This is a genomic window from Parafrigoribacterium humi, from assembly GCF_040227205.1.
Taxonomy (GTDB): Bacteria; Actinomycetota; Actinomycetes; order Actinomycetales; family Microbacteriaceae; genus Parafrigoribacterium_A; species Parafrigoribacterium_A humi.
Genome location: NZ_JBELOA010000004.1, coordinates 113,189 through 226,357, shown reverse-complemented (window position 1 = coordinate 226,357; position 113,169 = coordinate 113,189). Strand labels below are relative to the sequence as shown.

The following is a 113,169-nucleotide window of genomic DNA, read 5'->3' as shown; positions in this document are numbered from 1 at the left end:
TGGACTATTCTTCCACAGCATCCGGGGCAATTCTGGATCCTGCTGGATACCTGCTGTGTGCTGGCTGACAATGAGTTGGTCGACCCGGTCCCCCATGGGAGGATTGAGGCCCATGTTCGATCGCTCAGGGAGGTCTCTGTGGGACTGTCACGAAAGCGCCAGAAGCAGCTCAAGCGGCTGCGCGGCTCTGCCGGTGAGGTGTGGGACGACCAGAAGGAAGTCCTGGATCGCGCATCGCAGGTCGTGCGAGAGGCGAGTCGGCAGCTGGCCGGTCTCGGACGTGAGGAGGTGGCGCCCCGGGTTCGGGATGCCGTTGACAACCACATTCGTCCGGGTGTCGCCTCCGGAATCGCAGCCACCCGCAGTGCCGCAGGCACGACGCGCGAAAAGTTTGTCGACGAGGTTCTCCCCACCGTCACCTCTGCGCTGAGCTCTGCCCTCGCCGTCATCGAGGCGACGAAGAACCCGCAGGTGCGCGCCGCTCTCGCTCGCGCGGGCAGGGCGGGAGCCAAGGTCGGTTCCAAAGTCGTGCCCGCTGCGGCGGCCAAGTCCTGGGGTCCCGGTCGCTACATCCTGATCGGCGTCGGCGTGGTCGCCGCAGCCGGGCTCGCCTACGCGGCCTGGCAGACGCTCCGCGCGGATGACGAGCTCTGGGTGAGCGACGAGGCAGACGACGCGGACGCCGTTACCGACTGATCGGGTTCTTTTACGCGCGTTGCAGCCGGATGACGTTGTCCACGTGAGTGCTGGGAGTTCCGTCGTGCGTCGCTCGCGTCACGGTCACGTTGCCGATGTGAACGATCTGCCAGCCGTCGAGGTCGAGTTTTGCGAGCACCTCGTCGATCGTGGGCAGAACGTGGATCGAGTGCGCCTGCTCCGCGTGATGCTGCTGACCATGAGTGTGCCCGGTGTCTGACGAGGGCCACTCGCGCGTGCCCTGGTGCCCGATGATGATGAGCGTTCCGTCGGGGGCGACTGCGCCGGCCGCGCTCTGCAGGATCCGTTCGCGATTCAGCGCGATCGGAGAGTGCAGGTAGGCGACGTTCACGAGGTCCCAACTCCCCTCGGGAAAGTCGGTCTCGAGGTCATGCTGCTGCCACCGGATATCGGCCCCGGCTCCTGCCGCCTCGGCCGCGGTTGCCGCGGTCTTCAGTGCCGCGGACGAGATGTCGACACCGGTGACCCGCCATCCCGCGTTCGCGAGCCAGATTGCGTCGCCGCCGGTGCCGCAGGCGAGGTCGAGTGCTGTGCCCGGGACAAGCGGGCGCTCGCGAAGCTCGGTCACGAGCGCTGCATTGGGATTGCCGGTCCACGGCCCGCTTTCGCCGTAGAACTCTTCCCAGAACTCGGCCGAGCCGAACGCACCAACGTTGCCTCCTGTCACGGTGACCACCTCCGTCTACAGTGTGCAACCTCCGCAGCTTCACAGCAAGTAACTTTGCCGATGTGGCAAACTGGATGCCATGGATGAGATCGAGCAGTCCCTCCAGAAGATCGGGCCGCACCTTCGCGCACTGCGCCTCGAACGCGAGACGACCCTTTCTGCGCTGTCCGCGCAGACCGGCATCTCTTTGAGCACTCTCTCGCGGCTCGAGTCCGGCGAGCGCCGGGCCACCCTCGAGCTCCTGCTTCCGCTCGCGCGAGCGTACGGCGTCACGCTCGACGAGCTCGTGGATGCCCCCGCGACGGGCGATCCGCGCATCCACCTTCGTCCGGTGAAGGAGCATGGGATGACGCTGCTGCCGCTCACCAAACGCGCCGGCGGCATCCAGGCCTTCAAGATCGTGCTGGATGGCGAGCGCAGAAATCCCGAGCCGAAGGTGCACGAGGGCTACGAGTGGATCTACATCCTGAGCGGCCGACTTCGTGTCGTGCTCGGCGAGCGCGATCTCGTGCTGGTGCCCGGGGAGGCGGCCGAGTTCGACACCCGCGTGCCGCACTGGTTCGGATCAGCCGGCCCGGAGCCGGTCGAGTTCCTCAGCCTGTTCGGCAAACAGGGCGAACGCGCCCACCTGCGCGCCCGTCCCAAGGATAAGCGCGGCGACTAGCCGAGCTGGTTGATGCGGATCAGGTTACCCGCAGGGTCGCGGACGGCGCAGTCTCGCACCCCGTAGTCCTGGTCGGTCGGCTCCTGTACGATATCTGCCCCGGCCGCTTCGAGTCGTTCGAACAGCGCGTCGAGGTCGTCGGAGGCGAGGGTGAGTGTTCCGTACACACCCTTGGCGATCAGGTCGAGGATGGTCTCCTTCTCCTCGGCCGTGATGCCCGGGTCGACGGCCGGGGGGTGCAACACGATGGAGGTGCCTGGCTGGCCGACCGGTCCTACCGTCAGCCAGCGCAGGTTCTTGTAGCCGACATCCTGTCTGAGCTCGAAACCGAGCATGTCGCGGTAGAAACCGAGCGCAGCGTCGGCGTCGGTGTGCGGAAGAAACGCGTTGCGGATGGTGATGTTCATGCAGAACAGGCTAGGCGGGTGTCCGCGGTCGCGCTTCTTGATTCCTGACCGGTCTCGTCACCTGTTTCGCCAGGCACGCCGGGATGCCGGCCGTCGAGCGGGACGGGTCGGCCCGATAGGAGCGCGGTGAGACCCCGACGAGCTCGGAGAAGCGAGTGCTGAACGTTCCGAGCGAGGAGAACCCCACGGCGAAGCAGATCTCGGTGACCGAGAGATCGCCACGACGCAGCAGTGTCATCGCTCGCTCGATGCGCCGAGTCATCAGGTAGGAGTACGGCGATTCTCCATAGATTCGACGGAACTCACGGCTCAGATGCCCGGCGGACATGTGGGCATCCCTGGCCAATTCCTCCACGTTCAGCGGCAGCGCGTGCTCCCGATCGATCCGGTCGCGCACGCGACGGATCGCCGTGATGGCGTCCCGAACGTGCTCCCGTGCCTCTTCCGCGCCCATGACTCCATTTTCACAGGAACGCCATAACACAGAGGTCAGGATTCGAGAAGTACCGGATCACAACGAAACGTAGTGTGGGCAGTGCACTGCCGATTAGCTGACCAGGAGGAAGATCAATGACCGCGACAGCCAAGAGGGATAGTTTCTCCGCCGAAGAACGCGCCGCGATGAAGGAGCGCTCCGCTGAGCTGAAGTCTGAGGCGAAGCGCGCGGGAGACGCGCAGAGGGCCGCCGCCGATGAGGCGGACGTGCTGGCCAAGATCGCACAGATGCCGGATGCCGACCAGAAGATGGCCGAGCGCGTACACGCGATCGTCGCGGACGTCGCCCCGGAACTCGCCCCCAAGCTGTACTACGGGCAGCCGGGCTACGCCAGGGGAGGCAAGGTCGTGTGCTTCTTTCGAAGCGGGCAAATGGATAAGACGCGCTATTCGACCTTCGGGTTCAGCGTCCAAGCCGAACTCGACTCCCCTGACGGCTTCTGGCCGACATCGTACGCGCTGCAGGATCCGTCGGAGCAGGCCTGGGAGAACCTCGGCGAACTCATCAAGCGCGCTGCGCGCATCTCGAGCAGCGACTGAAACGAAGAAACCCTGCCCATCGATCATGGCGAGTTGCAACTTTGACACGGAATGTGGAGCCTAGGGGAATCGAACCCCTGACCTCCTGCTTGCAAAGCAGGCGCTCTACCAATTGAGCTAAGGCCCCTCGGAACTGCTCTTCTGTGTCGACGCCTGTGGCGCAGGTTCGCCGGGTGGGGACCGGCGGACAAAAAACACAGTGGGGATACCAGGACTTGAACCTGGGACCTCTTCGTTATCAGCGAAGCGCTCTAACCGCCTGAGCTATATCCCCGTGGGCAGATACGAGAGTATCGCACCCGCCGATTTTCACCCAATCGAATCAGTTGTTCGTGAATCCGACCAGAAGTCCGCCGGTGATGCGCACGCTGAAGTTGTACAACAGCGCGGTGATCGCGCCAAGCGCGGTGCCGATCACGAGGTTCAGGAGCGCGGCGATGATCGAGAAGAGCAGCACGGTTCCGAGCGAGACCGTGGCCGTCACGCTGAAGCTGTTGTCGTTGAGGATCTCCCGCAGCAGTCCGTCGATGCTTCCGAAGATTCCGGTGGTGTCGAGCACGATCCAGATGAGCACGGTTGCGACGACGAGAACGACACCGAGGGCGAGGGCGATCAGGAACGACAGCTTCACCGCCGACCAGAAGTCGACATATACGAGCTTGAGACGAACCTGCTTGGTCGCCGCAGCCTTCTGCGACTTCCTCTGAAGTTTCTCCGCGACACTACTCATCTATTGCCTCGTCCTTCCCGGCTTCGTGCTCCACGACCGGTGTCTCGTCGTCCTGGGCTTCTTGGTCCTGGTCATCCAGGTTGCGCTCGCTGTTCTTCGCGACCGCGATGATCCGGTCGTCGTCCGCGAACCTGGCGAACACGACACCCATGGTGTCGCGGCCCTTCGCCGGAACTTCGGCCACGCTGGAGCGTACCACCTTGCCGCTGGCAAGAACCACAAGAACCTCGTCGTCTTCCTCGACTATCAGCGCACCCGCGAGATCGCCCCGCGCCTCAGCCAACTTCGCCACCTTGATGCCGAGTCCGCCGCGATTCTGCGTGCGGTACTGGTCAACAGAGGTGCGCTTGGCATAACCGCCCTCGGTGACCACGAAGACGAAGCCCTCGTCGCTCACGACGGTTGCCGCGAGCAGGGTGTCATCCTCCCTGAAGTGCATGCCGATGACACCGGACGTCGCACGGCCCATCGGCCTCAGCGCCTCGTCGGATGCTGTGAAGCGAATCGACATACCCTTGCGCGAGACCAGCAGCATGTCCGAGTCGCTCTCGACCAGCTTCGCCGACACGAGCTCGTCATCCTCGCGCAGGTTGATCGCGATGATGCCACCGGAGCGGTTGGTGTCGTACTCGGACAGCAGGGTCTTCTTGATCAGACCGCCGCGGGTAGCGAGAACGAGGTAATTTGCTGCCTCGTAGTCGCGGATCGCGAGAATCTGCGCGATCTCTTCATCGGGCTGCAGCGCGAGCAGGTTGGCCACGTGCTGGCCCTTCGCATCGCGGCCCGCTTCCTGCAACTCGTAGGTCTTCGCGCGGTAGACGCGACCCTTGTTGGTGAAGAAGAGCAACCAGTGGTGGGTCGTGGTGACGAAGAAGTGCTCGACCACGTCATCCGCTCGCAACTGCGCGCCCTTGACTCCCTTGCCACCGCGGTGCTGGCTGCGGTAATTGTCGCTGCGGGTGCGCTTGACGTATCCGTCGCGCGTGACGGTGACCACCATCTCCTCTTCGGGGATGAGGTCTTCCATGTTCATGTCGCCGTCGAAACCGAACATGATCTCGGTGCGGCGATCGTCCCCGTAGCGCTCGATGAGTTCGGTGAGCTCCTCGCTCACGATGTCGCGCTGGCGCTGCGGATCGGCGAGGACCGCGTTGTACTCCGCGATCTGCGCCTCGATCTTCTCGTTCTCCTCGATGATCTTCTGGCGCTCGAGGGCGGCGAGCCGGCGCAGCTGCATGTCGAGAATCGCGCTGGCCTGCAGCTCGTCGATGGTGAGCAACTCCACGAGGCCTGCGCGGGCATCCTCCACTGTCGGCGAGCGACGGATGAGCGCGATCACCTCGTCGAGAGCATCGAGAGCCTTGAGGTAGCCGCGCAGGATGTGCGCGCGCTCCTCCGCCTTGCGCAATCTGAACTGGGTGCGCCGCACGATGACGTCGATCTGGTGTGCGGCCCAGGCGGTGATGAAGCCGTCGATCGACAGGGTGCGCGGCACGCCGTCGACGATGGCGAGCATGTTCGCACCGAAGTTCTCCTGCAGCTGGGTGTGCTTGTAGAGGTTGTTGAGCACGACCTTCGCGACGGCGTCGCGCTTGAGCACGATGACGAGGCGCTGGCCGGTGCGACCGGAGGTCTCGTCGCGGATGTCCGCGATGCCCGCGAGCCGGCCCTCCTTCACGAGTTCCGCGATCTTCAGTGCCAGGTTGTCTGGGTTCACCTGGTACGGAAGCTCGGTGACGACGAGACAGGTGCGACCCTGGATCTCCTCGACGTTGACCACCGCGCGCATCGTGATCGATCCGCGCCCGGTGCGGTACGCATCCTGGATTCCCTTGATTCCGAGAATCTGCGCACCGGTCGGGAAGTCCGGTCCCTTGATCCGCTGGATCAGGGCCTCGAGAAGTTCCTCCTGCGAGGCGTCAGGGTGGGCGAGGTGCCACAGCGCGGCATCGCCGACCTCACGCAGGTTGTGCGGTGGGATGTTCGTGGCCATGCCGACCGCGATACCGACAGACCCATTGACGAGCAGGTTGGGGAACCGGCTCGGCAGGACTCGGGGTTCCTGGGTACGACCGTCGTAGTTGGGAACGAAGTCGACGGTCTCTTCCTCGATGTCCCGCACCATCTCCATGGCAAGCGGAGCCATCTTGGTCTCGGTGTATCGGTGGGCGGCGGCGCCGTCATTGCCGGGGGAGCCGAAGTTTCCCTGGCCGAGGGCCAGCGGATACCGGAGGCTCCACGGCTGCACGAGCCTGACGAGTGCGTCGTAGACCGAGGAGTCACCGTGCGGGTGGAACTGCCCCATGACGTCGCCGATGACGCGGGTGCACTTGGAGAATCCCTTGTCCGGGCGGTAGCCACCGTCGTACATCGCGTAGATCACGCGGCGGTGCACGGGCTTCAGGCCGTCTTCCACGAGAGGAAGCGCGCGCCCGACGATGACACTCATCGCGTAGTCGAGGTACGAGCGCTGCATCTCGAGCTGCAGGTCGACCTGGTTCACCTTGTCGTGCGCCGTGTCCACCTCTTTGCCCGCGATCTGCTCGAGCGCGTCATCGTTCTCGCTGGTGTCTGTTTCGTCAGCCATTGATGTCCAGTCTTCGTATTTCAGTAATTCTTGGGTTGGATCTCGATACGGCCGTGGACGGCCTACTCGATCTTGATCGGCTTCGCGCGATCAGATATCGAGGAAGCGAACATCCTTGGCGTTGCGCTGGATGAAGCTTCGACGCGCATCGACGTCTTCGCCCATGAGGGTGGAGAAGATCTCATCGGCAGCGAGTGCGTCATCCAGGGTCACCTGGAGCAACGTCCTGGTGGCCGGATCCATGGTGGTCTCCCACAGTTCCTTGTAGTCCATCTCGCCCAGGCCCTTGTAGCGCTGGATCCCGTTGTCTTTCGGGATGCGCTTGCCCGCCGCAAGCCCGCTTTCGACCAGAGCGTCACGCTCCTCGTCCGAGTACACGTATTCGTGGGGTGAGTTGCTCCACTTGAGCCGGTACAGCGGAGGCTGCGCGAGGTAGACATACCCGAGGTCGATGAGTGGGCGCATGTAGCGGAACAGCAGGGTGAGCAGCAGGGTCGTGATGTGCTGGCCGTCGACATCCGCATCGGCCATCAGCACGATCTTGTGGTACCTGGCCTTCTCGGGGTCGAAGTCCTCGCCGACCCCCGCGCCGAACGCGGTGATCATCGACTGCACCTCGTTGTTGGCGAGCGCGCGGTCGAGCCGGGCCTTCTCCACATTGAGGATCTTGCCTCGCAGCGGCAGGATCGCCTGGAACTCCGGGTTTCTCCCCTGCACGGCAGAGCCACCGGCCGAGTCACCCTCGACCATGAAGATCTCGGACAGGCTCGGATCTTTACTTGAGCAGTCGCGCAGCTTGCCCGGCATCCCGCTCGACTCGAGCAGCCCCTTGCGCCTCGTCTGCTCGCGCGCCTTGCGGGCGGCGAGGCGGGCAGCGGATGCCTGGATCGCCTTGCGGATGACGTCGCGAGCCTGCGTCGGGTTGCGATCGAACCAGTCGCCGAGCTGATCGCCCGCCACCTTCTGCACGAAGGATTTCGCGATCGTGTTGCCGAGCTTGGTCTTGGTCTGGCCTTCGAACTGCGGTTCGGCGAGCTTGACCGAGATGACCGCGGTCAGACCCTCACGCACGTCGTCGCCGGTGAGGTTGTCATCCTTTTCCTTGATGATTCCCTTTTCCCTGGCGTATTTGTTGACCAGCGTGGTCAGCGCGGCACGGAAGCCCTCTTCGTGCGTTCCACCCTCGTGCGTGTTGATGGTGTTCGCGTAGGTGTGCACGCTCTCCTGGTAGGAGGTGGTCCACTGCATGGCGACCTCGAGAGAGATCTTGAGTTCCTTGTCTTCGAGCTCGAACGAGATGATCTCCGGGTGCACCACCTCGACCTTCTTCGCCGAGTTGAGGTACTGCACGTAGTCGACGAGGCCCTGCTCGTAGAGGTAGCTGACGACGACCGGCTCCATCTCGTCGCCGTGCTCGTCGAGGTGGATGCGCTCGTCGGTGAGCGTGATCCGCAGGCCCTTGTTCAGGAATGCCATCTGCTGGAATCTGGCGCGGAGCGTCTCGAAATCGAACTCGATGCTCTCGAAGGTCTCGGGGCTCGGCCAGAAGGTGATGATCGTTCCGGTGCCCTCGACCTCCTCCCCCTTCTCCAGTGGCGCGACCGGAACACCGCGCTTGAAGCTCATGCGCCAGGCGTGGTTCTGCCGATGGACCTCGACATCCAGTTCCGTGGACAGCGCGTTGACGACAGAGACACCGACGCCGTGCAGACCGCCAGAGACCGCATATCCGCCGCCGCCGAACTTTCCGCCGGCGTGCAGGATGGTCATGACGACCTCGACGGACGACTTGTTCTCGGCCTTGTTGAGGCCGACCGGGATTCCGCGACCGTTGTCGACGACACGAATGCCGCCGTCACGGGTCATGGTGACCTGGATGTCGTCCGCGTAGCCGGCGAGTGCCTCGTCGACCGAGTTGTCGACGACCTCGTACACGAGGTGATGCAATCCGCGAGGACCGGTCGAGCCGATGTACATGCCCGGGCGCTTGCGAACCGCTTCGAGTCCCTCGAGAACCTGGATGTCGTCTGCACCGTAGCTGTGGTCAAACTCGGGAGTCGAATTAGTTGACATATGGAAGTGGGCTCCCGCCGGTAGATCGAACGTCGTTCGTGGCCCTGCTCCTGCAATCAGGAGATACCATGACGACCCAACCAGTCTACCAAATTGCGGCCCTCACGGTCCCCAAATCGCCCGTCTGGGGACTTTATTTGCGCTCGACCATGTCTTTTGCCCAATCAGCCGTAAGTATCGCGCGGGCCACGCCCTGGAATTGATCTGGGGCCTCTTTTCCACGAGGGAACACCCGGGCCCTCAAACCGCACTCGTTCGATACCGGCATCCGGATAGCGCGTCGCGATCTGCGTCACGATCTGCACGCGCATCAACCGGAGTTGCGTCGCCCAGGCCGTCGAATCACATCGAACGGTGAGCACACCTTCGTCGATGCCGACCGGAGTCGAGTGCTCTGCGGTCTCTTCGCCTGCAACCTCGGCCCAGGATGCGAGTAGTTCCGACTGCGCGAGCGGCGAGTTCCAGCCCAGACTCGCGGTGAGTGCGTCGACCACGGAGCCGAGCCCCTCGGGATCGCGTCCGCCGCCGAACGGGGTGGTCGCACCGGACTCTCTCTTCGCGCGCTTCCTGGCGTCCGAGGAGCGTGAGTGCCCGTCGCCGAACACGCGGCGAAATCGCTGGTAGACGCCGCGCGACTCCGACTCGGCTTCGCCCGAAGTCTCATCCTTCCGCTCGTCGTCGCTCATGATGGCTGCTCCGTCGGCTGTCCGCCCGGCTCCACGATGGTTCCGGCCGCGATGCGAACGGTGTGAGCGGTGAGAGTCCCGGGAACGTCTTCGTACACGGCCGCCGTGATGAGCACCTGCTCGAAGTCACCCACCGCCGCGGCAAGTCTGGCTCGCCGGGACTCATCGAGTTCGGCGAAGACGTCGTCGAGCATGAGTACCGGATCCCCGGTGGTCGACTCTCGACGCAACAGGCCCGCCGACGCCAGCTTGAGTGCGAGGGCGAACGACCACGATTCTCCGTGACTCGCGTATCCCCGCGCGGGCAGACCGTTGAGCTCGAGCACGAGATCATCGCGGTGCGGTCCCACGAGCGTCATTCCCCGGTCGAGTTCATTCCGGCGAAGCCGGTCGAGTGCTGAGTGAAAACGAGCGGAGATTTCTGGTGCGGTCAGGGGCGAGTCTCCCGGCAGTGTCTGGCCCGAGCCCTCCGGATCGTCGCGGTCGACGTTCTGTTCGAGCACGGTCAGGGAGTGCGAGAGACGAGCGTGGTGATCTTCGCCTGCCACTGTCTGGTACGCCGCGGCAACATCCGGCAACAGTCTGGCAACGAGGGCGAGGCGCGCCTCGATCACCTGCGACCCCAGGGTGACGAGCCGGTCATCCCAGATCTCGAGCGTGCTGAGCTGGGACTCTTTGATTCCGGATGCCCTGGCCGACTTGAGAAGCGAGTTGCGTTGTTTGAGCACCCGCTCGTAGTCCGTCATCACCCCCGAGTACCTGGGCGAGATCAGAACCAGCAGTTCGTCGAGAAAACGGCGCCGCCCGGACGGCTCGCCTCGCACCAGAGCCAGGTCCTCCGGCGCAAACAACACGCTCGAGAAGTACCGGGGCAGTTCTCTTGTCTTGATGACGCCGCGATTGATCTGCGCGCGATTGGGTCCGCTGCGGTTGATCTGCACTTCGGCGAGCAGCTGACGGTCGCCGTGTTCGAGTTTCGCCCGCACAATGGCAGCGTCGGCACCCTGCCGAATCATCGCGTGATCCACCGAGACCCGATGGGATCCCAGCGTGCTCAGATAGCCGAGCGATTCCACCAGGTTGGTCTTGCCCTGGCCGTTGCTCCCCACAAACAGGTTCGGTCCGGGTTTGAGCTGCACTTCCGCAGTTCGATAGTTGCGAAAGTCGCTCAGACTCAGATGGGTGACGATCACTCTGACACGTTATTCAGCCTTTTTGACCGCGTGTCCACCGAACTGGTTGCGCAGTGCGGCCACTGCCTTCATCGCGGGAGATCCCTCCGGCTGGCGCGAAACGAATCGCGCGAAGATCGATGCGCTGATCGTGGGGACCGGAACGGCGTTGATGAGTGCCTCCTCGATGGTCCAACGGCCCTCGCCGGAGTCTTCGACGTATCCCTCGATGTCTTCGAATTCCGGATCCTCCTCGAGGGCACGCACGAGCAGTTCGAGCAGCCAGGAACGCACGACGGTGCCGCGCTGCCAGGCCTTGAAGGTTCCCGTGACGTCTTTGATGATGTCGGAACGCTTGTCGAGCAGCTCATATCCCTCGGCATAGGCCTGCATAAGGGCGTATTCGATACCGTTGTGCACCATCTTCGCGTAGTGACCCGCACCGATTTCTCCGACGTGGACGAATCCCTCGTCGCGCGGTCCCTCCGGACGAAGCGCGTCGTAGATGGGCATGGCCCGCTCGACGCTCTTCTTGGTGCCGCCGACCATGAGTCCGTACCCGTTTTCAAGACCCCACACGCCACCGGAGACGCCGGCATCCATGTAGTCGATGCCCTTGACCGCGGCCTCTTCCGCGTGACGGATGTCTTCGCTGAAGCGGGAATTTCCCCCGTCGATGATGAGGTCGCCCCTGTCGAGTGCGCCCACGAGCTCCGTCACAACAGAACTCGTGATATCTCCGGCCGGCACCATCACCCAGACGATGCGCGGGGTCGGCAGTGCCGCGACCAGGGCAGGGATATCCGGAACATCCGTGACATCCGGATTCCTGTCGAAGCCGGTCACCTCGATGTTGTGCTCGCGGAGACGGGTTCGCATATTGCTTCCCATTTTTCCGAGACCGATGAGACCGATATGCATGACGTTCCTTACTTGCGAATTATTCAATTTATGGCGGTGCTCTGCTTTATCGCGCGCCTGTACTCGGCACGCGACTTCCCGTTTAGCGAAGGAGCAGGTTGGGCTGAAGCAGGTACTTGTAATTATCCGCGCCGGGATTGTCTTTCGAGGACTGGCTCGTGATGAGCACCGGGCCGGGCTTGTTGGGATTCTCTGTCTTGGTGAACGAGATCCGAACGAATTCGGAGTGCACCGCACCGAGTCCGTCGAGAAGAAACTGGGGCTTGAGAGAGACCACCGTGTCTCCGCCACTCAAATGAGCATCAATCGTCTCAGACGCCTGCGCCTGCTCAGACCCGATCGCCTCGAGCGTCACTCCGTCGAGGGTGAAGGTGAAGCGCAGCGCCGCCTCACGCTCCAGGACGAGGGAGACTCGGCGAACCGCCTCGATCAGTTCTGCCGTGTTGAGGACGGCGAAGTTGTCGACGGTTTCGGGAAAAAGCCGCTTGACCGGCGGAAAGTTTCCCTTGATAAGGAGTGAGGTTACCGTCTTCTTGTCCGCACTGAACGCGATGAGCTCACGGTCATCCGTGTTGGTGATCGCAACCGAAATGGTGCCGCTGTGTCCGAATGTCTTGCCGACCTCTTGCAGGGTCCGCGCCGGCACCAGTGCGGTGAGTCCCTCCGGAACGGTGTTGTCACCCGAATCCCACTCGACCTCACGCACGGCCACTCGATACCGATCGGTCGCAACCAGGCTCACGCTGGTGTCGGAGACCTCGAGCTGCACTCCGGTGATCACCGGAGTGACGTCATCGCGTGACGCCGCGACGGCCACCTGGGCGATCGCCGTCGAAAATGCTTCGGCCTGCAGGAGCCCGGACTGCTCAGAGACGACGGGCAGTGTCGGATACTCCTCAACGGGCATGCTCAACAGGGTGAAGTGCGCGGATCCACAGACCACGTTGATCTTGGATTCTTCCGAGTTGAAGTTCACCGGAGCGTTCGGCAGCCGGCTGGCGATGTCGGCGAGAAGTCGTCCGGAGACCAGGATGCGACCGGGTTCTTCGACCTCTGCCGTGATGGTGGTCTGGGCCGAGACCTCGTAATCGAATGACGACAGAGTGAGCCCGACATCTGTGGTCTCGATGAGTACGCCACTCAGGATGGGGAGGGTTGTGCGCTGGGGAAGAAGTTTGACAGCAAAGGAGACGGCCTCGCTGAAGACGTCACGATTGACCTGGAACTTCATTTCCACCCCTTGGCTCATGAACGTGGCTTGGAAAACCCATACTGGCACAGCCGCTGCGAGAGTGGACCCAGAGGGTTATCTTCCGCCAATTAATCTCTTTAAAGCTTTAACACTCTTAACCGCTGTGGAAACTGTGGATAACCTCGCGGAGACTCGCTGTCAACGGGAAACTACAACGGTGAAAGATGTGGAGTGGATGTGAGAATCACCACTGTGGAGCGGGAGGGCAGCGAGACGCACAACTTCCCAGTCCACAGCTCTCGCAAACTTCTCCACAGAGTTCATGGCGCCTTCACCAAGTTATCCACAGCCTGTCAACAGTGTGGACGAGTTCGATGGCTGGTTCAGTCTTTGGCGAAGCGATGATTCTGTTTGATCCGGCTGGTCAGTTCCGTGACCTGGTTGTAGATCGAGCGCCGCTCCTTCATGAGTTCGGTGATCTTCTTGTTCGCGTACATGACCGTGGTGTGGTCGCGGTTACCGAAGAGCTGGCCGATCTTGGGCAGCGACAGGTTCGTCATCTCGCGGCACAGGTACATCGCGATCTGCCTGGCGGTCGCGACAGCCTGTGACCTGGACGATCCGTAGAGATCATCGACCGAGAGCTTGAAGTACTCCGCCGTGTGATTGATGATGTCCACGGGTGCGATCACGTTGTCTTCGTCGAGCGTGATGAGATCTTTGAGCACGGTCTGCACGAGCGCGAGATCGACAGGAGTGCGGTTCAGACTCGCGAACGCCGTCACTCTGATCAGAGTTCCCTCGAGTTCGCGGATGTTGGAGGACACCTTGGTGGCCATGTACTCCAGGATCTCGGCACTCACCTGAAGTTTTTCGCTCTGTGCCTTCTTGCGGAGGATGGCGATGCGGGTTTCGAGGTCGGGCGCCTGCACATCGGTGATGAGTCCCCACTCGAATCGTGAGCGCATCCGGTCTTCGAATCCGGTGAGCAGCTTTGGTGGCAGGTCACTCGTGATGACCACCTGCTTGTTGTGGTCGTGAAGCGTGTTGAAGGTGTGGAAGAACGCTTCCTGGGTCTCGACCGCTCGCTGGAGGAACTGGATGTCGTCGATGAGAAGGATGTCGATCTCGCGATAGCGCGTCTGAAATGCAGAGGAGCGGTTGTTGGCGATCGAGTTGATGAAGTCGTTCGTGAATTCCTCGGAGCTGACGTACCGAACACGGATGCCGGGGTAGAGACTCTCGGCATAGTGGCCGATCGCGTGCAGGAGGTGGGTCTTACCGAGGCCGGAGTCGCCATAGATGAACAGGGGGTTGTATGCCTTGGCCGGTGCCTCGGCCACAGCGACTGCCGCAGCGTGGGCGAAACGGTTTGATCCGCCGATGACGAAGTTGTCGAAGTTGTATTTGGGGTTCAGTCTCGAGTCGCTTCGCCTGGTCGCAGTGCCGGCATCCAGTTGCACCGGCGCGGCGGGTTGTTCGATGTAGGGCTGTTCGGCACCTTCTGTGGCGTGGTCGAGGGAGTCGTGACTGATTTCGGGGTTGACGACGATCGCGAAGTTGCTGACCGGAACATCGTCACCGAGTGCGGTGATGGCGTTGAGAAGCGGGAGTCGGATGCGCTGCTCCAGCATGCCGCGAGTGAGGTCGTTGGGTACTTCGAGATAGAGGGTTCCCGCCATCACACCCTTGGGCTCGACGAGGCTGATGAAGCCCTGGAGCTGGGGGGTGATTCGTTCGTCCTCGCGCAGACCGACGAGCACGGCCTGCCAGATTTCCTGGGTCGGATCCTCCGGTTCAGTCATGGTCCCCTCCCGTGGAGCTCTCACTTATTCACAGGGTTATCCACCGACTGTGCAGTGTCCCCACCTTAGTTTGTATGGCCTGCGGAGTGCTAAGCAGACGTTTTGCACATGTGGATAAGATGGGGTTCATCGCCTCTGAGGTTTGACCGCAGCGGATTAAGCTCGTAGCTTTAATCAGTTGACCTCTTAGCCCTTCGGCTAACCCTTCTACTTTCCTGGGCTTCACTGCTGGCCTTGCGGAGTTCCAACACGTGGAGATTGATAATGAGCAAGAGAACCTTTCAGCCGAATAACCGTCGTCGTGCCAAGGTGCACGGCTTCCGGCTGCGCATGCGCACCCGTGCCGGTCGCGCGATCCTGAGCGCACGTCGTCGTAAGGGTCGCAGCGAGCTCTCTGCGTAGTTTTCGCAGAGACCGCACATCAGGTCATCGTGCTCGCCAGGATCAATCGGGTCGTGCGCGCAGACGACTATCGCAGGATAGTCCGGCGAGGCCGCAAGATCGGCGCGACGCACACCATCGCTTATGTGATCGACCGTGCCGATGGGATGCCGACTCGGTTTGGTTTCATCGTTGCGAAGAACGTGGGCAACGCGGTCATCCGCAATCGCGTTCGTCGTCGATTGAAGGCGGCGAGTTTTGCGCTGCTCGGTGGCGTTCGTCCGGGCGTCGACATCGTGGTGCGGGCACTTCCAGTTTCTGCCGAGGCGAGCTGGGTTACGCTACGCGGGGAAGTGTTCGGCATTGCTGCCAGAGCTGAGGTGAAGAGGTGAAGGCCACCGTGCTGTTTCTTCTTCTTGTGCCCCGCAACCTGTGCGTGGTCATCCTTCGCGCGTATCGGGCGGTGATCTCTCCCCTGTACGGTGATGTCTGTCGTTATTACCCGTCGTGTTCTGCTTATACCCTTCGCGCAATCCAGGAGTACGGCGTCGTACGGGGCTGTGCGATGGGCGCCTGGCGGATCGCACGGTGTCATCCCTGGGCGCCTGGCGGTATAGATGATGTTCCACTGCGCGGCAGGGAAAAGTACGCGTTAACGCGTTTCGGCTTTGTCACAGCGAGTAGCCACGGAAAGGGCTGACTACCACAATGAATTTTCCCGCGATCATCGACGGCATCCTGTGGCCCATCAAGTGGGTCGTGGAGTTGCTGCTCGTCGCATTCCACTCGCTCTTCACCTTCTTCGGGATGGACCCGAATGCGGGACTCACCTGGGTTCTGGCGATCGTGGGCATGGTGCTCGTCATCCGCGCAGCGCTCGTTCCGATCTTCGTCAAGCAGATCGTGAGCCAGCGCAGGATGCTCGAGGTCGCTCCGCAGCTCAAGAAGATCCAGGACAAGTACAAGGGCAAGAAGGACCAGTTCTCACGCGAAGCCATGTCGCGGGAGACCATGGCGCTGTACAAGCAGTCCGGTACCAACCCCCTGAGCTCCTGCCTTCCGCTCCTCATCCAGATGCCGATCTTCTTCGGCCTGTTCTCTGTGCTCAACAACGCACAGCGTGAGACCGCGGCCGGTGTCGGCTTACTGAACCCTGAGCTCTCGAAGTCCTTTGGCGAGGCGATCCTGTTCGGCGTTGCGCCGCTCAAGGATTCGATCAGTTCAGCCCAGGGGAACGTGGCCGTGATCGTGATCGCCGCGACAATGGTCATCCTGATGACCGGCTCGCAGTTCATCACCCAGCTGCAGATCATGTCGAAGAACCAGTCGACGGAAATGAAGAACAGCCCGATGTTCAAGCAGCAGAGGATCCTGCTCTACATCCTTCCGCTGGTGTTCGCGTTCTCCGGTTTCACCTTCCCCCTCGGTGTCATGTTCTACTGGCTGGTCTCGAACATCTGGACCATGGGACAGCAGTTCCTGGTCATCCGCAATCTTCCGACCCCGGGCAGCGAAGCCGCTTTGGCACGGGAAGCACGACTGGCCAAACGTGCGCAGCGGAAGGGCATCGTGGTGATTGACGAGGGCAAGCCCGAGGTGATCGAGGCACCGAAGAGTCCGCAGCGCCAACAGCCCGTGAACACGAAGAACCGCAACAAGAAGAAGCCCAGTGGCAAGAAGTGATGTCAGAGACAACCCCGCACGACCCCCTTTCGCAGATGGAGAGCACCGCAGTGTCAGAAGAAGTTCAGGAGTCCGTGGTCGACAGTGATGTTCAGGCTGAGCACGGTCATTCCACGGCGTGGTCGGAGCGCACGGTTGCGCAGCTCGAGGAGGAAGGCGACATCGCTGCCGACTACATCGAGGAATTGTTGGACATCACGGACCTGGATGGCGACATCGACATCGATGCCCGCGCCGGCCGCGCCTACGTGTCCGTGAACTCGAGCGAGGACAGCAACCTTCGTCTGCTCTCCAAGCCCGACACGGTGAACGCGCTGCAGGAACTTACCCGCATCGCGGTGCAGGCAAAGACCGGGTCGTTCTCGCGGCTCATCCTTGATGTGGGCGGCTCGCGCGAGGCACGCGAGGCAGAGCTTGCCGGGTTCGTCGATCATGCGATCTCCCGGATTGAGGCGGGGGCCGCTTCTGCGGCACTGCCCCCGATGTCTTCCTATGAGCGCAAGCTGGTTCACGACCTGGTGGCAAGCCGCGGATTCTCGTCCGAGTCCGAGGGCGAGGGACGCGACCGTCACACCGTCATCACCCACGCGTAGTTTCACGTGAAACATTGAGTGATCCTGTGGTGGAGGAGGAACCGGCGGCCGCGGCCGCCGTGTTCGGCGAACGACTGGATCTCGCTCGGCGATTCACCGCGGATCTGGCGGCACGGGGCGAAGAGCTCGGGCTGATCGGACCCGTGGAGCTGCCGCGTCTGTGGTCTCGGCACATCATCAACTGTGGTCTGGTCGCTCCCCTGTTGAAGCCGGGCCGCGTCGGGGACATCGGTAGTGGAGCAGGGCTGCCCGGTCTCGTGCTGGCGATCGCGCGGCCCGATGCAACGCTCGTCCTGATCGAGCCGATGGAACGCAGGGTCGACTGGCTGAAGCACGAGACGGCGGAGCTCGGTTTGGGCAACGTGGAGATCGTTCGGGCGCGCGCGGAAGACGCGCGGATAACGCCCTGGCTGGACCAGGTGACCGCTCGCGCGGTGAGCGCGCTGTCCAAGCTCATTCCGCTTGCCGCTCCCCTGGTTCGCACGGGCGGAGAACTTCTTTTTCTCAAAGGGGTAAGCGTCGACAAAGAGATCGAGTCTGCGGCCAAGGCCATTCGTAAGGCGCATCTTCGCGATCCGGAGGTGCTCACGCTCGGAGACGGCCTCGTCTCAGAGGTCACGCGAGTCTTTCGGGCTACAGTTGACTAGTCGTTTCGACGACGACATTTCGGGCACGGGACGGACGCCACGGACCGTTGTAGGCATCGGGTGGCGGGGATTCGCTCCCCTCAAAGCAAGAAGGTTTCACGTGAAACATCCGCAGGACGAGTCGGTCGAAGAGCTCTCGGCTTCCGCGAACGAGACCGTGACTGCGGTGGATGACAACGTGGAGAACAACGCCAGTGCGACCGGCGATTCGGTCACCGGTGAGCCAGGAACGGAGACGGCCCTCATGGACATCATGGATGTTCCCCTGCCCGGCCACGAGTTGGTCGAGGTTTCCGTGAACATCGACGAAGAAGCTCAGAGCGACAACGAGGACATCACTGGGAATGTGACGGTGGGGCAGGACACCGAGGAAGCGGTTCCAGCGGAGGCTGTCGTGACGGAGCCGCCCGCGGCCGTGCGACAGAAGTCCCCTGTGTCGCGCACACCGATGGGATTCGACGACACTCCCCTCGCGCGCGAGCTCTCGGAGATCACGCGCCGCCGCCAGGCGCTTGCAGCGGAAGCGCTCCCCCTCCCTGACAAGACCCGTGTGTTCACCGTGGCGAACCAGAAGGGTGGCGTGGGCAAGACCACCACGACGGTGAACCTGGCCGCCGCCCTGGCAAGAAACGGCGCCAAGGTTCTCGTGATCGACCTCGATCCGCAGGGCAACGCATCCACGGCGCTCGGCATCGAACATCGCTCTGAGACAGTGAGCGTCTACGACGTCATCATCAATGACGTCGCCGTGCGGGATGTCGTGCAGAAGAGCCCGGAATTCGAGGCGCTGTACTGCATCCCGGCCACGATTCACCTTGCCGGTGCCGAGATCGAGCTCGTCTCGCTCGTGGCCAGGGAACAGCGCCTGCGTACCGCGCTCGATCTGTTTCTTTCCGAAGAGGCCGACGAGCCATTCCACTACGTGTTCATCGACTGCCCGCCATCGCTCGGCCTGCTCACCATCAACGCCTTCGTTGCGGCGGGTGAGGTGCTGATTCCGATCCAGTGCGAGTATTACGCGCTCGAGGGGCTCAGCCAGCTGCTCAACAACATCCAGCTGATCGAGCGTCACCTGAACCCGACGCTGTCGGTCTCCACGATCCTGTTGACCATGTATGACGGGCGCACGAACCTGGCGAACCAGGTGGCGCAGGATGTTCGCGACCACTTCCCCGAGCAGGTTCTGGCGACCCTCATCCCTCGGTCAGTGCGTATCTCCGAGGCTCCGAGCTACGGTCAGAGTGTGATCAGTTACGACGCCAGCTCCCCGGGCTCGCTCTCGTACCTTGAGGCAGCAGCAGAGATCGCGCGACGTGGAGCACCAGCCTGATGGCAGCAACAAAGAGAACTGGGCTGGGGCGTGGCATCGGCGCGCTCATCCCCACTGACGACAATCCCCTCGAGCGCCCGGTCGACGTCTTCTTCCCCTCCGGGAAGGAGACGCGGGAGGAGCTCGCGGCCGTTCCAGGCGCGAGACTGGCGAACCTCTCCCCCGCGGACATCGTTCCCAACGCGGCCCAGCCGCGTAAGGAGTTCGTCAAGGAAGATCTCGACGAGCTCGTGCACTCGATCCGCGAGATCGGAGTGCTTCAGCCCATCGTCGTGCGACCCATTGCCGGGGCGGCACGCGGCGAGCCGCAGTACGAGCTCGTCATGGGCGAGCGGCGCCTGCGCGCGAGCAAGCAGCTCGGCCTGAAGACCATTCCTGCCGTGGTGAAGAACACCGCGGATGACGCGATGCTGCGCGACGCCCTGCTCGAGAACCTTCACCGAGCCAACCTGAACCCGTTGGAAGAAGCGTCGGCATACCAACAGCTTCTTGCCGACTTCGGGATCACCCAGGATGAGCTCGCCACAAGAATTGGCCGGTCACGCCCGCAGATCACCAATACCCTGAGGCTCCTGCGCCTGCCGGACTCCGTGCAGAAGCGTGTTGCATCCGGTGTATTGAGTGCAGGTCACGCTCGAGCGATCCTGGCGGCGGGCGACGCCCAGGCGATGGTGAAGCTCTCGGATAAGATCATCAATGAGGATCTCTCTGTTCGCGCCGCGGAGGCGGCCGCTGGACAGGTGAGTCCGAAGAAGCCGAAGGCCGCAAGACCCAGTGCGGGAAAGCGCCAGGGCCAGCTCGACGAGATCGCCGAACGACTCGGAGACAGGCTCAACACCAGGGTGAAGGTGAGCCTGGGATCGAACAAGGGCACGATCGTCATCGACTTCGCAACCGTCGGCGACCTGAACCGCATCCTCGCGGAACTGAACGAGCCCGGATTCGGCTGAGGCCTCGCGCGCTACTCGACGAGCGAGGAGTGGTTCAGCGGTCGCGCAGCGCAGCCTCGGCGAGAGAAAGGTACACGGAACCGAGGTCGTGGCCCGCGGCCTCGAGGGCCTGGGGCAGCAACGACGTCTCGGTGAGGCCGGGGAGCACATTGGCCTCGAGGAACCACGGGGTGCCGTCCGGATCCACGATGAGGTCCACGCGAGACAGGTGACGCAGCCCGAGGGCCTCGTGTGCCTGCAGCGCGACCTCCGCCGCACGCGCAGAGACCTCGTCGCTCAGGCGAGCGGGCGCGTAGAAGAGGGTCTCTCCCGCGTTATACCGTGCCTCGAAGCTGTAGACGCCCGACAGGGGCTCTATCTCGACCGCGGGCAGGGCGACGGGCCCATCGCCACTGTCGATCACTCCTACGGCGATTTCCGTGCCTGAAACCATCTGCTCGATGAGGGCCACATCGCAGTAGGTGTACGCCTCCACCATGGCGCGCGGAAGCTCGTCCCTGTCGTGTACGAGTGACACTCCCTGGGCCGATCCGCCGCGGGCCGGCTTGACCACGAGAGGAACGGGCAACTGGCCGGCGATGCTTTCGAGGATGCTGTGTGCGCCGAGCTCGCGGAAGGCATCCCTGGGCAGGGTGATCGATCGCGGCGTGGGGATGCCGACCCGCTCCACGAGCGACTTGGCCGTGGGCTTGTCCCAGGCCAGGCGCGAGGCGCTGGCTCTCGAGCCCACGTACGGGATGTCGAGGAAGTCGAGGATGCCGCGAAGGGCGCCGTCTTCGCCGCTCGCCCCGTGGAGCGCGGGCCAGACCACGTCCGGCGGGTTCTCGACGAGGTAGGCCAGGAGCGAGGCATCCGGATCCCGGAGGGTCACTGCGGCGCCCTGTGCCGCGAGGCCGTCCACAACGCGCCTGCCGGAGCGCAGCGAGACATCCCGCTCGTGCGAGATGCCGCCGGCGAGTACCAGTACACGTGTCGATGGGGTGCTGTTCATGCTGTCCTAGCCCAGGTTCGGTGGCGGGCTGCTGTAGCCGCGCGTCGGGGGGATGACCTTCAGCGGCGCGGTCTGCTCGAAGGTGTTGAGCAGGTCCAGTTCGCCATTGATCACGGTGGTGAGACGACGGATTCCCTCGCGGATGAACTCGGGGGTCGGGTAGCAGAACGCGAGGCGTATCTTGTTTCTGCCGCTGCCATCCGCGTAGAAGGCCGTGCCCGGGGTATACGCGACGAGCTCGGTGACGGCCCGCGGCAGCATCGCCTTCGAGTCGAGATGGTCTGGCAGGGTGAGCCATACGTAGAATCCGCCGTTCGGAACGGTCCAACTCAGCTGTGGCAGGTATTCCGCCAGGGCGCTGAGCATCGCGTCTCGCCGTTCCCGGTAGATTCCGCGGAAAGTGTTGATCTGACCCTTCCAGTCGGCACCGCTCAGGTATTCCGCGATGATGATCTGGCTGAAGGAGCTCGGCGAGAGCACCGCGGCCTCGTTCGCGAGAGTGAGTTTCTCTCGGATAGCGTGCGGAGCGAGCGCCCAGCCCGTCCTGAATCCGGGCGCGAGGGTCTTCGAGAACGTGCCGAGATAGACAACGCCGTCGTCCTCAAGGGAGCGCAGTGCGTTCGGCGGCGGACCGTCGAAGTAGAGGAGGCCGTAGGGGTTGTCCTCGAGCACCAGGATGTTGTTGGCACGCGCGATCTCGAGGATCTCGGCCCTCCGCTCCTGACTCAGCGTGACGCCGGCCGGGTTGCTGAAGGTCGGCACCGTGTAGAGGAACTTGATCTTCCGTCCCTGGGCGCGAAGGGAGGCGATGCGCTCCCGCAGTGCCTCAGGGATCAGGCCGTGCTCATCCATCGCAACGTGGCTGACCTCGGCCTGGAACGACTTGAACACCACGAGCGCGGTGACGTAGCTCGGCGCCTCGGCCAGCACGACGTCGCCCGGGTCGATGAAGAGCTTGGTCATGAGCTCGAGCGCGTGCTGGGAGCCCGTGGTGACGACGACGTCATCCACGTTGGCCCTGATGCCCTCGAGCGCCATGATCTGCAGGATGTGTTCCCGCAGCGCCGGGGAGCCCTGGCCGGAGCCGTATTGCAGGGCCTGGGCTCGCTGGTCGCGCATGACACGGTCGATCGACCCCGTGAGCAGGTCCTCCGGAATCGCGGAGACGAACGGCATCCCGCCCGCGAGAGACACCACCTCGGGGCGTGACGCCACGGCGAAGAGCGCTCGCACCTCAGAGGCGCTGAGTCCGGCGGAGCGCTCGGCGTAGTGGGTGTACCAGGGATCGAGGTTGTTGCCGTGCGCTCCCTGCGCGGTGCTATGGGGTGTCATGGGATGTCCAGAAACAGAGGGTGGTTGAAATTCAAGAATAGGGGGAATGACGAAAAAGCCCCTCCACCACTGGGGCGGAAGGGCTTTTCGTGCCGGTGAAACGAGCGGCTGTCTACGCCAGGAACTCGGCGAGGTCTGATTCGAGAGCGGGCTTCGGCTTCGCGCCGAGGATGCTCTTGGCAACCTCACCGCCCTTGAATACCTTCATCATCGGGATGGAGGTGATCTGGTACTTCGCCGCGGTCTGCGGGTTGTCGTCGACGTTGAGCTTCATGACGGTGATCTTGTCTGCGTTCTCCGCGCCGATCTGGTCGAGGATCGGTCCGACTGCGCGACACGGGCCGCACCACTCTGCCCAGAAGTCGACCAGGATCGTCTTGTCAGAGTTGAGAACCTCGGTCTCGAAGTTCGCATCGGTCACGTTGACTGCGTTTGACATGTCTTTCTCTCTTTCCGTGGATAAATCTACGCTGGATGGCCAGCGCCGGTCTGCGTGGGCTCTAGGCCGAAACGGTGGCGGGCTCGGAATCAGCGATCGCCGAGGCCACCAGGTCTTTGGGGAGCGAGTTGAGGTAGTGCTCCGCGTCTAGCGCTGCGACGGTTCCGGATGCCGCTGCCGTGACGGCCTGCCGATAGCTCGGGTCGATCACGTCGCCGGCCGCGAACACGCCGGGCAGGTTCGTGCGCGAGCTGCGGCCGTCCACGGCGATCGTGCCCTGTGTGGTGATGTCGAGCTGCCCGTGGATGAGGTGGGTGCGTGGATCCGCCCCGATCGCGATGAACAGGCCGCTCAGATCGAGCGTCGTCTCGGTGCCGTCGACCGTGTCCCGCAGGCCAACCCCCGTGACGAGTTCGTCGCCGTAGATGTGCTCGACGGTCTTGTTGAGGAGGAACTCGATCTTCGGGTTCTCCTGGGCGCGCTCGAGCATGGTTTTGGACGCGCGGAGTGAGTCGCTGCGGTGGATGATGTACACCTTGTCGGCGAACTTGGTGAGGAAGTTCGCCTCTTCCATTGCGGAGTCTCCGCCGCCGACGACAGCGATGACCTTCTCGCGGAAGAAGAATCCGTCACAGGTGGCACACCAGGACACGCCGTGGCCGCTCAGACGGTCTTCGTCTTCGAGTCCGAGCCTGCGATAGGCGGAGCCGGTGGCGAAGATCACGGAGAGGGCTTCGTGGGACTCGCCGTTGCCGAGCGTGACCTTCTTGATCTGGTCGGTGAGATCGACGGACGCGACGTCGTCGAACACGACCTCCGTGCCGAAACGCTCGGCCTGGGCCTGCAGCTTGGCCATGAGATCCGGGCCCATGACTCCCTCGGGGAACCCGGGGTAGTTCTCGACCTCTGTGGTGGTCATGAGGTCGCCACCGGCCTCGACCGAGCTCGCAATGAGCAGCGGCGAGAGCTTGGCGCGCGCCGCATAGATCGCGGCCGTGTAGCCTGCAGGACCCGAACCGATGATGATGGTCTGGCGCAACGGAGAACCTTCCCTCTGGGCGACCGGGCACTGGTTAGCACCGCTCGCTGACCGATACAACACATCCTACGGGCACCGTATTCCAGCAGTGCCGAGGTGCCAGACACTACCTTCTGCGGCCGAAACGCACCTTGAGAATGTCGGTCACGGATGTCAGCTCCGGGTTGCGGAACACAGCGAGCAGACCGAGATACACGGCGCCAATCACCCCGCCGATCACCACGATCGACAGGATCGCCGCTGCCCGGTCTGACTGGGCGAAGCCGTCTGCGGAAAGTCCGCCGAGGAGCACGAGCACGAGGAATCCGATTGCGCCGGCGGCGAGCGCGAAGACCAGGTACTGCACGTGCCTGCGCAGGACGAGGCGGCCATCCATTCCCCCGATCCGCCTGCGCACGAGGATGATCGCGACGACGGTCTGTGCGCTCCCCGCGATCGAGGTGACGGCCGCGATGCCGACCGCGATCCAGTCGGAGGGAAGGAGCGAGCACAGCAGGGCCCCGACGATGAAGATCCCCGACTGCACGCACTGCATGAAGAACGGGGTGCGGGTGTCGCCGAGGGCGAAGAACACCCGCTGCAGCACGAAGAGCATGCTGAACAGCACGAGGCCGGGCAGGAACGCCAGCAGCACGTTGCCCATTGCGGCGACGTTCGCGAACCTGACCTCGAACACGCGGGCGAAGGGATAGGCGACCACGGCCAGTGCCACGGTGGCGAAGACCATTCCGAGCCCGATGGACCGGAGCGAGGCGGAGAGGTCGCCGCGCAGGGAGGCGAGATCTCCCCTCGTGGCGTGCCCGCTCATCCGGGTGAAGTAGGCGGTGGCGATGGAGACGGCGATGACGCCGTGGGGAAGCATGAACAGAAGCCAAGTCGCGGAGAGCGCGGAGTTGGAGGCACCGACGCCGCTCGCGATGGAGGCGACATTGCTCTGGAAGACACCGGCGATCTGGGTGATCAGCACCATGGCGAACAACCAGCCGGCCGCCTTGCCCGTGGTCGACAAACCGACGCCCCGCCAGTGGAAGTCCGGTCGGAAGCGGAGCCCCGCGCGCTTCCAGAACAGGAACAGGACGAGCGCCTGGGCGGCGACGCCGAGGGTCGCGGTGCCCGCGAGGAGCAGGATCCTCCCGGCGTCCCAGTGCACGAGCGCGTGATTTGTCGAGGCGTCACCGAACAGCACCATGAAGATCACGAGGCCGGCGATTGCGACGATGTTGTTGAGAACCGGGGCCCAGGTGAACGGCCCGAAGATGTTGCGCGCGTTGAGCACCTCGCTGAGCAGGCTGTAGAGCGCGTAGAAGAAGATCTGCGGCAGGCACCAGTAGGCGAAGGTCGTGGCGAGTGCGATGGCGTCCGGGCTGAAGCCGCGACCGCCGGAGGACGGCGCGTGGGCGTACAGGGCAACGAGTGCGGGCGCGAGCAGCGTCGCCGCCAGTGCCACGACGGCAAAGATCACGATTCCGAGCGTGACGATGCGGTTGATGAAGCGTTCGCCACCGTCATCGTGCTGGTTGGCGCGCACGATCTGGGGCACGAGCACGGCACTCAGTACGCCGCCCGCGACGAGCGCGTAGATGTTGTTCGGCAGCTGGTTGGCGATTGCGAAGCTGTCAGCACTCACGCTCGCCACCTGGCCGATGGCCGCCGCGAGCACGACGACCTTCACGAATCCGAGGAGGCGCGACACCACCGTTCCCGAGGCCAGGATGGCGCTCGCCCTGCCTACTCCCGGAGCGACCGGCACGGGCTGCGGCTCAGTCACGGCCGGTTTCCCCGTCGCCCGGCACGGCGACCTGCTCATCCGCATCCGTGTCCGCGATATCCTCCGGGTTGTCGTCGGTGGCGCCCTCGGCTCGCGCCTTACGACGCTTGGCCACGTTGCGCCAGATTCCGAAACCGAACACCGCAATCAGCAGCGCTCCGATGCCCAGCGTGATCAGGGTCTCCCACTGTGCCTGCACGTCGACGTCGACAAAGGATGGTGTCGAGATCGGTGTGCCGGTGACGCTCGCAAGCGATACCCGAAGTTCGACATCGCCGTTCGCGACGGACTGCACCGCGATCCTGGCCCCGGCCTGCGAGTTCGCTTCGACGACGAGTGGCACTTGGTTGTGCACGATGTGAAGGATGCCGCTGGGAGAGTGAACGGTGACGACCACTTCAACCGGATAGGCGAGGTCGTTGCGCACGGTCACGGGCAGGCTGATCTTGTCGGAGGGCTGGATGATCGAACTGCTCTCCACGATGGTGACGGAGTTCGTGGTCTTGGTGGCGTCTGCGAGGTAGTTGTCGTAGGCACTCTTCGCCTTCGCCGGGTCGTTTGCCCACCCGCTCGAGAGTGTCGCGAGCAGATCGAGACGCTCTGGTCCGGTGAGGAGAGTCGGTTGCTGCAGCACGGACGAGAAGGTGTCGACGGCGCCCTCCGCAGCCACGAGCGTGTTCACCTGGGCGATCCGGTCGGCCGTGATGGGCTTGTCGACCAGGGTCGCGCCGATCGGGGAAGCGTTCACGGCGTCGGCCAGGCTGGCCCCACTGACCCAGGGGAGGCTCTCGAGGCTGAGCAGGGTGTCGACCAGGTGGTACGAGCCGGTGGGATAGCTACGGCCAAGGGTGGCCAGAAGGGTGCTCGCCGCATCCGACTGCTCCCACGTGATCACGGCGAGGGAGGCAGACAACTCGGTCATTGCCTGCTGCCAGGCGAGTGTGGTCGGGGCAAGCACGGCCTTGCGGAACAGCTGCGACAGCGTGGCATCCGCGACGAGCGCCCGGTGACCATCGACGGTCGCGGCCGCACTCGGCGTGAAGTCGATGTCGCCATAGCTCACGTTGGTGGAGGACAGGATGGTCGTGGTGAGCTTGTTCTGCTGGAACGTCGCCAGGTCCTTATCGACGACGGTGTTGTCGAGCGGCCAGGCAACACCGGGAGTCGTGTATTTCCAATCGAGTAAGGTCTGCGAGGTCGGAAGCGTCGGTTCGGCGGGAGTGGTGGCGAGCGAACCGGGTCCGCTGGGTGTCGTCGGGGTCGAGGAGGGCGAGGGAGTGCTCGCCGGAGGCGAGAAGAGTCTCGGGTCGATCGTGAAGTCGGTTGGCGTGAGCACTCCGGCCGTGCTGCTCTGCGTCATCGCCGTGAGATCGGCATCCGCGTAGCTCAGCGCGAAGGTGTTGTTGCCCGCGTTCTGTAACTGGGTGAGCCACGAGCGTGCGGACTCGGGTGCCGCGGTTCCGAGAATGCGAATCGACGCGATGACCATGGGGTCGATGGCGAGTGCGATGCGCCGGTCAATCGCCTGGTCGAGTTCCTTGGTGAGCAGCCCGTTCGGGGAAGTGTACGTGGCGAGATCGTCCGCGGAGATCAGTCCAGATGTGCTGGGCGGCGTTCCGATCGGAGCAACGAGCGACAACCGCGTGGGCTGGAACGTCGCACCCGGGTTCCACACGATGCTGCTGTTGGCGACGGCGACTTCACTGCTGCCGCTCGCGATCCGCACCCGGATGGCGTGAACGCCCCAGGCCGTCGGCGACGGATCGAGTCCGAGGGCTGCCGCAGGAACGGTCAGGTAGACCGACCTCGTGTCGCCGGCCGGGATGGCCGGAATGGTGGTCTGCAGAACCTCGGTTGTCGCGTGCGGGCCGTCGTCATCCGGCGCATCTGCGAGCCAGTTGTGCAGCGAGGCACGTGTGCTCACCACGCCGCGATCGAGGTACACCGAGACGGTGCCCGCGGCGATTGCCGAGGTCGTTCCATTCGAGACCGTGCCGCTGATGAGGAGATCTTCGTTCGGGTTCAGCACACCCAGGGCCGAGGGGGAGACAGTGAAGGTCACGCCGGGAGCGGGAGTGCCGGTTTTTGCCTGTGCTGCGGAGTCGCCAAGCCCGAGGGCACCAAAGCCCATGGCCAGGGCAAGGAGGAACGTCACGAGTCTCATAGGCATAGGCCGACCCGTCGATTTCGCTCGGCCAGCATGATGTGATTCTAGGCCTTGGCCGCTGGACGGATGCCCGGCGGGCCCGTCTGTAGTCTTGTCGTCATGGAAAATGTCGCTTCGGCAATCAAGCGACTCGCGGCGCTGGCGACGGCGCCGCACATCACCCGCCTGGCATCCGCCTTCGCAGACGGGGGCTTCGAGCTCGCGCTCGTCGGCGGGTCCGTGCGCGACGCCTTTCTCGACCGTCCGCTCAACGATCTCGATTTCACAACGAACGCGAAACCGGAGGAGATCCTCACCCTGGTCGCGCCGATCGCCGACGCGCACTGGGACATCGGCCGCGCTTTCGGCACCATCGGCGCGCGCATCGGCGGCAACACGGTCGAGATCACGACCTACCGTAGCGACGTCTACGACGGCGAGACCCGCAAACCCGAGGTCGAGTTCGGCGACACTCTCGAGGGCGACCTGCTTCGGCGGGACTTCACCGTCAACTCGATGGCACTTCGGCTTCCCGACCAGGTGCTCGTCGACCCGGCAGGCGGCCTGGAAGATCTCCTCGCCGGGCGCATCGACACTCCTGGGGCACCCGAGCAGTCCTTTGGGGACGACCCGTTGCGGATGCTTCGGGGTGCACGGTTCGCCTCCCAGCTCGGGTTCACCGTGGTCGAGCGGGTGGAACACGCGATGGGTGAGTTGGCCGAGCGTCTCTCGATCATCTCGGTGGAACGGATCAGCGACGAACTCGGCAAACTGCTCAAGACGGATGCGCCGCGCGCCGGCCTGCAGCTCCTGGTCGACACCGGGCTGGCCGCCCTCGTGCTGCCCGAGCTTCCCGCCCTGATGCTCGAGGTCGACGAACACCACCACCACAAGGATGTCTACGAGCACAGTCTCATCGTGCTCGACCAGGCGATCGATCTCGAGAAAGAGCGCAATCCCGGCGCCGCACCCGACCTCATCCTGCGCTGGGCTGCGCTGCTGCACGACATCGGCAAGCCCGCGACGAGGCGCCTGGAGCCCGGCGGGGTCGTCACATTCCATCACCACGACGTGGTCGGGTCGAAGCTTGCAGCGAAACGACTCAGGACGCTCAGGTACGACAACGAGACCGTGGCATCCGTCGCTCGCCTGATCGAGTTGCACCTGAGGTTCTTCGGTTACACCGAGGGTGCGTGGACCGATTCCGCGGTTCGCAGGTACGTTCGGGACGCCGGAGATCTGCTGCCGCGGCTGCACATCCTCACCAGGGCAGACGTGACCACCCGCAACCGGCGCAAGGCCGACCGGCTCGCCTTTGCATACGACGATCTCGAGGAGCGCATCGCCGAGCTCGCCGAGGCCGAAGGCATTGCGGCAGTCCGCCCAGAGCTCGACGGCGAGCAGATCATGGCAATTCTGCGGCTGAAGCCCGGTCGCGAGGTGGGTGAGGCGTACCGCTTCCTGCTCGAGCTGCGGCTTGAGGAAGGACCCATCGGCGAGGATGCCGCGACCGAGCGCCTGCGCGCCTGGTGGGGGGATCGCGCCTGATCGACGTCGCCTCCCGCGAAGGCGCATCACTCTCCAGCTCAAACATTGGGCGCTACGGCGGCCGAAAAGCGTGGCCGCCAGAGCGCCCAAAACTCGCGAGTCGATCGATGCGCCTTCGCGGGAGGCGGAGTGTCATCGAGTGCGCGGGTTGGCTAGTTAGCCGTTGTCGCGGATGTACTGCTCCAGCAGCTCACGGGCCACCGGGTCTGGCAGCTGCTTCGGCGGTGACTTCATGAAGTAGGCGGATGCCGCCTCGACCGGTCCGCCGAGCCCCGCGTCCAGCGCGATCTTCGCCGCGCGGATGGCATCGATCACCACACCCGCGGAGTTGGGCGAGTCCCACACCTCGAGCTTGTATTCGAGGCTCGTGGGCGAGTTGCCGAACCCGTGGCCCTCGAGACGCACGAAGGCGAGCTTGCGGTCGTCGAGCCACGGGATGTGGTCGCTCGGTCCGATGTGCACGTTGCGGGGGTCGAGGTGCGCGGCCACGTTGCTCGTCACCGACTGCGTCTTCGAGATCTTCTTCGACTCGAGGCGGGATCGCTCGAGCATGTTCTTGAAGTCCATGTTTCCGCCGACGTTGAGCTGGTAGGTGCGGTCGAGCACGATCCCCCGCTCCTCGAACAGCCTGGCCAGCACGCGGTGGGTGATGGTGGCGCCGAGCTGGCTCTTGATGTCGTCGCCGACGATCGGGATGCCCGCCTCGGTGAACTTCGCCGCCCAGACCGGGTCGCTCGCGATGAACACCGGCAGCGCGTTGACGAAGGCGACTCCCGCGTCCAGCGCGGCCTGCGCGTAGTGCTTGACCGCGTGCTCCGATCCGACGGGAAGGTAGACCACGAACACCTCGGCGCCGGAATCCCGCAGAACCTGGGCCACGTCCACGACCGGGGCATCCGACTCCTCGATCGTCTCGCGGTAATACTCGCCGAGCCCGTCGAGAGTCGGGCCGCGCTGCACGATCACGCCGGTGGGAGCGACCTCCGAGAACTTGAGTGTCTGGTTCTCGCTCGCCCAGATGGCGTCGGCGAGATCGACGCCGACCTTCTGCGCGTCCACGTCGAATGCCGCGACGAACTCGATGTCTCGGATGCCGTACGTGCCGAATCGGGTGTGCATCAGCCCCGGAACGGGCTGGGATTCGTCGGCGTCACGATAGAAGGTGACGCCCTGGATCAGTGCGCTGGCACAGTTTCCGACACCGGCAACGGCAACCCGAAGGCTCATGAAATGTGGCTCCTTGATAGATGAAGTGCGTACCAACTACACTAGGCAGGTTGTCTGCGCGCACTTTTCTCTTGTGTGACAAGCAGACAGCGATGCCACAACCCTCCTGTCACAGAACGTCTGTGACCGTTTTAGTCCAAAGGAGGTGGGTTAGTTATGCATCAGTACGAACTAATGGTAATTCTCGATCCAGAGATCGACGAGCGCACCGTAGCTCCCAGCCTGGACAAGTTCCTCAACGTCATTCGCAATGACGGTGGAACTGTCAACAAGGTAGACATCTGGGGCAAGCGTCGCCTTGCCTATGAGATCAACAAGAAGACCGAGGGCATCTACGCCGTCGTCTCGCTGACCTCGAACGGTGACGCCACCAAGGAGCTCGACCGCCAGCTGAAGCTCAGCGAGGCCGTCATGCGCACCAAAGTGCTTCGCGCAGAAGAGGCCATCGCCCAGGTCGCCGAGGCCGCAAAGCTCTCCGCGGAGAAGGCGGCCCGCAAGGCAGCCAGGCCCGCAGCGGCGCCGGCTGCAGCAGCTCCGGCCGCAGCCGAGACCGTCGCGAGCGCCGAGTAAGTCATGGCCGGCGAAACCGTAATCACTGTGGTGGGCAACCTCACCAGCGATCCCGAACTGCGTTACACGCAGAGCGGGCTGGCGGTTGCCAACTTCACCATCGCATCCACGCCGCGCAGTTTCGACCGCGCGAGCAACGACTGGAAAGATGGCGAGGCCCTCTTCCTCCGTGCCAGCGTGTGGCGCGAGTTTGCCGAGCACGTCGCCGGATCCCTCACCAAGGGTTCCCGGGTGATCGTGACGGGCAGGCTCAAGCAGCGCTCGTACGAGACGAAGGAAGGCGAGAAGCGCACCAGCTACGAGATCGAGGTCGATGAGATCGGTCCGAGCCTGCGGTACGCGACGGCACAGGTCACTCGCACGTCATCCTCTCGCGAGGGTGGCGCAGGGGGTGGTCGCGGCCAGGTCGCAGACGAGCCGTGGGCGACATCCGCACCCGCGGACGCGTCGTCTGGAGATGTCTGGAACAACCCGGGCAGCAACTTCAACGACGAGACCCCCTTCTAAGTCTCACGACCCGGTCGCCCTGCGGCCCACTCGACAAACAATTTTCAGAAAGTAGGAAACCATGGCTGGAAAGAGCAGCGGCGATCGCCGTAAGCCTCTTCGCAATGCCAAGGGCGGCAAGAATGCCGCTCCGGCAAAGGCGATCCGCGTCGGCGTCATCGACTACAAGGATGTCGCGACGCTTCGCAAGTTCATCTCCGAGCGTGGAAAGATCCGCGCTCGCCGTATCACCGGTGTCTCCGTGCAGGAGCAGCGTCTCATCGCCCGCGCAGTCAAGAACGCGCGCGAGATGGCGCTGCTTCCCTACGCCGGCTCAGGCCGTTAAGGAGCCATCGCATGTCTAAATTGATCCTCACGCACGAGGTCACCGGCCTCGGTGCCCCCGGCGACGTCATCGACGTCAAGAACGGGTTTGCTCGCAACTACCTCATCCCGCAGGGCTTCGCCGTGGCGTGGACGCGGGGTGGCGAGAAGCAGATCGACTCGATCAAGGCCGCTCGTGCCGCGCGCGAGCACGCGACGATCGAAGAGGCGCAGGACCTCAAGGCCAAGCTCGAGGCCAACACCGTCAAGCTGACGGTCAAGGCCGGCCAGGGCGGACGCCTCTTCGGTTCTGTCAAGACCTCGGATGTCGCCGACGCGGTTGCCGCCGCGGGCCTCGGCTCCGTCGACAAGCGCAAGATCGAGATCACCTCGCCGATCAAGGCGACGGGCCAGCACGAGGCGACTGTTCGTCTCCGTGACGACATCGTCGCGACGATCACCCTGGTGGTCAGCGCGGCAAAATAGCACCAACAGTACTCTGCGGTGGCGGCGAGCGAAAGCTCGCCGCCACTCTTTTTCTGTACCCACATTGGGGGGTTGCTTGTGCACAGGTAGACCCTGCTGTGTACAACCCTCAACCCACACTCTAAACATGTTTTTACACACAGCCACTTTTTTACAAAAATGCAGGTCAGAGCGGTAATACTCAAATAAATTGGCGAGTTGTTCACAGATCTCTCCACAGTTTGCTCACACGGTTTCCGGCGTTTCGCGCATTTAGTCCACAGCGTTATCCACAGGCACGGTTGTCTCTGTCGCGCGGGCTTCCTAGGGTGATACGGCACGGGTAGCGAGGCGCTCCCCGAACCAGCGCGAATCACCCGAAACGGCCCGAGATCGCGAAACAGCACCGGACTGGCATCCGGTGTCGTCGGCTGCGCCTATAAAGAAACCGTGCCCACAAAACGGGCAGTGTCCACACAGCGGAAGTACCCATAGGGCGGCGGTGCCCGCAAATCGAAAGGGGGAGCGCGATGTCGATTGCTCATCTGGGGCTGGCCGGTGACCAGCGACAGTCTGGTGAGCAGCGCGGCTCAGAGCGCACTCCCCCGCACGACCTCCTCGCGGAACAGAGTGCCATCGGCGGCATGCTGCTCAGCAAGGACGCGGTGGCCGACGTCATCGAAACCGTCCGCGCGATCGATTTCTACATCCCCAAGCACGAGATCATCTTCGACGCGATCCTCTCGCTCTACTCGCACGGCGAGCCCACCGACGTCATCACGGTCACGGATGAGCTGGTCAAGACCGGCGAGATCGCGAGGGCCGGCGGCGCGGAATATCTGCACACCCTCACCGGACTCGTGCCGACCGCGGCCAACGCCGGGTACTACTCCGCGATCGTCGCCGAGAAGGCCGTGCTGCGTCGCCTGGTCGAAGCCGGCACCCGCATCGTGCAGATGGGCTACGCAAGCGAGGGCGAGGTCGTCGACCTCGTCAACAACGCGCAGGCGGAGATCTACAACGTCACCGGTGGCGTCGAGGCAGAGGACTTCATCCCGCTGACCGTTGCGGTGACCACGGCCATAGACGAGATCGAGGCGGCCAAGGGTCGCGACGGCTCGATGACCGGTGTCCCCACCGGGTTCGCCGAACTCGATGAACTCACCAACGGGCTGCACCCGGGCCAGCTGATCATCGTGGCTGCGCGCCCTGCCCTGGGTAAGTCGACGCTGGCCCTCGACTTCGCGCGGGCGGCATCCATCAAGCATGACATGCCAGCGATCTTCTTCTCGCTCGAAATGGGCCGCAGCGAGATCGCGATGCGGCTGCTCTCGGCCGAGGCCGCCGTTCCACTGCAGAACATGCGTAAGGGCACGGTCGACACCCGCGACTGGACCACGATCGCCTCCACTCGCGGCCGCATCAATGACGCACCGCTCTACATCGACGACAGCCCGAACATGACCCTGGTCGAGATCCGTGCAAAGTGCCGCAGGCTCAAGCAGAAGGTCGGGCTCAAGATGGTCGTCATCGACTACCTGCAGCTGATGACCTCGGGCAAGCGCGTCGAATCTCGCCAGCAGGAGGTGAGCGAGTTCTCGCGTGCACTCAAGTTGCTCGCCAAGGAGCTGCAGGTTCCCGTCATCGCGCTCTCCCAGCTCAACCGTGGACCGGAGCAGCGGCAGGACAAGATGCCCGCCCTGTCAGACCTTCGAGAGTCCGGATCGCTCGAGCAGGATGCCGACATGGTGATCCTGCTGCACCGCGAGAGCGCCTACGAGAAAGACAATCCCCGCGCGGGCGAGGCCGACCTCATCGTGGCCAAGCACCGCAACGGACCCACCCGCACCGTCACCGTCGCGTTCCAGGGTCACTTCTCGCGCTTCCAGGACATGGCGCCTGCCTAGGACTCGTCCGTCCCTAGGTTCCGCGTGAACATTGCAAAATCCAGCACTCCTTGGCAGGGCTACCAACAATTGTCGGGTGGTCATCGCGCTGCATATGTGGTGGACGGCATCGAGGTTGCTTGAGTTACGCTGACGTTGACGGCGCCTCGATCTTTCGTGGCCAACGTCACCAGGGAGCACACTTGATTACATTTACCGACTTCCTGCCTGTTCCGGAACCGGAATTCACGAAGGTGAAGTTCAACATGCGAGCCGGCGATGGTGGAGGCGAAGCATGGGATCTCCTCATGGACGACCACGAAGAGTGGCTGAACATGGGCCGCTGGCGGACGAAGCAAACGAACAACAACATGGGTAACTCACACGTTCTGCTGTCCTTTGCGCAGTACTACCCCTATGGGCCGCAGTACTTTATTTTCGGTGGGGCGTTTGAGGTGCACACGATCAAGCCGGACCTCATCGACGACTACGGGTATCGTTTGACTCCGCTTCCATTACATGCCGACTACATCAAGCGTCTGATCATCAAGCTCGAAAGACCGATTGGGCGAAACGTGTACCTCCGTCGCTACAAGATGGTGCAGGAGCAGCTCCATCCCGAGGTCTACGAACTCGCGCCAGACACTAAGCTCGGCACGTTCCCCGGGTATCAGAACGTCCGGCTTCGGCACAACGAACTGCAACGGATTATCGGTAACGATGAGCCGAGTTGGAAGGACGCTCTGTCGAGCGTGAAGGGTGTCTACGTCATAACCGACCTCAGCAACGGAAGACTGTACGTCGGTTCCGCATCCGGAGAGGCGAACGGGCTTTGGCAACGCTGGTCAGGATACGCGCACCTGAAGAACCTCACCGGAGGCAATCGAGAACTCGAGCACTTAAGAGCAGATCTTGGTGACTCCCACATCATCAACAGCTTCCAGTATTCGATTCTTGAGATCTTTGACCCTAAGACGAGAGCGGACACGATCCTGAAGCGAGAGTCGTTCTGGAAGCAGGCTCTGGACAGCCGCACGCACGGGATGAATCTGAACTGAGAGTTCGGGAACATGATCGATCAAGTCAATGGATTTCACCAACGAGCATGGATTACCCGGGTCGGATCGACTGCCAACTACTTTGAATTCGCCGCGATCTGCGGCCATTCTGAATTGGAACCGACACGCACGGAGGCATGTGTTTGCCCGAGTACTGGGCTTGTCGATTGTGCACGTCGCCATTCGTAGAAATGGTGACCGGGCCACCCGGGCCCGCTGGCGGAAGGATGTACGACATGGCTGAATACATGATCCTGATCTACGGGGATGAACAGCGGTGGGACGCGATGAGCGCCGAGGAGATGCGCCGGATCGACGAGGGACACGAAACGTTCCGGGCAAAGGCCGGCGCGAAGATCGTCTCATCGGGCCAGCTCGAGTCATCGGCGAAGGCGGTCACCCTGCGTCCGGGAGGCGTGGCGCGACCGATGGTCACCGACGGCCCGTTCCTCGAGGGCAAGGAGGTCGTCGGCGGCTTCTACGTGATCCGGGCTGCCGACCTCGACGAGGCGGTCTCGCTCGCGAGCGGGCTGGCCGAACTGCGGCAGGACCACACGGGCGTGCAGGTGCATCCACTCGTCGACCACGGCTGAGGCGCACCGGCGGCGAGGAGGAAGTGCTACTAGCGCTGGGGTTCGGTTGAGTCCACGCGCTCGAGCACCTCGACCTCGTCGCCGACGCGGATGACCGTGCCGGGAGTGTCGGGGATGAGGTTGACCGCGAACCAGACCTTGTCATCCCATTTGCGGTGTTTCGCGAGGGTGGCGAGCGGCTCCTTGCCCCGCTTGGACGTCTCCGGATCGACCGTGGTGAGCACGCAGCGCCCTGCGGCCTTCACAGAACGGAAGACGGTCGAGCCGATGCGCAGCACGCGCCAGGCATCCTCGTCCCAGGCGGGTGCGCCAGAGACGACCACGCTCGGGCGGAACCGGTTCATCGTCAGTGGTGCCTGCGGGGCATCTGCGGGAATCCATTCGTTGAGTGCGTCGAGTGAGCCCTCGTTCGCCAGCAGCAGCGGGAATCCGTCGGCGAACGACACCCGGTCGGTGTCCCTGCCGTACTTCGGCTGCACCGGGCGCCTGGTCGGGTCGTCGAGGTAGACGAGTCGCACGGAGAAACCGACGACCTCGCTGAACCAGGCGTGAGCTTCCGGCGTCGCGAGGGAGGCTTCGACCGGGTTCTTCCAGATGGTGACGGGCACGAGCTCCGACCCGTCGGGGATGGGCACGAGAAGGGGGTCCGCGTCGGGCCGTTCCAGGATGAGGCCGTCGCTCGAGTAGCTGGGTGTGACGAGAACCAGGTGCGGATGTTTGCGGGCCGTGACCTCGACGCCGTGGTTGTCCACGAGCATCCAGCGCCGGTCTCCCGCGAGGCCCCACGGTTCGACCAGGGCACTGCGTACCGACTGTCCGCGGCAGGATTTCACCGGGTAACGGTAGATGGTGGTGACCGACAGCGATGAGGTCGCCGGGTCGGGAGTGGATGGTGCACCGGTCATGCGGCCAAGGCTATGACAGTTTGGTGGTGCCGTGATGACGTGGCACTCGTTGGGGTCGCGCGCCAGCGTAAACTGGACGCTGGTGCTCCCCCGGAAATGAGGTCACGTGTCCGCACTGCAGGACAACGCCGCACAGCGCGCTGCCTATTGGCCTGTCGCTATCGTCCGCGCAATTCCGGCCGCGATCCTTGGCCTCGTCATAACCTTCGTCTCGAATCACTCCGTCGGCTTCGGCCTGATCAGCTTCGGCCTGTTCGCCGTGGTCAGCGGACTCATCCTCGCGGTGATGTCGTGGAGGCGCCTGGCGGGCAGCGGCGCGCGGTCGTTCTTCGTTGCCCAGGGGGTGATCACGGTGGTGGCCGGGGTGCTCGCGCTCGTGTTCCACAGCGGCAGCATCTCGGTCTTCTTCCTCATCGTGACGACATTCGCGCTCATCACGGGCTTCTTCGAACTCTACAGCGGCCTGCGCACGCGGCGCCGTTTCGTCGCCTCGAACGATTGGCTGGTCAGCGGGGTCATCACGGTGGCCGCTGGGGCGGCACTGCTGCTCGTACCGCCGGGACTGCACCAGAGCGTGCGCACGGCCGAGGGCACAACTGGGGTTCTGGATGCGTCGATCGTGGCTGTCGGCATCCTCGGTGCCTATGCGGCGATACTGGCTATATACCTTCTCATCGCCGGATTCTCGGCAAAGTGGGGAACCCAGAGCGAACCGGCCACAACGCCGGACACGGAAATCCAGACGAAAGGCGGCGCGGCCGCATGAACGTTCCGAGTCGTAAGGATCGACTGCGTCCTCTCGAGTTCCTTCTCATCGCGGGGGTGCTCGCTCTCTTCGCCGGGCTTATTGTTCTCGTCACGGTGAGGGAGCCCATCCTCGCCATCGTGTCGTTCGGCATCGCCTTCATCGCCACACTCGTCACGATTGCCCTGCTCGAACTCGCCACGAAGCCGAACGCCGCAGAGAAGGTCGACCTGCACGAGCAGGATGCCGACGGCCAGAACAAATCCGCGCGCTAGATGTACTGCCCAGGGAGGTTGGTTAGCCGGGTGATGGGTGGTCGGCGCGCTGGCAACACCGAACGGCGCGTAGGCCGAGTTTCCGGAAATGTTGATGACGGAGCCTCTGTTTCTCGGCCGTGCCTATTCCGCGTACTCCACGAGATCGCTCGCGAGGCCCACGTAGCCGGCGGGGGTCAGCGCGAGAAGGCGCGCCTTCGCATCCGCTCCGATGTCGAGGCCGTCGACGAAGGTGACCAGCTGTGCCTGGTCCACCTTCTTGCCGCGGGTGAGCTCCTTGAGCATCGCGTAGGGGTCGGCGATCGAACTGCGGCCGGCGGTGACCTCGGCGCGGATCACGGTCTGGATGGCCTCGCCAAGTACTTCCCAGTTGGAGTCGAGGTCGGCCGCGAGAGCGGCACGGTTCACGGCGATCTCGCTGAGGCCACGCAGGATGTTGTCGAGCGCGAGCACGGAGTGGCCAAAGGCAACGCCGATGTTGCGCTGCGTCGTGGAGTCGGTGAGGTCGCGTTGCAGGCGGGAGGTCACGAGCGTGCTCGCGAGCGAGTCGAACAGGGCGCTCGAGAGCTCGAGGTTCGCCTCCGCGTTCTCGAAGCGGATCGGGTTGATCTTGTGCGGCATCGTCGATGAGCCCGTGGTGCCGGCCTGGGGAATCTGGGTGAAGTAGCCCATCGAGATGTAGGTCCAGACATCCGTGCACAGGTTGTGCAGCACCCGGTTCACGTGGCTGACCTTCTGGTACAGCTCGGCCTGCCAGTCGTGCGACTCGATCTGGGTGGTGAGCGGATTCCAGTCCAGGCCGAGCGAGACCACGAACTCCTTCGAGATGGCCGGCCAGTCCTGCGAGGGGTCCGCGGCAACGTGGGCGGCAAACGTTCCGGTCGCCCCGCTGAACTTGCCGAGGAACTCCTGGCCGTCCAACTGCTGGCGCAGGCGCTTGAGCCGCATCACGAACACCGCGAACTCCTTGCCCACAGTGGTCGGGGTGGCTGGCTGGCCGTGCGTGTGGGCGAGCATCGCATCCGCCCGGTGGTCGACGGCGCGCATCGCGAGCTCTTCGATCACCTCGTCGAGTTTCGGCAGCCACACCTCGTGCACGGCGTCGCGCACGGTCAGCGCGTAGGAGAGGTTATTGATGTCTTCGCTCGTGCAGGCGAAGTGGGTCAGCTCTGCGACGCGACCGAGGCCGAGCGCATCCAGTCTCGCCCGCACGTAGTACTCGACGGCCTTCACGTCGTGACGGGTCGTCGCCTCGAGTTCGGCCAACTCGTCGATGTCGGCCTGGCCGAACGCCGGAACCAGGAGCCGCAGCGACGAGACCTCCTGCGTGCTGAGGCGGGCGGATCCGAACAGCTCGTGCTCGGTGAGGTAGATGAGCCACTCCACCTCCACCTGCACGCGCGCCCGGTTGAGGCCGGCTTCGGAGAGGTACTCGCCGAGTGAGCTGACCGCGGCACGGTACCGGCCATCGAGCGGACTCAGCGGTTGCTCTGGCAGTGGGCTCATGGGGTTACGCCTCGGATTCCTGGTTCGATTTGGCGGAACAGCGCCGCGCTGGACTTCTCGATCATGCCAAGCACCGAATCGAACATGGCTGCGTCGGAGTAATACGGATCGGGCACATCCACCTGGGCGGACTGCTCACTGTCGAAGCTGAGCAGCATGCGCACCTTGCTCCGGTCTGCCTCCGTGTTCGCCCAGGCCCGGATGATGCGCTCCTGGCTTCGGTCGAACACCACAACCAGATCGAGATTCTCGAACCACTCGGTGTCGAACTGTTTCGCACGATGACCCGACCCATCGTAACCGCGCGCGGCGAGTGCCGCGACCGTGCGACCGTCCGCGTGCTCGCCGACGTGCCAGTCCCCGGTGCCGGCGGAGATCACCGTGACCCTGCCGTCGAAACCGGCGCGCTTGACCATGGCGCGGAAGACCACCTCGGCCATCGGGGAGCGGCAGATGTTGCCGGTGCAGACGAAGCAGATCCTGAACAGCGCAGACTCGTCGAGTGTGCGGTCAAAACTCATGGTTCATTCTCCCGCAGATCACCGCCGAGAGAACCACCGTAATCTTTCGCCTGCGGCGCCTCCTCTCCTCCACAGGCGCGAGCAGCGCACAACACTGAACGGGATGCCGTGACACGCGGGGAACGAATGCCACGAGCGGCCCAGACTGGAAGCCTCGAACGAGAGGGTGCGAATGGACGGTGCGACGGCGCTCGAACTGTGGCGCGCCCTTGAGGAGCAGGTGTGGGAACTGGAGCGGGTGCTCACACGTCTCGACGACACTCGCCTGCTTCTGCCCGCAGACACCGCCGACGACTGGCGCGGGCTTGCGCACCTCTTCTACTCCTGGGCACTCGATGCGTTGCGTACCGATCTCAACACGGCACAGGAGCAGCTCGCCGCGGCAGTTCGCGAGACCAGACGGGCGACGGGAGGCCCGGGCGGCCGTGGCCGGTGACCTCGTCATCTCGGGCGGCGGCACCACCGAGGTCGCCACCGAGAGCCTGCTCGTGCGGCGCCAGCAGCTGAAACGTCTCCGCGACGAGCTGGGCGACTGCATCGCCGGACTGCACTCCATCGACGGGCGAGTCACCCGGGCCGGGCTGAGAGCTGCGGATGCCCCACCGTCCGCGCTGCGCGCCGAGACCGCCATGACAGACGCGGCACACGCGCTGCGCTCCGCCCGCAATCGTGCAGACCAGATCGTGGACGGACTCGATCATGTCATCACCTCCTACAGCAACGCCGACGGGGCCGCGGGCGAGTGGGCCAGGCGGGCGAGCGCGATGCTGGCCCACCAGCTCGGGTCGGTGCTGCCGCTCGCGATGCTCGTGGGCATCCCGTTGTTGGTACCTGGCCTGCTGACCGCGGGAGCATTCGGCATCGTGTGGGCGTTCACGCCTGCGAGCACGCGCAAGAAGGCGCTCGCCGCATGGGCGCAGGAGCACAAGCCGCTGCTGAGTGACCCGCGGTTCGTCGGGATGCTGCGGCTCGCGGTGTCGAGCTCGGATGACTTCGGCGAGGGCGTGATCGGCGTCCCGGAACCGGTCGGCGAACTCCTCGGTGACGATGGTCTCGGCATTCTGGGGGTCAGCAGTTCCGCCGCGGCCGTCGTGGGGGCCCTGGGGACAACGGGCGTGCTCCGGGAGACACCTGTCACGGTGTACGAGAGCAGGGCGCCGAAGCCCGGTCCGAGGGCGAGCACTGCGAATTCAATCACCGCGAACCGGAGCGCCGCGGGCTCACCGCCGCCGACCGGCCTCGCACAGCGAGTGGACCGCATTCCCACCGGTGTGAACCAGATCCGCATTGACAAGTACGTGCAGCCGAGTGCCCCCGACCGGTACGAGGTGTATCTCGCAGGCACCATCGACACGTCGCTCGTCGCGACGACGGAACCGTGGGACATGACGAGCAACCTCAACGGTGTCGCGGGAGGCAGCCCGGGGTCGCTCGAGGCGACAAAGCTGGCCATGACGGACGCGGGGATCGACGAAACGACCCCGGTGACCTTTACGGGGTACTCGCAGGGCGGCCTCGTGGCGGCGGAACTCGCGGCATCCGGAGACTACGACACCCGGGGCCTCGTGACCTTCGGTGGTCCGGCCGGCGCGGTCTCGGTGCCCCACGACATCCCGTACGTGGCCCTCGAGCACGCCGACGACCTGGTGCCCGCAACCGGAGGAGTGTGGAAGTCCTCCGATCCGCTGCTGGTGACGAGAACCGTCTACGCCGACCAGCCATACGCGGGTGACCTCGCCGTGCCTGCACACCAGTTGGTGAATTATCGCGAGACGGCGACCATGGCCGACGCCTCAGACGAGCAGCGGCTCGTCGCGATGCGGGATGTCCTCAGCGATTTCGCCGGACAGCCCGCGACGGTCGAGACCCGCCTCTATCGCGCCGTCAGGACCGGGCCGTGACGCACCGATGTTCGCTAGTGGCGCCCCATCACGGGCCGCAGCAGCATCCCGATCAGCCAGCTCAGCAGAGCGAGCACGAGTGCACCGAGCACGCCCCACCAGAAGCCCGCGATGGAGAGGCCGAAGCCGAGCAGCGAGGTGATCCAGCTCACGAGCAGCAACAGGAGCGCGTTGACCACGAGCGAGATGAGGCCGAGGGTGAGGATGTAGATCGGGAATGCCACGATGCGGATGACATTGCCGATCACCCCGTTCACGACGCCGAAGATGAGGGCGATCAGCAGGTAGGTCAGAACCCAGGCGAGCGTGTCTCCCGGCGCGAACGGCTTGACCGTGACACCGGCGACGATGAGGGTGGTGATCCACAGTGCAATCGCGTTGATGATGAGGCGGACGAGGAATCGTGTCATCGCTCAACTATGCCTTGGGCACGTGCCGGGTTGCAATAAGTAGGTGCTGATCGGCGACTCCACGCAGAACGAGAAGGCACCGTCGCAATAGGGTTGGATCGTGACAGAAACAGACGCTCCGAAGGTTCGCCTCCGTGATGAGATCACGGCGCTCACCGCCTACCGCCAGGGAAAGCCGGCCGCAGACGACGCCTTCAAGCTGTCGTCCAATGAGAACCCCTTCGACCCACTGCCCGAGGTGTTGCGCGCGGTGACAGACGCGTTGGCGATCAATCGCTATCCGGATGCCGAGGGCGTGCTCCTGCGCACAGAGCTGGGCGAGCGATTCGGCGTCAGTCTGGAGCGCGTGCACCTCGGTGCCGGCTCGGTCTCGATCATCGCCCAGCTCATCCAGGCGGCTGCGGGCCCCGGCGACGAGGTGCTCTACGCGTGGCGGTCATTCGAGGCCTACCCGGGTCTTGTCACTGTCTCCGGCGCGACGAGCGTGCAGGTTCCCGTGCTCGCGGACGGCAGACACGACCTGGCCGCGATGGCGGCGGCGATCACGGACCGAACCCGTGTCGTGATCGTCTGTACCCCCAACAACCCCACGAGTACGATCGTGACCGCGGAGGAATTCGCGGAGTTCATGGGCCAGGTGCCCGAGACGGTGCTCGTGCTTCTCGACGAGGCCTACGTCGAATTCGTGACGGATGCGTCGGCTGTGCGAGGCACAGACGTTCTGCACCGTTACCCCAACGTCGTCGTGCTGCGCACCTTCTCCAAGGCCTATGGCCTGGCTGGCCTTCGCATCGGCTACGCGATCGGCCCGGCCTACATCCTCGATGCCGCGCGCTCCACGGCGATCCCTCTTTCGGTGACGACGCCGGCCCAGCGTGCCGCGCTCGCCTCTCTCGAGCACGAGGACGCTCTGCTCGAGCGGGTCTCGATGATCGCGGAGCGGCGGGAGTCGGTCTGGCAGCGCCTCGTCGACCAGGGATGGCGGGTTCCGCGCCCCCAGGGAAACTTCGTCTGGCTGGAGACCGGCGAGGCAACGGCGCGGGCCGCGGAGGTCTTCGCTGCGCACGGAATCGTGGTGCGCCCGCTCGGATCCGATGGCATCCGGGTCTCCATTGGTGAGCCGGAATCTGTGGATAAACTCCTAAAGGCTTCCGCAGAGGTTGTGCGCGAGCTACCAATGGCGGCTGTGGAGGCGCAGCTAGATTAGAACTCTGGCGCCAATCGAGCGCCGAGTTCTGCGCCCGTCAACCCGGGGCGTGGCATCCGAAGCCCAGAACACGAAGCCGGCCCACACATCAGGCTGGCTCAGACAGAACGGCGAGGTCATCGTGGCAGAAACTGCGTCACTGGTTCAGTTGCTCTCCCCCGACGGGGTGTTGCAGACCGGCGCACTCGCGGAACAGTACCTGCCATACGTCGAAGCGCTCAGCGATGACGAGCTTCGCCAGTTCCACCGCGACATGGTGATCACGCGCCGGTTCGACACCGAGGCCACCAACCTTCAGCGGCAGGGCCAGCTCGCCCTGTGGCCACCGAGCCAGGGGCAGGAGGCCGCCCAGGTCGGCTCCGGCCGCGCCCTGCGCGCACAGGACCACGTCTTCCCGTCGTATCGCGAGCACGCGGTCGGCCTCATTCGCGGAATAGACCCCGTCGACATCGTGCGGATGATGCGCGGCGTCACCAACGGCGGCTGGACTCCCGCAGACCACGGCAACTTCCACCTCTATACGCTCGTTCTCGGCTCGCAGACGCTGCACGCGACGGGTTTCGCCATGGGCGTCGGCTTCGACGGGGCGAGCGGAACGGGCAATGCAGAGCGCGACGAGGCCGTGATCGTCTACTTCGGAGACGGGTCGACCAGCCAGGGGGATGTCAGCGAGGCACTCGTCTTCGCCGCAAGTTTCCAGACTCCCGAGGTCTTCTTCCTGCAGAACAACCACTGGGCGATCTCCGTGCCGGTGAGCGTGCAGTCCCATGGGCCGCTGTACCAGCGCGCGGGGGGCTTCGGCATGCCCGGTGTGCAGGTCGACGGCAACGACGTGCTCGCGAGCTACGCCGTGAGCCGTAAGAACCTCGACGAGGCGCGTGCAGGCGGCGGCCCCCGGTTCATCGAGGCGCTCACCTACCGCATCGGCGCGCACACCACGAGCGACGACCCGACCAAGTATCGGCTGAACGAGGAGCTCGAATCCTGGATCGCCCGCGATCCGATCGCGCGCTACGAGACCTGGCTGCGCTCGCGCGGCGAGGGCGATGCGTTCTTCGCGGCCGTGGCCGAGGAGGCAGAAGACCTCGCCGCGGATGTGCGAGCCCGCACCCTGCAGATCGGCCCGCCAGCCAACGACCTCATCTTCGACAACGTCTACTCGGAGCCGCACCCGCTCATGGACCAACAGAAGGCGTGGCTGGAGAACTACGAGGCATCCTTCGGAGCAGGCGCATGAGCGGCGCACAGCAGGAGATTCCCATTGCCAAGGCGCTCAATGCCGGGCTGCGCAAGGCACTTGCCGACAACGACAAGGTGCTGCTCATGGGCGAGGACATCGGTCCGCTCGGCGGCGTCTTCCGGGTCACAGAAGGGCTGCAGGCGGAGTTCGGCACGAAGCGCGTGTTCGACACCCCGCTCGCCGAATCGGGCATCGTGGGCACGGCGATCGGACTCGCGATGCGCGGATACCGGCCGGTCTGTGAGATCCAGTTCGACGGATTCATCTTTCCCGCCTTCGACCAGATCACGACCCAGCTGGCCAAGATGACGAGCCGCCACGAGGGTGGCCTGACGGTTCCCGTGGTCATCCGGGTGCCGTATGGCGGGCACATCGGGGCCGTCGAGCACCACCAGGAGAGCCCTGAGGCGTACTTCGCGCACACCCCTGGCCTGCGCGTGGTGAGCCCGAGCACCGCGAACGACGCCTACTGGATGATCCAGGAGGCGATTGCCTCGAACGACCCGGTGCTGTTCTTCGAGCCGAAGAGTCGCTACTGGAACAAGAGCCCTGTCGATTTCAGCGCGAGCGCCGTTCCCCTGCACGCGAGCCGGATCGTGCGCACCGGAACGCAGGTGACCCTCGTCGGCCACGGCGCGATGGTCACGGTGCTGCTGCAGGCCGCGGAGCTCGCCGAGGCGGAGGGTACGAGCATCGAGGTGATCGATCTCCGCTCCCTCTCCCCCATCGACTACGCGCCGATCGTGGCATCCGTGCAGAAGACCGGACGACTGGTCGTCGCCTCCGAGGCGCCAGGGCTCGCGAGCCTCACGGGCGAGATCGCCTCGACGATCGCCGAGCGCGCGTTCTATTCGCTCGAAGCGCCGGTGCTGAGAGTCAACGCCTTCGACACGCCGTTCCCGCCGGCCAAACTCGAGGGCACCTACCTGCCGGACGCCGACCGAGTGCTCGAAGCGGTCGATCGAGCGCTCGCCTATTGAGGACATGCGGTATTTTTCGACCTAGATCATCACGCACGAACCACAGTGAAGGAGCGCCATCATGAGCAGCTCGAACTTCCCCCTCCCCGACGTCGGCGAGGGCCTCACCGAAGCGGAGATCGTCGCCTGGAAGGTCAAGGCCGGTGACACCGTCACGGTGAACCAGGTGCTGGTCGAGATCGAGACGGCCAAATCACTCGTCGAACTCCCCTCTCCCTTCGCCGGGGTCGTGACGGCACTGCTGGTCGAAGAAGGACAGACGGTGGACGTCGGCACGCCGATCATCACGGTGTCGTCGGATGGCGACGCAGCCGGTGCCCAGGTGCCGGACGCGGATGCCCGCAGCGCCGTCGAAGACACCACCAGCAGCATCGCGCAGGAGCCGGACGTCGGCGAGGGCGGAGCCGTTCTCGTGGGCTACGGGCTCAAGGGGCAGGTAGCCTCCCGACGCAGGCGGCCGGCCACGACATCCGTTCACCCACAGGCGGCGAGCGCTGGCTCGAACGTGATCGCGAAGCCGCCCATCCGCAAGCTCGCCAAGGATCTCGGAGTAGACCTCGCGGTCGTCGAGGCCACCGGCCTGGTCGGCGAGGTCACGCGCGACGACGTGATTCGTGCCGCGTCGCAGGCGAGTGTGTTCCGCAACATCGAGACGCCGGAGTGGGGTGAGGAGCGCGAGGAGCGCATCCCGGTCAAGGGTGTGCGCAAGGCAATCGCCACGGGCATGGTCAAGAGCGCGTTCTCCGCTCCGCACGTGGGCGTGTTCGTCGACGTGGACGCGACCCGCACGATGGAGTTCGTCAAGCGACTCAAGAACTCTGCAGACTTCGCGGGCGTCAAGGTCTCCCCCATGCTCGTCATGGCCAAGGCGATGATCTGGGCGGTTCGTCGCAACCCCACGGTCAACTCGACCTGGACCGACAAAGAGATCGTCGTGCACCACTACGTCAACTTCGGCTTCGCGGCGGCGACTCCGCGCGGCCTCGTCGTGCCCAACATCAAGGATGCCCAGGAACTCTCCCTGCGTGAGCTCGCGCAGGCGATCGAGAACATGACCAACGTCGCGCGCGAGGGCAAGCTGCAGCCGGCGGACATGTCGAACGGCACGATCACGGTGACCAACATCGGCGTGTTCGGCATGGACACGGGTACGCCGATCCTGAATCCGGGCGAGGTCGCGATCGTCGCGCTCGGCACGATCAAGCAGAAGCCGTGGGTGGTCGACGGCGAGGTTCGCCCGCGCTACGTGACGACGCTCGGCGCCAGTTTCGACCACCGCATCGTCGATGGGGATGTCGCGAGCCGCTTCCTCGCGGACGTCGCGAGCATCATCGAGGAGCCCGCTCTGCTGCTCGACTGAGCAGTCTTCCCGCTATTCGTCCAACCGGAACTGTGCTTTACTATTGATAATCAATATCATCAACGGTCGGGCTCTCCGGCTTAGAAGGCACACACCATGCGGCTCACTCCCAAAGCCACAGCTTTGCTCGCCATGCTCTCGGCGCTCGTCGTCGTGCTCGCCGGATGCTCCACCAGCCCGGCACGTCCGGCCGACGGGAAGGTCTCGATCGTCGCGTCCACGGATGTGTGGGGAGACGTGGCGAAGCAGATCGGCGGCACCGACGTCACGGTCACCTCGATCATCACCGATCCAGCGCAGGATCCCCATTCCTACGAGGCCAACGCGCGAGTGCAGCTCGCACTGTCGAAGGCCGACATCGTGATCGAGAACGGCGGGGGCTACGACGACTTCGTCACCACCCTGCTCAAGGGCGCACACAACGGCGACGCGACGATTCTCAACGCCGTCGACATCTCCGGGTTCGCGCAGGACAGCACGCTCAACGAGCACGTCTGGTACGACTTCCCGACCGTGAAGAAGGTCGCAGCACGTATTGCAGCCGAACTCTCCACGCTCGATTCTGCACACGCTGCCCGATTCGCCGCGAACCAGAAGACCTTCGACGCGGCACTGGGCGCGCTCGAGGGCGAGGAGGCCGCGCTGAAGGCGGGAGCGGGCGAGGGGGCCGGGGTCGCCATCACCGAGCCCGTTCCGCTGTATCTGCTCACGGCATCCGGACTGGTCGACGAGACCCCGGCGGAATTCAGCGAAGCGATCGAAGAGGGCAGGGATGTCGCCCCGGATGCGCTCGAGAAGACCCTGCGCCTGTTCAGCGCGCATCGCGTGAAGCTGCTCGTCTACAACGAACAGACCGGTGGACCGGAGACCGACCAGGTGATCGCCGCAGCGAAGGCTGCAGGGACCCCCATGGTTCCCGTGTCGGAGACCTTGCCCAAGAGCACGGACTACCTGACCTGGATGTCCGACAACCTCGCCGCGCTGAAGGCAGCGTTGACGAAATGATGGCCATGACCCCCGGGGCGGTCACCTCCGATCCCGTGCTGAGTCTCAGCGGGGCGACGCTCGCCTTCGGCGACCGCACGCTGTGGCGCGGCCTCAACCTCGACGTTCGCCCCGGCGAGTTTCTCGCCGTGCTCGGCCCGAATGGCACCGGCAAGACGAGCCTGCTCAAGTCGATCCTCGGGCAGCAGCGATTGACCTCCGGGACCATCAACCTGCTCGGCACACCGGTCGGTCGGGGCAGCCGCGCGATCGGCTACATCCCCCAGCAACAGCTTCTCGAGCAAGGCACTCCCCTGCGCGCTCGAGATCTCGTCGCGCTCGGCGTCAACGGCCACCGCTGGGGCCTGCCGCTCGTGTCGAAAGAGGTACACGCCAGGGTCGACGCCGCGCTGGAGTCCGTCGGTGCGAGCGACTACGCCAAGGTGCCGGTCGCGACGCTGTCCGGCGGAGAGCAGCAACGCATCCGGGTGGCCCAGGCGATCGCGGGCGATCCCCGATTGCTGCTCTGCGACGAGCCGCTGCTCTCGCTCGATCTGCACCACCAGCGGGCGATCAGCGAACTCATCGACGCGCAGCGCAAGGCCGCGGGCACTGCGGTCGTGTTCGTCACCCACGACGTGAATCCGATCCTCGGGATGGTCGATCGGGTGCTGTACCTGGCTGGCGGGCGCTTCCAGATCGGCACGCCAGACGAGGTGCTGCGCTCCGAGGTGCTCTCCTTCATGTATGACACCCCTGTCGAGGTGATCCGTTCCCGCGGACGGGTCGTCGTGCTCGGCGCCCCGGAGGGCTACGGTGTGCACGACCACCTCGAGCACCACGGCGGCACCGGATTGGAGCCGTGATGGACGACTTCTGGACACAGATCTTCGGTTTCACCGACTACGGCGAGCTGCTCATGCTCGTGCGCAACTCGATTTTCGCCGGCGCCATTCTCGGCATCGTCGGCGGACTCATCGGCACCTTCGTGATGACCCGCGACCTCGCATTTGCCGTCCACGGTGTGAGCGAACTGTCGTTCGCCGGGGCGTCCGCTGCACTGCTGTTCGGGGCGAATGTCGTCGCGGGCTCGGTGGCCGGCTCGCTGCTCGCGGCCATTCTGATCGGGGTGCTCGGGTCGCGGGCGAAGGAACGCAACTCGATCATCGCGGTGATCATGCCCTTCGGGCTCGGGCTCGGCATCCTGTTCCTCGCCCTATACAAGGGGCGAAGCGCGAACAAGTTCGGCCTGCTGACCGGGCAGATCGTGTCGGTCGACAACCCTCAGCTCTCGACCCTCATAGTCATCTCGGTCGTCGTGATCCTCGGCCTCCTGCTCATCTGGCGTCCCCTGAGCTTCGCGAGCGTCGATGCGGATGTCGCGAGGGCGCGGGGTCTGCCGGTCGGCACGCTGGGCATCGTCTTCATGATCCTGCTCGGGCTCGCCACCGCGGTCGCGATCCAGATCGTGGGGGCTCTGCTCGTGCTCTCCCTGCTGGTCACGCCCGCCGCCGCCGCGATGCGGGTGACCGCGTCGCCACTGCTCACGCCGCTGCTCAGCGTGATCTTCGCCGTGGTCTCCGTGGTGGGCGGCATCATGCTCGCGCTCGGTGGCGGGCTGCCGATCAGCCCCTATGTCACCACCATCTCGTTCCTTATCTACGTGGTGTGCCGCATCGTCGGCGCGCGCCGCACGCGCACGGGCAACAACGGACGCCTGCTGGTTCACACCCTCGAAAGTTAGAATCTGGCTGTGAGTGGAAAGCCTGTGAAGAGGAACACCTGGCAACGCGAAGCCGTCCGCGAGGCTTTGAACGGCAATGAGGGTTTCATCAGCGCGCAAACCCTGCACTCCGAGTTGCGTCTTGCCGGCTCGGCGATCGGGCTGGCTACGGTCTATCGTGCGCTCGCCGATCTTGCCGTGGAGGGCGAGGCCGATTCGCTGCAGGCCGAGGGCGAGAGCCTGTACCGTGCCTGCACTCCCGGTCAGCACCACCACCACCTGATCTGCCGCAGCTGCGGCCTCACCATCGAGATCGAAGCGGATGCCGTGGAAACCTGGGCAAAGTCGGTGGCCGCCGATCACGGCTTCACCGGCGCGACCCATGTCGTGGACGTCTTCGGGCTCTGCGAGAACTGCACCGCGGCGGCGCGGTAGACGACCGTTCCCGTTTGCGCTCTGCCCCATCCGGCACGTAAGCTTGATCGCTGGCCGCGGTATCTCCGCGCGCCCATGTATGCGAACCCCACCTCTTTCACGATTTGTGGGGTTGCGTGTGCCGACAAGAGACCTTGGGTAAGACAGATCGTCTTACGGTACTGATGGAGGAAGACATGGCAGCAACCTGCCAAGTGACCGGCGCCGTTCCCGGCTTCGGACACAACATTTCACACTCGCACCGTCGCACCAAGCGGCGCTTCGATCCGAACATTCAGAAGAAGACCTACTACGTGCCTTCGCTGCGTCGTAACGTCACGCTGACCCTGAGCGCCAAGGGCATCAAGGTCATCGATGCCCGTGGCATCGAGTCCGTGGTCAAGGACCTCCTGGCCCGTGGGGAGAAGATCTAATGGCCAAGCAGCACGACATCCGTCCGATCATCAAGCTTCGCTCGACCGCCGGCACCGGATACACCTACGTCACCAAGAAGAACCGTCGTAATGACCCAGACCGTCTCGTGCTGAAGAAGTACGACCCCATCGTGCGCCAGCACGTCGAATTCCGCGAGGAGCGCTAACCATGGCGAAGAAGAGCATGATTGCCAAGAACGAGCAGCGCAAGGTGGTCGTGGCCCGCTACGCCGCAAAGCGCCTCGAGCTGAAGAAGGCCCTGGTCGATCCGACCTCCACGGATGCCGAGCGCGAGGCCGCCCGACTGGGCCTCCAGAAGCTTCCCCGCAACGCCTCCCCGGTGCGCGTTCGCGGCCGTGACTCCATCGACGGACGCCCCCGCGGTTTCCTCAAGCAGTTCGGCGTTTCGCGCGTTCGCTTCCGCGATATGGCGCACCGCGGCGAATTGCCCGGAATTACCAAGTCAAGCTGGTAAATTACAGTCGATTCGAGGTGATTTATGATCACTGAGAGTCGGTACTGATCAACCACTGATCCGATCCAAACGGACGGGCAGCCTGATCGGCTGACACGCTCGTAGTGCAACATATAACGTCCGAGGAGGACATTCGATGGCTGACAAGTCACTAAACCGTACTGAGCTCGTCGCGGCCGTTGCCGCTGAGTCTGGCCAGAGCCAGGCTTCGGTGAACACCGTTCTCGACGCGCTCTTCAGCACCCTCGCGAAGTCCGTCGGCAACGGCGTGAAGGTCACGATTCCGGGCTGGCTCGCAGTCGAGCGCACGCACCGTGCCGCTCGCGCAGGCCGCAACCCTTCAACCGGCGAGGCGATTCAGATCGCCGCTGGCTACGGCGTGAAGGTCAGCGCCGGCAGCAAGCTCAAGGCCGCCGCGAAGTAGTCTTCTTTCGCACTGCGGAGGGGATGGCGCCCGAAAGGGCACCATCCCCTTTCGCGTTTGAGCAACCCCGCGCATCCGCGGTGCCGCACTCGCTTAGGCTGGAGACCGTGCCGAGGCTTGTTCGTATCGCTGGGCCAGCCCTCCTGCTGGTCGCCGCCGTCGTATCGTTTCTGGTCGCGCTCCAGATCGGTGGTGCCGCGAAACCGCTGCCCGTGTTCGACCCGGGCCCCGTCATCCGCTACGGCCTTCCCTTCGTCACGATGCTCGTCAACCTCGGTGTGGCAGGGACCATCGGCGCCCTCATCCTCGCGCTGTTTGCGCTGAGTGACCGCGAGCCGGAATACGTCCGCTCCCTCGACATCGCGGCCGGGTTCGCCGCGTTCTGGACGGTGGCGGCCGGCGCAACCACCTTCATGACCTTCCTGAGCCTCTCCGGCACGAGGGTCAGCTTCGACGCGACATCCGACTTCGGCGCGCTGCTCGGGCAGTTCCTCACCGGCTCCGAGGTCGGCCTGGCGTGGCTCGGAATCACCCTGGTCGCCGCGACAGTCACGGTGCTCTGTTTCGCAGTGCGTAATCGCACCGTGTTGTTCTTCGTGACCGCGTTCGCGGCCATCGGGCTCCTGCCGATGGCCGAGCAAGGGCATTCCGCGGGGGCGAGCGGTCATGACATCGCCGTGACCTCCCTGGGCCTGCACCTGCTCTTCGCCGCGATCTGGCTGGGCGGGCTGCTCACCATCGTGCTCCTGCGCAAGAGTCTCGACAGCGGTCGCATTGGCCCGGTGATCAGCCGCTACTCCACCCTCGCGATGATCTGCTTCATCTGCGTCGCGGCATCCGGATACGTGAACGCGGCACTGCGCGTCGGGTCGTTCGGCGCGCTGCTGAAGCCCTACGGCATCCTCGTGCTGCTCAAGGTCGCGGCACTGGGTGCCCTCGGGCTGTTCGGGCTCGCGCAGCGCAGGTTCATGATCGCCAAGATGCAGAAGGCGCAGAACGGGCGCAACCCCGCCTTCTGGTGGATGATCGCGACCGAACTCGGCTTCATGGGCATCGCCTCTGGCGTGGCCGCAGCGCTCGCCAGGACCGATCCGCTCGTGCCTCAAGTGCAGGTGACCACGACGCCGGCGTATGTGCTGACGGGGGACCCGCTCCCGCCACCGCTCACCTTCGTCCGGTACTTCACCGAGTGGAACTTCGACCTGCTCTGGATTCTCATCACCGCGTTCCTCGCCTTCTTCTATGTTGCCGGCGTGTGGCGGTTGCACAAGCGCGGGGACAAGTGGCCGTGGTATCGCACGACCGTGTGGTTGCTCGGGCTAGCGCTGCTGTTCTACATCACCAACGGCGGCGTCAACGCCTACGAGAAGTACCTGTTCAGCGCGCACATGCTCGGACACATGGTGCTCGGGATGATGGTGCCGCTCCTGCTCGTGCCCGCGGCTCCGATCACGCTCGCGATGCGCGCCATCGCCAAACGCACGGACGGCAGCCGTGGGCCACGGGAGTGGATCCTGCTCGCGGTGCACTCGAAGGTGGCCGGCATTCTCGGCAACCCCATCGTGGCGGCCGTGATCTTTGCCGGGTCACTGTGGATCTTCTACTACACGCCGATCTTCGGCTGGGCCACGAGGGACCACATCGGCCACACCTTCATGATCGTGCACTTCCTGCTCGCGGGGTACCTGTTCATCCAGTCCCTCATCGGTGTCGATCCCGCACCGTACCGGGCGCCGCATCCGATCCGACTCATCGTGCTTCTCGCCACCGTGGGATTCCACGCCTGGTTCGGGGTCGGGCTGATGACCGGAACCGGACTGCTCGAGGCGAGCTGGTACGGCGCGATGGGCAGGACCTGGGGGCCGAGCGCCATCGTCGACCAGCAGACCGGCGGCGGGATCGCGTGGAGTGTCGGTGAGATTCCCACCGTGATCCTCGCCATCATCATTGCGGTGATGTGGAGCAGGAGCGACACCAAGGAGGCCAAGCGAATGGACCGCAAGGCCGACCGCGACGGCGACCTCGACCTGACCGAATACAATCGGATGCTCGAGAAACTCGCGAGTCGCCCCTAGTCTCCTGCGCTACTGGCCCGTGATCACGAGCTGGCCGTTGCTCTTGAATGTGATCGCGTAGCTGACGGTGAACGGCACGTCTTCGTCGAGCGTTTTGATGCTTCCGTCGAAGATCGAGCGCACCTTCACGACGAGGTGTGCCGTGCCGCTCGCTCGCGGAACCTGCCAGCTTCCCGGGGTAGAGCCCGGCAGGATCGTCACGGTGGGGTTGCGCACGATCGACCAGGTGGGTGTGCCCTCGATACGGTCGCCGATCTCTTTGCCGAACGGGCATCCGGTGGGCAATAGCACCTTCTGCGTCGTGCACTCCTTGAGCTGTGCATTGAGACTGTTCTGCACCTCGGCGACGAAGGTCGGATTTGCCCGCACGGTCACGGTGGCCTTGGCCGCGCCACCTATTCTGCTGACCTCTACGAACACCGGTGTCGCCGTGAACAGAGCCGAGTCGTTGCCGAGCGTGTACAGGCCCGGGGTGAGCACGTGCTGGAGCAAGGCGGCGCCCGGTGCGCGAGAGCTCAGTCCGAGACCGTTGACCGTGAAACCGGCGTCGTTCTGCGGGGTGATGGCGAGAGTGCCGAGCGGGCTCGTCGCGAAGGTCCATCCGGAGAACAAGACCATCCGCACGCCGTCGCGTTTGACCTCGAAGGTGCTCGACGAGGCGGTCGCCTTGCCCGTCGTGCCGACCATCGTGTAGGCGAAGCGCACCGTGTGCACGCCGTTGCCCCGGTCGACATCGCTGACCAGGCGGATGTCGTGCAGCTCACCCAGGGCGCGAGGGTCGAGGAGAGCGGTGCCGGGTTTTGTCGTGCCGGCTGTCGTGCTCGCGGCCGGGTCCCCGGCGAGGTCGAGGGCAGCAGCAACGTCGTGCCGCGAGAGCGCGGAGAGGTAGGACTGGGTGAATCCGGCGGCGCTGTACAGGGTGGAATTGAGGATGAGCACCGTGACGGCGAAGCCAGCGACGATGACCCCGGCAAGCACCGTCCAGACGATCGCGGCGCGGTGGGGTCCCATTCCCACATCCTAAAGTGCGCCCCCGCATCGCCCTCCCCAGTCGCTCGGCACGGCGCTCCTGCACAGGCTCGCCGCGCGGGCCGTCTCCTCGCGTGGTGGCACAGTAGATTGGAGAGTCGGTTGTCTGGGGCTGGAGGGTTTTCGTGGCAGAGTTCGCGCTCTCCGCAGAGCAATCCGCGGTGTTCGACAACATCGAGACCACCCGCGACAACATCTTTGTCACGGGTCGCGCGGGCACGGGCAAGTCCACGCTGCTCAACCATCTCTCCTGGAACACCTCCAAGCAGGTCGTGATCTGCGCCCCCACGGGAGTGGCCGCCCTCAATGTCGGCGGCCAGACCATCCATTCGCTCTTCCTGCTGCCCATCGGGGTGATCGCCGACCGGGAGATCGAGCAGAGCCCCGCGCTGCGCAAACTGCTGAACACCATCGACACCCTCGTGATCGACGAGGTCTCGATGGTCAACGCCGATCTTTTGGATGCCGTGGATCGCAGCCTGCGCCAGGCCAGGCAGCGACCGCTGGAGGCCTTCGGTGGCGTGCAACTCGTGCTCTTCGGCGATCCGTACCAGCTCGCCCCGGTTCCGGGCGACGAGGATGAGCGCGCCTATTTTGCCGACCAGTACCGCTCGATGTGGTTCTTCGACGCCAAGGTCTGGCAGGAGACCGAGCTGCGCATCTTCGAGCTGAGTACCATCCACCGCCAGCACGAGCAGGAATTCAAGTACATGCTCAACGCGGTGCGGCACGGGCGAGTCACCGCGGAGATCGCGGAGCAGCTGAACGAGACCGGAGCGCGCGAGGCGCCGCATGACGGTACCATCACCCTCGCGACGACCAACGCGACGGTCAACCGCATCAACGCGATGGAGCTCGCGCGACTCCCCGGCCGTGCACTCACGGCCAAGGCAGAGATCACCGGGGAGTTCGGCGGGCGGGCGTATCCGGCCGACGAGTCGCTCGAGCTCAAGGTGGGCGCACAGGTGATGTTCCTGCGCAATGATCCGGACCAGCGCTGGGTGAACGGCAGTGTCGGCACGGTCACGAAGATCTCCTCGACCGTGTTCGTCGAGATCGATGGTGAGGAGCACGAAGTGCAGCCCGCCGTGTGGGAAAAGTACAAGTACAGCTACTCGGCGGCGACGAAGCAGTTGAAGCGGGACATCGTCGCGGAGTTCACCCAGTTTCCGCTGCGACTGGCCTGGGCGGTGACCATCCACAAGTCGCAGGGCAAGACCTACGATCGCGCGATCGTCGATCTGGGCCAGCGCTCTTTCGCTCCCGGCCAGACCTACGTCGCTCTCAGTCGCATCTCGTCCCTCGACGGCCTATACCTGACCCGGCCGCTGCGACCGAGCGACATCATCGTCGACGAGAACGTGCGCCGCTTCATGTCCCAGGCTGTCGCCGTGCCGGGGATCCAGGCGTAGCTTCCTCCTCGCGCCCGCATGGTGCAGCATTGAGCCATGGCGATTACCCCTGACACGAAGGACTGGACCTGGGTGCTCGAACGGCCCTGTGTACAGTGCGGCTTCGACGCATCCGCGTTCGTGGAGGCCGATGTTCCCCGACTTCTCCGCGAGAACGCCGCAGCCTGGCCTGTCGTGCTGCGAAGAGCGGATGTCGCGGTGCGGCCGGATGCAGACACCTGGTCGCCGCTGGAGTACGCCGCCCACGTGCGGGACGTGTACCGCCTGGGCCTGGTTCGCATCGACCTCATGCTCAGCCAGGGTGACCCGATCTATCCGAACTGGGATCAGGACGCCACGGCGGTCGAGGAGCGCTACGGCGAACAGGATCCGGCCGTGGTGGGCCGCGAGCTGGTCGAGGCCGCGTCGGTGCTCGCCGGCGCGTTGGATCGGGTGACCGGCGAGCAGTGGTCGAGGCCGGGCCGTCGAAGCGACGGCGCGAGGTTCACTGTGGGCAGCTTCGCGAAGTACGTCGTGCACGACCCGGTTCACCACCTGTGGGACGTGCGGGAGGATCTCAGGGTCTGACATCGCTCGCGGCAGCACCCCAGGAGTGTGACTGGCCGGAAACACTGCGCCTCTGCGGGACACCCCAGGGGTTCTCGTCGCGCAATGGTTCGGGAAGGAGTGCCTGCGGGGCCCCCTGATAAGCGACAGGGCGCAGAAATCGGCCGATTGCCGCGGTTCCGACAGAGGTACTGGAGTCGTTCGTCGTCGCGGGCCATGGTCCTCCGTGCTGCATTGCGGGGGTCACCGCAACCCCGGTTGGCCAGCCCCCGAAGAGCACTCGCCCTGCATGGGCGGTGATCCAGTCGACAAGTCGGCGTAGTGCTGGGGTGTCTTCATCGGTTGCGCTGTGAATGGTTCCGGTCAGATTGCCAGCGAAGAGTTCATCGGCGACCGCTGCGAGATCCGTGTCGTCTTCGTAGTCCACGATGATCGACAACGGACCGAACGCCTCGTCCAGCAACGAACCCCCATGATCTCGCAGGATCGCTACGGAAATACTGACTATGGTGGGTGTCGCCCACCCCTGGCCCTCGTCATCGATACGCAACGATCCCTCTGCCACAACGCTCACGCCCGGAGTGGCGAGAATCGTATCGCGCCGACGCTGGTACCCGGCTGCGATGCCCGGATAGAGCAGGCGGTGTTCGCTGACTTTTGCTACCTGTTCGAGGATTCGCGCAGCGAGGTCGTGATCGGCGGGAAGGAACAAGAAGCCCGGTTTGGTGCAGAGCTGTCCTGCTGACCCTGCGACACTCGCTACATAGCCTTCGGCTATCGACTCTGCGTTCTCTGCCAAGCCCGAACGGGTGACGAATACGGGATTCACACTGCCAAGTTCACCAAAAAAGGGAATCGGCTTTGGACGCGATGCTGCGATGTCTGCCAGCAACCTGCCGACGTGAATGGAGCCTGTGAAGCTGGCCGCTGCGATTCGGGCGTCGCGCAGGAGGGTGACGCCGGCATCCTGCCCGCTGATCCACTGGAGAGTTCCCTCGGGCGCACCGGCACTCACGAGTGCCCCGGCAACGACTGCAGCGGTTTGCGCCGAAAGCTGCACGTGACCCGAATGTGCCTTCACCACTACGGGGCACCCAGCGGCCAGAGCTGAGGCCGTGTCTCCGCCGGCGACCGAGAATGCGAACGGGAAGTTGCTCGCCGCAAAGTTCAATACCGGGCCGACCGGAACGCGGTATCTACGGATATCCGGACGGCTCCCCAGAACGAAATCCGAATCCGCGTCGTCGATTCGCACATCCAGATACGAACCTTCGAGTATCACCTCGGAGAACAGGCGGAGTTGCACGACAGTGCGTTTCAGCTCGCTGCCCAAGCGAGCCTCAGACAGGCCGGTCTCCGACATCGCCGTGGCGACCAGGTCAGCGGCAGAATCCGCAAGGGCAGTGGCAGCGGCAGCGAGCGCACGTGCGCGAACCGAGGGTGGGGTTGCGGCCCAGACGGACGCGGCTTCTGCCGCGTGCGCCGCGATCGCGTCGAGTTCGATGGGAGGGGTCTTTGTCATTGGTGAGCTCGCTTAGTAGGTCGCGCGGCCGCCGCTGATGTCGTACACAGCGCCGGTCGAGAAGCTGAGCTTGTCCGAGGTGAGCCAGGCAACCAATTCGGCGACCTCCTCCGGACGACCTACTCGCTTCATGGGAATCAAGCTGGTGATGTGCTCGAGCACGTCTGCCGACGTTCTGGCGTTCATGGGTGTCGCGATCACGGCCGGCGCGATCGCGTTCGCGAGCACGCCGCTCGTAGCGAGTTCTTTGCCGAGTGACTTGGTCATGGCGATCACGGCACCCTTCGACGCGGAGTATGCGGCGAGATTCGGGTTGCCGTCTTTGCCCGCCATGCTCGCGAAGTTGACGATTCGACCCCAGCCGCGCTCGCGCATCCCCGGTATGAACGCGCGGCACATCTTGAAAGTGCCTCCCACATTTATGGAGAAAGTCCTCTCCCATTCCGCATCCTCCACCTCCCAGAGCGGCTTTCCGTCGGGGCCGACCACGCCAGCGCAGTTCACCAGGATGTCGACAGGGCCGAGCTTGGCTGCTGCCCCGGCGATCGCCGCCGAATCGCGGATGTCGAGCACGACATCCGCATCTGCCGATACGTCGACGGTCACCACCGTGATGCCGTCCTGCCGGAGTCGATTTGCGCTGGCCGCACCGAGGCCGCTCGCGCCGCCGGTGACAATTGCGGTTCTGTTCATTTCTTCTCCCCCAATGGTGGGTTGTGGTGATGGATGGTTCGTCGGGCGGTGTGCCCGTGTAGTTGCCGCGCGGTCAACGGGTCGCCTCGTTGACGAGTTCGAGAAGATGCCGATACTCGTGCCCCGTCGCCCGACTCATCCCGATCTCGCACGTGCGGTTCGTCGACGCGTATGCGGTGAACTGGCGTTGTTGCACGTTCACCGCCTCGCGTTTCGTGGCGGATGCCGTGAGCTCCGGATGCAGCATTCCGCGATCTCCCGCGAAACCGCAGCACCCCCAATCGTCGGGAACGACGACCTCGTCGGCAATCGCCTTCGATAGCCGGGACAGCGCGTCGTTCGTGCCCAGGTGGGTCGATGAACAGGTCGGGTGCAGCGACAGGGATTCGATACGATGCCGCACCGTGAGAAGCGGCATGACGACTTCGTCGACGAACTCGATGGCGTCGATCACCCGTATGGCCGGGTACTGGATTGCCATATCCGCCGATCCGGAAACCATGATCCCGAGTCCTTCTGTACAGGAGGCTGCGTCGACCACGACGGGCAGTTCCCCGTGGCGGCTGGCCTCCCACAGCGCAGGCATAACCCGTGAGCGCATCTCGTTGTACCCGTGCGTCATTCCCTTGGATTTCCATGGGGTCCCGCAGCACATGCTCTGGATGCCCGCGGGTACCACCATTTCGACGCCGGCGCGTTCGCACAATTCGACTAACGATCTACCGACGCCCTCCGAGCCCTTCGCCGGCCCGAACATGGTGCCGATGCACGCAGAGAAGTAGACGAACTGCGGATGCTGCGCGTCGGTGTCATCCTTGCGCGCGGTACCCCCGGACGGCAGGTCTTTCTGCCAGAGCGGGACGTTGTCCGTTCCCATGATTGCGCGCGCCGCAGCGGTCGCTCCGGTCACGAGTGGTGCAGGCAACGCCTTGGCTGCGCTCAGCGCGACGCCGCCGAGTTTTGTCACGGTACTCCAGTGTCGTGCCGCCTGCTTCCAGCCTGCTTGAGCAACCGAACCGTTGGCTTCTGCTCGCAATCGTCGCACCAGGTCTCCCGTGTCGATGTCGACGGGACACGCCGTCTGGCACATCCCGTCCACAGCGCAGGTGTCCACACCCTCGTAGCGGTAGTCGGCTTCCAGCGAACGCACCAGTCCGAGATCGCCCGCAGCCTCCGCGTCCGCCAGTTCGCGACGTAACACGATCCGCTGGCGCGGGGTCAGGGTGAGATCTTTGCTTGGGCACACTGGCTCGCAGTAGCCGCATTCGACGCAGCGGTCGACCTCTTTCTCGATAGGTCTGGCGACTTTGAGGTGCTGGACGGCGGATGTCGCATCCTCATTCAGCAGAACCCCGGGATTCAGCACGTTGTGCGGGTCGCACAGTCGTTTGACTTCCTGCATGACCGCGTAGAGTTCGTCACCGTATTGGCGGCGCACGAACGGTGCCATGACCCGTCCCGTGCCGTGCTCGGCCTTGAGCGTGCCGTTGCCACTCAATACGAGTTGCACCATGTCTTCGGTGAAAGCGATGTAGCGTTCGAGTTTTTCCGTCTCGCCAAAGCTCTCGTTGAGCATGAAATGCAGGTTGCCGTCCTTGGCATGGCCGAAGATGACGCTGTCTTCGTAGCCATACCTGGTGAAGAGTTGTGTGAGGTGCTCGCAGGTGTCGAGGAGCGCGGTCATTGGCACTGCGATGTCCTCGAGAAGGGCGGATGTCCCGACGGGGCGGTTGCCCGCGATCGCGGCGTAGAGTCCCTTGCGAATGTGCCACAGCGCGGCTCTCGCCTTGGCGTCTTCGGTGAGTCGCGCCGGAAACTGGAGCGGGAGGCCGGAGAACAACCGCTCGGATTCAGCCATCCGCTGCTGGAGCGCGTCGAACTCGGTCTCTTGGTACTCGACGAGAAGTGCGGCTTGGGTTCCGACGTCGATACCGCGTAGCGTGGCGTCGGCTTCCTTGTCCCGCTGCGCGACCTTGAGTGATGTCGAGTCGAGGAGCTCGACTGTCGCGAGTCCTGCGGCGACGAGCTCGGGCAGCGCCCGCACAGCCTCACCGAGGTCATCGAATACGAGCAGTCCTGTCGCCGCGTGCGTCTTGACGGGGATCGTGCGGAAAGTGGCCTCGGCGACGAAGGCGAGCGTTCCCTCGCTGCCGACGACGAGGTGAGCGAGGATGTCTGTCGCCGAGTCGTGATCGAGGAAAGAGTTGAGCCCGTACCCCATGGTGTTCTTGATCGAGTAGAGCTTTCGCACGGTGTCGACCGAACGGGAATTGTTCCTCACCCGATCGCGCAGGGTGAGCAATCCGCGGTATAGCTCGGGCTCGAGTTGAAGGAGTTGGGTATCGGCGTCTCCGGCCCCGGTGTCGATGACTGTTCCACTCGGAAGTACGAGCGTCGCTGACTCAAGCGTCTGGTAGGTGTTGAACTCGATTCCACACGCCATGCCGCTGGAGTTGTTGGCGACCACACCGCCGATGGTGCACGCGGCCTCACTCGCCGGATCCGGGCCGAGCTTGCGCTTGTGTGGTGAGAGTCGCGCATTGACCTGCCGCACCGTCATTCCTGGCTGCACCCGGACCCGAGCACCACCGTCAAGCACCTCGATGCCCCGGAAATGGCGGCGAGTGTCGACGAGTACACCGTCGGAGACGGCCTGCCCACTGAGGCTCGTACCCCCCGACCGGAAGGTAATCTCCGTGCCGCGTTGGGAGCTGGTCCGCAGCAACGACGCCACCTCGCCGGTGTCGACCGGACTGACCACGGCCCGTGGCGTGAGCAAGTAGTGCGAGGCGTCGTGGGCCAACGCGAGGCGTCGAGAGGCGCGCATGTCCACTCTTCCCGGCACTGCGGTCTCAAGCGCGGTGAGCAGTTCGGGGTCGACTGTGACGTCCCGACGGGCCGTGATCATAATTCACACTTTCCATTTATCTGAATGATGGTCTAACATGTGGAACATGTCGCAGTCTAGCCGAGAACAGCCAACGGAGGTAGTTCCTACGGGAAGCCACCTCGTCGGCTCCGATCGTGTGCTCGCCGTACTTATCGAATTGGCTGGTCATGCCGACGGAATCGGCCTTGATGAGCTTGCGAGGACCATCGGAAGCGCCAAGTCGACGGTGCACCGCGCGCTCGCGTCGCTCAAACGAGCCGGCCTCGCGGTACAGGACGGCAGGGGGAGCTACCTGCTGGGTGATGAGTTTCTGCGATTGGCGTTCACCCACCATGAGCTCCGACCCGATCATGTCCGAGTACGCCCCGTGCTCGAAGAGCTCGTGCGCCGCTTCGGTGAGACGGTTCATTACGCCGTACTGAGTGAACGGTCGGTCGTCTATCGCTCGAAGGTTGATCCGTCGGTTGGCGCGGTGCAGTTGACCTCTGTCGTCGGTGGACGAAACCCCGCGTATTGCACCGCGGTCGGAAAGCTCCTGCTCTCTTACAGCCTGCCCGACGACCGGGCGGTGCGTGAGTGGGTCGGTTCCGGAACTCTGCCGCGGCACACCGAACACACCCTCACCAGCGCAGACGAACTGTGCGAAGAGCTGGGACGGATTCGGCAACTCGGCTACAGCGTGGATAACCAGGAGAACGAGACCGGTGTCAATTGTGTCGCGCTACCGGTCTTCTTCGCCTCGCCGACCGTCCCCAGCGGAGCCATCAGCGTCAGCGGCCTCTCCTATCGAACACCGCTCGCGACGCTCGTCGACAAGATCGACGAGATCACCGAGGTCATCGGTCCCCTGTCGTCCGGCCCCGCGGCGAGACGGGAATCATGAAGGTGCAGCGGGATCGAGGGCTTATCTGCGCGTCATCCGTTCAGTTCGGATAGATCGGAACCATGGTCGAGACACCGTCGACCGTTATGGAATGGAGGAAATACATGTATCTCATGCGCATAGGGGTGCCCGGCTCGGAGAGGGCTGTAGTTCGCGTCGGCGATGATGCCTACGTTGATGTCTCGGATGTCGTCACGGACTTCGACGAGTCCTTCTTCGCGTCCGGGATTGCGGCACTCGAGCCCGTGGTCGCGGAGCGCGTGGCCGCGGGTCGCCAGCAGTCGTTTGCGGGTGAACGCATAGGGTCACCGATCGCGCGACCGCATCAGATCCTGTGCATCGGCTTGAACTACAGCGATCACGCGGCAGAGACCGGGATGCCTGTGCCGGAGGAACCGATTCTGTTCACGAAGTCACCCAACACCCTGATCGGGCCGAACGACGACGTTCGTATGCCGCGAGGCGCCACAAAGCTTGATTGGGAGGTCGAGCTGGGGATCGTCATCGGCGCTCGGGCGAGTTACCTGGCCGATGAGGCAGAGGCGGCCGCCGTGATCGCTGGCTACACCGTGGTCAACGACGTGAGCGAGCGAGCCTTCCAGAACGAGCGCGGTGGTCAGTGGGCCAAGGGCAAGTCTGCGGAGACCTTCAATCCCTGTGGGCCATGGCTGGCCACACCGGCGGAGATCGCCGATGTTCTCGCGTTGGACATGTGGTTGGACGTGAACGGGGAGCGCAGGCAACGAGGTTCAACGGCGACCATGATCTTCAAACCCGCCTATATCGTGCACTATCTCAGCCAGTTCATGGTGCTCGAACCCGGTGACCTCATCAACACGGGGACTCCTCCCGGAGTCGCAATGGGAATGAAACCACAACGCTGGTTGAACGTCGGCGACGAGATGACGCTCGGGATCGAAGGCCTGGGTGAACAGAGGCAACGTGTCGTCGCTCCGCGTTGATTTCCTGTCGTCGGTTGACAACTGGAAAACGCCACGCCTACGCTTTAGTAATTACCAAACTCAGTTCTGTAATACAGAACAAATTTGAGAATGTTGGAACATCGATCAAAGGGGATCATTCGTGAGAGCTGACAGTTACCTCGCCTATTTCGACCTGCGTGCGGAGGCGCCAGCGGCCCCCAGCAGCCAGCGCTTTCCGGATGGCGCACATTTCCGCATCGAGATTCCCTCGGTGGAGGGCCCCGGGGTGTTCAGGGCCGTTCTGGCCGAGGCCGCGGATCGCGGCGTTGTCGTCAACCGGGTCTCCCAGGGCAGCGGATCCATGATGCAGACCGGCGCAGAGCTGGATGAAATGGCTGCGATCGCCGTCGACAACGGCATCGAAGTGTCACTCTTCGTCGGCCCACGCGAGGGTTGGGACATTGGAGCACAGTCCCGCTCGAAAGACGGGCCTGCGCTGGGAAGCCAGCTTCGAGGAGTGCGACAGTTGCGCTACGGGGTCGAGGACGTACTCCGGGCGGTCGAGCGGGGCATTCGCGGTTTTCTCGTCGCCGACCTCGGTCTGCTCGAAGTGCTCGTACATCTGCAGAGCACCGGCGATCTCCCGGAAAACATCGTCTGGAAGGTCTCTGCAATGCTCGCGCCGTCCAATCCGGTGGCCATGCGTCAGCTGGAGCGAATGGGCGCGTCGACCGTGAATGTGCCATCCGACCTCACTCCGGGAACTGTGTCGGAGTTGCGTGCCGCATCGAACCTTCCGATCGACATCTATGTCGAGTCACCAGACTCGATGGGCGGCGTCGTGCGCGGACACGAAAGCGCAGACCTCATCTCTGCGGCGGCCCCCATGTACACCAAATTCGGACTACGCAACAGCACGGCTATCTACCCTGCGGGATTGCACCTGTACGATTACGCGTCGTCGATCGCCCGAGAAAAGGTGCGACGGGCGGCCCTTGCGCTCGAATGGATCGATCGCAGTGGCATCGACCTCGTGCAATCCGCTCCGGGGGCACTGGGGCTCGGCGTTCCTGAGCCGTGATGTCGATCTACTGACCAGAGGAGTGATGTGCTGAAATTACGAAGCCAGGAATGGCTGGCCGGGGATGATGAGGTCTCGGTCTCTCATCGCGTGGCGGTGCGGAGCGTCGGTGTGTCTGTCGATCCGGATGACCCCAGACCCATCATCGGCATTGCCGACTCTTCGAGCGACTTGAACCCGTGCAACCTCCCGTTGCGCGCGCTCGCCGAGGCTGCGCAGGCCGGGGTGGTTGAGGCCGGTGGAATACCGCTTCGATTCCCCACGATGTCTCTCGGCGAAGATTTGATGAAGCCGAGTGCGTTTCTCTACCGCAACCTATTGGCTATGGAGATCGAGGAGACCATTCGCTCAAACCCGCTCGACGGCGTGCTCGTGCTCGCAAACTGCGACAAGACCGTGCCGGCCGTGCTCATGGGGGTTGCCAGCGCGAACATCCCTGCGATCGCCGTCCTGGGTGGTGCTCGACCGGTGTCCGTGTTTCAGGGTCGACCCGTTGGCACCGGCACTGACCTGTGGAGGTTGTGGGAGGATCACCGAGCCGGGCGCCTCGATGACTCTGGATGGAAGGATCTCGAGCACTGTCTCTCCTGCGGTGTCGGTGCGTGCAACACAATGGGGACGGCATCCACGATGGCGCTGCTCACGGAGGCTCTCGGAATGGCGCTGCCGGGTCTATCGACAGCACCCGCCGGCTCCACACAGTCGCTGGAGGGAGCTCGTGCGGCTGGTGCACGAGCCGTCGCCCTCGTCAGGGAGAACCTCAGGCCGCGAGACATCCTGACCCATGCCGCCTTCAACAACACAGTGAGGGTGCTTCATGCGATCGGGGGGTCGACCAACGCGATCATTCATTTGCCCGCGATCGCAGGTCGGGTGGGAATTCGACTCACGCCGAAACAGATGAGCGATCTCGGGCGAACGGTACCGGTATTGGCAGACGTGGAGCCTTCCGGCAGGCTGCTCATCCACGACTTCCATTCCTCTGGTGGGTTGCCCGTGCTGGAGCGGGAGATAGCCGCGCTGCTCGAGCTGGATGTCGTCGGCGTATCCGGATCCAGCATCCGGGAGGTCATCGCCGCGGCCGGTGAGCGTGGTTCCGCCATTCTCGACGCCGACCACGCTCTCGCCACCGATGGCTCCTTCACCACAGTGACGGGCAACCTCGCACCGGATGGAGCTGTCATCAAGACTTCCGCCGCATCGCTTGAACTCTTTTCACACACCGGTCCGGCGCTCGTGTTCAGGGGATACGAGGACATGCGAGGCCGGATCGACGATCCGAATCTCCCGGTGACGGCAGACACCGTATTGGTACTCACCGATTGTGGGCCGGTCGGAGTTCCCGGCATGCCCGAATGGGGCATGATTCCCATTCCGGCAAAGCTCGCCGCCGCCGGTGTGACAGACATGGTCAGGGTCACCGACTCGCGGATGAGCGGAACCTCGTTCGGGACCGTGTTCCTTCACGCGTCACCCGAGGGCGCGGTCGGAGGGCCTCTTGGGCTCGTACGTGACGGAGACCTGATCCGTGTGGATGTCGCCGCGGAACGGCTCGATCTCCTCATCGATGACGAGGAACTGGCCGCGCGGAAGGCCGCCTGGATACAACCCCGATCGGAACATGTTCGCGGATGGCCTGCGCTGTATCAGGCGCATGTCACTCAGGCATCGGAGGGGTGTGACTTTGATTTTCTCGTCGCACCGACAGAGGAGCACCTGAGGTTCATCGAGCCCGTGGTCGGACGCTCCTAGCGCCGTTCGAGCGGTCGTGGCCGGGTGCGGCTAGGTGTGTACTGCCTAGGCAATGCTCGATCCAGGCTGCACAGGGCCGCCGAGAACGGCGGAAATCTGCTGGGCGTGCTGTCTCGTGGACATCCCGACCTCCTCGATGCGGTCGTTAGAGACGTCGAGCTTGATGAAGGTAGCGCTGATCGCGCCAGCACACTCACCGCGATGATTGAAAAAGGCTGCGCCCACGCAGAACACGCCCTCGGCATCTTCCTCGTCGTCCGTCGCGAAACCTCTGCTTCGAACGAGGTCAAGATCAGCGAGCAGAGCTTCAGGAGTGACGATCGTGTGACTCGTTCTCTTCTCCATGCCGTGCTCGGCACAGAGGGCCAGTACCTCCGCTTCGGGCAGGCAGGCGAGGATCGCTTTTCCGGCCGCGCTCGCGTGGGCGAGTTCGCGCGTGCCCAGAGGGGTGTGAAACCGTACCGTGCCAGGGCCATCGACACGATCTATAAAGATCGGCTGCCCGCCATCGGCTACCGCTATTCGGGTCGTCATGCCGAGTTGCTGGGACAGCTCGGTGAGGATGGGCTTTGCGATCTCGGCGAGCGATATCTGAGCCAGGGCGATGTCGGCGAGTTTTACCAGCCCGACTCCGAGACGATAGCGGGGTCCCGCCGCGACCTCCCGCAAGTGACCTCTATCGACCAGCGTTCGAAGCAGCGAGTATGTCGCGCTCTTCGAGATTCCGATCTCCTTCGCGATCTCGGTCAGGCTGAGTCCGTCGCGAGACTCCGCGATAATGTCGAGTATGTCGAGCGCCCGAGCGACGCTCTGCACCGTGTAGCGACCAGAGGCTTGCTGTTCTCCTGAACCAGGACTCACGCCGTTCCAATCGTTCGGTTATGGTCAACGCTAATTGGGTGTGTCGTACGACACAATTCAGCGAGACCACCGCTTCGACAGCAGGATATTGGACGCCGGCGTGATGGCAGCCCATGGACAGTGGCGGCTAGTGGGAGTCGAAGCCCAGGCGGTGAGAGATCTCCCTGCCGAGCTTGATCAACTCGTTCGCGATGTCCTTGCGATTCTGGCCAACAAGTTCGCTTGCAAGGCTGGTGGCTCCGACGGATCCCGCAACATGGCCGTCGGCGTTGAAGAACGGTGCGGCCAGGCAGGAAACGCCCGCTTCCTCCTCCTCGTTCTCCACCGCGTAGCCGCGCTTCCTGGTCTGCTGCAACTCCTGAACGAAGGCCGAGGGTCCGGACGCGAGTGGGGCGGGGCCGGCTCCCGGCACCAGCTTGCCGAGCAATGGGTTCAGCTCTTCCTCGGGGAGATACGCGGCGATCGCCCTTCCGAGAGCGGTGAGATTGAAGGGCGCGACTTTGCCCGGGTAGGTGTCGAACTGGATGAAGCCGGGCGAAGCCGCCTTCGCGATGTACACGACGGATTGCCCATTGAGCACCCCGATGTGTACGGGGCACTTGATGCGCTCGGCGAGATCACGCAGCTCCTGCTGTGCGATCGAAGACAGGTCGATCTCCCGCACCAATTGGGACGCCAGACCGTAGAGGCCCATCGTGAGCCTCCAGAAGTGACTCCTACCGACGATCCTTCGAGTTGCGTAGCCACGATTCTCCAGGCTGATCATGATCGCCGCACACGTCGTGAGCGGGATATGCGTCTTCTGCGCAAGCACGGTAAGCGTCATTGCCTCCGTTGATGCGGCGAGAGTCTCCAGGATTGTGAGCGTTCTGTCGACGCTCGTGGATGGAGCCTGTGTCACTGCGGCCATCATCGTGCCCCATTCTCTTTTGCGGTGGCCGAATCCCGTCTGGGCGGGTTCAGTCCGGCGGACTTCTCGGAACTTTTGACACTATATCCCAAATACCGAAATATCAGACAGAAGAACTTAGCTACTTTTCCTGGTAAAAATTTCCCTCTTGTCATACAAAAGCTATTGCCGGGCGGTGTAAGAGTGCGCTATTCTTCGTAAGGCCGAAGATACTTTCGGGATACCGTTTAGTAACGACAACGACGCAAGCACGGTGTTGTCGGCAACTTAAGTCAAAGAAGACATACGGAGGACAGCAGCACCATGATTCGTAAATCTGCATTGTCGATGGCCACGCTCGCGGTCATAGGCACCCTCGCCATGGCAGGGTGCAGCTCAACCGACACGGCCAAAACCGACGCGGTGAAGACCAAGTCGGACGTTGAGGCCGTCACCCAGTGGGGCGGGTGGGATCCCAGTCCCAACCCGCTGCCTCAACTCAACTGCACCGACGACTCCTACGCGAATGCCGTGAAAAACGGGCTCACCCTCGGTCTGGAGGGAGCGAAGCCGTATAACTACATGGATCCGGCTACGAACAAGCCCCTCGGCATCGATGTCGACATCGTTCACACCGCGTTGAAGTATGCGGGGATCACAAAGCTCAAGAGCGTCGTCATGCCGTTCGATTCCCTCGTGCCGTCGCTCCAGGGCAAGAAGATCGACGTCATCAACGCGAACATCCACGTGACGGAGCCGCGGCTCAAACAGCTTCAGTTCTCGAGCCCCGGCTGGTGGTACGGCCCACAGATGGTCGTGCGCAAGGGCGACGAAAGTCGGATCACCTCGTATGACGATCTGCTGAAGAGCAACATCACTGTTGCCACCGTCGGTGGATCGATCAATCAGACCTATCTGGAGGCAGTGAAGGCTCCGAACATCACCATCTTCAAGGACAAGAACACCGAACTTGCAGCTGTGACCAACGGTTCGGTCGACGTCGCCCTCGAGGATCCGGTAACGATGGGTGAGTACATCAAAGACAACCCGAATTCAAACCTCGTTCTGGTTGACGCTCCCATCCCTCAGGAGATCATCACCGAGTACGGCTACGGCTACGCACGATACGGATTCCGTCTTGCTGACTGCTCCCTCAACGCCGCGTTCTCCCGGGCGCTGAGTGAGATTCGCGATAACGGAGTCGTGCTGAGGATCCTCAAGACTTACGGCCTCGGCGAGTCTAACGTCACGATCCCTGGGCAGTAAGACAGTGGCAGACTTCAACTGGGACGTGGCTGCAGAGGCCATCGGGCCCCTGATAGCCGGTGTGGGAATCACCATTGCCCTCACACTCGGGGTGATCGTCGTATCGCTCATTCTCGGCCTCCCGGTCGCGATGATGCGGATCTCGCGCTTTCGCGCGATCCGCATCATCGCGGGTGCCTACATCGACTTCATCAGGTCAACACCGCTTCTGCTCCAGCTCATCTACATCTATTTCGCACTCCCGTTCATCGGGATACATCTGGATCCGTTCTCGGCCGGCTTCATCGGGCTGACACTGCACTACACCGCCTACATCTCCGAGGTTTATCGCGCGGGGATCGAAGCGGTGCCGAAGGGACAAGCGCAAGCAGCGGCCGCGCTCGGTATGAGCGGCTTCCAGATATCGGTTGTTGTCGTGCTGCCGCAGGCTGTGCGCATCGTCATTCCCGCGCTCGGGAACTATCTGGTCGCATTGTTCAAAGACACATCGCTGGTGTCGGTGCTGTCGGTGCAGGAGCTCCTTTTCGCCGGACAACTGGTCGCCGCACGTACGTACGACTATTTCACCGTCTACACCATGGTCTTCCTGATCTACCTGGTGATCGGCCTGCCGTCGCTCTGGTTCGTCCGCTATCTGGAGCGTAGGTCGAAGGCAGGATACTCGGACAAGAAAACGCAGGCGAAGCCAGGCGACGAAGACGCCCGGTCCGAAATTGAAGGGGTCTCGGCGTGATCGAGCTAGTCGATATCAAGAAGTCCTTCGGCAACAGAGAAGTGCTGCGCGGAGTCGACCTGACGATCCAGCGTGGCGAGGTCGTCTGCGTGATCGGGCCTTCCGGCAGTGGCAAGACCACCCTGCTGCGATGCATCAATAACCTGGAGACTCCGGACTCCGGCGAGGTGCGCATCGACGGGGACGTGCTCTATCGAAGGAAGGCCGGACGCGGCTACAAGTCCCTGTCTGCTCGCGAGATCGCGCAAACCAGAAGTACGGTCGGGATGGTGTTTCAGCACTTCGAGCTGTTCCCGCACATGACCGTTCTCGGCAATGTCGCCGTAGGGCCGAGAAAGGTGAAGGGCCTGGCCAAGGGCGAATGCGAGGACATCGCACGCAGGAACCTCGCGCACGTCGGTTTGGCAGATCGTGCCGACGCCTGGCCCGAGCAGCTGTCCGGTGGGCAGCGACAGCGCGTCGCAATCGCGCGTGCACTGGCCATGGAACCACGGGTGATGCTGTTCGACGAGGCTACGAGTGCGCTTGATGCGGAACTCGTGGGCGAGGTGCTCGCGGTCATGCAGTCGCTCGCCAGCGATGGGATGACCATGGTCGTCGTCACTCACGAGATCGGCTTTGCCCGGCAGGTCGCGGACACGCTCGTCTTCATGGACGACGGCAGGATCATCGAGCAGAACACTCCGGCGAGCCTGCTCGACAATCCGCAACAGCCTCGCACCAAGCTGTTCTTGAGCGCGATCCTGCCCGAACACGGAATGGATCAGACGGGTGGAGCAGCGGCGGTGACGCCGTGACCGCAATGGAGCCTGTGACGAGCGTGCCAGTCGTCGTGGCTGGGGCGGGCACGTCCTTTTCGAGCCTCGACATCGAGCGGAACATCCTCGCCGAGGTGGGGGCTGAGGTCATCGATGCGAGACACCTTCCTGAGGCCGAGATTCGAGCGGCGTGCGTCAATGCGGACGCCATTCTGAGCGACTACTTTGCCTGTGACGAATCCCTGATCGCTTCGCTGACCCGGTGCAGAGTAATTGGCAGCTACGGGGTTGGTTATGACCAGATCGACGTAACAGCCGCAAACACGCGGAACATCCAGGTTACGAACAACCCCGAATATTGCGTCGACGAGATGGCCGAGCACACGATCGCGATGCTGCTCGCCGCCTGGCGACGTATCCCGGCGTACGACCGCCACGTACGCGGGGGCGGTTGGGACTACGCCTCCTCGCCGGCACCCCGCCGGCTTCGTGGCGCGACGCTCGGGGTTGTGGGCTTCGGAAGGATAGGTCGCGCCGTCGCCGCCCTCGGAACAGGCCTCGGCATGCGCGTTATCGTGCATGATCCGTATCTGGTCCAGGCGCAGGCAGATGCGGAGTTGATGCCTCTCGACGAGCTGCTCTCCGCGGCTGATGTCGTAACCCTCCATCTGCCGCTGTCTCCGGCGACTCGCGGGCTGCTTGGCGCGGAACAGATCGCCATGATCGATCGGCACTCCGGAGTGATTAACACCGCCCGTGGCGCACTCATCGACGACGAGGCGCTGGCCGCCGCGCTGCGCGAGGATCGTCTGGCCTGGGCGGCCATCGATGCTTTCGATCCAGAGCCGCCTCTTCTGTCGCATCCGTTATTGAGCGCCCCAAACGTCGTGCTCAGTCCACATGCGGGCTTCTATTCGAGCGACTCGCTTATCGCCGCCCAGACGAATGCGGCTCAGGAGGTACTGCGCGTGCTTCGAGGCGACGCCCCGCTGCACCCCGTAGGTACGGCGACAAGGGAGGGTATCCGATGAAGATCACGGCCGTTGAGTCGCTGGTGTGCAACGCCAGGATGCGCAATTGGGTGTTCGTCAAGATCACGACGGACGAGCCGGGGTTGATCGGCTGGGGGGAGGCGACGCTCGAGTGGAACACCGCGGCGGTGACTGGCGCGATTGAAGATCTTTCTCCATTGCTGCTCGGAGAGGATCCTCAACGGGTCGAGCATCTTTGGCAGACGATGAACCGCCAGCACTTCTGGCATGGCAATGGCATTGTGAGGGCGACCGCGATCAGCGGGATCGATATCGCGCTGTGGGACATCCTGGGCAAGGCGTGCGGTGTCCCGTGCCACCAACTGTGGGGGGGCCGGGTGCGTGATTACATCCGCACCTATTGCCACCTCGGCGGTGGCGAGATGAAGGACTTCTACGAGACCCCGGTATCTGATTACGAGCGCTTCGGCGAGCTCGCCGCTGCAGCGGTTGCTGACGGATTCACGGCGATGAAGTCGATGGCAGTTCCGCCAACAATGCCGCTCGAGGGGATGACCGCCGTCCGGCACGCGGTCGGTTGTGTTTCCGCGATGCGCGATGCGGTCGGGGACGACATCGATCTGATGGTCGACTGCCACGCGAGGCCCTCGCCCGCGATGGGATTGAGGTTCGCCTCGGCGCTGGACGATTTCGGGCTGCTGTTTCTCGAGGAGCCGTGCTGGCCCGAGGCGATCGACGGCTTGGCACGCATAAACCGGACAACGAAGACTCCGGTGGCAACGGGCGAGCGGGTCATCGGGCAGCACGCGTTCCGCCCTCTGTTCGAAGCCGGCGCGCTGGATGTCTGCCAGTTGGACATCACCCACGTTGGCGGGCTGAGTGAGGCACGCAGGGTGGCCGCCATGGCTGAGGCCTATCGGATCAGCCTGGCCCCCCACAACCCGCAGGGACCAGTCAGCACAGCGGCGTCGTTCGAGTTCGGCTTCAGCCAACCGAGTTATGTCATCTGCGAAACCGTCCACGCGGACGTTCCGTGGCGGCAGGACGTTGTCAGTTCTGCGCACACGATGTCTCGCGAGGGGCGTCTCGTCTATCCGCATGACCAACCGGGGCTCGGGATTGAGATCAATGAGGAGGAAGTGCGAAAGCATCCTTTCCAGCCGGAGGTGCTTCAGCGCGTGTTCCATTCCGATGGATCTGTCGGGGACTGGTAACCCCGGGCTTCGACAGACCCCACCAACAACGCGACGCGGCCACGGGGCGGTCGCATTCGGCAAGTGTATTAAGAAATAGGAGATGTGAATGTCTGACAATCGTGAGCTGGCGGGAGTTCTTCCCGTCATTCAAACCCCCTTTCTCCCGGACGGCGGCATTGATGAAGTCACCCTGGACAGGGAGTTGAACTGGGTTCTGGATCAAGGGGTTGCAGGACTCACGACGGGCATGGTCACGGAAATCCTCCGCCTGACAGAGGCCGAGCGTCACCAGTTGACGGAACGCGTCGTTGGTGTCGCGCATCAGCGCGGGGCACTGTCGATCATCAGTTGTGGAGCGGAGAGCACCAAGACCGCGGTGATGCACGCGAAGCACGCCGAGGCCACGGGAGCGGACGGATTGATGGCGATCCCACCCGTCACCGTCGCTCTAGACGATGACGCGCTGTACGGCTATTACGCCGAGATCGCGGATGCGACGACCATCGGTCTCGTGGTGCAAGACGCAAGCGGCTACATCGGCCGCCCCCTGACCATCGAGATCCAGGCAAAGCTGCTCAGTGAGTACGGCTCCCGCGTCTACTTCAAGCCGGAAGCGGCGCCGATCGGGCCACGTCTGTCGATGCTGCGTGACGCGACGGGAGGCGAGGCCAGGGCGTTCGAAGGCACCGGCGGAGCAGCTCTCATCGACAGCTTCCGGCGCGGAGCCGTCGGGACGATGCCCGGTGCGGAGGTCTGTTGGGCCATCCAGCGAATGTGGGAGGCGCTGAACGAGGGTGACTGGGCGCGGGCCTACGGTATCGGGGGCCCATTGGTGGCATTGGTCAATCTTCAGACCACGATCGATGTCTTCGTCGCGGTTGAGAAACACATTCTGAAGCGTCAGGGCGTGTTCTCTTCCACTGCGGCGAGGGGTCCACTTTCGTATGTGCTCGATCCTGAGTCCAGAGATGAAGTTGATCGTCTCTTCGATCACCTCAGCGTTGCCACACGCACTTCCGTCGACGTGTGAGCGGGAGCAGGGCGATGCCGGTTCGTGACGCCAGCTCCCCATCCGTGGACGTTCTCGGCATCGGAGAGACGATGATCGCGGTCGTTCCCGTGATACCCGGCCGGGTAGATGCCGATTCCGCGTTCGTGTTGCGGGCTGCCGGCGCTGAATCAAACGTGGTCAGCTATATTTCTGAGCTGGGTCACGAGGGCGCGTGGTTGGGACGAGTCGGGAACGATTTTCTGGGGTCCATCCTGCTCGACGAGCTGGCGCGAAGCGGTGTCGATACCTCGCGGGTCGAGAGGGATGACTCCAGGCCAACAGGTGTGTTCTTCAAAGAGGCAGCTGCCGACGGCTCAGTCGTTCACTATTACCGCACTGGCTCCGCCGGCAGTGGGCTGGATCGTCGGATGGTCGAGGAGCTGCGCTCGAATCCACCGCGGGTTGTCCACGTGAGCGGCATCACGCCTGCGCTGTCCGAATCGTGCAGGGACGTCATCGATTACCTTGTACACGATCGCCCGCTCGCGGGCACGGTCGTCAGTTTTGATGTCAATTACCGCCCGCAACTGTGGGCATCCCCGCCGTACGACGAACTGTTGCGCTTGGCCAGGGGTGCGGATGTGGTCTTCGTTGGTCTCGATGAGGCCGAGGTCCTCTGGGGTACGCACACGGCGCGCGAGGTGAGATCACTGATGCCGGAGGTCGGGACGCTCGTGGTGAAGGACGGCGCGCGGGACGCCGTGTCATTCACGGCCATCGGCGAGGTATCCGTGGCCGCACCCGTGGTGGATGTCGTTGAGCCGGTCGGTGCCGGTGACGCGTTTGCTGCCGGCTGGCTCTCGGCGAAGTTACGTGGTTTCGACCACGAGGCCAGGCTGAGACTCGGCCATCTGGTCGCTGGTGCGGCGCTCGCTTCCGTGAGCGACCATGGCCCTCTTCCTTCGGAAGAGCACATTCTCGCGACCCTCGGGGTGACCGCCGAGCAATGGTTGGTGCGTCCTGAACCGCGGTTGGGGGCGTGAGAATGCGCACAGATCTACCCTCGGGTGTGATCGCGATCATCCGCTTGAAACAGATTCGTCCGCAGGACGAGCTCTTCCGTGCCCTGGTGGCCGGAGGTATCACGACCGTGGAGGTGACGCTGCCAACCCCGGGAAGCACGGAGGCTGTCGAGCGTTGGCGTGATGAGCCGGGTGTTTTAGTCGGGATGGGCACCATTCGTACTCGCGATGACGTGCATCGTGCGGTCGGAGCGGGAGCACGGTTTCTTGTTACTCCGACAACGTCGGCGGACGTCCTCGCAGCTGCGAATGAAGAATCCGTCCCTGTCGTCTGTGGAGCATTGACGCCGACCGAGATCGATCTGGCGTGGCGGTCAGGAGCGTCGAGGGTGAAGGTCTTTCCCGTTGACGCAGTTGGTGGACTGCAATACCTGCGCGCGCTTGCCGGGCCGCTGGAAGACATTCCACTCGTCCCGACCGGTGGAATCACGCCCGTTGAGGCCGAGGAATATGCGGCGTTCGGCTGCGTCGGCGTCGGCGTCGGTTCTGCTTTGGTGAACGAACAGGTAGCGATCGACCGGGAGTGGGAAGCGTTGCATCAGCGAGCGAGACATTTCGTTTCGCGATGGTCGAGCGGTATCGCGCGCTGACTCGACAGGATGCTCAGTCGATGAGGTGCTTCTCCAGGAAGCTCGCGGTGCGGGAGAACGCGAGAGATGCGGCAGCGACATCCGCCTTGTCTGGAATCGTCGCGTTCGCGAAGGAGTGCACCGTCCCCGGGTAGTCGTATTCCGTCACGGGGGTTCCGTGATCCTTGAGCCTGTCGATGAACGCCTCCGGATCCTGGCCGTCGACCCACTCATCGACCTCGGCGAAGTGCAGTTCGACGGGGCTGGGGATGACGCCGTGCTGCTCGGCGGTGAGCGTCGCGTAGTAGGCGACCACGGCATCCGCGATTCCGGACTGCGCGTGCAGCAGTGCGAGCCAGCCGCCCATCGAGAACCCGACCAGGCCGATGCGCTGCGACCCCTGCGCGCGGGCGAGCTGCATGATGTCGTCGATCTCGGAGAGGGCCGTCGCCACATCGAGCCGCTCCATGAGGCCTTCCGCATCTGAGGCGTCGTCGGTGGCCACACCGTCGTACAGATCGGGGACCGCGACGCGAAAGCCGCGGTGGGCGAGCGCATCTGCGTAGAACTTCAGCCACGGCAAGCGCCCGTACCAGTCGTGCACGAGCACCACGAGCGGCGCTCCGACCTCGCCGTAGAGTTCCGGGACACCGGGATTCGGAATGGGCACGAGCTCGGACATGCTGCCCCTTCCCGCGCACGGCGATAAATTCGGTGGCGCAGTCCCCATTATTGTTCCAGGACCGGATGCGCGCGAGCATATCCGCGCACACTGCCGAGGGTTGCCGCGCTTCGACGCGGTGTCAGCCGATGCGGATCATCTTCTTGTTGACGAACTCGTCCGCACCGAAGCGTCCGAGCTCGCGGCCGGAACCCGAGCGCTTGACGCCACCGAAGGGCAGCTCCGGGCTGTCGGCACCCACCACGTTGATGAAGACCATGCCGGCCTCGATGCGGTCGGCGACGCGCATGGCCTGGTCGGCGTCCGTCGTGAACACGTAAGAGCCGAGTCCGAACGGGGTGTCGTTGGCAAGGGCGATCGCTTCGTCCTCTGAGCCCACCCGGTAGACCGCGGCGACGGGACCGAAGAACTCCTCGTGGTATGCATCGTTGTCCGGTGTGATGTCGGTGAGTACGGTCGAATAGAAGAAGTTGTCGTCGCGTCTCCCTCCGGCGACGAGGCGTGCACCCCCGGCGACCGCGCGATCGAGCTGGTCCTGCAGCCGCGCCGTCGCGCCGGCGGAGGAGAGCGGACCGAGCACGGTGCCGGCCGACATCGGGTCGCCGGGCTTCACGGCGGTCATCGCCGCGGTGAACTTGTCGAGGAACGGCTGGTACAGCTCGTCGATCACGATGAATCGCTTGGCCGCATTGCAGGCCTGGCCGTTGTTGTCGATTCGTGCGGAGACCGCCGCCTCGACCGTGGCATCCAGGTCGTCCGTGCTGAGCAGGATGAACGGGTCGGAGCCGCCCAGCTCAAGCACCACCTTCTTGAGGTGGCGGCCCGCGATCTCGGCAACGGCAGCGCCCGCCCGCTCGGAGCCGGTGAGCGAGACGCCCTGAACGCGTGGGTCAGCGATGACCGTGGCGATCTGATCGTTGGTGGCGTAGATGTTCACGTAGGCGCCGTCGGGGAACCCCGCGTCGAGGAACATCTGTTCGATGGCCGCGGCAGACTCCGGGCACTGCGGCGCGTGCTTGAGCAGCACGGTGTTGCCGATGACGAGGTTCGGGCCGGCGAAGCGGGCCACCTGATAGTAGGGGAAGTTCCACGGCATGATGCCGAGCAGTACCCCGAGAGAACTGCGCCGAACGAGGGCCGTGCCGTCCCCGCCGAGCAGGTCGATGTTCTCGTCTGCCATGAGAGTTTCGGCGTTGTCGGCATAGTAGCCGTAGATGTCGCCGCTGAAGTCGATCTCGCTGAGGGCCTGCTCCCGCGGCTTGCCCATCTCGCGCACGATGATGTCGGCGAGCTCTTCACGACGTTCGACGTGCAGCTCACCCACGCGCCGGATCAGACTCGCCCGCTCGGCGACGGTGGTTCCGCGGGACCAGCCGCGGTGGGCATCGTCCGCCCGTCCGATCGCGCTCGCAAGCTGCGCATCCGTGATCGTGGGGTAGTCCCTGACCGTCTCGCCGGTCGCCGGATTCACTACTGCGAAGTCGCTCATGATGTTCCTCACTCCTGGGTGCGCGGGGCGCGCGCGACCGAAGAGATTCGGCAGCGCTGCACGTTCCCACAACCTTATGTCGTGCTCACGGCCCAGGTCGAGCAAGAATGCTGCGCTATAGGATGAATCCACGCTGAACGGTGGTCGTCGCCAGGCGCTGCCGCGCGCGGAACACTCGACGAGAGGATCGGCGTGACGACACTGCTGGAAACCGCGTTCGATCTCGACGGCTTGCTCAGTCAGGAAGAGATCGGCTGGGCACACGCGGCGCGCGCATTCGCGACCGACCGCATCCTGCCAGTGATAGAGCAGGACTTCGAGGACAAGCACTTCAGGCGCGAGTTCGTCGGAGAGTTGGGCTCGCTCGGATTCCTTGGCATGCACCTCGACGACGAGGGCTGTGCGGGAGCGAGCGCGGTCAGTTACGGTCTGGTCTGCCTCGAGATCGAGGCAGCGGACAGCGGATGGCGCACCTTCGTTTCCGTGCAGGGATCGCTGGCCATGGGTGCGATCTCCAAGTACGGCTCGGACGAGCAGAAGCACGAGTGGCTGCCGGCGATGGCCCGAGGAGAGAAGATCGGATGCTTCGCCCTCACGGAACCGACCGGTGGCAGCGATCCCGCCGCCATGCTCACGACCGCACGCCGCGACGGTACTGACTGGATTCTCGACGGCAGCAAGCGGTGGATCGGGCTTGCGAGCATTGCGGATGTCGCCGTGGTCTGGGCGAAGACAGAGGACGGGGTGCGCGGCTTTCTCGTGCCGACCGACGCGGCGGGATTCACGGCGACCGCGATAGATACCAAGCTCTCGATGCGCGCCTCGATCCAGTGCGACATCCAGCTCGACTCTGTCCGGGTGCCGGAGTCGGCCATGCTTCCCGGGGCCCGCGGGCTCTCCGGCCCGTTCAGCTGCCTGGACGATGCGCGCTACGGGATCATCTGGGGCGCGATGGGTGCGGCTCGCGCTTGCCTCGAAGCGGCGCTCGATCGCTCGACGAGCAGGGAGGTGTTCGGCAGGCCGATCGGAGCGAACCAGCTCATCCAGTCGAAGCTCGCGAACATGTTCGTCGAGTACGAGAAGGGGGTGCTGCTCGCCCTGCATCTGGGTCGCCTGAAGGAGCGGGACGCGCTTACGCCCACCCAGATCAGCGTCGGGAAGCTCAACAGTGTGCGGGAGGCGATCGGGATAGCGAGCGAGGCCCGCGCGATCCTCGGAGGGGACGGCATCACGAGCCAGTTCCCGGTGATGCGACACCTGGCAAACCTCGAATCGGTGCGCACCTATGAGGGCACCGACGAGATCCACACGCTCATCCTCGGACGTGCGCTGACCGGCCTCAGCGCCTTCAACTGACGCCACTCGGACTCGAAAGGGTTGCTCCTTCGTCGCAGCCGCTCGACCAGCGTCAGTGCATGGTCGCGAGGATGGCCACCCACAGCTCAGCACGCGCCTGGAACGAGCCGAGATCCCGGCCGAGCAGCTCACCGGCCAGCGCGATCCAGGCCCGTAGGGTGTGCCGGTGCACTCCGAGCTCGCGCGCGGCCGCCTCGAACTGGCCGTTGTGGCTGAGCCACACCCGCACCGCGCTCACGAGTCTTGTGTCCTCCGCCGCATCATGATCGAGCAGCGGTTTCAGGATGGCGTTGCCGAGCTCCCGCGCGTCCTCGCCCGCGACGAAGGCGAGCATGCCGTTCCGCGACAGCGACTCGAAGTGCAGGAGGTGGCCGGGGGCATCCGTCGACGTCTGCGCCTGGGCGAGTGCCATCCCGGCCTGGTGCCAGGCATCGCGCAGGCTGTCGTAGTGCGCGGGCGCGGAGACCCCGACGCGCGCGCCGAACTCGCGCGCGAACTCCTCGACGGTGGCCAGGTCGGCCGCGCGCACGCAGAGCACGACGGTGTCGCCCTCTACGGCGTAGAAGAGCGGAGCAGAACGCCCCTCCACCCGCAGCTCGAGGTATTCGACCATGGAATCGACCTCGTCGGGCTTCGTATCCGCCACGGCAATGCACACGGGAGCGACCGGAAGCGCGCCCCACATCTGGCGAGCGATGCCGTCGACCAGCTTGGTCTCACCGCCGAGGAGCATGTGCAGCAGCCCCGATCGCAGGTGGCCCTTGGTGCGATCGAGCGCGTGGTTCTGCTCGAGCGCGAGGCTTGCGAGGGCGATGACGCTTGTGACGACCTGCTCACTGGCCCGGTCGCGCACGCTCGTTCCCCCGATCGCGAGGGCACCGCGCAGTCGACCGGTGGCACCAAGGGTCTGCAGGGTGAGACTCTCGGTGCCAGCCGTGACGGTCGCGCTGGAGCGCTGGCCGCTCCGCAGCAGCCGTGCGACGTCGCCTCGTACAGCCTCGATCGTGGGTTCGCCGAGCGCGCCGGCCGGAAACACCCGGTCGAGCGAGCCGCCCGAGTCGAACAGTGCCACCCATCCGCCCAGCTGTGTGGCGAGTTCCGCGAGGGTCGCCGAGAGGCCGTCGGGACGCAGTGCCGCGAGCGAGATCGCGCGCTGTGCGCGCAATGCCCAGCCATCCCTCGCGTAGCTGTCTTCCGCGGAGATGTCGGCGACGAAGCGGATGAGCGCGATGAACGGGGTCTTGTACGGCACCTCGAACAGGGGCAGGCCCGCCTCTCGGCAGGCGCGGACGAGACCGTCGGGCGTGCCGTCACGGATGACGTCCGTGCCGAAGCCGAGCCCCGTGATGCCGAGGACGGTCAGCCGTGACACGTAGCGATCGTAGAAATCGTCGGCCCCCGGCTCTGTCGGGAAGTGCGTTCCGGTGGTCAACAGCACCTGGCCGGGCGAGAGAAACGGCGTCGGATCGACGAGATCGGAGCTGTGCACCCAGGCGATCTCGGTGCCGAGAGCGTCCTGCTCGGGCGTGAGCAGGCGCAACTGCAAAGAAGGACTGCCGAGCAGCGCGCGCAGGGTGGCGGGCATAGCTCCCCTCCAGTGGACGTGACGGCTAACGAGGCTGACATCACTATACGCAGTGTCTATGACCTGACGGGGCACGACTTCCCTAGCATTGCGCTGAGAGCACCGTCGCAGACGACGGCAGCCACGACACGAGGATGGCCGACAGATGACTATCGTTTCCGACCCGCAGACCACGACCCAACAGGGTTCGACTCCACTGGGCGGCCCGTCGCTTCCGCAGGAGCGCAGGCTGGTCACCGCGATTCCGGGCCCGAAGTCGATCGCGCTGGCCGAGCGCAAGAGGCAGGCCGTGGCATCCGGGGTCGGGCACTCCATTCCGGTCTTTGCTGCGGCGGCCGGCGGGGGAGTGCTCGTGGATGTCGACGGCAATTCCCTTATCGACCTCGGCTCCGGCATCGCGGTCACCGGCGTCGGCAACAGTGCACCCGCCGTCGTCGAGGCCGTGCGCGCACAGCTCGACCAGTTCACCCACACCTGCTTCACGATCACACCGTACGACTCCTACGTCGAGGTCGCCGAGGCACTCAACCGCCTGACCCCCGGCGACCACGCGAAGCGCAGTGCCCTGTTCAACTCAGGTGCCGAGGCCGTGGAGAACGCGATCAAGATCGCTCGAAGCTACACGCACAAGCAGGCCGTCGTCGCCTTCGACCACGCCTATCACGGCCGTACCAACCTCACCATGGCGCTCACCGCGAAGAGCATGCCCTACAAGAGCGGCTTCGGGCCGTTTGCCTCAGAGATCTACCGTGCCCCGATGTCCTACCCCTTCCGTGACGGTGGGCTGAGCGGTGCCGAGACGGCGAAGCGGGCGATCACGATGATCGAGAAGCAGATCGGTGCGGCGAACCTCGCGGCCATCATCATCGAGCCGATCCAGGGCGAGGGCGGCTTCGTCGTGCCGGCTCCGGGCTTCCTCCCGGCGCTCGTGGAGTGGGCGAGGGAGAACGACGTCGTGTTCATCGCCGACGAGGTGCAGACCGGGTTCGCCAGGACCGGCGCCATGTTCGCCTGCGAGCACGAGGGCATCGTGCCCGATCTCATCACCACGGCGAAGGGCATCGCGGGCGGCCTGCCGCTCTCGGCCGTCACGGGCCGCGCAGAGATCATGGATGCCCCGCACGCCGGCGGTCTCGGCGGAACCTATGCGGGCAACCCGCTCGCCTGTGCAGCGGCGCTCGCCGCGATCCGCAGCTTCGAAGAGGACGGACTGGTCGAGCGCGCGCAGCAGCTCGGGAGCATCCTTCTCGACGCGCTCGGAGCGATGCAGAAGACGGATGCCCGCATCGGCGACCTGCGCGGACGCGGTGCGATGGTGGCGATCGAGCTGGTCGACCCGTCGACGGGTGAGCCGGACAGTGCACTGGCCGGCCGCATCGCGACCGCGGCATACACCGCGGGCGTCATAGTGCTGATCTGCGGGACCTTTGGCAACGTCATCCGCTTCCTCCCGCCGCTGTCGATCTCCGACGAACTGCTGACCGAGGGACTGAGGGTCGTCGCGGAAGCGCTGGCCTCAGCATGAACGAGGCCGAGCTTCTCGCGAAGGTTCCCGCGGGTCTGTACATCGGCGGTGAGTGGGTAGCGGCCGAGAATGGGCGGGAGCTGAAGGTCTATGACCCGTCCACCGGTGCCGAGATCAAGTCGATCGCCGATGCCTCGCCCGCCGACGGCGCGAAGGCGATGGATGCCGCGGTCGCTGCGGCAGACTCCTGGGCCGCGACCGCCCCCAGGGTTCGCAGCGACATCCTCCGCCGCGCCTACGACCTGCTGCAGGAGCGCCGCGCGGAGTTCGCGCTGCTCATGACGCTTGAGATGGGCAAGCCACTGGCCGAGTCGGGCGGTGAGGTCACCTATGGCGGCGAGTTCCTGCGCTGGTTCTCCGAAGAGGCGGTGCGGGTCACGGGGCGCTACGGCATCAATCCGGAGGGCACCGGGCGCATGATCGTGTCGCAGCATCCGGTCGGGCCGTGCTTTCTCATCACACCGTGGAACTTCCCGCTCGCGATGGCGACGCGCAAGATCGCGCCTGCGCTCGCCGCGGGCTGCACCGTCGTCGTCAAGCCGGCCGCGCTGACCCCGCTCACCACGCTGTATTTCGCGCAGCTGCTCGCCGACGCCGGCCTTCCCGCCGGCGTCGTGAACGTCGTCACGACCTCGCACTCCGGTGCTCTCTCGGAGCCGATCATCGCCGACCCGCGGTTGCGCAAGTTGAGCTTCACAGGCTCGACGCCCGTGGGCCAGCAGCTCATGAAGCAGGCGGCCACGGGCATCCTGCGCACCTCGATGGAGCTCGGCGGCAACGCGCCGTTCGTCGTCTTCGAGGATGCCGACCTCGACAAGGCCGTCGACGGCGCGATCGCGGCGAAGTTCCGCAACGTGGGCCAAGCCTGCACCGCGGCCAACCGCTTCATCGTGCATGAATCCGTGGTGGAGGAGTTCACGCGGCGGGTGACCGAGCGCGTGACGGCGTTCCGCACGGGCCGCGGCACCGAGGAGGGCGTGACGATCGGTCCGCTCATCGACGAGACGGCCGTGAGCAAGGCGGAGGAACTGGTGAAGGATGCCGTCGACCGCGGCGCGACCGTGCTGGCCGGCGGCCACCGCATCGACGGCGACGGAACCTTCTACGAGGCCACCGTCGTCAGTGGCGTCGTGCCCGGCAGTGAGATCCTGCGCCAGGAGATCTTCGGCCCGGTGCTGTCGATCACCTCGTTCACGGACGAGGACGAGGCGGTGCGACTGGCCAACGACACCGAGTACGGCCTGGTCGGCTACGTCTACACGAAGGATCTGGCACGCGGACAGCGGATGATCGAGCGGCTGCAGACCGGAATGATGGGTCTGAACCTCGGCGTGATCTCCAATGCCGCCGCACCGTTCGGCGGCGTGAAGCAGTCCGGTCTCGGTCGCGAAGGCGGCTTCGAGGGCATCCACGAGTATCTGTCGACGAAGTACACGCTCACCCCGGACCCGTTTGCGTAAGGGATAGCCCTCGACAGGCGCAGGGAACGGCCGCCGAGCCCGACCGATACTCGCAAACGGTCGACGGAAGCGGAAAGAGAATACTGACGGCTAGCGTGCAGTCCCGGGCTGCCTTGTATGCCGCACTGTCGCCAGGTGCCGGGGCCATCTCCTGCTGGAGAACAGCGCTGCGTCGAGAGTGATTGATTCCACCAGCGATCTCTTCGAGGTCTCTTTGGCGGATGGAGCGGAACAAGCCTCGTGCAGCATCTGCAATATAATATAGGCTATAGTTCAAGACACATATCTACACTGTCGTGCCGAGGAGGTCACCATGAGTCTGGGTGTTGAGCACTCAACCGAGTTGTACGTTTCGATTGCCGAGAAATACGCGCCGCGTGCCGATCAGGACGCGTTCGATGTGCACAACCCTTCTACCGGACAACTGCTTGCGCGCTTCCCCAACCTCGGCTCAGACGACGTTGATCACGCGGTGAAGACGGCGAAGTCAGCTCTGCCGGCGTGGCGGGCCACGCCGCCGAGAGAGCGAGCGCGACTGCTCAAGCTCGCTGCGGCGCGGCTGCGTGAACATGCGGATGACATCGCGACCATCGAATCCCTCGAGGTGGGAAAGACCTATGGAACGTCGCGCACCTACGACATGTGGGTGTGTGCGGAGTCCTTTGAATTCTTCGGCTCGATCGTCGAAGGCCAGCAGGGGAAGTATGTGCCTGGCGGGCCCATCGACAGTTACTCCGTTCGGGAACCATACGGGCTCGTCGCCGGGATCATTCCCTTCAACTGGCCTCCTGTACACACCGGTGCGAAACTGGCTCCGGCGTTGGCGGCGGGCAATGTTGTCGTTCTCAAAGCGCCGGAGCAATGTCCTCTGAGCGTCCTGCACATCGTGCACCTCATTGAGGACCTGTTTCCTGCCGGCGTCGTTCAAGCACTCACGGGGCTCGGTGCCGTTACCGGGGCGGCACTGACGAGCCATCCCGGGGTCGATCGCATCTCGTTCACCGGGTCTCCCGGCGCCGCACGCCAGGTGCTGCACGCCGCCGCAGACAACTTCACCGGCGCTTTGCTGGAGCTGGGTGGAAAGAACCCGCTCATCATGCTCGCCGATGCAGACCTCGACCTGGCCATACCGACGGCTATCGAAGCCGCCTACATGAACAACAGTGAGGCGTGCACCTCTGCCTCGAGGATGCTCGTCCACGAGAGCATCCTGGAGGAGTTCACCGAGCGCTTCATAGAGGCGACTTCCAAACTCGGTGTCGGTCATGCTCTCGACGCGCGCACCTCGGTTGGGCCCATGATCACAGCCGCGCATAAGGCCCGGGTCGACGCGTATCTGGAGATAGGCCGTCACGATGGGGCCACGGTCGCCTTCCAGGGATCCACGCCGACCGATCCGGATCTCGCCGAAGGCTTCTACGTCGCTCCGGTGGTGTTCACGGGGGTCACGAAAGACATGCGAGTCGCCCAGGAGGAGATCTTCGGCCCGTTCGTGTCGATCATGTCCTTCAGTACCTTCGAGGAAGCGATCGACATCGCGAACAGCACCGAGTTCGCCCTGGTTGCGGGAATCATCACCCGTGACATGGTGAGCGCGCGGAGGGCATCGGAAGAGATCGATGCCGGGGTCGTCTTCATCAACAACTACAACAGGGCCTTCCTCGCTGCGACCCCGTTCGGTGGAAACCGTGCGAGTGGGTATGGGCGCGAGCACGTCGCCGAGACGCTCGAGGAGTTCTCGAGGATCAAGAGCGTGCGTATTCCTTCCGGCCTCGTTCCCGTTCCGTTGTGGGTCGGAGGCGAGACGGACTGACCGGGCGACGTGCAGTTGCCACCACTATCCGCTCGTCTCCCAGGAGGTCTTTTGCATACCAACGCCGTGGCTCTGGCCGACGTCGAAAGAATCGATGCGTTCGCCCGGGAGCTTCGCAAGAGCATTGTGACGATGCTGGCCGCTGCCGGCAGTGGACACAGTGCTGGCCCTCTCGGCATGGCTGACTTCATGGCCGTTCTCTATGCGCATGTGCTCAGGCACGATCCGAGGGATCCGAATTGGTCGGATCGCGACCTGTTCTTCCTCAGTCATGGCCATACGGCGCCTGTGCTCTATGCCGCGCTCGCCGAGTGCGGTTATCTGCCGAAGGACGAACTGCTTACGCTGCGCGCTTTCGGCAGTCGGCTGCAAGGTCATCCTGAGCGCCGGGCTCTCCCGGGGCTCGAAAGCACGAGCGGCCCACTCGGGAGCGGATTGTCGCAAGCGGCCGGTTATGCATATGCCCTCCAGTACCTTCGTCCAGATCCGGCGCGTCGGGTGTATGTGGCGATGGGTGACGGCGAACTCAACGAAGGGAATATCTGGGAGGCGGCGATGTTCGCGTCCGCCCATTCTCTCGGGAATCTGATCGGGATCGTAGATCGCAATCGCATCCAGATCGATGGCGACACCGAGGACGTCATGCCCCTCGGAGATCTCGCCGAGAAGTGGCGTGCGTTCGGCTGGACTGCGCTCGATGTCGACGGACACGACCCGCGGGCCCTCGTCAGCGCATTCGCTTTGGCTCGGGCCTCGGCTGATCGTCCTACCGTCCTCATCGCCCACACCGTCCCCGGGAAGGGTGTGTCCTTTATGGAATCCGATTATCGCTGGCACGGCAAGCCGCCTACCTCGACGGAGCGGGATACGGCACTCGAGGAGATTGAAAGGACCGTGCGACGGTGAACGTCTTCACACTGGCAGAGGATTCCGCTTCGGCAGAGCCGATTCGAGTTGGTTTTGGTCGGGGTTTGGTGACTGCGGGGGATACGGACGACCGGGTGGTCGCCCTGTGCGCCGACCTCACCGAGAGTACGCAGATGCATCTGTTCCGGGAGAAGCATCCGAAGCGCTTCATCCAGGTGGGTGTGGCGGAACAGAACCTCGTCACCGTCGCGTCCGGCTTGGCGCACGCCGGGTTCATCCCATTCACGAGCAGTTATGCCGCGTTCAGCCCGGGTCGCAACTGGGAGCAGATCAAGACGACTGCGTGCCTGAATGATCAGCCGGTGAAGGTCGTCGGCTCGCACACGGGGCTCAATGTCGGGCCGGACGGTGCTACTCACCAGATGCTGGAAGACATCGCGCTCATGCGGGTGCTTCCTAATATGGTGGTCATCGCTCCGGCCGACAGCATCGAGGCCGAGGCCGCCACGAGGGCGTTGGCCCGGGATCCGCGGCCGGCCTACCTGCGTCTCGCCCGCGACGCCACGAAAGCGGTCTTCGGCAGCTACGAGGAATTCACAATAGGTACCGCGCTGGCCCTGAGGACAGGGGATGACGTCGGCATCGTGGCGACGGGGACCATGACTCGCGAGGCGCTCGATGCGGCAGCGATTCTCGGCGAGGGCGGCATCTCGGCGGCCGTCCTGCACGTCCCCACCATCAAGCCCCTCGACGAAGAGGCGATCATCGCACTCGCCGCCTCGACCGAGTTCGTCGTGACGATCGAAGAGGCACAACGGGCCGGTGGTCTGGGTGGTGCCGTCGCCGAACTGCTCGGCGAACGGCGGCCGACTCGCGTCGTCAGGCTCGGCGTCGATGATCGGTACGGTGAGTCCGGACCGCCGCGCGACGTTATCCGTCAGTTCGGCCTCGACGCCGAGTCGCTCGCCCACCAGATCCGCACAGCCCTTTCGCTCAGTACCGTCTGAGTCGGACACGTGGCACTGCAGCTCGGTCGAAGCGGCTGTAGAAGATCGGCAGTCGGCGGATGACCCTGCCCAGCGTCGCTGCGACGTCCGTCATCGTCGCGGTGGACTCGTTCAAGGGCACGATCAGCGCATCGAGTGCCGCGGCCGCCATCTGCTCAGGGTGGCGCAGTGTCGATCCGCACGCAAAGCTCCGTCCTTTTCCGATGGCGGACGGTGGAGAGGGAACGCTCGCGGCCTTTCTGTCGGCCGTACCGGGAGCGCGGCGGATGCCGCTGGAGGTCGACGGTCCTGGAGGAATTCCGGTGCAGGCCGCCTGGGTGCTGCTGCCGCCGACCCAGTCGATTCCGGGCGGGACCGCGGTGGTCGAGTTGGCCGGCACGAGCGGCATCGAGCTGCTGGGATCGACGCGCCTGCGCCCGATGGATGCAGACTCGCTCGGCCTCGGCCAGGCGATCGCGGCAGCGCTCGCGCACGGGGTGTCACGTCTCGTCGTGGGGATCGGGTCGAGCGCGTCCACTGATGGGGGCATGGGGCTGCTTTCCGCGCTCGGAGCACGATTCATGGATGGCGCGGGCGTCCCCGTCGCGCGCGGCGGCCGTGGCCTCGGTTCGCTCGAAACGGTCGACCTCTCCGACCTGACGCCGGTGCCCTCCGAGGGCGTAGTCGTACTCGCCGACGTGACGAATCCCCTCCTGGGCTCCCGCGGTGCGGCCGCCGTCTTCGGTCCACAGAAGGGGGCCAGTCCCGAGGAGGTCGCAACACTGGAATCCGGGCTCGCACGCCTGGCGGGGCTGGTCGGTTCCGACCCCATGACGGCCGGGGCGGGCGCGGCGGGAGGGACAGGCTATGCCCTCCTCGCTTGGGGGGCGCAGCTCGTTCCGGGATCAGCCACCATCGCCGAACTCGTCGGAGTGCACACCGCCATCGAGGCGGCCACGGCCGAGGCGACCCTCATCGTGACGGGCGAAGGCTCCTTCGACGGCCAATCCGCCGGGGGCAAGGTCCCACACCATGTCGCTGGGCTCGCGGCGCGGGCGGGGATCCCGATTGCTCTCGTCGCCGGGAGGGTGGCGCCGGACGCAGACACGTCGACTTTCGTATCCGTACTGTCGTTGACGACCTTGGCGGGTTCGGCCGCCGCCGCGATCGCGAGCCCGGAACGGTGGCTCACCGTGGCCGGTGCGCAGCTGGCACGCCGATTCGGTTCGTCGTCGTAGGCCCAGTCGACCGCGCTGTTGCTATTTCTGTGCGCTTCCCAATGCTTCTGCGAGCATGTCGACGCCTTCGACCAGGTGCCGAGTCAATGCTTCGCGCATCATTTCCGGGTCGCGCGCGACCGCGGCTTCGTACATCGACACGTGGATCTCGTTCAAGATGTCGCTTCCCCACCGGGTCGCCCAATTCGTGAACACCACGCCGATCGAACGATCGCTCGCGTTCCAGAGGATCGTGAGGATGCGGAGATCCCACTCCGATGCCGCTGGCAACACGAGAGCGCGATGGAAGTCGTAATGCACACCCAGCACGCTTTCGAGCTGGTTCGGCGACTCATCGAATTTGAGCCGGTGGAGGTGGCTTCCCAGTTCCTCGATTGCCTCGTCGGTGAACATCGTCGCTGCGCGCGCTGCCAGGTCCGGTTCGATCGCCAAGCGGATCCTGAAGATGTCGCGAAGCCGCTCGGCAGTCACCGCCGTGACGGACACTCCGCGACCGTGATGGCGCTGGATGAAGCCCTCGCTCTCAAGCTGGCGCAGCGCCTCCCGTACGGGAATGTGGCTGACGCCCAGTTCCTCGCTGAGTGCCGAGATCATCAGCGGTTCCCCCGGGGCGAGGGCACCGCTGATGATCTCCAGGCGAAGCCTCTTGAGCACCACGTCGACGACCGATGTCGGCTCCAGATGCCGACGAAGAGCGGTCGCCTTCGAGGAGTCCGTCGAACTCACCATGATGAATCGCCGAACTCGTGGTGGCGGCCGCACAGGCTGAGGTGCGACCGCGTGCTTCTATTACTGGCCAGGGAGAGCAGCGTATGCCTCGATCTCGACCAGAGCGCGGTTGTCGGCGAGCGAGGTAACGCCGACTGTGGTCGATGTCGGTGGCGTCCCGTCGAAGAACTCGACCCATTCGGTGAGGCCGTTGGCCAAGTAGTCCTCCATGTCTATGACATATGTCTTGGTTCTCAGCACGTCGGCCGGACCCAGCCCGAACTCTGCAAGAGAGCGACCGATGTGTTCCATGACCGCCTTGGTTTGGGCCCGCACATCGCCCTCGCCAATGAAGATCTGGTTAGCATCGAAGGGAAGGGTTCCCGCAATGTGAACCTCCCGGCTTCCCGGGTCTCCCACGGTCACCTGACTGTATATCTTACCGGCGACGGATGGAAGCTCACGAACATAGATGCCCTTTGGCCATCTGCGATCTACTGCCATTTTCTTACCTCCTAGTTGATGCGAAGCGAGAGGGCTCCGCCCTTCTTGTCAGTGAGCTGTTGCTCACGCCTGTTGGCGGACCCCGTTCCGGGCGCTGCGCAGGTGGCCCGTTCGACGGCGATGGTCAGCGTAGCTATTGAGCGCCAGGGCGACGATGAGCGCGGCGCCGAAGACGACCTGCAGCGCGAACACCGAGACCTGGGCGAGGCCGAGGAGATTCTGGATCAGGAACATGGTCGCCCCGCCGGCCGCGGCACCCAGCATGCTTCCGCGCCCGCCGGACATCGACACCCCACCGAGCGCCGCTCCTGCCAGCGAGACGAGCGTGTAGGAGGGTGCGGCGTTGGCATCGGCCGAGCCCAGCACCGCCACGAAGGCCAGACCAGCGAACGCCGCCAGGACGCCGGAGAGGACGTAGGCAATCAGTCGGGTCAGGGAGACCTTCACGCCCGAGGTGAATGCGGCACGAGCGTCCCCACCGACCGCGAGGAGGTTGCGGCGGTATGGGGTGAGCATGAGGGCCGTCCAGCAGATGGCGATCCCGACCAGCGGGAACAGCATCCCGGGCACCCCGAGTACCGTGCCCGAAAGAGCAGAGAGCCATGTCGGCGCCCTTCCGCCCGGAATGGGCTGCAGGTGCAGCGCGAGACCGGAATAGAAGAGGAACGCACCGAGGGTCGCAATGATCGGCGGCACTCGCACGTAGGCGATCAGCGCCCCCATGAGGGTCCCCGAGGTCGCGCCGACCAGCACGACCAGCCCGATCACCAGAAAGACGTCGGTCACCCCGCTCTGGACGATCAGGATCGCCACCAGCCCGGCGAGCGGGCCGACCGACAGGTCGACACCACCGCCACCGGCCAGGAGGGCGGGAGCCTGTGCCATGGAGATCAGGATGAACGCGGAGGCGACCGCGACCAACGGCCCCAGGTTGGCCGCGGACAGGATCGACGGTTGGATGGTGAAGTTGAGCACCAGCAGGATCACCGCCGCAGCGACGGCGGCTCCGGCCTGGTACACAGCGCGCGCGGCTACTCGCAGTCCCTTCATTTCAGTGCTCCGGCTGCCTGGCCGAACATGCCCGAGATGATCGACGGTTGAGTGATCGACTCACCCGTCAGCATTGTGCCGAGCGAGCCCTCGTGCATTACACCTACTCGGTCACAGCACATGAGCAACTCCTCGAGCTCCGTGGAGAAGAACACGATTGACATCCCTTCGTCGGCGAGCTCCTTGAACAGCTCGCAGATCTCGATGCGGGCGCGCAGGTCGACGCCGCGCAGGGGATCGTTGAGTATCAGCACTCGCGGACGTGCGCTCAGCCAGCGGGCCACGAGAACCTTCTGCTGGTTGCCACCGCTCAGGCCCGAGATGGGCAGCGTGAGGTTGGGAGTCTTGACCCGCAGCCTCGTGACCTGGGCCTGCGTCTCGCGCCGCACGGTCTTCGACCGGATCCATCCCGCGATCGAACGGCGCCCGAGGGTCGGAAGTGCCTGGTTGTCGAGCACCGACAGCGGCGCGAATACACCCTCGCGCTTGCGGTCCCCGGGTACATAGGCGATTCCTTGTCGGTATGCGGTCCGCATCCCGCCGATGCTCGCGTACGCGCCGGCCTTCTCGATCTCGATCGTGCCGGCGTGCGGGCGCGTCTGCCCGGCGAGGCTGCGCAACAGCTCGTCCTGTCCGTGTCCCTGGAGCCCGGCGATGCCGAGGACCTCACCGGCCCGGATGTCGACGTCGAAAACCCGTCCACCGTGCGTGAGGCGCAGTTCTCGAGCCTGGATGACGGTCGTTGCAGATTGTGTGGACGCGCGCGGCTTGACGCCCGTGGCCGGACGATGGGAGTCGCGGTCGGCGGACATCATCTCGACAAGCAGGTCGGTCGACGAGTCGCTGCCCTGTAGCGTGTCGATGGTTCGGCCGGACCGCATGACGGTTACCCGGTCGGCCATGTCGCTGATCTCGTCCATGCGGTGGGAGATCAGGAGGACCGACGCCCCGCGCTCGCGCTCCGAAGAGAGTGTCGCGAAAAGTCGATCCCGATCCTCGATGTCGAGTGCGGATGTCGCTTCGTCCAGCACGAGAAGTTCCCACGGACGGGCGAGAGCCCTGGCGACGGTGACGAGTTGTCTGCGGCTGAGCGTGAGCACGGTCATCGGCGTGTCCAGGCTGACCTCTTCGAGGCCGAGGCTGTCGAGCGCGTTCCGCGCGCGCGCGGCGGCATCCGCCCGTGACGCCGTGCGCCGGATCAGGCCGTCCGTGCCGAGCAGGACGTTGTCCAGGACCGAGAGGTCATCGACCACCAGGGTCTCCTGGAACACGGCCACGATCCCGGCCCGCTGTGCCTGCCGGGGCGTCGCGAACTGCTGCACCCGTCCGTCCCAGGTCAACTCTCCCGCGTCCGGATTGAGAACGCCCGTGATGAGCTTGACGAACGTGCTCTTGCCCGAGCCATTCTCACCCACCAGCGCGTGCACCTCTCCGGGGGTGACGGTGAAGGACGCATCCTCGAGTGCGATCGTCTTGCCGAAGGTGCGGCGCAGGCCGCGGGCTTCAAGTGTTGCCATCTTTCACACCTCTTCCCGGACGCGACGTTGGCGGCCGTAGATCGCGATCATCACGACGATGAGCACGCCGAGGAGCATCTGCTGGATTGCGTCGCTTGCGCCGAGCCCGACCAACAGTGTTGTGAGCACGGTGATGAGCAGGACGCCCGCGATCGTGCGTCCGTACCCACCACGTCCACCGATGAGGGAGGTTCCACCGATGACGACGGCGGCGATCGTCGTGAAGAGGTATGGGTCGCCCACGCTCGGGTCGGCGCCCCCGCTGAACCCGGCGAGCAGGATGCCCGTCACCGCAGCGAACAGTGCGCTCAGGGCGAAGACGATCATGGACAGCAGTACGGGTGGGATCAGGGCGAGGCGGCCGGCCGTGGGGTTGGCACCCATCGCGTAGACCCACCGCCCGATGACGGTCTTGTATTGGAACACAACCGTCGCGGCCGCAAGCACCGCCCAGAGGACCACAACGCCCGGGATGGGGACGGGGCCGATCGAACCGGCGGGGGAGACGAACTGCGTGAGCCAGTCCGGGATGCGGCCGCCGGTGTCACCACGGGTGAGCACGAGGACGGAGCCGAAGACGAGGGAGGACATCGCCAGCGTGACGATGAGACTGTGAGTGTTGAGGACCTTTGCCAATAGACCGTTGAGCGCGCCGACGATGAGCGCGGCGGTCAGGACGATCGCGGTGACAGCGCCGAATGGCAGGCTGCGACCGTACAACTGTGTCGCCATCACGTCGGCCATGCCGATCAGAGCGGGCACGCTGAGGTCGATGCCGCCGGAGACGATGGCGAGAGTCTGGCCGATGCAGGCGATCCCCAGGATGGCCGCGAGCACCAGGAGTGCACGGATGCTGCTCGCACCCGTGAAGCCTTCCACGAAGACTCCGCCGCCCAGGAAGAGGACGGGCACCATCAAGTACACGATGAGACCGGGACCGGCTCGCCGAGCGCTGGCGACCAGGCGCTGTGTGGTGGTGAGTTGCACGGGCGGCAATGACATGGTTCTCCTCAACTGTGACGCGCAAGTGAAGCGCTGTGAACTGGGCCGAAGCGGGTCGCACGTCGTGTGCCCATACGCGACGTGCGACCGCGCCTCAGTCCGGGGCCGGATGAGGGCCCCACCCTTCGCCCTACGGCTTGAGCACCAATGCGGGCTTGTCGCCACCGACGAAGAGCTGGTCCCAGTAGGAGTCGTCGACAGCCTTATTGTTCGGAGGAGTCGAGTCACACGTGCTGGTGACGGTCATGTCCGACGTCCACCATTTGTCGAGGTTGTCGTCGTTGATCGTCGGAAGCGGGTACAGCAGCAGGTTGGACACCGGTTTTCCACCGGCCAACATGCGGTTGGCGACGTAGAACGCTTCGTAGATCGCCGGTGCTCCACCCTGGTTGTAACCGGTCGAGCTCATGCCGTTCTTCTTCCAATAGGCGAGTTCGGAGCACTCGCCCACTAGACCCGTGATGGGAGGAAGGTCGCGACCGAGCTGCAGGAAGGCATCACCGGTTGCGGGCATCATCAGGCCGGCCTGCCACACGCCCTTGATCTCCTGCGGATGCGTGGAGAGGAACTTGAGCACTTCGGTCTTGGCGGTCGACGGCGTCCAGGACCCCGCCACCTCGCCGATGATGTTCACACCGGACTGCTCCTTCAGGGCAGCCTTGACGCCAGCGACGCGGGCCTCGTTCGCCGTGGCTCCGGGAATGCCGGTGACGAGGAGCACATTACCCTTGTCGACAGCCGATCCGAGCCACTTGGCCGACTCGTAGCCGACCTTGTAGTCGTTGAGGCTCGTGTTGATGACGTTCTTGCAGTCGGCAGGACCGACGATTGTGATGACGAGCACGTTCTGCTTGAACGCGTTGTCGATCGCCGAGCACAGGCCGGTCGAAGACGCAGGCTGGGTGAAGATGACCTGACACCCCTGGCTGACCTGGTTGTTGAGCTGCGACACCTGGGTGTTGATGTCGTTGTCGGCGTTGGTGACGTTGAGGTCGCCCTTCGACAGCCCAGCATCGATCAACTGCTGGTTGAGCGCCTCGGCTTGCGCGAGGCCGGCCTGTCGCCAGGAGTTGCCCGCGTAGGAGTCGTTGTAGCAGAGCTTCCACGGAGGCGCCGGCGGCGTCCAGTTCTCATACGGGTTGGTCGCGATTTCGTAGAAGTCGGCAACTCCCATGTATTCATCCCGCACCTGCTCGGGTATCAGTTCGATGCCGCTCTCGGCATCCGAACCCGGACCAGGTTTCGCACCTGGGTCACCGGCGGTGCAACCTGTCGCAACAAGTAGCACGCCGATCATTATGCCCAAGCCCGCGCCTGCGCGGCCTCGGATATTCCTCGCTATCCCCATCGATTGCTGCCTCTCTGTAATGGCCGTTTCAGGCCTTGCTGTCCTTCCGAAGAAGGTTCTTCGACTCTTCGCTGAGCCCGAATCAATCCACCGCTCCAAAGGAACCGGAGGCTCGGTGCCAACGTCGTGCATACGTATCTCAGTTTGGCGTATATTCTATCTACGTGTCCTACATCATATATTTGAACTCGTCGGAGGTGTCAAGTGAACGTGGCTGAAGTGCGCCCGGATAGAACTCAGCAGTCGGGAAGGCCCGGAGAATGGTCGCCATCCCCGGTCGTCATCACGTGCGCCCTGACCGGGGGTATCCACGGTAAAGAGGCGAATGAGAACCTGCCAGAGCAGCCGGACGAGATCGTCGAGCAGGGCATCCGCGCCTGGGAGGCCGGTGCCGCCGTGCTCCACCTCCACGCCCGAAACCCCGATGGTTCCAACACGATGGATCCGGGCATCTTTCGCGAGATCCATGATCGCCTCGCCGAGGAGACCGACGCGGTGCTCCAGCTCACCACCGGAGGCAGCCCGTTGCTCACGGTCGAGGAACGCCTGCAGACGGTCTTCCTGAGCCCGGAGATGTGCTCGTTGAACATGGGTCTGCTGAACTTCTTCATCCGGGGCGAGCAGGTGTTCTTCCCGAATCACCGTTCGGACATCGAACGATTCGCCGGCGAAATGCGCGACCGGGGCATCCGCCCAGAACTGGAGATCTACAGCAGCGCCATGCTCGAGGAGGTCGAATATCTCATCGCCACGGGCATTCTCGAAGCGCCGTTCGTGCTCAACTTCGTGCTGCACACCCCCACGCAGGGAGGCCAGCGCGGCACGGGATCGAATCTCGTAGACATGGTCGAGCGCGCGTATCGCATGCCGGTCGACCCCGACGACCTGCGTTTGAACGTGAGCTCGATGGGCCGCACTCAACTGCCGCTCACCACGGTCGGCATCTCGCTGGGCTTGAACGTGCGGGTCGGTATGGAAGACAACGTCTTCTATCGCTATGGCGAGCCGGTTCGCGACAATGCCCAGCTCGTACAGCGCACGGCGCAGATCGCCGAGTTGCTTCAACGCCCACCGGCCACGCCCGCTCAGGCCCGCGCTGCCTTCGGGCTGGCGCCCCGTCCGACGGAGGAGACGACGGCATGATCATCGACACCCACACGCATTTCATCCCTCGCTTCGTGCTGGAGGACACGCCGTTCGGACTCGCCTATGACGGCTCGACGCTGAGTCATCCGGAACACATGCGGTACGTCATCGAGCCGAGGTTCCTCGGCGTCGAGGCCCGCCTTGATGAGATGACCAGACAAGGCATCGACATGTCTGTCGTGTCTCTGTCTCCCACGCTCTTCTTCTATGACCAACCCTCGGACGTCGCCGCGGAGTACGCTCGTCGCGCGAATGACGCGCTCGCGGAGATGGTGAGCGCGAGCGATCGCCTGGTCGGTGTCGCGACACTTCCGTTGCAGGATCCCGTGGCGGCGGCACGCGAGCTCGATCGCGCGGTGACCGAGCTGGGTTTGCACGGTGCGCAGATCGGCACCAACACGGAGACCCTGGAAATCGACGCCCCCGCGTTGGAGGCGGTCTTCGCCACAGCGGAGCGGCTGGACGTGCCGATGATGCTGCATCCCTACTTCCTCGGCGCGAAGGAGCGCCTCGAGGACTTCTACATGACCAACACTCTCGGCAATCCGATCGACACCACAATTGCGGCTGCCCGGCTCATCCAGTCAGGGATCCTGGATCGGCTCCCCAACCTCCGCATCGCACTCGTGCACGGGGGTGGTTTCCTTCCGTATCAACTCGGTCGGCTCGATCGGGCACACGAGATGCGCGCAGAACCCCGCGTGCAGATCGCCAATGTGCCGAGCAGCTACCTCGACCGGTTCTGGTTCGACTCCATCACCCACGATGACGCGGCGCTGAAATTCCTCGCGGAGAGGACAGGCTCATGCCGACTCGTCTTGGGCACGGATTCACCATTCGACATGGAGGATCCGGAGCCGGTGCGCCGTCTCGCCCGCGTCGGAATCGACGTGTCGGATCTCACCGCCGCAACCCAGGAGCTTTTTGGAGGCACCCTATGAGTACGGAACACCCGATCGCCGGCGGCCTTCCGCCGCAGGTCGTCGTCAATGCCGCCCAACTGGTGCGCAATGGCAAGCAGTTTTCCCTGGCCGTTCCACGGTTCCCGGGCATGCCGTTGTTTGCCGGCCACCCGCCATTCCAAGTGATGAGCTATCGCACGCCGCAGGGTATTCGGCAATCAGGCGCTGAGCCCTGGGGCCCGGGCAACGACATCGAATTGGGCTACATGTGCGAGCTCGTCATCGGCACGTCCCACTCGGGCGCGCACGTAGACGCGCTCGCGCACATGACGGTCGGAACTCCCGGGCGCTGGTATGGCGACGCGAATGCCGAGAATGACCTTGGGGACTTCGGGCCGACGCACGGGGATGCCAGCGAGCTGCCCCCCTTCTTCACGCGTGGTGTCCTGTTGGATGCGGCGGGCTGGATGGGAGTCGAGTCGCTCCCTGGTGGGCACGCGCTCACGGCGGATGACCTCCGCGAGATCGCACGCTCGCAGGGTGTCGAGGTGCGCAAGTGGGACGTCGTGCTGATCCGCACCGGGCTCCTCGCCCACTGGCCGGATGAGGAACTGCTCGCACGACATCGTGGTGCCGGTCCCGATATCAGCGCTGCGCGCTGGCTGTCGAGCGTGGGCGTCATCGCCACCGGGAGCGACACCGAGACCTATGAGGTGCAGCCCGCGCCCGATCGTGGCGTGCCGTCCAATCCGCAGCCCGTGCACACGCACCTGTTGATCGACGAGGGGATCTATCTCTTCGAGAGTCTCTATCTCGAAGAGCTCGCCGCCGCCGGCGTGCACGAATTCCTCTTCGTCGCGCTTCCCGTGAAGATCACTGGGGCGACCGGGTCGATGCTGGATCCCCTTGCAGTGACCTAGTCCGCTCGGCGGGCTAACTCGGAGCTGTAGTGGTGTGAGAAGGCCCACCCGTCAACGACGCGCGACCGTCCACTCTGCGAGCTGGGGGCCGTGGCATCGCAACCGATTCTCGTCCCATGGCGACAATCGCCACAGAAAGGATGACGTTCTGCAACATTGAAGGCAGAGCGAGGGCCTGACCGTCATCGGTGCCCCACAAGACAAGGGCGACTCATTGGCGCACACGCAGCCTGACCACTGGTGCCTCCATTGGTCCGCCGCACTGCTCCGTGCCGCCGACCCGCGTCCACTCCAGCGTCACCTTGCGCTCGGCGAGCACCGTGCCATCGGCGGAACTGGCGCGCACGGTCACCGCCTTGGGCGCGGACATCCCGACCTGGAACGTCCAGGTATGGTCATCGACACGCAAACCGATCGGGGGAACCGTGGTCGGGGCGGATGTCGGAACCGCACTCTGTGCATCCGGTATCGCGGTCGCGAGTTGCAGCGGCTCGTCCTGGCGTAGCATCTCGTCCGCGGTGACCGAGCACGTGTCTTCGATGCACAACTGAACGGTGTGTACCTTCTGCACCGTGCCCTTGAGGGTCACTGTGGCCATATTGACCCAGCCGATCGCAGGGCAGGCCAGCTGTGGCAGCATCGAGCAGCCGAGGAGCACCGAGTTCAGGGCGAACACGGTGACGAGAGCCGACAGCAGTCTTCGCATACTTCATGCTGGCAGAACCGCGTGCGTTCTGGGCAAGCGCGACGATGGCGTTACCCAACCGTGAGTCGTCGCGTATGTGTCCGTCCTCCAACTGGGCTGAGCAGGCATAAACGCGCGTAGTGACAACCCCACATGGGATGCCGGTACCCGCAGGGCTGCCGCATACGATGATCGGATAGACCTACGATCGAAATTGTTCGCGGCGACGAGCTCCACGAGAGCACCGGCGCAAGGGTGATGAGTAAGGAGCGAGTCAATGAAGATCATCGTGCTGGTGAAGCAGGTGCCAGACACCTATGAAGAGCGCAAGCTCGACACCGCGACGGGCATCCTCGACCGCGAGGCGAGCGAGCCAATCATCGACGAGATCGTCGAGCGCGCGCTCGAGACGGCGTTGAGCTACAAGGATTCCCACAAAGACACCGAGATCGTGCTCCTGTCCATGGGGCCGGATGGCGTGACCGCCTCCCTGCGCAAGGGCCTGTCCCTGGGTGCGGACTCCGCCATCCACGTCATCGACGACAACCTCAGCGGCTCTGACCTCGTGCGCACCTCTGCCGTGCTCGCCGCGGCGCTCGCGACCACCGACTACGACCTCATCATCGCCGGTAACGAATCGACGGATGGCCGCGGCGGCGTCATGCCCGCCATGGTCGCCGAGCACTTGGGCCTCCCGCACCTCACCTCAATCGACTCCGTGGAGATCACCGACACCGCGATCAGCGGCGCGCGCGAGACGGAGAACGGCACCCTCGACGTGCACGCGTCCCTTCCCGCCGTCATCTCGATCACCGAGCGCGCGCCGGAGGCCCGCTTTCCCAACTTCAAGGGAATCCTCGGAGCGAAGAAGAAGCCCATTACCGTACTGTCGCTCGGCGACCTCTCGGTCGCCGAGCCCTCCGCGCACTCTCTCATCCTGAGCACCGCGGAGCGGCCAGCGAGAGAAGCGGGCACCAAGATCATCGACGAGGGCAACGCCGGAGTGGAACTCGCCGAGTTCCTCGTCGCGGGCCACCTGATCTGACGAGGAGCGGATGATGTCGAACATACTCACGTTGATCGAGCTCTCGGGCACGGGAGCGATCAGGAACACCGCCCCGGCGCTGCTCGCCGCGGCCGCCAAGCTCGGCACTCCCGTCGCGGTCGTCGCGACGAGGCCAGGTGCCGGAGTCCCGCTCGCCGCGGAACTCGGCGAGCTCGGCGCTGCGCAGGTGTACGTCGCCGAGAGCGACCAGGTCGGATCGCTGCTCGTGGCACCGGAGGTCGAGGCGCTCGCGTCGGCGGCCGTCGCACTCGAGCCCGCGGCCATCCTTCTCGCCCATTCCGTCGAGGGGCGTGACGTGGCCGCCCGGCTGGCGGTGCGCATCGGCGGCGGTCTCCTCGTCGATGCCGTGGACGTGCGAGCGGATGCCGACAAGATCGTCGCCACCCACTCGGTATTCGGTGGCGCGTACACCGTCGAGGCTGCGGTGGAGGGTGGCACCCCCGTCATCACCGTGCGCTCCGGAGCCATCCAGGAGCGCGCGGGCTCAGCCGCAGGCACTGTCACGACCGCCGCGATCGAGGCGGATCCCGGCGCGGCCGCGGTCATCGATGCCGTCCACGACGCCGTCGTCTCCTCGTCCCGCCCGGAGCTTCGCGACGCATCCATCGTCGTCTCCGGCGGCCGAGGGCTCGGCTCGAAGGAGAAGTTCGAACTCGTCGAGCGACTGGCGGATGCGCTCGGTGGCGCAGTCGGGGCATCCCGCGCCGCGGTCGATGCCGGCTACGTTCCACAGACGCTGCAGGTGGGACAGACCGGCACCACCGTGTCGCCCCAGTTGTACGTAGCGCTCGGGATCTCCGGCGCCATCCAGCACAGGGCGGGTATGCAGACGGCCAAGACGATCGTCGCCATCAACAAGGATGCGGATGCCCCCATCTTCGACATCGCGGACTTCGGCATCGTCGGCGACGTCTTCACCGTCGTGCCGCAGCTGATCGACGCGATAGAAGCGCGGGCCAAATAGTGGCGGCGAAAGGCGCGTCCGTCACTTCGAGCAGGTGGTTCAAGCTCGTCTGGATCATTCCCGCGGCGCTCGTCGTGCTCTTCCTCGTCGTTCTCGCGGCCAAGGGCATCCGTGAACTTCCCGCGATCCAGTCCTTCATGAAGGACTATCCCGGCAGATCCGAGCTTCCCGCCGGTGCACCCGTCGGGTTCCCGGCCTGGCTCGCCTGGCAGCACTACCTCAACTTCTTCTTCATCGTGCTGATCATTCGAGCCGGATGGAAGGTACGTACAACGGGCAGGCCTCCGGCGAGGTGGGTGCGCAACAACACGGGCCTGTTCCGCACCAAGAACCCGCCGATGAAGGTCAGCCTCGATCTCTGGTTCCACTTCAGTCTTGGTTGGCTGTGGATCATCAACGGTGTGCTCTTCTACGTGTTGATCTTCACGACGGGGCAGTGGACCCGCATCATCCCGGTGCACTGGGATGTCTTCCCGCACGCGGTGTCCGTGGCCATCCAGTACGCTTCCCTGAACTGGCCGGTCGACAACGGCTGGGTCAACTACAACGCGCTGCAACTGCTCGCCTACTTCGTCACCGTCTTCATCGCGGCGCCGCTCGCGATCTTGACGGGCTGGCGTATGTCCGGGGCCTGGCCGAGGAACGCCACGCTCCTGAACAGGGTCTATCCTGTGCAGCTCGCACGGGCCGTGCACTTCCCGGTCATGCTCTACTTCGTGCTGTTCATCATCGTGCACGTGACCCTCGTGCTCGCCACCGGCGCGCTTCGCAATCTCAACCACATGTACGGCGGAAGCGACAACGAGAACTGGCTCGGATTCGGCATCTTCGCGGCCTCGCTCGTCGTGGTGATCGCCGCCTGGGTGGCCGCAAGGCCCCTCCTGCTGCGGCCCGTCGCCTCCCTTATGGGCTCGGTCTCGCGCTGAGGCGCGTTGTAGGAACACAACGCCGTTTCTCGGCGCATCCACCGCAGAATTGTGCGGAATCGGCACAATTCTGGGCAGATGCCGGAGTGGCTCGGAAGCGTCAGCGGCTCGGGCTACGCTGGCCAGCATGAGTCAGTATCGTCCACAAGTTTCCGACATCGCCTTCACCCTCGAGCACGTCGTGGGGTATCCGGATATCGCCGGGCTCCCCGGATTCGAGCACGCCGATCTGGAGACCGCTGTCGACCTGCTCGACCAGTGCGGCGAGTTCATGGCCGAGGTCGTCGCACCGACCGACCGCATTGGTGACCTGCAGGGCGCACGCCGGGAGCCCGACGGTACCGTAACCACCCCAGATGGTTTCAAGGAGGCCTACGCTCAGTACATCGAGGCGGGCTGGGGCGCCGTGCCACTGCCGGAGGAGTTCGGCGGCGGTGGATTCCCCCGCACCGTCGGCCTGGCCATCCAGGAGCTGATGACCTCGGCCAACATGGCGTTCGCGCTCGGCCCGCTGCTCACTCAGGGCGCGATCGAGGCGCTCCTCAACTACGGCAGCGAGGAGCTCAAGCAGACCTACCTGCCCAAGATGGTCAGTGGTGAGTGGAGCGGCACCATGAACCTCACCGAGCCGCAGGCCGGATCGGATGTCGGTGCCCTGACCACGCGTGCCACCAAGAACGACGACGGCACCTATGCCATCACCGGCCAGAAGATCTTCATCACCTACGGTGACCACGACATGACCAAGCAGGTCGTCCACCTCGTGCTGGCGCGTACGCCCGGCGCTCCAGAGGGCACGAAGGGCATCTCCTGCTTCATCGTGCCGAAGTTCCTCGTGAACGACGACGGCTCACTGGGCGAGCGCAACGGCGTCGAGGCGCTGTCCCTGGAGCACAAGCTCGGCATCCACGGTTCGCCCACCTGCGTCATGTCATACGAGGGTGCGACCGGCTACCTCATCGGCGAAGAGAACATCGGCATGCGCATCATGTTCGTCATGATGAACAGCGCGCGCCTCTCGGTGGGCATGCAGGGCCTGGCGGTGGGGGAGCGAGCGTACCAGCAGTCGCTCGATTACGCGCAGGACCGCATCCAGGGTCGGGCGATCGGCGCGACCACGGACTCGGCGATCATCGACTTCCCGGATGTGCGCCGCATGCTCCTGACGCAGAAGACCTACCTCGCGGCTCTCCGCCGACTCATGCTGCTCAACGCCGCCTACGTCGACCACAGCACCAACGAGGCCGACCCGGCCGCCCGTGCCCGCGCGCTCGAGATCGTCGGTCTGCTGACCCCGATCTGCAAGTCGTTCGGCACGGACCTCGGCAACGAGCTCACCTCGCTCGCGCTGCAGATCCACGGCGGCATGGGTTTCATCGAAGAGACCGGCATCGCGCAGCACTACCGCGACGTGCGGATCACGGCGATCTACGAGGGCACCAACGGCATCCAGGCCGCCGACCTGGTGGGCCGCAAGCTCGGTGTGCGCCAGGGAGCATCCGTCATGGAATTCCATGCCACGATGCGCGAGATCCTTCCGGAGCTCGAGGCCGCCGGCGCGGAGTTCGATTCGATCAGGACCGAGCTCGAGCGCCAGTTCGGCGCTCTCGAGAAGGCCACAGGATGGATGCTGCGCACCGGAACGCAGGACCCGAACGCGGTGCTCTCCGGCTCTGTGCCATACCAGCGGATGTGGGGCCTGTGCCTCGGAGGCTGGCTCCTGGCCCGTTCGGCGCTCGCCGGACTCACCGTGGACGACACCGAGCAGGCCGAGACCCAGCTCGTGATGGCGCGCTTCTACGCGGAGCAGTTGCTGCCGGCATCCGCTGGTCTGCTGGGTGCCGCAACCGCGGGCTCACGCGACCTGTTCGCGCTCGACGCCGCCCAGCTCGGCGACCTGGTGCGCCGCAAGGTCAGCTGAGCGTTCCGCACTCTCGTAGCGCGGCATCCGCGGCGGTGGGTTAGCGCCCGTCGCGGATGTCTCGCACGAAGCCCCGCACGTGCTCTCGCAGCACCTCGATGCGGCGCTGGCGTGCCGCCTCGACGTCGAACCCGATGTAGGCGGTGGTCGGTCGCTTGCGCGCATTGGCCGCACACTCGAAGTTCGCGCACACGAGCGTGCCGACGGTGTCGCCGTTTCGGCCCGCCTCGCCGGAGCGCTTCGCGCTGAAGAACACGACGTTGTTGCGCAGCTCGATGTCTTCGCACCAGGAGCACTGCGGCCGGGTGCGCGTTCTGCCGTCGGACTGGCGCAGCAGGATGCCCGTGGCCGCGCCGTCGAGGTCGGCGATCACGTACCCGAGATTGGTGAACTTTCGATCGCGCCAGGCGAGGAAGTCGAGGCTGTCCCAGTCCAGTTCGCCGAGGTTCGGCGGAAGGGAGAGGCTCGCTCGCTCGCGCTGTGACGCGTTGACGAAGGATGCCCGGAGGGTCGTTCCTGTGAGGGGAAGCATGGTGTGTACCTAACTGCGGAAGTGAGAGATGTGGTTCGCGCGAATGTCGCGCGGAGTCATGGCCTGGGTGGCACACGGCCTATCTCGGGTCGGCGAAGAGAACGCCGACGACCTCCAGACGCCCCACGGGCGGAGTACTCAAACCAGGCAGCTGCACGCGTCAACCCTACGCTCGTCGCGCGCTACTTGTCTCCCGTTGCCTCCAGCAGGTTGCGCTCCAGGGTTTCGAGCGCGGCGAGGGTGGAACCCTGCTCGGTGGGGTCGAGCGCCCCGACGGTGAGCCGCTCCAGTTCCTGCCAGATCTTCGTGAGCTCTGAGTGCAGGTGCCTGCTGGCCGGGGTTGCTTCGATCAGGGTCGCGCGAGCATCCGTGGGGTCGGGGCGGCGGCGCACGAAGCCCGCGCGTTCGAGACGTTGGACGGTGCGGGTCATGGTGGCGGCATCCGAGTCGAGCACGCGCACGAGATCCACCTGGCGCTGTTCGCCGTGGTCCCAGAGGTGCATCATCACCAGTTCCTGCCCGACGTAGAGCCCGGTTTCGCGCAGGAGGGAGCCGACGAGCATCTTGTGCAGGCGCGCTACCCGGAAGATGGCGTGGCTGATCGGGCCGCCGGCCGCGGTCGTGGGCTGCTGCACGACCGCGTGTGGATCTGTGGTCATTGTCATCCTCCTCGACGTTTCGCCCAGTCTACGAGATAGCTGATCGAGCAGTAAAAAGTTTGCGCAACCCGGGAATAAAGGACCCTGTGATTTACTTGTTCGAACATGTAATGACGACAAGGAGTTCATGATGAAGGTTTTGGCCACGGGAGCCACCGGCTGGGTTGCCCAGCACGTGGTGTCCGCCCTGGTGGGTGCGGGGCACGATGTGAGGGCCGTCGTGCACGACCCGGCGAAGGCCGGCATTCCGCTCGGCCTCGGCGCGAAGGAGACCGTGCAGGCCGACCTGCGCAATCCGGCCAGCCTCGATGCGGCGCTCGACGGTGTCGACGGCGCGTTCCTGATCACCCCGGCGTTCGCACCGGATGCGACGGAACTCGGCCTCGCGCTGGTCGAGGCGGCGCAGAGGTCTGGCGTGCGCAAGCTCGTCTACTCGGGTGTCTATCATCCGTCTCTCGCGCTCGAGAATCACGCGAGCACCCTTCCGATCGAGGCGGCGCTCTACGCGTCGGACCTCGACTTCACGGTGCTGCAACCCGCCATGTTCCTGCAGGGACTCGACGGCGCGTGGGGGCAGGCGCGCAGCTCCGGTGCGCTCGTGATGCCATGGTCGAAGAGCTCGCGGATGACCTACGTCGACTATCGGGACGTGGCCGAGGTCGCGGCGCTGGCCTTCAGTGACGAGCGGCTCTCCCACGGCACCTTCGAGTTGGCCGCCGGTGGCATGATCGACCGCACCACACTCGCCGAACTCTTCAGCGCGGCATCCGGCATCCCGATCACCGCGCAGGACGTTCCGGCGGGCGCCCTGCCGTCGAGTCTGCCCGCGGGCCTGCGAGCGATGTTCGCGGAGTACGACCGGCACGGATTCCACGGCGGCAACTCCCTCGTGCTCGCCTCGATCCTCGGTCGGGCGCCGCGTTCGCTCGAGGACTACGTCACCGAGCTGGCGCGCTGAGCGCCGTCACACGACCCAACCGCACACACACCAAGGAGAACTGAATGACATCCGACGACCGCACGCTTGACCCGACCGAACTGGAGCCCCTGTGGCGGCCGATCCGAGCGGGTGAGCTCGAGCTGCCCCACCGCCTCGCCATGGCGCCGATGACCCGGTCGCGCGCGTACGACGATGGCACGCCGAACCGGATGGCCGCCGAGTACTACACCCAGCGGGCATCCATGGCGCTCATCATCACCGAGGGAACCCAGCCGTCGGAGGACGGGCAGGGGTACCTGCTCACCCCCGGCATCCACAGCGCCAGCCATATCGAGGGGTGGCGCTCCGTCACCGACGCCGTGCATGAGGCCGGCGGACGCATCGTGATCCAGCTGATGCATGTGGGGCGCGTCTCGCATCCGCAGAACACCCCGCACGGTCGACAGGCTCTTGCACCGTCTGCCATCGCGCCCGCAACCCCGATGTTCACCGCATCCGGAATGCAGGAAATTCCCGCGCCACGGGAGCTGTCGGTGGATGAGGTGCGCGGCATCGTGGAGGAGTTCCGACTCGCCGCCAGGGCCGCGATCGCCGCCGGAGCCGACGGCGTGGAGATCCACTCGGCGAACGGCTACCTGCTGCAGCAGTTCCTCTCGAGCAACGCGAACCAGCGCAGCGACGAATACGGCGGCTCGATCGCGAACCGCATCCGTCTGAGCGTGGAGGTCGCCGCGGCGGTGGCCGAGGAGATCGGGGCCGGGCGCACGGGCATCCGGATCTCCCCCGGCAGCAGCCTCGGGGACATCGTGGAGAACGACGTGCACGAACTGTACGGCGCGCTGGTGTCGGCTCTCGCACCGCTGGACCTCGCCTACCTGCACATCGCCGCGGGCGACGACATGCTGCTGCGTAAGCTGCGCAACCTCTGGCCGAATACGCTGCTGCTCAACCGCGGCGGCAGCAGCATTCAGGCGCGGGTGCACGACATAGAGAGTGGACTCGCGGATGTGGTCACGGTCGGCAGTCGCGTGCTCGCCAACCCGGATCTCGTGGCGCGCCTGAAGTCCGGCGCGCCCCTCAACGAGGCGGACAGGACCACCTTCTACGGCGGCGACGAGCACGGTTACCTCGACTACCCGACGCTGGAGCTCGCGCCGATCGAATAGGTCAGAGGTGCACGGGCGAGGCCGACTCGCGAGCTCGCCTTCGCGCCTGCCAGGCCGAACGCATGGCGATCCATCCGATCCACAGAGTGACAGCGATCAGGATGAGCCAACTCCACGCGGCCCAGCCTGCCGGTTGCGTGACCCAGAGCCAGTGGATGCCATAGGTCGCGGGGGCCGCTGCGGAGAAGGTGAACGACCAGTAGCCGATCCCGAACGGCACCCGGGCATAACGCGGGACGAGGAACAGCTGGCCGAGCAGCAGGAAGAGCATCAGTCCCAGCAGGATCTGGTGGATCGGGTCGATACTCTCGCCGTTGATCGCGAACCAGGCGATACCGGCGACGCTCGGAGGTACCGAGAAGATGGCGAGCGTGGGAACGAGTGCGGGCGGAAGGGATTGCGCGGCGGCGAGGCGGGCCACGACCACGGCCGCCAGAACGGCCCAGAAGAAGATCCCTATGCCAAATGCGATCAGCGCGAGGGCGTGCGCGCCCACTTCGGCCAGGCCGATCGCGCCGATGAGACCGCCTGCGAGGACCGAAAGAAAGTTACCGGGATGGAAGATGTGTGCGTCGATTGCGCCGGTCATCCATCCGGAGAGAAGCCAGGCGCTGAGGATGCCGATGGTGATCACGCCGACGGTCACCAGTCCTGTGGCCACCACGGGCCACAGGTGGGCCATCGATCCACCGATCAGGATGGCGACAACGGGTGCGAGCGAGGCGAACGGTCCGAGAAACGGATGCTTCAAGTCGGCCAGTAGCGTGCCCGATGTCTTCCTGGCTCGCCGGAAATACACGACGAGCACCGTCAACCAGGAGAGCGCAGCGATGGCCCAGAGCCCCAAACCGATCGTCGGCGATACGGTCAGAGCCTGCGCTGCAATGGTCCAGGTGCCCGCGATCCCGCACAGGCCGAACGGGATGGCAAGGAAGTTCAGCGGCAAGCGAGTATCAGGCGACCCCGTGCCGGAGTGGCTCACCGTGGCCTTTCCTCACCGATTACGCGGGCGAGAACCACGACGACCTCCTGAACCGAATTGCGTGCACTTTACACAATACGGGTAGTGCCACAGTGCAGTCAGTGCGGTCGGTTGCGGCTCATCATTCCCGCGAAGAGCGCGTGCAGGAGGGGGAGTGCCGACACGATCATGAGCACGTTGCCGAGAATGGGATCGCTGGGGCGGAGGAAGATCCCTCCGAGAAGCAGGCCCGCAAAGACGACGGCGGAGACCGCCCGCTGGGCGAGCCGTTCGAGTGCGTGCAGGCGGCGATCGACGCCCGGGATCTCGATCGAGAGCTGCCCTCGCTGCAGCAGCGTGCTGAGCGAGTCGAGCTGCTGGGGCAGTCTGGCGACGAGCGCCGCGGTGGAGAGCAGCTGCCCAGCCACGGCGCGCACGGTGGTGCTGCGCTGCTCGTTGGTCAGTCGCGTCGCGTAGGGCTCGATCGCGGTCCAGATATTGAAGGCCGGGTTGAGTGCGGTGCACACGCCGGAGGTCACGGACACCGCCCGGATGAGCAGCAGGAAGTTCTCGGGAAGCTGGAACGGCATCGAGCGCATGACGTGCCCGAACTTGGTCGCGAAGTCGGTGAATTCGGTGGGGTCGAGCTTCTGGAGCTCGGCGAAGCCCATGCCGCCGAAGCGATCGAACAGTTCGCCCATCGCCCTCTCGAGCGGGGCGCTCTCCGCGGAAGGGAGGAGCACGCCCATGTCCCGGATGCTCGCGACAAGGCCGCGGGCGTCCCGCGCCGCGACGGCGATGATGAGGCGTTGCAGGCCGCTCTTCAACACGTCGGGGACTTCGCCCATCATTCCGAAGTCGACGAAGGTGAGTGCCCAGTCCGGGGTGCCCACCGCGCCCGGTGTCGCGGGCGTGACGAAGATGTTTCCGGGGTGCGGATCGGCGTGGAAGAAGGCGTGCACGAAGAGCTGCTCGAACATCGCGCTGGCCAGCTCGTCCGCGACGGCCGCGGGGTCGATCCCTGCCGCGATCAGGGTGTTCCGGTCGCTGATCTTGATGGCGGTGACATCCGACAGGGTGAGGACTCGGCGCGTGGTGCGTTCCCACGCGACCACGGGTGCGAACACGAGCGGGTTGTCGGCGAAGTTCTCGGAGAAGCGCTCGGCGTTCGCTCCCTCGCCCAGATAGTCGATCTCCTGCAGGCTCGTCGCGGCGAACTCCTGCACGAGCGCGGGCAGGTCCACGCGGCGCGAAATGAACTTCACCCGGTCGAGCCAGCCGGCGATCCTGCGCAGCGCTGCGAGGTCGACCTGGATGATCGTCTCGATGCCCGGTCGCTGCACCTTGACCACGACATCCTCGAAGCCCGTCCATTCCGCGTCGCTCGCGACGAGCTTCGCGCGGTGCACCTGGCCGAGGGATGCAGCGGCCAGCGGCGTCGGGTCGAAGAAAGAGTACGCGCGTGAGAGCGGCACCCCCAGCTCGGCCTCGGCGAGCTCGCGGATCTGCTCGAATTCGACGGCGGGAACCTCGTCCTGGAGCCCTTCGAGCTCGCTCGTGATCTCGGGAGGCAGCACGTCGAGCCGGGACGACATGAACTGGCCGACCTTGATCATGAGGCCGCCCAGGTCGAGCGCAACGGCGTGGAAGTGCACGGCGATGCCGCGTATTCGTGCCGTGCGTCCGCGGTGGGCGATCGCCCCGAGCCCGAGTCGGGGCAGCACGACCGCGAACCACCACTCCTGCGCGATGTAGCGCGCGGCGAAGCGCAGAATCGTGCGGTAGCGGGCGCGCGGATGTCTGACCCTGGTCATCGGGTCTCCGTCACGCCGCGCTCGCTGCGGCCTCGGCTCATTCCTGGGCGAGGATCGCGTAGATCTTGCGCCGCGCTTCGTCGATCACGGCGACGGCCTCGTGCACCTGGTCGACGGTGCCACCGCGTGCCACCTGCACCGCGGCCTGCGCGAGTTTCGCGCCGGCCTTCGGCAGCACGGTCGCGCGGGCGCTGTCGCGCAGCGACGGAGTGTTCCAGGGGGCTGGCTTGCCGACCTTGGCCTCATCCCGTCCGCTGGCCGTGAGTGAGTAGGTCTTCTTGCCATCGGCCTCTGTGGCCTCGACGAGTCCCTCGTCCGCGAGCAGTTGGAGCGTCGGGTACACCGATCCCGCACTGGGCTTCCACGCGCCCTCGCTGCGCTTCTCGATTTCGTGAATGATCTGGTATCCGTGCATCGGCTCGTCGGTGAGAAGGGCGAGGATCGCCGCGCGAACATCGCCGCGTCCCATCCTGGGCGCAATGCGCTTGTCGAACGTCGAGCGCAGGTGTTCGACCGTGTCCCACAGGCCGAAGCCGTGCAGGTCGGGTCCGTGCCCGCTCTGGCGCTGGTGTGATTCTGAGCGGCCGCCGCCGTATGTGCTGGTCATGCTGGTCCTTCCCTCACAGAGTGGGAGTCCACCAAGGGCTCTCGGAGTTCCCTAACGATACATCGTTCAGATGGTGATCGGCCGAGAGTTTCGGCGGCGACGCTGCACGCTACGCCGCAGAGGGATCCACGCCTCGGAGGAGAAGTTCGAGGGTGAAGTCGAAACGTTCGTGCCCCTCCCCGGAGGTCAGTTCGCTCGCGTGCGCGACCGTGTTGGGAAAGCGGTCCGGCGGCAGCATCCTGAACCGTTCGATGAGCTCGGTTCTGTCGAGCACGTGTCCGTCTTCGTCTTCGGTCGGGCTTCGTCTCAGTGACGCCTCGAAGCTGTAGGCGCTCACATAGAGCACGGCGGCGTCGGCAACCCAGGCGGCGGACCGCGGCGGCACCCCGCCCGCCAGCAGTATCGCGAGCATCCCCTCGCTGATCCGCAGGGTGTCGAGACTGCTTGGCATGGCTCCGAGCGCCGCGCGGGAGATGCCCGGATACTGCAGATAGTGGTCGCGCAGCTGGCTGCAGACCTCGATGATCTGCGCCTTCCATCGCGAGGGTTCTGGCGTCGGCAGCGTGACCTTCGAGCTCAGTTCTCCGATCAGCAGGTCGTCGAGCTCCGCCTTGTTGCGCACGTGCGCGTAGAGCGAGGCAGCACCCGTCTGAAGTTCCGTGGCGACGCGGCGCATGGTGAGCGCGTCGAACCCCTCGTTCTTGACCAGCTCGAGCGCGGCCTGCACGATCCGCTCGACCGTGATCGGTGTCTTGCGGGAGCGCGCCGCACTTCGCGGGTCGTCGAGGGCCGCGATCTTCGCCGCCCATTCCTTGCGCGACACATCCCTCTCGGCCATGCCTTCACCCTAACACTTGACACGAACAATGTTTGTATGTAGAACAGTGTTCGTAACACAAACAGTGTTCGTAAATCTCGACGAAGGAGAACGCCATGGCCATTCACTCCACGCAGGGTCACGAGGATCTCGTGACAAGATCCCGTCGCTCGCCCCAGTCGCTGCGACAGGCCTGGGTAGCTCTCGCGGGTCTGTCCGCAGTTTTCCTGTTCGAGATGCTCGACAGCTCTGTTCTCAATGTCGCGCTTCCCACGATCGGTCGGGAGCTACACGCGTCGACCATTGCGCTGCAGTGGGTGACGGGCGCATACGCCGTCGCCTTCGGCGGACTGCTGCTGGTCTTCGGAGCCCTCGCCGATCGCTTCGGCCGGCGCCGGATCATGCTCGCAGGGCTGGTGCTTCTCGCCATCGCGAGCCTCGCGACCGCCTTCGTCGTGACCGCGGATCAGCTCATCGCCGTCCGCGTGACGATGGGAATCGCCGCCGCGATGACGACGCCCGGTTCGATGGCGCTGGCCTTCCGGCTGTTCGAGAGCGACGGCCTGCGCGTGCGGGCGATCACGCTCATGTCGACCGTAGGCCTCGTCGGCCTCGCGGTCGGCCCGCCCCTCGGCGGTCTCGTCCTCGCGATCGCTCCGTGGCAGGCGCTGCTCCTCGTGAACGTACCGATCGCGATCCTCGCCTTCGTCGGCATCCGCGCCGGCGTTCAGGCGGATGTCGCCGCCGACCTCCACAGGGACCCGATCGACGCTGCGGGCGCGGCCCTGGGTGCCGGCACCATCGCGCTCGCACTCGTGCTGCCCACGCTCTTCGTCACCGAGACCGCGGCGTCGTGGATTCCGTGGACGACCGCCGCCGTGGCCATCGCGGCCGCGATCGCATTCGTTCTCCGCGAGCGCTCCGCCCGCTTCCCGCTTCTCGACCTGGCGCTCGTCGCGCGACCGCTGGTCGCGAGCGGCCTCGCCTACAAGGCGGCCGCAGGTCTGGCGGTTGCCGGTCTCGGCTACCTCGTGACCCTGCAACTGCAGCTCGACTGGGGCTGGTCGCCGGCGCTCGCCGCCGTCGGCATGCTGCCGCAGGTCGTCGTGCTGCTCGGAGCCGGTCCGTTCGTCACCCGCTTCGTCGATCAGGTCGGTCTCAACCGGGCGGCCTGGAGCAGCGCAGCGGCGGTCGTCGCCGGCCTCGCCGTCTACGCACTGCTGAGCAATTTCGGATACCTCTGGGTTGCGCTTGCCCTCGTGCTCGTGGCGGCCGGGATGCGCGTGGTCGGTGTCGTCGCGGGAATCAACGTGATCCACGGCCTGCCGAAGAACCGCACCACCATCGGTGCGGCGCTCGTCGACACCGCGACCGTGGCGTCATCCGGCGTCGGCATCGCCCTCACCGGCACGATTCTCGCGGTGCTGTTCACCGGCGACATCACCGCCGCGCACTGGAGCGTCGAGCAAACCCTGCAGTTCCGCGAGACGATCCTGATCGCGGGCCTCGCCCTCACCGCCATCGCGGCGGCCCTCGTCGCCTGGGGCTTCGTGCGGATGCGCCGCGGGGCCGTGGCGGAGGCGAACGTGGCCGGTGACGAGCGCCCAGTCGAAGAGGCCTAACCGCCGGAACGCACGCAACTTCATGGACGCGAACGGCGTGGAAATAGACTAGCTTCCGCATTCCTGAACAGTTACCCTCGATCGCTGCGACACCGCAGCGGTTGATGGTCCTTCCAGTCCTGAGACACACAAAGACACGGATGACTCGAGAACGAAATGGCCATTCTGATATGCCAATATTCGGGCATGGCTTTCCTCGTTCACCTTTATAACTTGCTCAGGATGATTTGTTTACCAAGAAACATCAACGAGATCCCGCGAACTCTCGCAGAGGAACTGCGCGCAGAGGGGGCTGCTACCGAAGTTGCATCACAAGCGCTGAAAGATCGAAATATTCTCTTAGACGCAAGGGCTGGAGCCCGCTGGAGGGTAATCTACGTAATTCTCCTTATCGGACTTTTTATCGGAGCAATTATCTGGCTCATGCCCCAGGTGTTTAATTTCGGAGGTACAGTAGCGGATCGCATTGACGACCTAGGAAACATGACGTCGATACTGTTCCTGTTTCTCGCGGTTGCAGCAAATGGTCTCTTGAACATAGTCGGCAGCTTTCAGCAGTCTGAGCGGCGAATAGCACGAGTTAGCCTGGTCCTCTTCATAGCCCTTGTCTCTATTGCGCTCGCCTGTTTTTC

112 protein-coding genes and 2 tRNA genes (1 of these 114 running past the window's edge) are annotated in these 113,169 nt (G+C 64.5%); 68 read left to right on the top strand and 46 right to left on the bottom strand.

All coding sequences use genetic code 11. The annotated features are described in order from the left end of the window. The first annotated feature begins 138 nt into the window (after positions 1-138). The gene (locus ABUA28_RS09410) at positions 139-696 is read left to right on the top strand and encodes a hypothetical protein (protein ID WP_349903789.1); all 558 of its coding nucleotides are present in this window, start codon (positions 139-141) and stop codon (positions 694-696) included. 10 nt (positions 697-706) lie between these two features. Here the strand turns inward: ABUA28_RS09410 and ABUA28_RS09405 are convergent, their stop codons facing one another. Then, entirely contained in the window at positions 707-1,384 is a 678-nt protein-coding gene (locus tag ABUA28_RS09405) for a class I SAM-dependent methyltransferase (RefSeq protein WP_349903787.1), read from the bottom strand. 79 nt (positions 1,385-1,463) lie between these two features. Between ABUA28_RS09405 and ABUA28_RS09400 the strand changes: the two genes are divergently transcribed. After that, positions 1,464-2,048 (top strand): helix-turn-helix domain-containing protein, encoded by a 585-nt coding sequence (locus ABUA28_RS09400; protein WP_349903785.1) that lies wholly within the window; start codon positions 1,464-1,466, stop codon positions 2,046-2,048. Here ABUA28_RS09400 and ABUA28_RS09395 read toward each other — a convergent pair. Further along, on the bottom strand, positions 2,045-2,455 hold the full coding sequence (locus tag ABUA28_RS09395; protein WP_349903783.1) for a VOC family protein: 411 nt from the start codon (positions 2,453-2,455) through the stop codon (positions 2,045-2,047). The genes ABUA28_RS09400 and ABUA28_RS09395 overlap by 4 nt on opposite strands. A 10-nt stretch (positions 2,456-2,465) precedes the next feature. Continuing rightward, entirely contained in the window at positions 2,466-2,909 is a 444-nt protein-coding gene (locus tag ABUA28_RS09390; RefSeq protein WP_349903781.1) for a helix-turn-helix transcriptional regulator, read from the bottom strand. A gap of 116 nt (positions 2,910-3,025) precedes the next feature. Here ABUA28_RS09390 and ABUA28_RS09385 point away from each other — a divergent pair, with 116 nt between their 5' ends. Continuing rightward, positions 3,026-3,490 carry a DUF1801 domain-containing protein gene (locus ABUA28_RS09385; RefSeq protein WP_349903780.1) on the top strand — a complete coding sequence of 155 codons (465 nt, stop codon included), beginning with the start codon at positions 3,026-3,028 and terminating at the stop codon, positions 3,488-3,490. 54 nt (positions 3,491-3,544) lie between these two features. Here the strand turns inward: ABUA28_RS09385 and ABUA28_RS09380 are convergent. The 10 genes from ABUA28_RS09380 to dnaA all read right to left on the bottom strand — a co-directional run bounded on the left by ABUA28_RS09380 (position 3,545) and on the right by dnaA (position 14,656). After that, positions 3,545-3,617: transfer RNA gene (locus ABUA28_RS09380), tRNA-Ala, on the bottom strand. 73 nt (positions 3,618-3,690) lie between these two features. Next, a tRNA-Ile gene (locus ABUA28_RS09375) sits at positions 3,691-3,764 on the bottom strand. A 48-nt stretch (positions 3,765-3,812) separates the two neighbouring features. Further along, complete coding sequence (locus ABUA28_RS09370; RefSeq protein WP_349903779.1) at positions 3,813-4,220, bottom strand: DUF3566 domain-containing protein; 408 nt, start codon at positions 4,218-4,220, stop codon at positions 3,813-3,815. Beyond that, positions 4,213-6,807, bottom strand: coding sequence for a DNA gyrase subunit A (gene gyrA / locus ABUA28_RS09365; protein ID WP_349903778.1), 2,595 nt, complete (start codon positions 6,805-6,807; stop codon positions 4,213-4,215). Before gyrA ends, ABUA28_RS09370 begins: the two co-directional genes overlap by 8 nt. Positions 6,808-6,897: 90 nt before the next feature. Next, the gene (gene gyrB, locus ABUA28_RS09360) at positions 6,898-8,880 is read right to left on the bottom strand and encodes a DNA topoisomerase (ATP-hydrolyzing) subunit B (protein ID WP_349903777.1); all 1,983 of its coding nucleotides are present in this window, start codon (positions 8,878-8,880) and stop codon (positions 6,898-6,900) included. Between the two features lie 164 nt (positions 8,881-9,044). Continuing rightward, positions 9,045-9,566 carry a DUF721 domain-containing protein gene (locus tag ABUA28_RS09355; protein WP_349903776.1) on the bottom strand — a complete coding sequence of 174 codons (522 nt, stop codon included), beginning with the start codon at positions 9,564-9,566 and terminating at the stop codon, positions 9,045-9,047. Then, positions 9,563-10,759, bottom strand: coding sequence for a DNA replication/repair protein RecF (gene recF, locus ABUA28_RS09350; RefSeq protein WP_349903775.1), 1,197 nt, complete (start codon positions 10,757-10,759; stop codon positions 9,563-9,565). The genes ABUA28_RS09355 and recF overlap by 4 nt, the downstream gene beginning before the upstream one ends. A gap of 9 nt (positions 10,760-10,768) precedes the next feature. Next, positions 10,769-11,659 (bottom strand): phosphogluconate dehydrogenase (NAD(+)-dependent, decarboxylating), encoded by an 891-nt coding sequence (gene gnd / locus ABUA28_RS09345; protein WP_349903774.1) that lies wholly within the window; start codon positions 11,657-11,659, stop codon positions 10,769-10,771. Positions 11,660-11,741: 82 nt separating this feature from the next. Next, on the bottom strand, positions 11,742-12,890 hold the full coding sequence (gene dnaN, locus ABUA28_RS09340; protein ID WP_349903773.1) for a DNA polymerase III subunit beta: 1,149 nt from the start codon (positions 12,888-12,890) through the stop codon (positions 11,742-11,744). 344 nt (positions 12,891-13,234) lie between these two features. Then, complete coding sequence (dnaA, locus tag ABUA28_RS09335; RefSeq protein WP_349903772.1) at positions 13,235-14,656, bottom strand: chromosomal replication initiator protein DnaA; 1,422 nt, start codon at positions 14,654-14,656, stop codon at positions 13,235-13,237. A 264-nt stretch (positions 14,657-14,920) separates the two neighbouring features. On the opposite strand from dnaA, the gene rpmH reads away from it, so the two are divergent. The 8 genes from rpmH to ABUA28_RS09295 all read left to right on the top strand — a co-directional run bounded on the left by rpmH (position 14,921) and on the right by ABUA28_RS09295 (position 20,240). After that, complete coding sequence (gene rpmH, locus ABUA28_RS09330) at positions 14,921-15,058, top strand: 50S ribosomal protein L34 (RefSeq protein ID WP_098483823.1); 138 nt, start codon at positions 14,921-14,923, stop codon at positions 15,056-15,058. Positions 15,059-15,087: 29 nt separating this feature from the next. After that, positions 15,088-15,429 carry a ribonuclease P protein component gene (rnpA, locus tag ABUA28_RS09325; protein ID WP_349903771.1) on the top strand — a complete coding sequence of 114 codons (342 nt, stop codon included), beginning with the start codon at positions 15,088-15,090 and terminating at the stop codon, positions 15,427-15,429. Continuing rightward, a complete protein-coding gene (yidD, locus tag ABUA28_RS09320) occupies positions 15,426-15,737 on the top strand; it encodes a membrane protein insertion efficiency factor YidD (RefSeq protein ID WP_349903770.1) in 312 nt (103 codons plus the stop codon). The genes rnpA and yidD overlap by 4 nt, the downstream gene beginning before the upstream one ends. Positions 15,738-15,745: 8 nt before the next feature. After that, positions 15,746-16,720 (top strand): membrane protein insertase YidC, encoded by a 975-nt coding sequence (gene yidC, locus ABUA28_RS09315; protein ID WP_349903769.1) that lies wholly within the window; start codon positions 15,746-15,748, stop codon positions 16,718-16,720. Positions 16,721-16,770: 50 nt separating this feature from the next. After that, positions 16,771-17,313: a Jag family protein gene (locus ABUA28_RS09310; RefSeq protein ID WP_349903768.1), complete on the top strand. Its 543-nt coding sequence runs from the start codon at positions 16,771-16,773 to the stop codon at positions 17,311-17,313. 26 nt (positions 17,314-17,339) lie between these two features. Further along, entirely contained in the window at positions 17,340-17,960 is a 621-nt protein-coding gene (rsmG, locus tag ABUA28_RS09305) for a 16S rRNA (guanine(527)-N(7))-methyltransferase RsmG (RefSeq protein WP_407075433.1), read from the top strand. Positions 17,961-18,408: 448 nt separating this feature from the next. Next, a complete protein-coding gene (locus tag ABUA28_RS09300) occupies positions 18,409-19,290 on the top strand; it encodes a ParA family protein (RefSeq protein WP_349903815.1) in 882 nt (293 codons plus the stop codon). Continuing rightward, positions 19,290-20,240, top strand: coding sequence for a ParB/RepB/Spo0J family partition protein (locus ABUA28_RS09295; protein WP_349903766.1), 951 nt, complete (start codon positions 19,290-19,292; stop codon positions 20,238-20,240). The genes ABUA28_RS09300 and ABUA28_RS09295 overlap by 1 nt, the downstream gene beginning before the upstream one ends. A gap of 34 nt (positions 20,241-20,274) precedes the next feature. On the opposite strand, the gene ABUA28_RS09290 is transcribed toward ABUA28_RS09295, so the two are convergent. From ABUA28_RS09290 to ABUA28_RS09265, 6 genes are all read right to left on the bottom strand, one after another. Continuing rightward, on the bottom strand, positions 20,275-21,231 hold the full coding sequence (locus ABUA28_RS09290) for a D-alanine--D-alanine ligase family protein (protein ID WP_349903765.1): 957 nt from the start codon (positions 21,229-21,231) through the stop codon (positions 20,275-20,277). 6 nt (positions 21,232-21,237) lie between these two features. Beyond that, entirely contained in the window at positions 21,238-22,563 is a 1,326-nt protein-coding gene (locus tag ABUA28_RS09285; protein ID WP_349903764.1) for an aminotransferase-like domain-containing protein, read from the bottom strand. A 112-nt stretch (positions 22,564-22,675) separates the two neighbouring features. Beyond that, complete coding sequence (gene trxA, locus ABUA28_RS09280) at positions 22,676-23,002, bottom strand: thioredoxin (protein ID WP_349903763.1); 327 nt, start codon at positions 23,000-23,002, stop codon at positions 22,676-22,678. A 61-nt stretch (positions 23,003-23,063) separates the two neighbouring features. Next, positions 23,064-24,041: a thioredoxin-disulfide reductase gene (gene trxB / locus ABUA28_RS09275; RefSeq protein WP_349903762.1), complete on the bottom strand. Its 978-nt coding sequence runs from the start codon at positions 24,039-24,041 to the stop codon at positions 23,064-23,066. A 106-nt stretch (positions 24,042-24,147) separates the two neighbouring features. Continuing rightward, the gene (murJ, locus tag ABUA28_RS09270) at positions 24,148-25,809 is read right to left on the bottom strand and encodes a murein biosynthesis integral membrane protein MurJ (RefSeq protein ID WP_349903761.1); all 1,662 of its coding nucleotides are present in this window, start codon (positions 25,807-25,809) and stop codon (positions 24,148-24,150) included. Further along, positions 25,802-27,979 (bottom strand): DUF6049 family protein, encoded by a 2,178-nt coding sequence (locus tag ABUA28_RS09265; RefSeq protein ID WP_349903760.1) that lies wholly within the window; start codon positions 27,977-27,979, stop codon positions 25,802-25,804. The genes murJ and ABUA28_RS09265 overlap by 8 nt, the downstream gene beginning before the upstream one ends. A gap of 96 nt (positions 27,980-28,075) precedes the next feature. Between ABUA28_RS09265 and ABUA28_RS09260 the strand changes: the two genes are divergently transcribed. After that, complete coding sequence (locus ABUA28_RS09260) at positions 28,076-29,503, top strand: CCA tRNA nucleotidyltransferase (RefSeq protein ID WP_349903759.1); 1,428 nt, start codon at positions 28,076-28,078, stop codon at positions 29,501-29,503. Positions 29,504-29,659: 156 nt separating this feature from the next. Here ABUA28_RS09260 and ABUA28_RS09255 read toward each other — a convergent pair whose 3' ends face one another. Then, positions 29,660-30,730, bottom strand: coding sequence for an inositol-3-phosphate synthase (locus ABUA28_RS09255; RefSeq protein ID WP_349903758.1), 1,071 nt, complete (start codon positions 30,728-30,730; stop codon positions 29,660-29,662). 156 nt (positions 30,731-30,886) lie between these two features. Between ABUA28_RS09255 and rpsF the strand changes: the two genes are divergently transcribed. The 7 genes from rpsF to ABUA28_RS09220 all read left to right on the top strand — a co-directional run bounded on the left by rpsF (position 30,887) and on the right by ABUA28_RS09220 (position 36,112). Beyond that, the gene (rpsF, locus tag ABUA28_RS09250) at positions 30,887-31,300 is read left to right on the top strand and encodes a 30S ribosomal protein S6 (protein ID WP_349903757.1); all 414 of its coding nucleotides are present in this window, start codon (positions 30,887-30,889) and stop codon (positions 31,298-31,300) included. Between the two features lie 3 nt (positions 31,301-31,303). Continuing rightward, positions 31,304-31,807, top strand: a complete 504-nt coding sequence (locus ABUA28_RS09245; protein WP_349903756.1) for a single-stranded DNA-binding protein — start codon at positions 31,304-31,306, stop codon at positions 31,805-31,807. A gap of 61 nt (positions 31,808-31,868) precedes the next feature. Beyond that, positions 31,869-32,132: a 30S ribosomal protein S18 gene (gene rpsR / locus ABUA28_RS09240; protein WP_163473846.1), complete on the top strand. Its 264-nt coding sequence runs from the start codon at positions 31,869-31,871 to the stop codon at positions 32,130-32,132. An 11-nt stretch (positions 32,133-32,143) separates the two neighbouring features. Beyond that, a complete protein-coding gene (gene rplI, locus ABUA28_RS09235; RefSeq protein WP_349903755.1) occupies positions 32,144-32,596 on the top strand; it encodes a 50S ribosomal protein L9 in 453 nt (150 codons plus the stop codon). Positions 32,597-33,105: 509 nt separating this feature from the next. Next, positions 33,106-34,482: a replicative DNA helicase gene (gene dnaB / locus ABUA28_RS09230; RefSeq protein WP_349903754.1), complete on the top strand. Its 1,377-nt coding sequence runs from the start codon at positions 33,106-33,108 to the stop codon at positions 34,480-34,482. A gap of 182 nt (positions 34,483-34,664) precedes the next feature. Then, on the top strand, positions 34,665-35,519 hold the full coding sequence (locus ABUA28_RS09225) for a GIY-YIG nuclease family protein (protein ID WP_349903753.1): 855 nt from the start codon (positions 34,665-34,667) through the stop codon (positions 35,517-35,519). A 236-nt stretch (positions 35,520-35,755) separates the two neighbouring features. Beyond that, positions 35,756-36,112: a YciI family protein gene (locus tag ABUA28_RS09220; RefSeq protein WP_349903752.1), complete on the top strand. Its 357-nt coding sequence runs from the start codon at positions 35,756-35,758 to the stop codon at positions 36,110-36,112. A gap of 29 nt (positions 36,113-36,141) precedes the next feature. Here ABUA28_RS09220 and ABUA28_RS09215 read toward each other — a convergent pair whose 3' ends face one another. Beyond that, the gene (locus ABUA28_RS09215) at positions 36,142-37,017 is read right to left on the bottom strand and encodes an MOSC domain-containing protein (protein ID WP_349903751.1); all 876 of its coding nucleotides are present in this window, start codon (positions 37,015-37,017) and stop codon (positions 36,142-36,144) included. A gap of 106 nt (positions 37,018-37,123) precedes the next feature. On the opposite strand from ABUA28_RS09215, the gene ABUA28_RS09210 reads away from it, so the two are divergent. Continuing rightward, complete coding sequence (locus ABUA28_RS09210) at positions 37,124-37,783, top strand: DUF308 domain-containing protein (RefSeq protein ID WP_349903750.1); 660 nt, start codon at positions 37,124-37,126, stop codon at positions 37,781-37,783. Then, on the top strand, positions 37,780-38,037 hold the full coding sequence (locus ABUA28_RS09205) for a hypothetical protein (RefSeq protein WP_349903749.1): 258 nt from the start codon (positions 37,780-37,782) through the stop codon (positions 38,035-38,037). Before ABUA28_RS09210 ends, ABUA28_RS09205 begins: the two co-directional genes overlap by 4 nt. A gap of 123 nt (positions 38,038-38,160) precedes the next feature. Here ABUA28_RS09205 and purB read toward each other — a convergent pair whose 3' ends face one another. Both purB and ABUA28_RS09195 read right to left on the bottom strand, forming a co-directional pair. Then, a complete protein-coding gene (purB, locus tag ABUA28_RS09200) occupies positions 38,161-39,543 on the bottom strand; it encodes an adenylosuccinate lyase (protein WP_349903748.1) in 1,383 nt (460 codons plus the stop codon). Beyond that, on the bottom strand, positions 39,540-40,064 hold the full coding sequence (locus tag ABUA28_RS09195) for a low molecular weight protein-tyrosine-phosphatase (RefSeq protein ID WP_349903747.1): 525 nt from the start codon (positions 40,062-40,064) through the stop codon (positions 39,540-39,542). Before ABUA28_RS09195 ends, purB begins: the two co-directional genes overlap by 4 nt. Positions 40,065-40,236: 172 nt before the next feature. On the opposite strand from ABUA28_RS09195, the gene ABUA28_RS09190 reads away from it, so the two are divergent. After that, positions 40,237-40,500: a hypothetical protein gene (locus ABUA28_RS09190; RefSeq protein ID WP_349903746.1), complete on the top strand. Its 264-nt coding sequence runs from the start codon at positions 40,237-40,239 to the stop codon at positions 40,498-40,500. After that, on the top strand, positions 40,490-41,965 hold the full coding sequence (locus ABUA28_RS09185; RefSeq protein ID WP_349903745.1) for a hypothetical protein: 1,476 nt from the start codon (positions 40,490-40,492) through the stop codon (positions 41,963-41,965). Before ABUA28_RS09190 ends, ABUA28_RS09185 begins: the two co-directional genes overlap by 11 nt. 14 nt (positions 41,966-41,979) lie before the next feature. On the opposite strand, the gene ABUA28_RS09180 is transcribed toward ABUA28_RS09185, so the two are convergent. Then, positions 41,980-42,375 (bottom strand): phage holin family protein, encoded by a 396-nt coding sequence (locus ABUA28_RS09180; protein ID WP_349903744.1) that lies wholly within the window; start codon positions 42,373-42,375, stop codon positions 41,980-41,982. A 100-nt stretch (positions 42,376-42,475) separates the two neighbouring features. Between ABUA28_RS09180 and hisC the strand changes: the two genes are divergently transcribed. The 13 genes from hisC to ABUA28_RS09115 all read left to right on the top strand — a co-directional run bounded on the left by hisC (position 42,476) and on the right by ABUA28_RS09115 (position 53,691). Beyond that, complete coding sequence (gene hisC, locus ABUA28_RS09175) at positions 42,476-43,582, top strand: histidinol-phosphate transaminase (protein WP_349903743.1); 1,107 nt, start codon at positions 42,476-42,478, stop codon at positions 43,580-43,582. A gap of 121 nt (positions 43,583-43,703) precedes the next feature. Then, the gene (locus ABUA28_RS09170) at positions 43,704-44,819 is read left to right on the top strand and encodes a thiamine pyrophosphate-dependent dehydrogenase E1 component subunit alpha (RefSeq protein ID WP_349903742.1); all 1,116 of its coding nucleotides are present in this window, start codon (positions 43,704-43,706) and stop codon (positions 44,817-44,819) included. Next, positions 44,816-45,802 (top strand): alpha-ketoacid dehydrogenase subunit beta, encoded by a 987-nt coding sequence (locus tag ABUA28_RS09165; protein ID WP_349903741.1) that lies wholly within the window; start codon positions 44,816-44,818, stop codon positions 45,800-45,802. Before ABUA28_RS09170 ends, ABUA28_RS09165 begins: the two co-directional genes overlap by 4 nt. A 61-nt stretch (positions 45,803-45,863) precedes the next feature. Then, entirely contained in the window at positions 45,864-47,162 is a 1,299-nt protein-coding gene (locus ABUA28_RS09160) for a dihydrolipoamide acetyltransferase family protein (RefSeq protein WP_349903740.1), read from the top strand. A 96-nt stretch (positions 47,163-47,258) separates the two neighbouring features. Further along, a complete protein-coding gene (locus ABUA28_RS09155; protein ID WP_349903739.1) occupies positions 47,259-48,167 on the top strand; it encodes a metal ABC transporter solute-binding protein, Zn/Mn family in 909 nt (302 codons plus the stop codon). Continuing rightward, positions 48,164-49,012, top strand: a complete 849-nt coding sequence (locus ABUA28_RS09150) for a metal ABC transporter ATP-binding protein (protein ID WP_349903738.1) — start codon at positions 48,164-48,166, stop codon at positions 49,010-49,012. Before ABUA28_RS09155 ends, ABUA28_RS09150 begins: the two co-directional genes overlap by 4 nt. Next, the gene (locus tag ABUA28_RS09145) at positions 49,012-49,890 is read left to right on the top strand and encodes a metal ABC transporter permease (protein ID WP_349903737.1); all 879 of its coding nucleotides are present in this window, start codon (positions 49,012-49,014) and stop codon (positions 49,888-49,890) included. The genes ABUA28_RS09150 and ABUA28_RS09145 overlap by 1 nt, the downstream gene beginning before the upstream one ends. Before the next feature lie 24 nt (positions 49,891-49,914). Further along, positions 49,915-50,304 (top strand): Fur family transcriptional regulator, encoded by a 390-nt coding sequence (locus ABUA28_RS09140; protein WP_349903736.1) that lies wholly within the window; start codon positions 49,915-49,917, stop codon positions 50,302-50,304. Between the two features lie 176 nt (positions 50,305-50,480). Beyond that, positions 50,481-50,717: a 50S ribosomal protein L28 gene (gene rpmB, locus ABUA28_RS09135; RefSeq protein WP_096382802.1), complete on the top strand. Its 237-nt coding sequence runs from the start codon at positions 50,481-50,483 to the stop codon at positions 50,715-50,717. Then, positions 50,717-50,884, top strand: a complete 168-nt coding sequence (gene rpmG / locus ABUA28_RS09130; RefSeq protein ID WP_349903735.1) for a 50S ribosomal protein L33 — start codon at positions 50,717-50,719, stop codon at positions 50,882-50,884. The genes rpmB and rpmG overlap by 1 nt, the downstream gene beginning before the upstream one ends. 2 nt (positions 50,885-50,886) lie before the next feature. Next, positions 50,887-51,192: a 30S ribosomal protein S14 gene (gene rpsN, locus ABUA28_RS09125; protein ID WP_349903734.1), complete on the top strand. Its 306-nt coding sequence runs from the start codon at positions 50,887-50,889 to the stop codon at positions 51,190-51,192. Positions 51,193-51,328: 136 nt separating this feature from the next. After that, positions 51,329-51,616, top strand: coding sequence for an HU family DNA-binding protein (locus ABUA28_RS09120; RefSeq protein ID WP_349903733.1), 288 nt, complete (start codon positions 51,329-51,331; stop codon positions 51,614-51,616). 107 nt (positions 51,617-51,723) lie between these two features. Continuing rightward, positions 51,724-53,691: a cytochrome c oxidase assembly protein gene (locus ABUA28_RS09115; RefSeq protein ID WP_349903732.1), complete on the top strand. Its 1,968-nt coding sequence runs from the start codon at positions 51,724-51,726 to the stop codon at positions 53,689-53,691. 9 nt (positions 53,692-53,700) lie between these two features. Here ABUA28_RS09115 and ABUA28_RS09110 read toward each other — a convergent pair whose 3' ends face one another. Then, the gene (locus tag ABUA28_RS09110) at positions 53,701-54,702 is read right to left on the bottom strand and encodes a hypothetical protein (RefSeq protein WP_349903731.1); all 1,002 of its coding nucleotides are present in this window, start codon (positions 54,700-54,702) and stop codon (positions 53,701-53,703) included. Between the two features lie 143 nt (positions 54,703-54,845). On the opposite strand from ABUA28_RS09110, the gene ABUA28_RS09105 reads away from it, so the two are divergent. After that, a complete protein-coding gene (locus tag ABUA28_RS09105; protein ID WP_349903730.1) occupies positions 54,846-56,132 on the top strand; it encodes an ATP-dependent DNA helicase in 1,287 nt (428 codons plus the stop codon). 36 nt (positions 56,133-56,168) lie between these two features. Beyond that, positions 56,169-56,699, top strand: coding sequence for a DinB family protein (locus tag ABUA28_RS09100; RefSeq protein ID WP_349903729.1), 531 nt, complete (start codon positions 56,169-56,171; stop codon positions 56,697-56,699). On the opposite strand, the gene ABUA28_RS09095 is transcribed toward ABUA28_RS09100, so the two are convergent. From ABUA28_RS09095 to ABUA28_RS09085, 3 genes are all read right to left on the bottom strand, one after another. Beyond that, positions 56,689-58,200, bottom strand: coding sequence for an aldehyde dehydrogenase (NADP(+)) (locus tag ABUA28_RS09095; protein ID WP_349903728.1), 1,512 nt, complete (start codon positions 58,198-58,200; stop codon positions 56,689-56,691). The two genes, ABUA28_RS09100 and ABUA28_RS09095, sit on opposite strands and share 11 nt — an antisense overlap. A 12-nt stretch (positions 58,201-58,212) precedes the next feature. Beyond that, positions 58,213-58,893, bottom strand: coding sequence for an SDR family NAD(P)-dependent oxidoreductase (locus tag ABUA28_RS09090; protein ID WP_349903727.1), 681 nt, complete (start codon positions 58,891-58,893; stop codon positions 58,213-58,215). A gap of 73 nt (positions 58,894-58,966) precedes the next feature. After that, complete coding sequence (locus ABUA28_RS09085; protein WP_349903726.1) at positions 58,967-61,801, bottom strand: FAD-binding and (Fe-S)-binding domain-containing protein; 2,835 nt, start codon at positions 61,799-61,801, stop codon at positions 58,967-58,969. A 46-nt stretch (positions 61,802-61,847) separates the two neighbouring features. Here ABUA28_RS09085 and ABUA28_RS09080 point away from each other — a divergent pair, with 46 nt between their 5' ends. From ABUA28_RS09080 to ABUA28_RS09065, 4 genes are all read left to right on the top strand, one after another. Beyond that, positions 61,848-62,666: an IclR family transcriptional regulator gene (locus ABUA28_RS09080; protein WP_349903725.1), complete on the top strand. Its 819-nt coding sequence runs from the start codon at positions 61,848-61,850 to the stop codon at positions 62,664-62,666. A gap of 104 nt (positions 62,667-62,770) precedes the next feature. Continuing rightward, a complete protein-coding gene (locus tag ABUA28_RS09075) occupies positions 62,771-63,628 on the top strand; it encodes a fumarylacetoacetate hydrolase family protein (RefSeq protein ID WP_349903724.1) in 858 nt (285 codons plus the stop codon). A gap of 121 nt (positions 63,629-63,749) precedes the next feature. Then, entirely contained in the window at positions 63,750-64,670 is a 921-nt protein-coding gene (locus tag ABUA28_RS09070) for a hypothetical protein (protein WP_349903723.1), read from the top strand. Positions 64,671-64,697: 27 nt separating this feature from the next. Further along, on the top strand, positions 64,698-66,422 hold the full coding sequence (locus ABUA28_RS09065; protein ID WP_349903722.1) for a dihydroxy-acid dehydratase: 1,725 nt from the start codon (positions 64,698-64,700) through the stop codon (positions 66,420-66,422). Positions 66,423-66,467: 45 nt separating this feature from the next. Here ABUA28_RS09065 and ABUA28_RS09060 read toward each other — a convergent pair whose 3' ends face one another. Next, a complete protein-coding gene (locus tag ABUA28_RS09060; RefSeq protein WP_349903721.1) occupies positions 66,468-67,283 on the bottom strand; it encodes an IclR family transcriptional regulator in 816 nt (271 codons plus the stop codon). 127 nt (positions 67,284-67,410) lie between these two features. Next, on the bottom strand, positions 67,411-68,184 hold the full coding sequence (locus ABUA28_RS09055; RefSeq protein ID WP_349903720.1) for an IclR family transcriptional regulator: 774 nt from the start codon (positions 68,182-68,184) through the stop codon (positions 67,411-67,413). A 312-nt stretch (positions 68,185-68,496) separates the two neighbouring features. Between ABUA28_RS09055 and ABUA28_RS09050 the strand changes: the two genes are divergently transcribed. From ABUA28_RS09050 to ABUA28_RS09015, 8 genes are all read left to right on the top strand, one after another. Then, on the top strand, positions 68,497-69,438 hold the full coding sequence (locus ABUA28_RS09050) for a substrate-binding periplasmic protein (protein ID WP_349903719.1): 942 nt from the start codon (positions 68,497-68,499) through the stop codon (positions 69,436-69,438). A 4-nt stretch (positions 69,439-69,442) separates the two neighbouring features. Further along, positions 69,443-70,171 (top strand): amino acid ABC transporter permease, encoded by a 729-nt coding sequence (locus tag ABUA28_RS09045; protein WP_349903718.1) that lies wholly within the window; start codon positions 69,443-69,445, stop codon positions 70,169-70,171. Beyond that, positions 70,168-70,968 carry an amino acid ABC transporter ATP-binding protein gene (locus ABUA28_RS09040; RefSeq protein WP_349903717.1) on the top strand — a complete coding sequence of 267 codons (801 nt, stop codon included), beginning with the start codon at positions 70,168-70,170 and terminating at the stop codon, positions 70,966-70,968. Before ABUA28_RS09045 ends, ABUA28_RS09040 begins: the two co-directional genes overlap by 4 nt. A gap of 5 nt (positions 70,969-70,973) precedes the next feature. Next, complete coding sequence (locus ABUA28_RS09035; protein WP_349903814.1) at positions 70,974-71,960, top strand: C-terminal binding protein; 987 nt, start codon at positions 70,974-70,976, stop codon at positions 71,958-71,960. After that, positions 71,957-73,135: a galactonate dehydratase gene (gene dgoD / locus ABUA28_RS09030; protein ID WP_349903716.1), complete on the top strand. Its 1,179-nt coding sequence runs from the start codon at positions 71,957-71,959 to the stop codon at positions 73,133-73,135. The genes ABUA28_RS09035 and dgoD overlap by 4 nt, the downstream gene beginning before the upstream one ends. An 88-nt stretch (positions 73,136-73,223) precedes the next feature. Continuing rightward, positions 73,224-74,147 carry a dihydrodipicolinate synthase family protein gene (locus ABUA28_RS09025; protein WP_349903715.1) on the top strand — a complete coding sequence of 308 codons (924 nt, stop codon included), beginning with the start codon at positions 73,224-73,226 and terminating at the stop codon, positions 74,145-74,147. A gap of 14 nt (positions 74,148-74,161) precedes the next feature. Next, positions 74,162-75,151 carry a sugar kinase gene (locus ABUA28_RS09020; RefSeq protein ID WP_349903714.1) on the top strand — a complete coding sequence of 330 codons (990 nt, stop codon included), beginning with the start codon at positions 74,162-74,164 and terminating at the stop codon, positions 75,149-75,151. Positions 75,152-75,177: 26 nt separating this feature from the next. Continuing rightward, positions 75,178-75,780, top strand: a complete 603-nt coding sequence (locus ABUA28_RS09015; protein ID WP_349903713.1) for a bifunctional 4-hydroxy-2-oxoglutarate aldolase/2-dehydro-3-deoxy-phosphogluconate aldolase — start codon at positions 75,178-75,180, stop codon at positions 75,778-75,780. 13 nt (positions 75,781-75,793) lie between these two features. Here ABUA28_RS09015 and ABUA28_RS09010 read toward each other — a convergent pair whose 3' ends face one another. Both ABUA28_RS09010 and ABUA28_RS09005 read right to left on the bottom strand, forming a co-directional pair. Next, a complete protein-coding gene (locus tag ABUA28_RS09010; protein WP_349903712.1) occupies positions 75,794-76,441 on the bottom strand; it encodes a dienelactone hydrolase family protein in 648 nt (215 codons plus the stop codon). A 121-nt stretch (positions 76,442-76,562) separates the two neighbouring features. Further along, positions 76,563-77,930: an NAD-dependent succinate-semialdehyde dehydrogenase gene (locus ABUA28_RS09005; RefSeq protein ID WP_349903711.1), complete on the bottom strand. Its 1,368-nt coding sequence runs from the start codon at positions 77,928-77,930 to the stop codon at positions 76,563-76,565. Positions 77,931-78,122: 192 nt separating this feature from the next. Here ABUA28_RS09005 and ABUA28_RS09000 point away from each other — a divergent pair, with 192 nt between their 5' ends. Beyond that, positions 78,123-79,286 (top strand): acyl-CoA dehydrogenase family protein, encoded by a 1,164-nt coding sequence (locus tag ABUA28_RS09000; protein WP_349903710.1) that lies wholly within the window; start codon positions 78,123-78,125, stop codon positions 79,284-79,286. A 52-nt stretch (positions 79,287-79,338) separates the two neighbouring features. Here the strand turns inward: ABUA28_RS09000 and ABUA28_RS08995 are convergent, their stop codons facing one another. Next, a complete protein-coding gene (locus ABUA28_RS08995; RefSeq protein ID WP_349903709.1) occupies positions 79,339-80,871 on the bottom strand; it encodes a PucR family transcriptional regulator in 1,533 nt (510 codons plus the stop codon). A gap of 145 nt (positions 80,872-81,016) precedes the next feature. Here ABUA28_RS08995 and gabT point away from each other — a divergent pair, with 145 nt between their 5' ends. From gabT to ABUA28_RS08965, 6 genes are all read left to right on the top strand, one after another. Further along, positions 81,017-82,396 (top strand): 4-aminobutyrate--2-oxoglutarate transaminase, encoded by a 1,380-nt coding sequence (gene gabT / locus ABUA28_RS08990; RefSeq protein ID WP_349903708.1) that lies wholly within the window; start codon positions 81,017-81,019, stop codon positions 82,394-82,396. Beyond that, a complete protein-coding gene (locus ABUA28_RS08985; protein ID WP_349903707.1) occupies positions 82,393-83,856 on the top strand; it encodes an NAD-dependent succinate-semialdehyde dehydrogenase in 1,464 nt (487 codons plus the stop codon). Before gabT ends, ABUA28_RS08985 begins: the two co-directional genes overlap by 4 nt. Before the next feature lie 313 nt (positions 83,857-84,169). Next, positions 84,170-85,669: an aldehyde dehydrogenase family protein gene (locus ABUA28_RS08980; RefSeq protein WP_349903706.1), complete on the top strand. Its 1,500-nt coding sequence runs from the start codon at positions 84,170-84,172 to the stop codon at positions 85,667-85,669. Between the two features lie 51 nt (positions 85,670-85,720). Continuing rightward, positions 85,721-86,575: a transketolase gene (locus tag ABUA28_RS08975; protein ID WP_349903705.1), complete on the top strand. Its 855-nt coding sequence runs from the start codon at positions 85,721-85,723 to the stop codon at positions 86,573-86,575. Continuing rightward, positions 86,572-87,543, top strand: a complete 972-nt coding sequence (locus tag ABUA28_RS08970) for a transketolase family protein (RefSeq protein ID WP_349903704.1) — start codon at positions 86,572-86,574, stop codon at positions 87,541-87,543. The genes ABUA28_RS08975 and ABUA28_RS08970 overlap by 4 nt, the downstream gene beginning before the upstream one ends. 59 nt (positions 87,544-87,602) lie before the next feature. Next, positions 87,603-88,760: a glycerate kinase gene (locus tag ABUA28_RS08965; protein ID WP_349903703.1), complete on the top strand. Its 1,158-nt coding sequence runs from the start codon at positions 87,603-87,605 to the stop codon at positions 88,758-88,760. 21 nt (positions 88,761-88,781) lie between these two features. Here the strand turns inward: ABUA28_RS08965 and ABUA28_RS08960 are convergent, their stop codons facing one another. From ABUA28_RS08960 to ABUA28_RS08935, 6 genes are all read right to left on the bottom strand, one after another. Beyond that, positions 88,782-89,489, bottom strand: a complete 708-nt coding sequence (locus tag ABUA28_RS08960; RefSeq protein ID WP_349903702.1) for a GntR family transcriptional regulator — start codon at positions 89,487-89,489, stop codon at positions 88,782-88,784. Positions 89,490-89,549: 60 nt separating this feature from the next. After that, on the bottom strand, positions 89,550-89,972 hold the full coding sequence (locus tag ABUA28_RS08955) for a RidA family protein (protein ID WP_349903701.1): 423 nt from the start codon (positions 89,970-89,972) through the stop codon (positions 89,550-89,552). Positions 89,973-90,035: 63 nt separating this feature from the next. Continuing rightward, positions 90,036-91,022, bottom strand: coding sequence for an ABC transporter permease (locus tag ABUA28_RS08950; protein ID WP_349903700.1), 987 nt, complete (start codon positions 91,020-91,022; stop codon positions 90,036-90,038). Next, a complete protein-coding gene (locus ABUA28_RS08945) occupies positions 91,019-92,539 on the bottom strand; it encodes a sugar ABC transporter ATP-binding protein (RefSeq protein ID WP_349903699.1) in 1,521 nt (506 codons plus the stop codon). Before ABUA28_RS08945 ends, ABUA28_RS08950 begins: the two co-directional genes overlap by 4 nt. A gap of 3 nt (positions 92,540-92,542) precedes the next feature. Continuing rightward, positions 92,543-93,541, bottom strand: a complete 999-nt coding sequence (locus ABUA28_RS08940) for an ABC transporter permease (RefSeq protein ID WP_349903698.1) — start codon at positions 93,539-93,541, stop codon at positions 92,543-92,545. A gap of 130 nt (positions 93,542-93,671) precedes the next feature. Beyond that, entirely contained in the window at positions 93,672-94,829 is a 1,158-nt protein-coding gene (locus ABUA28_RS08935) for a substrate-binding domain-containing protein (RefSeq protein ID WP_349903697.1), read from the bottom strand. A 264-nt stretch (positions 94,830-95,093) separates the two neighbouring features. Between ABUA28_RS08935 and ABUA28_RS08930 the strand changes: the two genes are divergently transcribed. From ABUA28_RS08930 to ABUA28_RS08920, 3 genes are read left to right on the top strand one after another with little or no spacing between them, the layout of a single operon-like run. Beyond that, positions 95,094-96,032 (top strand): BKACE family enzyme, encoded by a 939-nt coding sequence (locus ABUA28_RS08930; protein WP_349903696.1) that lies wholly within the window; start codon positions 95,094-95,096, stop codon positions 96,030-96,032. Further along, positions 96,029-96,976, top strand: coding sequence for an amidohydrolase family protein (locus ABUA28_RS08925; protein WP_349903695.1), 948 nt, complete (start codon positions 96,029-96,031; stop codon positions 96,974-96,976). The genes ABUA28_RS08930 and ABUA28_RS08925 overlap by 4 nt, the downstream gene beginning before the upstream one ends. Then, positions 96,973-97,857 (top strand): cyclase family protein, encoded by an 885-nt coding sequence (locus ABUA28_RS08920; RefSeq protein ID WP_349903694.1) that lies wholly within the window; start codon positions 96,973-96,975, stop codon positions 97,855-97,857. Before ABUA28_RS08925 ends, ABUA28_RS08920 begins: the two co-directional genes overlap by 4 nt. A gap of 211 nt (positions 97,858-98,068) precedes the next feature. Here the strand turns inward: ABUA28_RS08920 and ABUA28_RS08915 are convergent, their stop codons facing one another. Next, a complete protein-coding gene (locus ABUA28_RS08915; protein ID WP_349903693.1) occupies positions 98,069-98,563 on the bottom strand; it encodes a hypothetical protein in 495 nt (164 codons plus the stop codon). Positions 98,564-98,819: 256 nt separating this feature from the next. Here ABUA28_RS08915 and ABUA28_RS08910 point away from each other — a divergent pair, with 256 nt between their 5' ends. The 4 genes from ABUA28_RS08910 to ABUA28_RS08895 all read left to right on the top strand — a co-directional run bounded on the left by ABUA28_RS08910 (position 98,820) and on the right by ABUA28_RS08895 (position 103,419). Continuing rightward, complete coding sequence (locus tag ABUA28_RS08910) at positions 98,820-99,587, top strand: electron transfer flavoprotein subunit beta/FixA family protein (protein ID WP_349903692.1); 768 nt, start codon at positions 98,820-98,822, stop codon at positions 99,585-99,587. A 13-nt stretch (positions 99,588-99,600) separates the two neighbouring features. Continuing rightward, on the top strand, positions 99,601-100,572 hold the full coding sequence (locus ABUA28_RS08905) for an electron transfer flavoprotein subunit alpha/FixB family protein (RefSeq protein WP_349903691.1): 972 nt from the start codon (positions 99,601-99,603) through the stop codon (positions 100,570-100,572). After that, positions 100,572-101,498, top strand: coding sequence for a cytochrome b/b6 domain-containing protein (locus ABUA28_RS08900; RefSeq protein WP_349903690.1), 927 nt, complete (start codon positions 100,572-100,574; stop codon positions 101,496-101,498). Before ABUA28_RS08905 ends, ABUA28_RS08900 begins: the two co-directional genes overlap by 1 nt. 127 nt (positions 101,499-101,625) lie before the next feature. After that, a complete protein-coding gene (locus ABUA28_RS08895) occupies positions 101,626-103,419 on the top strand; it encodes an acyl-CoA dehydrogenase (RefSeq protein WP_349903689.1) in 1,794 nt (597 codons plus the stop codon). Between the two features lie 40 nt (positions 103,420-103,459). On the opposite strand, the gene ABUA28_RS08890 is transcribed toward ABUA28_RS08895, so the two are convergent. Together ABUA28_RS08890 and ABUA28_RS08885 are read right to left on the bottom strand one after the other, a co-directional pair. Next, positions 103,460-103,951 carry an FBP domain-containing protein gene (locus tag ABUA28_RS08890; protein ID WP_349903688.1) on the bottom strand — a complete coding sequence of 164 codons (492 nt, stop codon included), beginning with the start codon at positions 103,949-103,951 and terminating at the stop codon, positions 103,460-103,462. A 182-nt stretch (positions 103,952-104,133) separates the two neighbouring features. After that, positions 104,134-104,610, bottom strand: coding sequence for a MarR family winged helix-turn-helix transcriptional regulator (locus ABUA28_RS08885; RefSeq protein ID WP_349903687.1), 477 nt, complete (start codon positions 104,608-104,610; stop codon positions 104,134-104,136). A gap of 127 nt (positions 104,611-104,737) precedes the next feature. Between ABUA28_RS08885 and ABUA28_RS08880 the strand changes: the two genes are divergently transcribed. After that, positions 104,738-105,568 (top strand): NmrA family NAD(P)-binding protein, encoded by an 831-nt coding sequence (locus tag ABUA28_RS08880; RefSeq protein ID WP_349903686.1) that lies wholly within the window; start codon positions 104,738-104,740, stop codon positions 105,566-105,568. A gap of 44 nt (positions 105,569-105,612) precedes the next feature. After that, positions 105,613-106,716: an alkene reductase gene (locus ABUA28_RS08875; protein ID WP_349903685.1), complete on the top strand. Its 1,104-nt coding sequence runs from the start codon at positions 105,613-105,615 to the stop codon at positions 106,714-106,716. Position 106,717: 1 nt separating this feature from the next. Here ABUA28_RS08875 and ABUA28_RS08870 read toward each other — a convergent pair whose 3' ends face one another. The 4 genes from ABUA28_RS08870 to ABUA28_RS08855 form a co-directional block, all read right to left on the bottom strand. Beyond that, positions 106,718-107,698, bottom strand: a complete 981-nt coding sequence (locus ABUA28_RS08870) for an SLAC1 family transporter (RefSeq protein WP_349903684.1) — start codon at positions 107,696-107,698, stop codon at positions 106,718-106,720. 98 nt (positions 107,699-107,796) lie between these two features. Further along, complete coding sequence (locus tag ABUA28_RS08865) at positions 107,797-109,491, bottom strand: ABC1 kinase family protein (protein WP_349903683.1); 1,695 nt, start codon at positions 109,489-109,491, stop codon at positions 107,797-107,799. Between the two features lie 37 nt (positions 109,492-109,528). After that, entirely contained in the window at positions 109,529-110,098 is a 570-nt protein-coding gene (locus ABUA28_RS08860; RefSeq protein WP_349903682.1) for a PadR family transcriptional regulator, read from the bottom strand. Positions 110,099-110,207: 109 nt separating this feature from the next. After that, positions 110,208-110,936 (bottom strand): TetR/AcrR family transcriptional regulator, encoded by a 729-nt coding sequence (locus ABUA28_RS08855; protein ID WP_349903681.1) that lies wholly within the window; start codon positions 110,934-110,936, stop codon positions 110,208-110,210. 95 nt (positions 110,937-111,031) lie between these two features. On the opposite strand from ABUA28_RS08855, the gene ABUA28_RS08850 reads away from it, so the two are divergent. Continuing rightward, entirely contained in the window at positions 111,032-112,537 is a 1,506-nt protein-coding gene (locus tag ABUA28_RS08850) for an MFS transporter (protein ID WP_349903680.1), read from the top strand. Positions 112,538-112,723: 186 nt separating this feature from the next. Continuing rightward, positions 112,724-113,169: the 5' portion of a hypothetical protein gene (locus ABUA28_RS08845; RefSeq protein ID WP_349903679.1), read on the top strand. 130 nt of this gene lie beyond the right edge of the window; 446 of the gene's 576 nt are visible here — the first part of the coding sequence; it begins with the start codon at positions 112,724-112,726; its stop codon lies off the right edge, out of view.

Bases quoted from the DNA above. Each gene is read 5' to 3' on its own strand.
- ABUA28_RS08985 (WP_349903707.1), top strand. From the start codon at position 82,393: ATGAACGAGGCCGAGCTTCTCGCGAAGGTTCCCGCGGGTCTGTACATC.
- ABUA28_RS09245 (WP_349903756.1), top strand. From the start codon at position 31,304: ATGGCCGGCGAAACCGTAATCACTGTGGTGGGCAACCTCACCAGCGAT.
- ABUA28_RS09090 (WP_349903727.1), bottom strand. From the start codon at position 58,893: ATGAACAGAACCGCAATTGTCACCGGCGGCGCGAGCGGCCTCGGTGCG.
- ABUA28_RS09020 (WP_349903714.1), top strand. From the start codon at position 74,162: ATGCCGGTTCGTGACGCCAGCTCCCCATCCGTGGACGTTCTCGGCATC.
- ABUA28_RS09215 (WP_349903751.1), bottom strand. From the start codon at position 37,017: ATGACCGGTGCACCATCCACTCCCGACCCGGCGACCTCATCGCTGTCG.
- ABUA28_RS09395 (WP_349903783.1), bottom strand. From the start codon at position 2,455: ATGAACATCACCATCCGCAACGCGTTTCTTCCGCACACCGACGCCGAC.
- ABUA28_RS09005 (WP_349903711.1), bottom strand. From the start codon at position 77,930: ATGAGCGACTTCGCAGTAGTGAATCCGGCGACCGGCGAGACGGTCAGG.
- rpsR (WP_163473846.1), top strand. From the start codon at position 31,869: ATGGCTGGAAAGAGCAGCGGCGATCGCCGTAAGCCTCTTCGCAATGCC.
- ABUA28_RS09085 (WP_349903726.1), bottom strand. From the start codon at position 61,801: ATGATCACGGCCCGTCGGGACGTCACAGTCGACCCCGAACTGCTCACC.
- ABUA28_RS09355 (WP_349903776.1), bottom strand. From the start codon at position 9,566: ATGAGCGACGACGAGCGGAAGGATGAGACTTCGGGCGAAGCCGAGTCG.
- ABUA28_RS09265 (WP_349903760.1), bottom strand. From the start codon at position 27,979: ATGCCTATGAGACTCGTGACGTTCCTCCTTGCCCTGGCCATGGGCTTT.
- ABUA28_RS08915 (WP_349903693.1), bottom strand. From the start codon at position 98,563: ATGCGAAGACTGCTGTCGGCTCTCGTCACCGTGTTCGCCCTGAACTCG.
- dgoD (WP_349903716.1), top strand. From the start codon at position 71,957: ATGAAGATCACGGCCGTTGAGTCGCTGGTGTGCAACGCCAGGATGCGC.
- ABUA28_RS09160 (WP_349903740.1), top strand. From the start codon at position 45,864: ATGAGCAGCTCGAACTTCCCCCTCCCCGACGTCGGCGAGGGCCTCACC.
- ABUA28_RS08875 (WP_349903685.1), top strand. From the start codon at position 105,613: ATGACATCCGACGACCGCACGCTTGACCCGACCGAACTGGAGCCCCTG.
- ABUA28_RS08995 (WP_349903709.1), bottom strand. From the start codon at position 80,871: ATGCCCGCCACCCTGCGCGCGCTGCTCGGCAGTCCTTCTTTGCAGTTG.
- rpmH (WP_098483823.1), top strand. From the start codon at position 14,921: ATGAGCAAGAGAACCTTTCAGCCGAATAACCGTCGTCGTGCCAAGGTG.
- ABUA28_RS09110 (WP_349903731.1), bottom strand. From the start codon at position 54,702: ATGGGACCCCACCGCGCCGCGATCGTCTGGACGGTGCTTGCCGGGGTC.
- ABUA28_RS08960 (WP_349903702.1), bottom strand. From the start codon at position 89,489: ATGGTGAGTTCGACGGACTCCTCGAAGGCGACCGCTCTTCGTCGGCAT.
- gnd (WP_349903774.1), bottom strand. From the start codon at position 11,659: ATGCATATCGGTCTCATCGGTCTCGGAAAAATGGGAAGCAATATGCGA.
- ABUA28_RS09255 (WP_349903758.1), bottom strand. From the start codon at position 30,730: ATGAGCCTTCGGGTTGCCGTTGCCGGTGTCGGAAACTGTGCCAGCGCA.
- rplI (WP_349903755.1), top strand. From the start codon at position 32,144: ATGTCTAAATTGATCCTCACGCACGAGGTCACCGGCCTCGGTGCCCCC.
- gyrB (WP_349903777.1), bottom strand. From the start codon at position 8,880: ATGTCAACTAATTCGACTCCCGAGTTTGACCACAGCTACGGTGCAGAC.
- ABUA28_RS08885 (WP_349903687.1), bottom strand. From the start codon at position 104,610: ATGACCACAGATCCACACGCGGTCGTGCAGCAGCCCACGACCGCGGCC.
- rpsF (WP_349903757.1), top strand. From the start codon at position 30,887: ATGCATCAGTACGAACTAATGGTAATTCTCGATCCAGAGATCGACGAG.
- dnaB (WP_349903754.1), top strand. From the start codon at position 33,106: ATGTCGATTGCTCATCTGGGGCTGGCCGGTGACCAGCGACAGTCTGGT.
- ABUA28_RS08965 (WP_349903703.1), top strand. From the start codon at position 87,603: ATGACCCTGCCCAGCGTCGCTGCGACGTCCGTCATCGTCGCGGTGGAC.
- ABUA28_RS09190 (WP_349903746.1), top strand. From the start codon at position 40,237: ATGGACGGTGCGACGGCGCTCGAACTGTGGCGCGCCCTTGAGGAGCAG.
- ABUA28_RS08940 (WP_349903698.1), bottom strand. From the start codon at position 93,541: ATGTCATTGCCGCCCGTGCAACTCACCACCACACAGCGCCTGGTCGCC.
- ABUA28_RS09120 (WP_349903733.1), top strand. From the start codon at position 51,329: ATGGCTGACAAGTCACTAAACCGTACTGAGCTCGTCGCGGCCGTTGCC.
- ABUA28_RS09400 (WP_349903785.1), top strand. From the start codon at position 1,464: ATGGATGAGATCGAGCAGTCCCTCCAGAAGATCGGGCCGCACCTTCGC.
- ABUA28_RS08865 (WP_349903683.1), bottom strand. From the start codon at position 109,491: ATGACCAGGGTCAGACATCCGCGCGCCCGCTACCGCACGATTCTGCGC.
- ABUA28_RS09010 (WP_349903712.1), bottom strand. From the start codon at position 76,441: ATGTCCGAGCTCGTGCCCATTCCGAATCCCGGTGTCCCGGAACTCTAC.
- ABUA28_RS08980 (WP_349903706.1), top strand. From the start codon at position 84,170: ATGAGTCTGGGTGTTGAGCACTCAACCGAGTTGTACGTTTCGATTGCC.
- ABUA28_RS09075 (WP_349903724.1), top strand. From the start codon at position 62,771: ATGTATCTCATGCGCATAGGGGTGCCCGGCTCGGAGAGGGCTGTAGTT.
- ABUA28_RS09155 (WP_349903739.1), top strand. From the start codon at position 47,259: ATGCGGCTCACTCCCAAAGCCACAGCTTTGCTCGCCATGCTCTCGGCG.
- gabT (WP_349903708.1), top strand. From the start codon at position 81,017: ATGACTATCGTTTCCGACCCGCAGACCACGACCCAACAGGGTTCGACT.
- ABUA28_RS09180 (WP_349903744.1), bottom strand. From the start codon at position 42,375: ATGACACGATTCCTCGTCCGCCTCATCATCAACGCGATTGCACTGTGG.
- ABUA28_RS08905 (WP_349903691.1), top strand. From the start codon at position 99,601: ATGTCGAACATACTCACGTTGATCGAGCTCTCGGGCACGGGAGCGATC.
- ABUA28_RS09025 (WP_349903715.1), top strand. From the start codon at position 73,224: ATGTCTGACAATCGTGAGCTGGCGGGAGTTCTTCCCGTCATTCAAACC.
- rpsN (WP_349903734.1), top strand. From the start codon at position 50,887: ATGGCGAAGAAGAGCATGATTGCCAAGAACGAGCAGCGCAAGGTGGTC.
- ABUA28_RS09285 (WP_349903764.1), bottom strand. From the start codon at position 22,563: ATGACACCCCATAGCACCGCGCAGGGAGCGCACGGCAACAACCTCGAT.
- ABUA28_RS09195 (WP_349903747.1), bottom strand. From the start codon at position 40,064: ATGAGTTTTGACCGCACACTCGACGAGTCTGCGCTGTTCAGGATCTGC.
- ABUA28_RS08890 (WP_349903688.1), bottom strand. From the start codon at position 103,951: ATGCTTCCCCTCACAGGAACGACCCTCCGGGCATCCTTCGTCAACGCG.
- ABUA28_RS09100 (WP_349903729.1), top strand. From the start codon at position 56,169: ATGGCGATTACCCCTGACACGAAGGACTGGACCTGGGTGCTCGAACGG.
- ABUA28_RS08945 (WP_349903699.1), bottom strand. From the start codon at position 92,539: ATGGCAACACTTGAAGCCCGCGGCCTGCGCCGCACCTTCGGCAAGACG.
- ABUA28_RS09295 (WP_349903766.1), top strand. From the start codon at position 19,290: ATGGCAGCAACAAAGAGAACTGGGCTGGGGCGTGGCATCGGCGCGCTC.
- ABUA28_RS09260 (WP_349903759.1), top strand. From the start codon at position 28,076: ATGGAAAATGTCGCTTCGGCAATCAAGCGACTCGCGGCGCTGGCGACG.
- gyrA (WP_349903778.1), bottom strand. From the start codon at position 6,807: ATGGCTGACGAAACAGACACCAGCGAGAACGATGACGCGCTCGAGCAG.
- ABUA28_RS08850 (WP_349903680.1), top strand. From the start codon at position 111,032: ATGGCCATTCACTCCACGCAGGGTCACGAGGATCTCGTGACAAGATCC.
- ABUA28_RS09035 (WP_349903814.1), top strand. From the start codon at position 70,974: ATGGAGCCTGTGACGAGCGTGCCAGTCGTCGTGGCTGGGGCGGGCACG.
- ABUA28_RS09080 (WP_349903725.1), top strand. From the start codon at position 61,848: ATGTCGCAGTCTAGCCGAGAACAGCCAACGGAGGTAGTTCCTACGGGA.
- ABUA28_RS09050 (WP_349903719.1), top strand. From the start codon at position 68,497: ATGATTCGTAAATCTGCATTGTCGATGGCCACGCTCGCGGTCATAGGC.
- ABUA28_RS09145 (WP_349903737.1), top strand. From the start codon at position 49,012: ATGGACGACTTCTGGACACAGATCTTCGGTTTCACCGACTACGGCGAG.
- ABUA28_RS09165 (WP_349903741.1), top strand. From the start codon at position 44,816: ATGAGCGGCGCACAGCAGGAGATTCCCATTGCCAAGGCGCTCAATGCC.
- purB (WP_349903748.1), bottom strand. From the start codon at position 39,543: ATGAGCCCACTGCCAGAGCAACCGCTGAGTCCGCTCGATGGCCGGTAC.
- ABUA28_RS08950 (WP_349903700.1), bottom strand. From the start codon at position 91,022: ATGAAGGGACTGCGAGTAGCCGCGCGCGCTGTGTACCAGGCCGGAGCC.
- dnaA (WP_349903772.1), bottom strand. From the start codon at position 14,656: ATGACTGAACCGGAGGATCCGACCCAGGAAATCTGGCAGGCCGTGCTC.
- ABUA28_RS09370 (WP_349903779.1), bottom strand. From the start codon at position 4,220: ATGAGTAGTGTCGCGGAGAAACTTCAGAGGAAGTCGCAGAAGGCTGCG.
- rpmB (WP_096382802.1), top strand. From the start codon at position 50,481: ATGGCAGCAACCTGCCAAGTGACCGGCGCCGTTCCCGGCTTCGGACAC.
- ABUA28_RS08955 (WP_349903701.1), bottom strand. From the start codon at position 89,972: ATGGCAGTAGATCGCAGATGGCCAAAGGGCATCTATGTTCGTGAGCTT.
- ABUA28_RS08880 (WP_349903686.1), top strand. From the start codon at position 104,738: ATGATGAAGGTTTTGGCCACGGGAGCCACCGGCTGGGTTGCCCAGCAC.
- ABUA28_RS09220 (WP_349903752.1), top strand. From the start codon at position 35,756: ATGGCTGAATACATGATCCTGATCTACGGGGATGAACAGCGGTGGGAC.
- ABUA28_RS09290 (WP_349903765.1), bottom strand. From the start codon at position 21,231: ATGAACAGCACCCCATCGACACGTGTACTGGTACTCGCCGGCGGCATC.
- ABUA28_RS08910 (WP_349903692.1), top strand. From the start codon at position 98,820: ATGAAGATCATCGTGCTGGTGAAGCAGGTGCCAGACACCTATGAAGAG.
- ABUA28_RS08855 (WP_349903681.1), bottom strand. From the start codon at position 110,936: ATGGCCGAGAGGGATGTGTCGCGCAAGGAATGGGCGGCGAAGATCGCG.
- ABUA28_RS09095 (WP_349903728.1), bottom strand. From the start codon at position 58,200: ATGACAAAGACCCCTCCCATCGAACTCGACGCGATCGCGGCGCACGCG.
- ABUA28_RS08925 (WP_349903695.1), top strand. From the start codon at position 96,029: ATGATCATCGACACCCACACGCATTTCATCCCTCGCTTCGTGCTGGAG.
- rpmG (WP_349903735.1), top strand. From the start codon at position 50,717: ATGGCCAAGCAGCACGACATCCGTCCGATCATCAAGCTTCGCTCGACC.
- yidC (WP_349903769.1), top strand. From the start codon at position 15,746: ATGAATTTTCCCGCGATCATCGACGGCATCCTGTGGCCCATCAAGTGG.
- ABUA28_RS08860 (WP_349903682.1), bottom strand. From the start codon at position 110,098: ATGACCAGCACATACGGCGGCGGCCGCTCAGAATCACACCAGCGCCAG.
- trxA (WP_349903763.1), bottom strand. From the start codon at position 23,002: ATGTCAAACGCAGTCAACGTGACCGATGCGAACTTCGAGACCGAGGTT.
- ABUA28_RS08895 (WP_349903689.1), top strand. From the start codon at position 101,626: ATGAGTCAGTATCGTCCACAAGTTTCCGACATCGCCTTCACCCTCGAG.
- ABUA28_RS08920 (WP_349903694.1), top strand. From the start codon at position 96,973: ATGAGTACGGAACACCCGATCGCCGGCGGCCTTCCGCCGCAGGTCGTC.
- ABUA28_RS09205 (WP_349903749.1), top strand. From the start codon at position 37,780: ATGAACGTTCCGAGTCGTAAGGATCGACTGCGTCCTCTCGAGTTCCTT.
- dnaN (WP_349903773.1), bottom strand. From the start codon at position 12,890: ATGAAGTTCCAGGTCAATCGTGACGTCTTCAGCGAGGCCGTCTCCTTT.
- ABUA28_RS09300 (WP_349903815.1), top strand. From the start codon at position 18,409: ATGGGATTCGACGACACTCCCCTCGCGCGCGAGCTCTCGGAGATCACG.
- ABUA28_RS09150 (WP_349903738.1), top strand. From the start codon at position 48,164: ATGATGGCCATGACCCCCGGGGCGGTCACCTCCGATCCCGTGCTGAGT.
- ABUA28_RS09385 (WP_349903780.1), top strand. From the start codon at position 3,026: ATGACCGCGACAGCCAAGAGGGATAGTTTCTCCGCCGAAGAACGCGCC.
- ABUA28_RS09390 (WP_349903781.1), bottom strand. From the start codon at position 2,909: ATGGGCGCGGAAGAGGCACGGGAGCACGTTCGGGACGCCATCACGGCG.